General features: G+C 29.8%; 99 protein-coding genes, 2 tRNA genes, 3 rRNA genes, 1 other RNA gene, 1 pseudogene and 1 riboswitch (2 of these 107 running past the window's edge). Of the genes and pseudogenes, 73 read left to right on the top strand and 33 right to left on the bottom strand.

Features of this window, described 5'->3' with window-relative positions; genetic code table 11:
• Together CNEONATNEC86_RS20465 and CNEONATNEC86_RS20460 are read left to right on the top strand one after the other, a co-directional pair.
• Positions 1-485 carry the 3' portion of an MATE family efflux transporter gene (locus tag CNEONATNEC86_RS20465; protein ID WP_338132736.1) on the top strand. 892 nt of this gene lie to the left of the window's left edge, so 485 of the gene's 1,377 nt are visible here — the last part of the coding sequence; its start codon lies off the left edge, out of view; its stop codon occupies positions 483-485.
• 188 nt (positions 486-673) lie between these two features.
• Entirely contained in the window at positions 674-1,153 is a 480-nt protein-coding gene (locus CNEONATNEC86_RS20460) for an S-ribosylhomocysteine lyase (RefSeq protein ID WP_058293334.1), read from the top strand.
• Between the two features lie 488 nt (positions 1,154-1,641).
• Here the strand turns inward: CNEONATNEC86_RS20460 and CNEONATNEC86_RS20455 are convergent, their stop codons facing one another.
• Positions 1,642-2,595, bottom strand: a complete 954-nt coding sequence (locus CNEONATNEC86_RS20455) for a TRM11 family SAM-dependent methyltransferase (RefSeq protein ID WP_159136742.1) — start codon at positions 2,593-2,595, stop codon at positions 1,642-1,644.
• Between the two features lie 436 nt (positions 2,596-3,031).
• Here CNEONATNEC86_RS20455 and CNEONATNEC86_RS20450 point away from each other — a divergent pair, with 436 nt between their 5' ends.
• Entirely contained in the window at positions 3,032-3,541 is a 510-nt protein-coding gene (locus CNEONATNEC86_RS20450) for a ferritin (RefSeq protein ID WP_058293336.1), read from the top strand.
• 131 nt (positions 3,542-3,672) lie between these two features.
• On the opposite strand, the gene CNEONATNEC86_RS20445 is transcribed toward CNEONATNEC86_RS20450, so the two are convergent.
• Entirely contained in the window at positions 3,673-4,458 is a 786-nt protein-coding gene (locus CNEONATNEC86_RS20445; protein ID WP_058293337.1) for an HAD family hydrolase, read from the bottom strand.
• 302 nt (positions 4,459-4,760) lie between these two features.
• On the opposite strand from CNEONATNEC86_RS20445, the gene CNEONATNEC86_RS20440 reads away from it, so the two are divergent.
• From CNEONATNEC86_RS20440 to CNEONATNEC86_RS20375, 14 genes are all read left to right on the top strand, one after another.
• Positions 4,761-5,477, top strand: a complete 717-nt coding sequence (locus tag CNEONATNEC86_RS20440; protein ID WP_058293338.1) for a DeoR/GlpR family DNA-binding transcription regulator — start codon at positions 4,761-4,763, stop codon at positions 5,475-5,477.
• A 456-nt stretch (positions 5,478-5,933) separates the two neighbouring features.
• Entirely contained in the window at positions 5,934-7,838 is a 1,905-nt protein-coding gene (locus tag CNEONATNEC86_RS20435) for a BglG family transcription antiterminator (RefSeq protein ID WP_058293339.1), read from the top strand.
• A gap of 14 nt (positions 7,839-7,852) precedes the next feature.
• Positions 7,853-8,428, top strand: coding sequence for an RDD family protein (locus CNEONATNEC86_RS20430; RefSeq protein WP_058293340.1), 576 nt, complete (start codon positions 7,853-7,855; stop codon positions 8,426-8,428).
• Between the two features lie 88 nt (positions 8,429-8,516).
• The gene (locus CNEONATNEC86_RS20425) at positions 8,517-8,831 is read left to right on the top strand and encodes a PTS sugar transporter subunit IIA (RefSeq protein WP_058293341.1); all 315 of its coding nucleotides are present in this window, start codon (positions 8,517-8,519) and stop codon (positions 8,829-8,831) included.
• Between the two features lie 92 nt (positions 8,832-8,923).
• Complete coding sequence (locus CNEONATNEC86_RS20420) at positions 8,924-9,250, top strand: PTS sugar transporter subunit IIB (RefSeq protein ID WP_058293342.1); 327 nt, start codon at positions 8,924-8,926, stop codon at positions 9,248-9,250.
• 19 nt (positions 9,251-9,269) lie between these two features.
• Positions 9,270-10,622: a PTS sugar transporter subunit IIC gene (locus CNEONATNEC86_RS20415; protein WP_058293343.1), complete on the top strand. Its 1,353-nt coding sequence runs from the start codon at positions 9,270-9,272 to the stop codon at positions 10,620-10,622.
• 11 nt (positions 10,623-10,633) lie between these two features.
• Positions 10,634-11,158, top strand: a complete 525-nt coding sequence (locus tag CNEONATNEC86_RS20410) for a GrdB-related putative oxidoreductase (RefSeq protein WP_058293344.1) — start codon at positions 10,634-10,636, stop codon at positions 11,156-11,158.
• Positions 11,159-11,204: 46 nt separating this feature from the next.
• Entirely contained in the window at positions 11,205-12,161 is a 957-nt protein-coding gene (locus tag CNEONATNEC86_RS20405; RefSeq protein WP_058293345.1) for a glycosylasparaginase, read from the top strand.
• A 1-nt stretch (position 12,162) separates the two neighbouring features.
• Positions 12,163-13,269, top strand: a complete 1,107-nt coding sequence (locus tag CNEONATNEC86_RS20400; protein WP_058293346.1) for a Sapep family Mn(2+)-dependent dipeptidase — start codon at positions 12,163-12,165, stop codon at positions 13,267-13,269.
• Positions 13,270-13,277: 8 nt separating this feature from the next.
• Positions 13,278-14,030, top strand: a complete 753-nt coding sequence (locus CNEONATNEC86_RS20395; protein ID WP_058293371.1) for a copper homeostasis protein CutC — start codon at positions 13,278-13,280, stop codon at positions 14,028-14,030.
• Positions 14,008-14,868: a YitT family protein gene (locus CNEONATNEC86_RS20390; RefSeq protein ID WP_058293347.1), complete on the top strand. Its 861-nt coding sequence runs from the start codon at positions 14,008-14,010 to the stop codon at positions 14,866-14,868. Before CNEONATNEC86_RS20395 ends, CNEONATNEC86_RS20390 begins: the two co-directional genes overlap by 23 nt.
• Positions 14,869-14,909: 41 nt before the next feature.
• The gene (locus tag CNEONATNEC86_RS20385) at positions 14,910-15,833 is read left to right on the top strand and encodes a DUF7916 family protein (protein ID WP_058293348.1); all 924 of its coding nucleotides are present in this window, start codon (positions 14,910-14,912) and stop codon (positions 15,831-15,833) included.
• Between the two features lie 339 nt (positions 15,834-16,172).
• Positions 16,173-17,396, top strand: a complete 1,224-nt coding sequence (locus CNEONATNEC86_RS20380; protein WP_058293349.1) for an MFS transporter — start codon at positions 16,173-16,175, stop codon at positions 17,394-17,396.
• Positions 17,397-17,625: 229 nt separating this feature from the next.
• Positions 17,626-18,222, top strand: a complete 597-nt coding sequence (locus tag CNEONATNEC86_RS20375; RefSeq protein WP_058293350.1) for an FMN-dependent NADH-azoreductase — start codon at positions 17,626-17,628, stop codon at positions 18,220-18,222.
• A gap of 65 nt (positions 18,223-18,287) precedes the next feature.
• Here CNEONATNEC86_RS20375 and CNEONATNEC86_RS20370 read toward each other — a convergent pair whose 3' ends face one another.
• Positions 18,288-19,154, bottom strand: coding sequence for a LysR family transcriptional regulator (locus CNEONATNEC86_RS20370; RefSeq protein WP_058293351.1), 867 nt, complete (start codon positions 19,152-19,154; stop codon positions 18,288-18,290).
• Between the two features lie 151 nt (positions 19,155-19,305).
• Between CNEONATNEC86_RS20370 and CNEONATNEC86_RS20365 the strand changes: the two genes are divergently transcribed.
• Entirely contained in the window at positions 19,306-19,839 is a 534-nt protein-coding gene (locus CNEONATNEC86_RS20365; protein ID WP_058293352.1) for a cysteine hydrolase family protein, read from the top strand.
• Positions 19,840-19,991: 152 nt separating this feature from the next.
• The gene (locus CNEONATNEC86_RS20360; RefSeq protein WP_058293353.1) at positions 19,992-20,486 is read left to right on the top strand and encodes a DUF1648 domain-containing protein; all 495 of its coding nucleotides are present in this window, start codon (positions 19,992-19,994) and stop codon (positions 20,484-20,486) included.
• 139 nt (positions 20,487-20,625) lie between these two features.
• On the opposite strand, the gene CNEONATNEC86_RS20355 is transcribed toward CNEONATNEC86_RS20360, so the two are convergent.
• Both CNEONATNEC86_RS20355 and CNEONATNEC86_RS20350 read right to left on the bottom strand, forming a co-directional pair.
• Entirely contained in the window at positions 20,626-21,456 is an 831-nt protein-coding gene (locus tag CNEONATNEC86_RS20355) for a MerR family transcriptional regulator (protein WP_058293354.1), read from the bottom strand.
• Between the two features lie 264 nt (positions 21,457-21,720).
• Complete coding sequence (locus CNEONATNEC86_RS20350) at positions 21,721-21,999, bottom strand: hypothetical protein (RefSeq protein ID WP_058293355.1); 279 nt, start codon at positions 21,997-21,999, stop codon at positions 21,721-21,723.
• 230 nt (positions 22,000-22,229) lie between these two features.
• On the opposite strand from CNEONATNEC86_RS20350, the gene CNEONATNEC86_RS20345 reads away from it, so the two are divergent.
• A complete protein-coding gene (locus CNEONATNEC86_RS20345) occupies positions 22,230-23,405 on the top strand; it encodes an MFS transporter (RefSeq protein ID WP_159136741.1) in 1,176 nt (391 codons plus the stop codon).
• A 100-nt stretch (positions 23,406-23,505) separates the two neighbouring features.
• Here CNEONATNEC86_RS20345 and CNEONATNEC86_RS20340 read toward each other — a convergent pair whose 3' ends face one another.
• From CNEONATNEC86_RS20340 to CNEONATNEC86_RS20305, 8 genes are all read right to left on the bottom strand, one after another.
• Positions 23,506-24,171: an HAD family hydrolase gene (locus CNEONATNEC86_RS20340; RefSeq protein WP_159136740.1), complete on the bottom strand. Its 666-nt coding sequence runs from the start codon at positions 24,169-24,171 to the stop codon at positions 23,506-23,508.
• Positions 24,172-24,306: 135 nt separating this feature from the next.
• Positions 24,307-25,080, bottom strand: coding sequence for a TraX family protein (locus tag CNEONATNEC86_RS20335; protein ID WP_058293358.1), 774 nt, complete (start codon positions 25,078-25,080; stop codon positions 24,307-24,309).
• A gap of 264 nt (positions 25,081-25,344) precedes the next feature.
• Positions 25,345-26,076: a gamma-glutamyl-gamma-aminobutyrate hydrolase family protein gene (locus tag CNEONATNEC86_RS20330; RefSeq protein WP_159136739.1), complete on the bottom strand. Its 732-nt coding sequence runs from the start codon at positions 26,074-26,076 to the stop codon at positions 25,345-25,347.
• Between the two features lie 358 nt (positions 26,077-26,434).
• Positions 26,435-27,139 (bottom strand): ABC transporter ATP-binding protein, encoded by a 705-nt coding sequence (locus CNEONATNEC86_RS20325; RefSeq protein WP_159136738.1) that lies wholly within the window; start codon positions 27,137-27,139, stop codon positions 26,435-26,437.
• Between the two features lie 2 nt (positions 27,140-27,141).
• On the bottom strand, positions 27,142-27,900 hold the full coding sequence (locus CNEONATNEC86_RS20320) for an ABC transporter ATP-binding protein (protein ID WP_058293361.1): 759 nt from the start codon (positions 27,898-27,900) through the stop codon (positions 27,142-27,144).
• Positions 27,901-27,903: 3 nt separating this feature from the next.
• Positions 27,904-28,875 (bottom strand): branched-chain amino acid ABC transporter permease, encoded by a 972-nt coding sequence (locus CNEONATNEC86_RS20315; RefSeq protein WP_058293362.1) that lies wholly within the window; start codon positions 28,873-28,875, stop codon positions 27,904-27,906.
• Between the two features lie 9 nt (positions 28,876-28,884).
• Entirely contained in the window at positions 28,885-29,760 is an 876-nt protein-coding gene (locus CNEONATNEC86_RS20310; RefSeq protein WP_058293363.1) for a branched-chain amino acid ABC transporter permease, read from the bottom strand.
• Between the two features lie 23 nt (positions 29,761-29,783).
• Positions 29,784-30,959, bottom strand: a complete 1,176-nt coding sequence (locus CNEONATNEC86_RS20305; protein ID WP_159136737.1) for an ABC transporter substrate-binding protein — start codon at positions 30,957-30,959, stop codon at positions 29,784-29,786.
• Positions 30,960-32,277: 1,318 nt separating this feature from the next.
• Here CNEONATNEC86_RS20305 and CNEONATNEC86_RS20300 point away from each other — a divergent pair.
• The 3 genes from CNEONATNEC86_RS20300 (at position 32,278) to rrf (ending at position 37,339) form a co-directional block, all read left to right on the top strand.
• A 16S ribosomal RNA gene (locus CNEONATNEC86_RS20300) occupies positions 32,278-33,792 on the top strand.
• A 343-nt stretch (positions 33,793-34,135) separates the two neighbouring features.
• A 23S ribosomal RNA gene (locus CNEONATNEC86_RS20295) occupies positions 34,136-37,042 on the top strand.
• 180 nt (positions 37,043-37,222) lie between these two features.
• Positions 37,223-37,339: ribosomal RNA gene (gene rrf, locus CNEONATNEC86_RS20290) — 5S ribosomal RNA — on the top strand.
• Together the 16S, 23S and 5S rRNA genes form the textbook arrangement of a ribosomal RNA operon.
• Before the next feature lie 35 nt (positions 37,340-37,374).
• On the opposite strand, the gene CNEONATNEC86_RS20285 is transcribed toward rrf, so the two are convergent.
• Positions 37,375-38,091: an HAD family hydrolase gene (locus CNEONATNEC86_RS20285; RefSeq protein ID WP_159136736.1), complete on the bottom strand. Its 717-nt coding sequence runs from the start codon at positions 38,089-38,091 to the stop codon at positions 37,375-37,377.
• A gap of 226 nt (positions 38,092-38,317) precedes the next feature.
• Between CNEONATNEC86_RS20285 and CNEONATNEC86_RS20280 the strand changes: the two genes are divergently transcribed.
• The 8 genes from CNEONATNEC86_RS20280 (at position 38,318) to CNEONATNEC86_RS20245 (ending at position 46,799) form a co-directional block, all read left to right on the top strand.
• Positions 38,318-39,088 carry a TSUP family transporter gene (locus CNEONATNEC86_RS20280; protein WP_159136735.1) on the top strand — a complete coding sequence of 257 codons (771 nt, stop codon included), beginning with the start codon at positions 38,318-38,320 and terminating at the stop codon, positions 39,086-39,088.
• Between the two features lie 84 nt (positions 39,089-39,172).
• A riboswitch (Lysine riboswitch) is annotated at positions 39,173-39,340 on the top strand.
• Between the two features lie 162 nt (positions 39,341-39,502).
• Positions 39,503-40,369 (top strand): 4-hydroxy-tetrahydrodipicolinate synthase, encoded by an 867-nt coding sequence (dapA, locus tag CNEONATNEC86_RS20275; protein ID WP_058293103.1) that lies wholly within the window; start codon positions 39,503-39,505, stop codon positions 40,367-40,369.
• 206 nt (positions 40,370-40,575) lie between these two features.
• Positions 40,576-42,228 (top strand): SulP family inorganic anion transporter, encoded by a 1,653-nt coding sequence (locus CNEONATNEC86_RS20270; RefSeq protein WP_159136734.1) that lies wholly within the window; start codon positions 40,576-40,578, stop codon positions 42,226-42,228.
• Between the two features lie 122 nt (positions 42,229-42,350).
• The gene (locus CNEONATNEC86_RS20265; protein ID WP_083498679.1) at positions 42,351-42,512 is read left to right on the top strand and encodes a DUF1540 domain-containing protein; all 162 of its coding nucleotides are present in this window, start codon (positions 42,351-42,353) and stop codon (positions 42,510-42,512) included.
• 316 nt (positions 42,513-42,828) lie between these two features.
• Entirely contained in the window at positions 42,829-43,788 is a 960-nt protein-coding gene (locus tag CNEONATNEC86_RS20260; RefSeq protein WP_125147882.1) for a phosphotransferase family protein, read from the top strand.
• 359 nt (positions 43,789-44,147) lie between these two features.
• Positions 44,148-45,395 carry an ammonium transporter gene (locus CNEONATNEC86_RS20255; RefSeq protein ID WP_159117131.1) on the top strand — a complete coding sequence of 416 codons (1,248 nt, stop codon included), beginning with the start codon at positions 44,148-44,150 and terminating at the stop codon, positions 45,393-45,395.
• A 13-nt stretch (positions 45,396-45,408) separates the two neighbouring features.
• Entirely contained in the window at positions 45,409-45,747 is a 339-nt protein-coding gene (locus tag CNEONATNEC86_RS20250) for a P-II family nitrogen regulator (protein WP_058293099.1), read from the top strand.
• Between the two features lie 440 nt (positions 45,748-46,187).
• A complete protein-coding gene (locus CNEONATNEC86_RS20245; protein ID WP_125147880.1) occupies positions 46,188-46,799 on the top strand; it encodes an HDIG domain-containing metalloprotein in 612 nt (203 codons plus the stop codon).
• 46 nt (positions 46,800-46,845) lie between these two features.
• Here CNEONATNEC86_RS20245 and manZ read toward each other — a convergent pair whose 3' ends face one another.
• From manZ to CNEONATNEC86_RS20220, 5 genes are all read right to left on the bottom strand, one after another.
• Entirely contained in the window at positions 46,846-47,667 is an 822-nt protein-coding gene (manZ, locus tag CNEONATNEC86_RS20240) for a PTS mannose transporter subunit IID (protein ID WP_058293097.1), read from the bottom strand.
• A gap of 23 nt (positions 47,668-47,690) precedes the next feature.
• Entirely contained in the window at positions 47,691-48,488 is a 798-nt protein-coding gene (locus CNEONATNEC86_RS20235) for a PTS mannose/fructose/sorbose transporter subunit IIC (RefSeq protein WP_058293096.1), read from the bottom strand.
• A gap of 147 nt (positions 48,489-48,635) precedes the next feature.
• Positions 48,636-49,118, bottom strand: coding sequence for a mannose/fructose/sorbose PTS transporter subunit IIB (locus CNEONATNEC86_RS20230; protein ID WP_125147879.1), 483 nt, complete (start codon positions 49,116-49,118; stop codon positions 48,636-48,638).
• Positions 49,118-49,540, bottom strand: a complete 423-nt coding sequence (locus CNEONATNEC86_RS20225) for a mannose/fructose/sorbose PTS transporter subunit IIA (protein ID WP_058293094.1) — start codon at positions 49,538-49,540, stop codon at positions 49,118-49,120. The genes CNEONATNEC86_RS20230 and CNEONATNEC86_RS20225 overlap by 1 nt, the downstream gene beginning before the upstream one ends.
• 238 nt (positions 49,541-49,778) lie before the next feature.
• On the bottom strand, positions 49,779-52,583 hold the full coding sequence (locus CNEONATNEC86_RS20220) for a sigma-54-dependent transcriptional regulator (RefSeq protein ID WP_159117129.1): 2,805 nt from the start codon (positions 52,581-52,583) through the stop codon (positions 49,779-49,781).
• A 144-nt stretch (positions 52,584-52,727) separates the two neighbouring features.
• Between CNEONATNEC86_RS20220 and CNEONATNEC86_RS20215 the strand changes: the two genes are divergently transcribed.
• A complete protein-coding gene (locus CNEONATNEC86_RS20215; RefSeq protein WP_058293092.1) occupies positions 52,728-53,276 on the top strand; it encodes an Hsp20/alpha crystallin family protein in 549 nt (182 codons plus the stop codon).
• 157 nt (positions 53,277-53,433) lie between these two features.
• Here the strand turns inward: CNEONATNEC86_RS20215 and CNEONATNEC86_RS20210 are convergent, their stop codons facing one another.
• Together CNEONATNEC86_RS20210 and CNEONATNEC86_RS20205 are read right to left on the bottom strand one after the other, a co-directional pair.
• Positions 53,434-55,011, bottom strand: coding sequence for a DEAD/DEAH box helicase (locus CNEONATNEC86_RS20210; protein WP_125147875.1), 1,578 nt, complete (start codon positions 55,009-55,011; stop codon positions 53,434-53,436).
• A gap of 214 nt (positions 55,012-55,225) precedes the next feature.
• The gene (locus CNEONATNEC86_RS20205; RefSeq protein ID WP_125147874.1) at positions 55,226-55,951 is read right to left on the bottom strand and encodes a lysophospholipid acyltransferase family protein; all 726 of its coding nucleotides are present in this window, start codon (positions 55,949-55,951) and stop codon (positions 55,226-55,228) included.
• Positions 55,952-56,161: 210 nt separating this feature from the next.
• Between CNEONATNEC86_RS20205 and CNEONATNEC86_RS20200 the strand changes: the two genes are divergently transcribed.
• Together CNEONATNEC86_RS20200 and CNEONATNEC86_RS20195 are read left to right on the top strand one after the other, a co-directional pair.
• The gene (locus CNEONATNEC86_RS20200; RefSeq protein WP_125147873.1) at positions 56,162-58,552 is read left to right on the top strand and encodes an HAD-IC family P-type ATPase; all 2,391 of its coding nucleotides are present in this window, start codon (positions 56,162-56,164) and stop codon (positions 58,550-58,552) included.
• 50 nt (positions 58,553-58,602) lie between these two features.
• Positions 58,603-58,677 (top strand) — tRNA-Arg (locus tag CNEONATNEC86_RS20195).
• A 216-nt stretch (positions 58,678-58,893) separates the two neighbouring features.
• Here the strand turns inward: CNEONATNEC86_RS20195 and CNEONATNEC86_RS20190 are convergent.
• Both CNEONATNEC86_RS20190 and CNEONATNEC86_RS20185 read right to left on the bottom strand, forming a co-directional pair.
• Positions 58,894-59,514 carry a nitroreductase family protein gene (locus CNEONATNEC86_RS20190; RefSeq protein WP_125147872.1) on the bottom strand — a complete coding sequence of 207 codons (621 nt, stop codon included), beginning with the start codon at positions 59,512-59,514 and terminating at the stop codon, positions 58,894-58,896.
• 39 nt (positions 59,515-59,553) lie between these two features.
• Positions 59,554-60,255: a pirin family protein gene (locus tag CNEONATNEC86_RS20185; protein ID WP_125147871.1), complete on the bottom strand. Its 702-nt coding sequence runs from the start codon at positions 60,253-60,255 to the stop codon at positions 59,554-59,556.
• Positions 60,256-60,815: 560 nt separating this feature from the next.
• Here CNEONATNEC86_RS20185 and CNEONATNEC86_RS21700 point away from each other — a divergent pair.
• The 8 genes from CNEONATNEC86_RS21700 to CNEONATNEC86_RS20155 all read left to right on the top strand — a co-directional run bounded on the left by CNEONATNEC86_RS21700 (position 60,816) and on the right by CNEONATNEC86_RS20155 (position 69,184).
• Positions 60,816-61,091, top strand: coding sequence for a hypothetical protein (locus CNEONATNEC86_RS21700; protein ID WP_230131755.1), 276 nt, complete (start codon positions 60,816-60,818; stop codon positions 61,089-61,091).
• Complete coding sequence (locus tag CNEONATNEC86_RS21970; protein ID WP_326998583.1) at positions 61,066-61,434, top strand: amidohydrolase family protein; 369 nt, start codon at positions 61,066-61,068, stop codon at positions 61,432-61,434. Before CNEONATNEC86_RS21700 ends, CNEONATNEC86_RS21970 begins: the two co-directional genes overlap by 26 nt.
• 24 nt (positions 61,435-61,458) lie before the next feature.
• Positions 61,459-61,728, top strand: a complete 270-nt coding sequence (locus CNEONATNEC86_RS22060) for an amidohydrolase family protein (protein WP_353797269.1) — start codon at positions 61,459-61,461, stop codon at positions 61,726-61,728.
• Positions 61,729-62,002: 274 nt separating this feature from the next.
• Positions 62,003-62,980 carry a LacI family DNA-binding transcriptional regulator gene (locus CNEONATNEC86_RS20175; protein ID WP_159117128.1) on the top strand — a complete coding sequence of 326 codons (978 nt, stop codon included), beginning with the start codon at positions 62,003-62,005 and terminating at the stop codon, positions 62,978-62,980.
• 179 nt (positions 62,981-63,159) lie between these two features.
• Positions 63,160-64,539 carry a PTS transporter subunit EIIC gene (locus CNEONATNEC86_RS20170; protein WP_159136733.1) on the top strand — a complete coding sequence of 460 codons (1,380 nt, stop codon included), beginning with the start codon at positions 63,160-63,162 and terminating at the stop codon, positions 64,537-64,539.
• Between the two features lie 12 nt (positions 64,540-64,551).
• Positions 64,552-65,985 (top strand): glycoside hydrolase family 32 protein, encoded by a 1,434-nt coding sequence (locus tag CNEONATNEC86_RS20165; RefSeq protein WP_159136732.1) that lies wholly within the window; start codon positions 64,552-64,554, stop codon positions 65,983-65,985.
• A 234-nt stretch (positions 65,986-66,219) separates the two neighbouring features.
• Positions 66,220-67,437, top strand: coding sequence for an IS701 family transposase (locus CNEONATNEC86_RS20160; RefSeq protein ID WP_058294124.1), 1,218 nt, complete (start codon positions 66,220-66,222; stop codon positions 67,435-67,437).
• A gap of 376 nt (positions 67,438-67,813) precedes the next feature.
• Positions 67,814-69,184 carry an MFS transporter gene (locus tag CNEONATNEC86_RS20155; protein ID WP_058293085.1) on the top strand — a complete coding sequence of 457 codons (1,371 nt, stop codon included), beginning with the start codon at positions 67,814-67,816 and terminating at the stop codon, positions 69,182-69,184.
• 201 nt (positions 69,185-69,385) lie between these two features.
• Here CNEONATNEC86_RS20155 and CNEONATNEC86_RS20150 read toward each other — a convergent pair whose 3' ends face one another.
• Positions 69,386-70,084, bottom strand: a complete 699-nt coding sequence (locus CNEONATNEC86_RS20150) for a GntR family transcriptional regulator (protein WP_230132312.1) — start codon at positions 70,082-70,084, stop codon at positions 69,386-69,388.
• Positions 70,085-70,365: 281 nt separating this feature from the next.
• Between CNEONATNEC86_RS20150 and CNEONATNEC86_RS20145 the strand changes: the two genes are divergently transcribed.
• Positions 70,366-71,637, top strand: coding sequence for a PTS sugar transporter subunit IIC (locus CNEONATNEC86_RS20145; RefSeq protein ID WP_159117126.1), 1,272 nt, complete (start codon positions 70,366-70,368; stop codon positions 71,635-71,637).
• A 123-nt stretch (positions 71,638-71,760) separates the two neighbouring features.
• Here the strand turns inward: CNEONATNEC86_RS20145 and CNEONATNEC86_RS20140 are convergent, their stop codons facing one another.
• Positions 71,761-72,285 carry a helix-turn-helix domain-containing protein gene (locus CNEONATNEC86_RS20140; RefSeq protein ID WP_058293082.1) on the bottom strand — a complete coding sequence of 175 codons (525 nt, stop codon included), beginning with the start codon at positions 72,283-72,285 and terminating at the stop codon, positions 71,761-71,763.
• 243 nt (positions 72,286-72,528) lie between these two features.
• Between CNEONATNEC86_RS20140 and CNEONATNEC86_RS20135 the strand changes: the two genes are divergently transcribed.
• The 7 genes from CNEONATNEC86_RS20135 (at position 72,529) to CNEONATNEC86_RS20105 (ending at position 80,491) form a co-directional block, all read left to right on the top strand.
• Positions 72,529-73,002 (top strand): hypothetical protein, encoded by a 474-nt coding sequence (locus tag CNEONATNEC86_RS20135; RefSeq protein WP_058293081.1) that lies wholly within the window; start codon positions 72,529-72,531, stop codon positions 73,000-73,002.
• Between the two features lie 426 nt (positions 73,003-73,428).
• Positions 73,429-74,787 carry a sucrose-specific PTS transporter subunit IIBC gene (locus CNEONATNEC86_RS20130; protein WP_125147865.1) on the top strand — a complete coding sequence of 453 codons (1,359 nt, stop codon included), beginning with the start codon at positions 73,429-73,431 and terminating at the stop codon, positions 74,785-74,787.
• A gap of 200 nt (positions 74,788-74,987) precedes the next feature.
• Positions 74,988-75,977, top strand: coding sequence for a LacI family DNA-binding transcriptional regulator (locus CNEONATNEC86_RS20125; protein ID WP_125147864.1), 990 nt, complete (start codon positions 74,988-74,990; stop codon positions 75,975-75,977).
• 27 nt (positions 75,978-76,004) lie between these two features.
• The gene (locus CNEONATNEC86_RS20120) at positions 76,005-77,459 is read left to right on the top strand and encodes a sucrose-6-phosphate hydrolase (RefSeq protein ID WP_159136731.1); all 1,455 of its coding nucleotides are present in this window, start codon (positions 76,005-76,007) and stop codon (positions 77,457-77,459) included.
• Entirely contained in the window at positions 77,449-78,396 is a 948-nt protein-coding gene (locus CNEONATNEC86_RS20115) for a carbohydrate kinase family protein (RefSeq protein ID WP_159136730.1), read from the top strand. The genes CNEONATNEC86_RS20120 and CNEONATNEC86_RS20115 overlap by 11 nt, the downstream gene beginning before the upstream one ends.
• A 232-nt stretch (positions 78,397-78,628) precedes the next feature.
• Positions 78,629-79,903, top strand: a complete 1,275-nt coding sequence (locus tag CNEONATNEC86_RS20110) for an HlyC/CorC family transporter (protein ID WP_125147861.1) — start codon at positions 78,629-78,631, stop codon at positions 79,901-79,903.
• Positions 79,904-80,032: 129 nt separating this feature from the next.
• Positions 80,033-80,491 carry a nucleoside deaminase gene (locus tag CNEONATNEC86_RS20105; RefSeq protein ID WP_058293075.1) on the top strand — a complete coding sequence of 153 codons (459 nt, stop codon included), beginning with the start codon at positions 80,033-80,035 and terminating at the stop codon, positions 80,489-80,491.
• A 98-nt stretch (positions 80,492-80,589) separates the two neighbouring features.
• On the opposite strand, the gene CNEONATNEC86_RS20100 is transcribed toward CNEONATNEC86_RS20105, so the two are convergent.
• Positions 80,590-82,206: a Na/Pi cotransporter family protein gene (locus tag CNEONATNEC86_RS20100; RefSeq protein ID WP_159136729.1), complete on the bottom strand. Its 1,617-nt coding sequence runs from the start codon at positions 82,204-82,206 to the stop codon at positions 80,590-80,592.
• A 265-nt stretch (positions 82,207-82,471) separates the two neighbouring features.
• Here CNEONATNEC86_RS20100 and CNEONATNEC86_RS20095 point away from each other — a divergent pair.
• From CNEONATNEC86_RS20095 to ffs, 4 genes and pseudogenes are all read left to right on the top strand, one after another.
• Positions 82,472-82,561 (top strand) — tRNA-Ser (locus CNEONATNEC86_RS20095).
• A gap of 153 nt (positions 82,562-82,714) precedes the next feature.
• A complete protein-coding gene (locus CNEONATNEC86_RS20090) occupies positions 82,715-84,001 on the top strand; it encodes a hypothetical protein (protein ID WP_058293073.1) in 1,287 nt (428 codons plus the stop codon).
• A pseudogene (locus CNEONATNEC86_RS20085) lies at positions 83,995-84,447 on the top strand (amino acid ABC transporter ATP-binding protein); the annotation flags it as partial. The gene CNEONATNEC86_RS20090 and the pseudogene CNEONATNEC86_RS20085, both read left to right, overlap by 7 nt.
• A 254-nt stretch (positions 84,448-84,701) precedes the next feature.
• Positions 84,702-84,968: signal recognition particle sRNA large type (ffs, locus tag CNEONATNEC86_RS20080), an RNA gene on the top strand.
• Positions 84,969-85,282: 314 nt separating this feature from the next.
• Here the strand turns inward: ffs and CNEONATNEC86_RS20075 are convergent.
• The 5 genes from CNEONATNEC86_RS20075 to CNEONATNEC86_RS20055 form a co-directional block, all read right to left on the bottom strand.
• Positions 85,283-85,774, bottom strand: coding sequence for a dihydrofolate reductase (locus tag CNEONATNEC86_RS20075; protein ID WP_058293072.1), 492 nt, complete (start codon positions 85,772-85,774; stop codon positions 85,283-85,285).
• A gap of 266 nt (positions 85,775-86,040) precedes the next feature.
• Positions 86,041-86,883, bottom strand: a complete 843-nt coding sequence (locus CNEONATNEC86_RS20070; RefSeq protein ID WP_058293071.1) for a thymidylate synthase — start codon at positions 86,881-86,883, stop codon at positions 86,041-86,043.
• Between the two features lie 222 nt (positions 86,884-87,105).
• Positions 87,106-88,254, bottom strand: a complete 1,149-nt coding sequence (locus CNEONATNEC86_RS20065; protein WP_125147859.1) for a methyl-accepting chemotaxis protein — start codon at positions 88,252-88,254, stop codon at positions 87,106-87,108.
• 36 nt (positions 88,255-88,290) lie between these two features.
• Positions 88,291-90,297: an oxidoreductase gene (locus tag CNEONATNEC86_RS20060; protein ID WP_159136728.1), complete on the bottom strand. Its 2,007-nt coding sequence runs from the start codon at positions 90,295-90,297 to the stop codon at positions 88,291-88,293.
• A 199-nt stretch (positions 90,298-90,496) separates the two neighbouring features.
• On the bottom strand, positions 90,497-92,128 hold the full coding sequence (locus tag CNEONATNEC86_RS20055; protein WP_058293068.1) for a PucR family transcriptional regulator: 1,632 nt from the start codon (positions 92,126-92,128) through the stop codon (positions 90,497-90,499).
• Between the two features lie 477 nt (positions 92,129-92,605).
• Here CNEONATNEC86_RS20055 and dnaX point away from each other — a divergent pair, with 477 nt between their 5' ends.
• The 15 genes from dnaX (at position 92,606) to CNEONATNEC86_RS19985 (ending at position 108,792) form a co-directional block, all read left to right on the top strand.
• Positions 92,606-94,249 carry a DNA polymerase III subunit gamma/tau gene (gene dnaX, locus CNEONATNEC86_RS20050; protein WP_125147857.1) on the top strand — a complete coding sequence of 548 codons (1,644 nt, stop codon included), beginning with the start codon at positions 92,606-92,608 and terminating at the stop codon, positions 94,247-94,249.
• Positions 94,250-94,339: 90 nt separating this feature from the next.
• Complete coding sequence (locus CNEONATNEC86_RS20045) at positions 94,340-94,678, top strand: YbaB/EbfC family nucleoid-associated protein (RefSeq protein WP_058293066.1); 339 nt, start codon at positions 94,340-94,342, stop codon at positions 94,676-94,678.
• 138 nt (positions 94,679-94,816) lie between these two features.
• A complete protein-coding gene (recR, locus tag CNEONATNEC86_RS20040; protein ID WP_058293106.1) occupies positions 94,817-95,413 on the top strand; it encodes a recombination mediator RecR in 597 nt (198 codons plus the stop codon).
• A 207-nt stretch (positions 95,414-95,620) separates the two neighbouring features.
• A complete protein-coding gene (locus tag CNEONATNEC86_RS20035; protein ID WP_058293065.1) occupies positions 95,621-95,914 on the top strand; it encodes a DUF2508 family protein in 294 nt (97 codons plus the stop codon).
• A gap of 25 nt (positions 95,915-95,939) precedes the next feature.
• Positions 95,940-96,209 (top strand): pro-sigmaK processing inhibitor BofA family protein, encoded by a 270-nt coding sequence (locus CNEONATNEC86_RS20030; RefSeq protein ID WP_125147856.1) that lies wholly within the window; start codon positions 95,940-95,942, stop codon positions 96,207-96,209.
• A 148-nt stretch (positions 96,210-96,357) separates the two neighbouring features.
• On the top strand, positions 96,358-97,503 hold the full coding sequence (locus tag CNEONATNEC86_RS20025) for a CHAP domain-containing protein (RefSeq protein WP_159117118.1): 1,146 nt from the start codon (positions 96,358-96,360) through the stop codon (positions 97,501-97,503).
• A 114-nt stretch (positions 97,504-97,617) separates the two neighbouring features.
• A complete protein-coding gene (locus CNEONATNEC86_RS21365) occupies positions 97,618-97,788 on the top strand; it encodes a hypothetical protein (protein ID WP_058293062.1) in 171 nt (56 codons plus the stop codon).
• A gap of 974 nt (positions 97,789-98,762) precedes the next feature.
• Positions 98,763-99,680 carry an ABC transporter permease gene (locus CNEONATNEC86_RS20020; RefSeq protein ID WP_058293061.1) on the top strand — a complete coding sequence of 306 codons (918 nt, stop codon included), beginning with the start codon at positions 98,763-98,765 and terminating at the stop codon, positions 99,678-99,680.
• A gap of 13 nt (positions 99,681-99,693) precedes the next feature.
• The gene (locus tag CNEONATNEC86_RS20015) at positions 99,694-100,635 is read left to right on the top strand and encodes an ABC transporter permease (RefSeq protein ID WP_125147855.1); all 942 of its coding nucleotides are present in this window, start codon (positions 99,694-99,696) and stop codon (positions 100,633-100,635) included.
• Positions 100,636-100,649: 14 nt separating this feature from the next.
• Complete coding sequence (locus tag CNEONATNEC86_RS20010) at positions 100,650-101,657, top strand: ABC transporter ATP-binding protein (RefSeq protein WP_058293059.1); 1,008 nt, start codon at positions 100,650-100,652, stop codon at positions 101,655-101,657.
• Entirely contained in the window at positions 101,657-102,637 is a 981-nt protein-coding gene (locus CNEONATNEC86_RS20005; protein ID WP_058293058.1) for an ABC transporter ATP-binding protein, read from the top strand. The genes CNEONATNEC86_RS20010 and CNEONATNEC86_RS20005 overlap by 1 nt, the downstream gene beginning before the upstream one ends.
• Positions 102,638-102,707: 70 nt before the next feature.
• On the top strand, positions 102,708-104,357 hold the full coding sequence (locus CNEONATNEC86_RS20000; RefSeq protein ID WP_159136727.1) for a peptide ABC transporter substrate-binding protein: 1,650 nt from the start codon (positions 102,708-102,710) through the stop codon (positions 104,355-104,357).
• Positions 104,358-104,569: 212 nt separating this feature from the next.
• Positions 104,570-106,057: a carboxypeptidase M32 gene (locus tag CNEONATNEC86_RS19995; RefSeq protein ID WP_200848551.1), complete on the top strand. Its 1,488-nt coding sequence runs from the start codon at positions 104,570-104,572 to the stop codon at positions 106,055-106,057.
• A 422-nt stretch (positions 106,058-106,479) separates the two neighbouring features.
• Positions 106,480-107,388 (top strand): D-2-hydroxyacid dehydrogenase, encoded by a 909-nt coding sequence (locus tag CNEONATNEC86_RS19990; protein WP_125147852.1) that lies wholly within the window; start codon positions 106,480-106,482, stop codon positions 107,386-107,388.
• 147 nt (positions 107,389-107,535) lie between these two features.
• Positions 107,536-108,792, top strand: a complete 1,257-nt coding sequence (locus tag CNEONATNEC86_RS19985; RefSeq protein WP_058293054.1) for a DUF1015 domain-containing protein — start codon at positions 107,536-107,538, stop codon at positions 108,790-108,792.
• A gap of 23 nt (positions 108,793-108,815) precedes the next feature.
• Here CNEONATNEC86_RS19985 and CNEONATNEC86_RS19980 read toward each other — a convergent pair whose 3' ends face one another.
• The gene (locus CNEONATNEC86_RS19980; protein ID WP_058293053.1) at positions 108,816-109,508 is read right to left on the bottom strand and encodes a 5'-methylthioadenosine/adenosylhomocysteine nucleosidase; all 693 of its coding nucleotides are present in this window, start codon (positions 109,506-109,508) and stop codon (positions 108,816-108,818) included.
• A 296-nt stretch (positions 109,509-109,804) separates the two neighbouring features.
• Here CNEONATNEC86_RS19980 and CNEONATNEC86_RS19975 point away from each other — a divergent pair, with 296 nt between their 5' ends.
• The 4 genes from CNEONATNEC86_RS19975 (at position 109,805) to CNEONATNEC86_RS19960 (ending at position 114,607) form a co-directional block, all read left to right on the top strand.
• Positions 109,805-110,569, top strand: coding sequence for a tRNA threonylcarbamoyladenosine dehydratase (locus CNEONATNEC86_RS19975; RefSeq protein WP_125147849.1), 765 nt, complete (start codon positions 109,805-109,807; stop codon positions 110,567-110,569).
• Positions 110,570-110,761: 192 nt separating this feature from the next.
• Positions 110,762-111,715, top strand: coding sequence for a GNAT family N-acetyltransferase (locus CNEONATNEC86_RS19970; RefSeq protein ID WP_159136726.1), 954 nt, complete (start codon positions 110,762-110,764; stop codon positions 111,713-111,715).
• Positions 111,716-111,775: 60 nt separating this feature from the next.
• A complete protein-coding gene (glcT, locus tag CNEONATNEC86_RS19965; RefSeq protein ID WP_159117114.1) occupies positions 111,776-112,633 on the top strand; it encodes a glucose PTS transporter transcription antiterminator GlcT in 858 nt (285 codons plus the stop codon).
• Positions 112,634-112,927: 294 nt separating this feature from the next.
• A complete protein-coding gene (locus CNEONATNEC86_RS19960) occupies positions 112,928-114,607 on the top strand; it encodes a PTS transporter subunit EIIC (protein ID WP_058293049.1) in 1,680 nt (559 codons plus the stop codon).
• Positions 114,608-115,152: 545 nt separating this feature from the next.
• Here CNEONATNEC86_RS19960 and CNEONATNEC86_RS19955 read toward each other — a convergent pair.
• Positions 115,153-115,343, bottom strand: partial view of a PTS sugar transporter subunit IIA gene (locus CNEONATNEC86_RS19955; protein WP_159136725.1) — the 3' end only. The gene runs 310 nt beyond the window's last position; only the last 191 of its 501 coding nucleotides appear in the window; its start codon lies off the right edge, out of view — the gene reads right to left on this strand; its stop codon occupies positions 115,153-115,155.

The following is a 115,343-nucleotide window of genomic DNA, read 5'->3' as shown; positions in this document are numbered from 1 at the left end:
CTCTTAACTTTACAGGTCAGAATGTGGGAGCTAAGAAATATGATCGTGTTAATAAGATCTTAATATTGTGTATTGGATTAGTAGCGTTAGTTGGAATTATAATTGGCGGCGGAGTATGCTTAGGGGCAAGAACTCTTTTGGGATTTTATACTAAAGACCCAGAAGTAATTAAATATGGTATACTTAGGCTTACAATAATTTGTTCTACATATTTTCTTTGCGGAACCATGGATACTGTGGTTGGTGTTTTAAGAGGACTTGGATATGCAGCAGTTCCAATGGTGGTTTCAATTATTGGTGCATGCGGACTTAGAATTGTTTGGATTGTCACTATATTTGCTAAATTTAGATCACTTGAAATATTATATTTATCATATCCTGTAACTTGGATAATAACCACAATAGCACATATTATATGTTTCTTTATAATTAAAAAAAAGATATTAATGAAGAGAGAGAATCAGTTAATTAGTGAACCAGTATAATATATAGAAGAACTGATTTCTGAAAATTTGATTTTAGCACAATATAATTTGTTTAAATTTAATTATTATATTGTGTTGCTTTTTATTTTGGAAAAAATTTTCTTTTTGTTGATAGTGTAAATCATCAGTGATAAGATGTAATATATATATAGAAAATATGATATTAAATTTGAATGGGAGTGATATTTATGGAGAAAATAGCAAGTTTTACGATAAATCATTTAAAGCTTTTACCAGGAGTTTATGTTTCAAGAAAAGATAAATTTGGAGATGTGGTTCTTACTACTTTTGATCTTAGAATGACTAGACCTAACTGTGAGCCAGTTATGAATACTGCCGAAATGCATGCAATAGAACATTTAGCAGCTACATTTTTAAGAAATCATAAAGAATTTTCAGAGAAAACAGTTTACTTTGGACCAATGGGGTGTAGAACTGGTTTTTATCTAATTTTAAGTGGTGATTATGAATCTAAAGATATAGTAGGGCTTATGACTGAATTATATAAGTTCATTGCAGAATTTGAAGGAGATATTCCTGGCGCTTCTGCTAGAGATTGTGGTAATTATTTAGATATGAACTTACCAATGGCAAAATATTTAGCAAAGAAATATCTTAATGATGTTTTATTAAATATAACTGACGAAAGATTAGTATATCCAGAATAAAATCAGAGTTTAGAGTAAAATAACCGAAATTAAATATATGATAGGCTCGATTGCGTAAATATTTCATCTAAAAATTCCAATGAAAGAGGTTGCATCCAAAACCGTTTGCTCCAATAACAAGTATTAGACAAACAATTTTGGAACAACCTCTTTCAAGGAATTTAAAAGATAAAATATTTAATGCAATACTACGCCTAAGCAGAGAACCCAAATCTGTGATTTGGTGTGAATCGCTTACCCAGCGAATGAATATGAGTGGGGTATTCATATATTTAATTTCTTTGTTTTTCTTTAAACTAATTCTTAATTTAATCTGTAAAATGTATTATAACTGTTAATTTATTTAAAAAGAGTCGCTATGCTACTACAAGTTGGGACTCAAAATATAAGAATACAAGACTATGAGAATATATATTTTTGTATTCTCATAGTCTTGTATTTCTAATGTTTTGAAGTATAGATTTAAATTAATTCGGAGTATAATACTTTTAAGCCTTAAGGACTTTTATATATCTAACAAAATTTCCTTTAGAAACTGAACATTCATCAACAATTGTAAACCCAGCGTCAATAATATATTTATCTAAATCTTCGAAAGTAACTAAAATAACTCTATCTGCAAGTCTATGAGCTGTGTTAATAAGTGCAACTTGAGCTCCACGTGTTGTTGGTGTGAATAATCCATAAGGAAGATCAAGAATTGCAGCATCATATTTTTCTTTTATATCATGCATATTTCCGCTTGTGATTACATTATCATAACCAAAGAATTCTAAATTTCTTTGTGCATTTTCTGCAATGCTATTATTAAGTTCATATCCAACAACATCTATGCCCATAGAGAGAGCTTCGATTACTACAGTTCCAACACCGCAACATGGATCAATTAATTTTAAGGATAAATCATTTTTCACTGCTATATTAACCAAAGTTCGTGCTACTTTTAGACTTAAAGAATTTGAATATGAGCAAGGCTTTCTATCATGAATATGCCATTGAAAATCATTTTTTATATATTCTCCAAAAATCCATTTATCATCAACCTTTGTAATGCCAAGAAGAACTTTTGGATTATGTATATCTGGGAAGCCAGTCACAACATATCCTATTTCATAAACACTTTTTAACCTATCTTCATATGGTATGTTTCCATGTTCAAGTTTTACATAACAAACTTTGAAATCATCATAAGATAAATTATCTTGGGTGATTTTTTTTACTATTTTTTCCAGAGAATCTTCTTTATATATTATAGATATCATTTCTTTTATGAATGTACTTCTAGAAGGATTTACATATATATCTGAGAATAGATATTTATTCTCAGGAATCTTGTTAAACAAACATTTCATTTCCATCATGCATAATTCTTCTTCAAATTTTGGATTGTAATTAATTAAGTATAGGTATTCTTTATTCAAGTTTTTAACCTCATATTTCATATTAGTAAATTTATAGTTTTTATAGTATATAGTTTAACACAATTTTTTTATTCTTTAGGAATTTATATATTATAGGGTTATTATATCATAGTCGACTTGGCGATTTTTTTATTTAACATAAATTGTGAGATTATTAATTAATTTAAAATTTTATAGTTATAGATCTAGAAGGATACCCAAACAAAAGGACAGATAAAACATACATGAATATATGCAACTTACATTGAGAAAATATCTAAATATAATGAAAAAGAATAAATTAATAATTAATATAAAAGTTAAATTATTTAAGGATTAATTATTAAACTTATGAGTATAGATAAAAATACTTATTAAGTGAATACTATTTGATAATATAAGATTTTGTTTAAGAAAATATTGCCATTAACATAACTTAGGTATACAATTAAATTGATAAATAAAGGAGTGATTAAACATGTTAAGTGAAAATTTATTAAAAGCTCTTAATGATCAAGTTAACTACGAATTATATTCTTCATACGTATACCTTGCTATGGCTGGTTATTGTGAAGATATGGATTTAAGCGGATTTGCTAATTATTTTAGAGTTCAAGCTAAAGAAGAATTAGATCATGCTATGAAGTTCTATGATTATGTTTATCAAAAAAATGGATCAATTGAGCTAGAAAAAGTAAATAAACCACAAACAACTTTTGATGGAATTGTTGATGTATTCCAAAAAGGATATGAGCATGAACAAACTGTTACTAAAAAAATATACTATCTATCAGATATAGCTTATGAAGAAAGGGAACATTCAACAATTAGTTTACTTAAGTGGTTCATAGATGAGCAAGTAGAAGAAGAGAATAATTTTAATATGTTACTTAAAAAGGTAAGAAGAGCTGGAGATAATCAAGCTGCATTATATTTATTGGATGATGAACTTGCTAAAAGAGTCTATACTCCTATAACAGCTCAATAGGATTTAAAAAATTAGTTTACTATAATTAATATACGTAGTATATTTTATGAAAACAGCACTTAATCTTGATTAGATTAAGTGCTGTTTTCATTCACTTTATTGAATAATCATGGAAGCTATATAAGTATAATTTATAATACGTATTCTTCTATGGCCTTAATAACACCATTTTCAGTATTTTTCTTAGCAATATAGTTTCCATACTGTTTCATATCATCATTAGCATTTTCCATAACAAAGCTATAGTGAGCAGATTGAAGCATTTCAACATCGTTATAGAAATCTCCAAAAGCCATTGTTTCATCATAAGATATATCAAGATCTTCTTGAAGTCTCTTTATAGCATCACCTTTATTTATATTTTTGTTATTTATGTCAATCCAAACAGCGCCAGATACTACAACCTTATATTCCTTTCCAAATAGAGGATTTAAAGCTTTGTATGAATGCTCCTTAGATCCATTAAAGTCACATATTGTTACTTTAAATATGTCATCATCAATATCAATAAGATCTGAAACTAGTGTCTTTTTTATATAGTATTTATCTATTTCTTTTTTTATTTCTTCAGAGCAGGCTTTATGGTAAGTATTTTTAACACCACACAGAATTACAGCAGTATTAGGCATATCCTCACATGCTCTAACTATATCATTTACAGTGTTCTTATCTATAATGCTTATAATAGGATCTTTACCAGGTTCAACTATATATGCACCATTATCACAAATAAAATATAGTTCATCAGAATGTGGCTTGAAATTTTCATATAAAGTGTGATAAGGTCTTCCACTAGCAACAACAAATCTAATATTCTTTTCATTTAATTTTTCAAGTGTAGAAAAAAAGTCTTTAGGTAGCTTACTGTTTTCATCCAATAATGTTCCATCCATATCTGTAGCAATTAGTCTAATCATAATTTTCACCTCTTAATTTTATCTATATAAAGACTTATTTGTATCAATATTCGACAGGTGGCTTCGACAGGTGACTGTCACCAAATAAAAACGAGAACTTATTAACTTATTAAGTCCCCGTATTATATATAAAATATAACGCTAGGCAGAATATCCTATTACGCTATTTTATATTCCCTATAAGTAATTATATTATAAATTGAAAACAAAAACAATAATAAATAATATTAAACAATAAAAAACAAGATAAAAAAGAAAAATTATGATATAATTGTATTAATATAAAACTGAGGTGAATCAATATGTTTTTAGAAGAAAGATATGAAAAAATTTTATATAAAGTTCAAGAAGAAGGCAGAGTTACAGTAAAAGATTTAGCTAAAGAATTCAATGTAACAGAGGATTGCATAAGAAAAGATTTACGTGAGCTTGAAAATAGAGAATTATTAAAAAGAGTATATGGTGGAGCAATAATTCAAAGAAATCATGATGATATAAAACCAATTGATGAAAGAAAAAACATTAATGTTGGTGTAAAAAAGAAAATAGCAATAAATGCAGTTAATTTAATTGAAGATAAAGACATTATATTTTTAGATACTTCTACAAATAACCTTGAAATATCAAAGGAGCTTAATAAAAGCAAAAAGAAAGTAACAGTAGTTACAAATATGATAGAGATAGTGTCTGAATTGAAAAATAGCCCATATATAAAATTGATTTCTGTAGGTGGAGAATTCAACAAAGAGGTAGGGGCAATAGTTGGAGCAGCTGCTGACAGATATATAAAGCATTTTACTTATGATAAGGCATTTATAGGTGTATGTGGAATTAATAAAGAAACAGGGTATATAAGCACTTTAGACCTAGAAGATGGTACAACTAAAAAGACAATAATTGAATGTTCTAATAAAAGCTATCTTGTTATGGAGAAAGAGAAATTTAATTATGATGAATTTTATAAGTTTGCAAGTCTAGATGACATTGCTGGAATAGTTACAGAAGAGGGCGTTATGTAAAGTTTTTTATAAAGAATGCTTTAGGCACAATCAAATAAATAACAAGTCAATTTGCCAGCCTATTTTCCATCATGCTACGTTGGCAAATTGACCTAATAGGCCCGCTATGAGGGCAATTTGCCTCCTTGCCTGATGAAAAATATTCACGGCAACTTTAGAATTGTTATTTATTTTCATGTGCCTTATTAAAGAATATATTATATATTGAGAGAGGATTTAGCTCTATTTATTATATTAATAATTCCAGTTGAGTAAATAATATATGATATATTGTGGTAAATAAAGAGTAATAATATAATTTAAATATACAATATTAATTGAAGGAATTAGTGGCTTCCCAATTGTAATTGAGGCTACTATTTTTTAAAGAGTTTTTTTCCTAACAGTTAGGAAAAATGGTTGGCAGTTAGATATATTTAAATGATGGTATATTAAAAGTATGGGAGGGAAAAATAGATGTTAACTGATCGTCAATTAAATATTATAGATATTTTAAATGATAATAATACTTGGATAACTGGAAAAGAAATATCTAATATTTTGAATGTTTCAGATCGTACTATAAGGCTTGATATTTCAACTATAAACACGTATTATAATTGTTTATTGATTGAATCAAATAGAAGATTTGGCTATAAAGTAAACAAACTTTTATTACATAAACAAGATATTAAAACTAAAGATATAATACCCCAAAATTCTCATGATAGATGTGTTTATATAATTAAGGAATTACTTTTTAAAAGCCAAGAAATAAATTTGATTTCACTTCAAGAAAAAGTTTTTGTAAGTGGATATTCTATTGATAATGATATTAAGAGAATAAGAAAGACCATAAGCGAATATCCAAGCTTAAAGATAGTTCGTTCAAATAATAATATTAAATTATTAGGAAATGAAACTGATAAGAGAATGTTGTACAAGCATTTATTAACAGAAGAAACTCAAGGGAATTTTATGAATCTAAATTCTATTGCTAGTTTATGGAGCAGCTTTGATTTGCTTGAAGTTAAAGATATTTTAGAAGATGTATGTAATAAATATGATTATAAAATTAGAGAATTAACATTACCAATGATTATGATTCATGCTGGGGTTGCTATTGAAAGAATTTTTAATAACAACTTTATTGGTACAATCAGCAGTTATGAAAATTTAAGTGATAGCAAAGAATATATAATTTCTAGAGAATTTTTTGAACAGGTTAGTAAGAATATTAATATTAAATTAGTTGAAGAAGAAATTAGGTTATTTGCATTATTACTTATGGGAAAAAAGAATGCACAATATAGAAAAGATGTAGTTAAGGAAGAATTAGAGCTTGAGGTAGATACATTAGTTGATAATGTAATAGGTGAAATAAAAAGATATTTTGATATAGATTTTTCTAATGACCTTGACTTAAGAGTTGGATTATCTATGCATTTACAATCTTTAATAGAAAGGCAAAAGAATAATATAAATGTTACTAATTTATATCTTCAAGAAATTAAGAGAAGATATCCTTTAGTATTTGAAATGGCAGTTAGGGCAGGAGAAGTTATTCAAGAGGCAGGAAATGAATATGTAAATGAAAACGAATTAGCTTTTTTAGCACTACATTTAGGAACTGCGTATGAGAGAGTAAATACGGTTAAAAAATATCGCGTAATCATGATTATACCCCATAACAAGATGTTATCAGCAATGTGTATTGATAAGCTGAATAATCGTTTTAACGATAGAATGGAGATTGTAGCAACACACAATTTCTTTGAAGAAAACATGATACTTGAAGATGAACCAGATATTATTATAACAACAGCACCATTAAAACATAATCTAAAAATACCAACTATAAATATTAGTCTATTTGTTAATTATGAAGATGAAAGCAAGGTATTCCAAGCATTAAATTTGCTAGATAAGAAACGAAATTATGGAACCTTTGTAGAAGTAATTAAGGGGCTTATGAAGGAAGATTTATTTTATGTAAAAGAAAGCATGAAGAATCCAACTGAAATAATTGAATATTTATGTGATGAATTAATTGATAAAGGATTAGCCACTGATGAATATAAAAGAGATGTATTAAAAAGAGAAGCTGTTTCTGCAACTGCTTTTGTGCATGGATTTGCAGTTCCACATTCTATTGAAGTTACAGCAAATGAATCCTGTATATCAACAATGATTTTAAATAATCCAGTTAAATGGGAAGGATATGATGTAAAGTTAATTATTTTATTAGCAATAAGGAAAACAGATACTCATTTATTAAAGGTATTTTTTGATTGGCTTGGTAGTATGGTTACAGATAAAAATAAATTTAGTCAATTGCTAGAAATAAATTCTTATGAAGAGCTAATAAAAGAAATATTATAATAGGAGGCATAAAAATGACCAATAAGGTTATAGGTAAGAAGGGACAAGAGAAAATTGGAAGAGATCAAGTTTACTTAGGTAAACGTTTCTTAGCATATTTAATTGATTGGTATTTAGGTGGATTATGTACCTCTTTTCCTATTTCTCTAATTTCTCAAAAATTAAATAATACAGCATTGAACCAAAGCATTATGAGCTTTGAAGGAAATTATGGATATATTGCTGGGGTTTCAGCTCTTTTAGGTGCAGTTTTTTATTTTGTAATTATCCCTACCTATATTTATAAAGGACAGACTTTAGGAAAGAAAATTTGTAAGATTAAAATTGTACAGGCGTCTGATGAAGATATTACTTTAAAAAATATGATATTAAGACAAATTGTTGGTATCATGGTTGTTGAAGGTAGCTTAGTTACAGCAAGTTCTATATGGCACACATTGGCAACTATGATTACTAAAGTGAATTTTGTTACTCCACTTATGTATATTGGATTTGTAGTTACAGGAATAAGTGTTATTTTATTAGTATTCAAAGGTGAAAATAAAGCAATTCACGATTATTTAGGAAAGACTAAAGTGATAATTTGCTAGTTAAATTCCTAAGGTTAGGAAAATGCATCTTAACATGGTAAATATATTTCAATATATAATAAGCTTATAGCAAGATTGGAGGAAGAAAATGAATAATTTAGAGTTAAGCAGTTTTAAAATTATTTCATCAGTAGGAATGGCAAAATCAAGTTATATTGAAGCTATGAATGCCGCTGAAAAAGGAAATTTTGATTTAGCAGATGAGAAAATTAAAGAGGGTGAGAAATTTTTTAGTGAAGGACATGAGGCACATAGCGGATTGATTCAGCAGGAATCAAGTGGAGATGATATAAAATTATCATTACTTCTTATGCATGCAGAAGATCAATTAATGTCTGCAGAAACAATTAAGATTATGGCAAAAGAAGTTATCAAATTAAACAATCGTATTCAAAATTTATAAAATATTAAAGATAATATAAAAATGCTAGAAAAAGATTTATTTAAAATTTAAATAAATATATAAAAATAAAATATAGAACTGGAGGTTAATTCATGAAAAAAATTTATTTATTTTGTAGCAATGGAATGTCTACAAGTATTCTAGCTAGTAATATGCAGGATATAGCAAATAAACATAATTTACCTATTGAAGTGGTAGCTTTTCCACACAATAAGTTAGAAGAAATAATAAATAGTAAAAAGCCAGACTGTATTTTACTTGGACCACAAGTCAAATATATGTATGAAGAAACTGTAGAACTATTTGGAGATAGAGGAATTCCTATTTCAGTAATTAATCAAGAGGATTATGGAATGATGAATGGAGAAAAGGTATTAAAGGCAGCTATAAAATTGATTAAGACTAATAAAACGAGTTAGATAGAGGGAGAGATGAATTATGTTAAAGAAACTTGAAAAGGTATTAATGCCTTTAGCAGAAGCTATAGGTAGAAATAAATACTTGATGTCAATTAGAGATGGTTTTTTAATATCAACACCATTATTAATAGCAGGATCAATTTTCTTATTAATAGCTAATTTTCCACTTACAGCGTGGACTAATTGGTTATCATCAGTTATAGTAAATCAAAACACGGGTGAAACATTAGCATCATTTATTGAGAAACCATCTGGAGCAACATTCTCTATAATGGCGATATTTGCAGTTATTGGTATAGCATATTCTTTTGCGAATCATATGAAAACGAATCCAATCTTTGGATCAGCAGTAGCAGTTATGTCATGGTTTTTAATTATGCCTTATACAGTGACAGGAAAAGTAGATGGAGTTGAAGTTAGTTTAACAGGAGTTCCAACAGGGTGGCTTGGAGCTAAAGGTATATTTGTAGGAATAATTTGTGCATTTTTATCAGTACATTTATATGCATGGGTTGAAAAAAAAGGTTGGACAATTAAAATGCCATCAGGAGTACCACCAACAGTAGTGCAGTCTTTTGCAGCACTAATTCCAGTAACAATAGTAATGTCTTTATTCTTTGCAATAAATCTAGTGGCTGGATTCTTTGGAACTGATGTATTTACTATTATATTTGAATTCTTACAAACACCACTATTAAATATTGGTGGAACATTAGGAGCAATGGTTGTTGCTTATATTTTCTTACATCTATTCTGGTTCTTTGGCATAAATGGCGGATCAGTTGTAGGTGCTGTATTTAATCCTATTTTACAAACACTATCAGCAGAAAACGTAGAATTCTTTAAAACTGGTGTAGGTCAAGGCAATATAATATGCCAACAATTCCAAGATTTATTTGCAACTTTTGGTGGAGCAGGATCAACACTATCATTAGTTATTGCTATGTTATTTTTCTGCAAATCAAAGAGAATTACTGAACTTGGAAAATTATCGGGTATACCAGCGATATTTGGTATTAATGAACCAATAATATTTGGTCTTCCAATAGTACTAAATCCAGTAATGCTTGCTCCATTTATATTAGTTCCAACAATAAATATAGTCATATCTTATTTTGCTATGTCAACAGGAATTGTTCCTATATGTAGTGGAATAAATATTCCATGGACAACTCCAGTTATTATTTCGGGATTACTAGCTACTAATTGGGTAGGAGCATTATTACAAGCAGGATTATTAATTCTAGGAGTATTTGTATATATGCCATTTATTAAAATGCTTGATAACCAATATTTAAAAGAAGAAGAAAATGCAAAAAATGAAGAAGATGATGATATATCATTAGATGATTTATCATTTGACGATTTATAGGAGAGAAAGTTATGAAAGTAATTATGATTTACGATCAAATACAATCAGGAGAAGGCATAAAAGATGATCATATGATACCGCTTGGTGCCAAAAAAGAAGCAGTTGGACCAGCTGTTATGATGGAGCCATATTTAAAAAAAGTAGGTGGAAAAGTAGTGGCATGCCTATATTGTGGTGATGGTTATTATGCTGAAAACATTGAAGAAGTGACACGCAAGCTATGTGCTATGGTGGAAAAAGTTAAGCCAGATGTAGTAATGTGTGGGCCTGCATTTAACTATGAGGGATATGGGAAGATGGCAGCAGATATTACATATGCAATTAATGAAAGAACTAGTATACCAGCATTAGCAGCAATGTCTAAAGAAAATGAAGCTACTATTGCAAAATATAAGGATAAAATTTGCATTGTTGAGACACCTAAAAAAGGTGGAGTTGGCTTAAATGAATCATTAGAAAGAATGTGTGAAGTAGCGAAAGCAATGGTTGATAAAGAAGATATTAACTCTATTATTTCAAAATATTGTTTTAAATAGAAGGATACTTTAAGTAGATTTCTATAAAACTAGAGGAGGAAGGCTTATGTGGGGAATAATTGCAACATGGCGTATGGCTGTAGAAGGAATTACAACAGCAAGTAAAATGCTAAAAGAAGGAGCAGATGCAGGTGATGCTATTGAAACTGCTATTAGAGAGGTAGAGGATTTTCCATATTATAAATCAGTAGGGTATGGTGGACTTCCAAATGAAGAAATGGTGGTAGAATTAGATGCAGCATATATGGATGGAGATACTTTAGATATAGGGGCTATAGCAGCAATAAAAGATTTTGCAAATCCAGTAAGTATAGCAAAAAGACTTTCAAAGGAAAAAGTAAATAATCTATTAGTAGGTGAAGGGGCAGAAAAATTTGCTCATAAGGAAGGCTTTGAAAGAAAAACAATGCTAACAGATCGTGCAAAAATTCATTATAAAAACCGTTTAAAGGAAGTAAAGGATTTAGAGATTAAGCCTTATTCAGGACATGATACTGTTGGAATGGTATGCTTAGATAGCAATGGTAAAATGACATCAGCAACATCTACAAGTGGATTGTTTATGAAAAAGAGTGGACGTGTTGGAGATTCACCAATTTCAGGCTCAGGATTCTATGTTGATAGTAAAGTAGGAGGTGCTAGTGCTACAGGTCTCGGAGAAGATCTTATGAAGGGATGTGTATCTTATGAAATTGTAAGACTGATGAAGGAAGGCATGCATCCTCAAGAGGCTTGTGAAAAAGCAGTAAATATGTTCGATTTAGAATTAAAAGAACGTAGAGGAAAAGCTGGAGATATGTCATTAGTAGCAATGAATAATAAAGGAGAATGGGGTGTTGCCACAAACATCGAAGGATTTTCATTTGCAGTAGCAACTGAAAATGAAGAACCAACAGTTTATTTAACTAAAAATGTAGATGGCAAGTGCATTCATGAAGTTGCAAGTCAAGAATGGCTAGATAATTATATGCAAACAAGAATGGCACCTCTAGTAGAAAAGTAATATGGATGATAGTATTTTAAGAGAAATAGAAAACATCTCTAAAGATATGATTGAAAGTATCATAGAGATAGTAAAAATTGATAGTGTAAAAACGGATGATTCAATAGATGCCCCTTTTGGTGAGGGTATAAAGAAAAGTCTAGAAAAGACATTATTGCTAGCTGATTCACTAGGCTTTGAAACAAAAAATATTGATAATTATATTGGATATGCAAGATATGGGCACAGTGAAGATTATGTTTGTGCTATTGGTCATCTTGATGTTGTTCAGGTTGGAGCAGGATGGAAACATCCACCGTTTAGTGGGTATAGTGAAGATGGAGTAATTTATAGTAGAGGTATTTTAGACAATAAGGGACCAATTCTTTCTTGTTTGTTTGCTCTATATGCTTTAAAGCGATTAAATATTAAATTAAAACATGAAGTAAGGATTATTTTTGGTTGTGATGAAGAGAGTGGTTTTGAAGATCTAAGATATTATCTTACTAAAGAAAAGCCTCCTATTATGGGATTTACTCCAGACTGTAAATACCCAGTAGTATATGCTGAAAGAGGACGGGCAGTAATTGAAATAGAGGGAAGAAAAGATAATATAGATGATTTTTTTAACTTTGTGAATGAATTTATTTTAAATGCAAAAAGTAATGGAGAAAGATTTAATATAGATGTTACAGACAAAGAATTTGGGACATTAGAAGTTAGAAACTACAAATTATTTTATAATGAAAATCCGTCTATTCAATTTAGTGTAAGCTATCCAGCTACTATTACAAAGGATGAAATTGTAAGCAAGATAAAAGAGTCAGTTCAAAACTTTAAAGTACAATGTATTAAAAATTTCAATCCAGTAAAATTTGAAAAAGAGTGTTTTTTAGTTAATACATTAAAGGAAACTTATGAAAGAGTGACAGGTAATGATGGAACGCCAGTTACAACAACAGGAGGAACATATGCTAAACTTATGCCTAATATAGTTCCATTTGGTCCATCATTTCCTGGGCAAAAAGGAATTGGCCATCAACCAAATGAATGGATGAATATAGATGATATTATAACAAATGCAAAGATATATGCATTAAGTTTATATCATTTAGCAAAAGGAGAATAAAAGAAATGATGATAGAAGTATGCTGTGGAAGCTATGAAGATGCAATAAATTCTTATAAGGGTGGAGCTAAACGTATTGAGCTAAATGGTGCATTACATTTGGGAGGATTAACACCAAGTATAGCAAGCCTAACATTAACAAAGAAAAATACAGATTTAAAAGTAATATGCATGGTAAGACCAAGAGGAGCAGGGTTCTGCTACAATGATATTGAGTTTGAGCAAATGATGGAAGATGCTAAGATTTTATTAGAAAATGGAGCAGATGGATTGGCATTTGGATTTTTAAATGAAGATTGCACAATTAATACGGAAAGAACTAAAAAGATGGTTGAATTGATTAAAAGTTATAATGCAGAAGCTGTTTTTCACAGAGCATATGACTGTGTAAATGATCCTATAAAAGCTATTGAAGCATTAATAGATATGAAAGTAGATCGTCTGCTCACAAGTGGTTTAAAGCCAAAAGCAATGGATGGCAAGGATATGATTAAGAGCTTGCAGGAGAAGTATGGTGATAAAATAGAAATTTTAGCTGGTAGTGGAGTTAATGCTTCAAATGCAGAAGCTTTAATTGAATATACAAATATATCTCAAATTCATTCATCATGTAAGGATTGGAGTAATGATAAAACAACATCAGGTGAATATGTAAACTACTGTTATGGCCCTGATGGACATGAAAATGATTATGATTTTGTATCACAAGAATTAGTAAGAAAATTGGTGAATTTAAAAAATGAAAAAGAAACCATGGTTTAAATATGTAGTGACAGCTTTAGCAGTTATAATATCATCATTTTTACAAACATATGCCATAAAAGTGTTTGTAGAGCCAGCAGGTCTTCTTTCAAGTGGCTTTACTGGTGTGGCTATTTTGATAGATCGTATTACATCTTTATATGGTAAGAGTTTTTCAACATCATTGGGAATGATTATATTAAATGTTCCAGTTGCAATATTATGTTATAAAAACATTGGAAAAAAGTTTGTTATTTCATCTCTTTGCCAAGTTTTTTTAACAAGTTTTCTTTTAAAAATATGCAGCTTCCCACCTTTATTTAATGATTCTGTGCTAAATGTGTGTTTTGGAGGCTTTGTTTATGGAATGGCTACTGTAATAGCTTTAAGAGGAAATTCTTCAACTGCAGGAACAGATTTTATTGCACTATATGTATCCAATAAAAAAGGAAAATCAATTTGGGAGTATGTATTTATATTTAATGCAATTATACTTTGTATATTTGGATATATGTTTGGATGGATTTATGCTGGATATTCAATAGTATTTCAGTTTATTTCAACAAAAACCATTTCAGAATTTTATCAAAGATATAAACGTGTAACATTGCAGATAACAACAAGCAATCCCAAAAATGTTGTTGATGGATATGTTAAAGAATATCGCCATGGTGTATCTGTTATGAATGGTTATGGTGGATATAGCAAAGAATCTATGAGTTTATTACATACTGTTGTATCATCCTATGAAGTACAAGATATTGTAGCTCTCATTAAAGAAATTGATCCAAAAGTAATAATAAATGTTTTAAGTACAGAAAGTTTTTATGGTGGTTTTTATCAAAGACCTATAGAATAAACTGTAAATAATAAATGGAGTGTATTGAGGAGGAAATATATATGACTAAACGTCTTTTAAATGCAAATGTATCAGATATAGTGAATTTCTCTAATGAGGAATTAAAGCAAAGTATAAAAGCTAATGAAGGAAGAACTGTATTAAGTGAAAATGTTGTTATACATGAACCGTTAATTCCAAACATCACAAATTCTGAGGTTGCAAAATCTTTTGGAGCGGATCTTATTCTTTTAAATGCTTTTGATGTATTTAACCCAATTGTTTTGGGAATGTATGATTACTCAACTATGGACAAAGCGGTTCCAAATGATAATGTAGTTACTGATTTGAAAAAATATACAGGAAGACCAATAGGATTGAACCTTGAGCCAGTTGATCTTGAAGCAGAAATGGCTGAAGAAAAATTAGAGATTGCAGAAGGTAGAAAAGCTACTAAAGAAACATTAGAGAAGGCTAATAAGTTAGGTTTTGATTTTGTGTGTTTAACAGGAAATCCAGGAACAGGTGTAACAAATTCTCAAATAATAAAAGCAATAAAGATTGCAAAAGCTAACTTTAATGGATTAATTATTGCAGGTAAAATGCATGGTGCGGGAGTTAGTGAGAAAGTTGTTGACTTAGATTCAATTAGTAAGTTTATAGAGGCTGGTGCAGACATTATTATGGTACCAGCAGTTGGAACTGTTTGGGGAGTAGGAGAAGAAGAAGTTCGTGAAGCAGTAAGATTAGCTCATCAAAAAAATGCATTAGTGATGAGTGCTATTGGAACAAGCCAAGAGGGCTCAGATGAAGAAACAATTAGAGATATAGCTATTAGAAATAAAATACTTGGAGTGGATATACAACATATAGGAGATGCAGGCTATGCTGGAGTAGCACCAGTTGAAAATATTTTTGCTCTTAGTAAAGCAATTAGAGGAAGAAGACATACAATTTCTATGATATCTCGTTCAATTCTTCGTTAGGTTTTATGATTATTTAAGCATATAATACTTGATAAAATAGATAAAAAACAGTATAATTTAAATAATGAATATTTTGGAAAAAGGAGGGTAATGAAATGAATGGCTTAGGATATAAACCTGTTTGCAGTAGTAGTGCTCATTCAAAAACAGCAAATTTTGGAGTATTACGGGACTACTGCGCCCTTTTTTAGGGAAGTCATTTATATTCATTATCCATAAATATATAAGCAGTAGCTCCTGTAAAGAACATATGTAAATTTCTATATGATATTTCATATGTTCTTTTTCGTATGCAAAAATATTTTGAGATTGCAGAAATGAAGATAGGAGCAAAATAAAATGATAGAATTAAATAAACAAAAAAGTTTTACAGGCAGGGAAAGAAAAAGTGATATTAAAAGAAATGTAAAAATAGATTATGTATATTCATTTATGAAAAATTTTGATATATCAAGCGCTATATGGGTGCTATATATGGTTTATAAAGGGCTTCCGTTATGGCAAGTTGGAGTTGTTGAGGGAATTTTTCATATAACAAGCTTTTTATTTGAAGTTCCATCAGGAGCAATAGCAGACTTGCTTGGAAGAAAAAATGTGATGATAGCAGGACGCATATGTAGTGCTATATCTGCAGTTATAAACTTATTTTCAAACAATATTTTTGGATTTTCTGTTGGATTCATGATATCCGCATTGGGATATAATTTAAATTCTGGATCTGAAGAAGCTTTAGTCTATGATAGTTTAAAACAAACTGGATGTGAGGATGAATATTTAAAAGTAAATAGTAGATTGAATTTAATAATTGAAATTTCACAAGGTCTTGCGACCTTTATAGGTGGAATCCTAGCAGAGTATTCATTCGTATATTGTTACATTACATCAATAGTAATAGCAGCGCTTTCACTTATTCCATGCTTCATGTTAAAAGAACCTTCAATAAAAGATGAAGATAAAAAGAAAGAAAGTATATCAATAAAAAAACATTTCAAGCTTTCTTACAATATAATTAAGAATAATAAAAAGATAATAAAAATATTAGTTTATTTTCCAATGGTATTCACTTTTCATACAGTAGTTTATTTTTATGGGCAACAATATTTTAGTATTCTTGGATGTAATAAAATTGAGATAAGCCTTATAATGCTACTTGGAGGAATATCATCATGTATTGGAGCTATAACTTGTGAGAAAATAATTGATTTATTTAAAGATAAGACAAAATATATTGCTTCAATATTTATGGGAATAAGCATTGTGTTTATAAGTGGAAAAAGCTTAATTGTTTCAATATTATTTTTTGCAGTAATGAATTATGTAAATGCAATATTATATCCAATACAGTCTACATCATTAAATAAACTAATACCATCAGAGCAAAGAGCAACTATTATTTCAATAGATAGCATGATTTTTTCTCTCTGTATGATTTGTATGTTTCCGCTATGTGGATTTATGGCTGATAAGTTTGATTTGCATATAACATTTTTGGCTTTAGGCATTGTTCAAATATTACTTATAATATTATTAGTTAATAAGAAAAGAAGTATAACATCTGAATAAGTTTTATGGGGTGATGGAAAAAAGGACTAAATCAAAGTTGAATTTAATCCTTTTAATGTTTTCAAAATTGATTTTTAAATAAAACTAATAATATAATTTTAATGTTTACCTATTTATATTAATTAATATTGATTTTAAAATAAATTTGACACGAATACTAAATAGTGGTAATATAAAGCAAATAAGAATTGATACTAATTGATAATAAATATTAAAGGTGGAAATTAAAATGAGTAAATTATTATATATTAAAGCAAATATTAAAAGCGAAGGCGAATCAAGAACTTTCAGAGTTTCTGATAGTTTTATAGAAGAATATAAAAAAAACAACCCAAAAGATGAGGTAATAGTATTAGATTTATATAAAGAGAATATAGATTTCTTAAGATCAGAAGACTTAGGAAAAATATTTGGACCTAAGGACGAAGAAAGCAAGAATAACCCAATATTAAAATATGCATATCAATTTGCAGAAGCAGATAAGTATGTAATTGCATCACCTATGTGGAATTTAAGTATACCAGCAATTTTAAAAGCTTATATAGACTATGTAAGTGTTACAGGTATAACATTTAAATATACTGCAGAAGGTCCAGTGGGACTTCTAAAGGATAAAAAGGCTGTTCACATAGTATCAAGAGGTGGCGAATATGCAAATGCTCCATATGAAATGGGAGATAGATACTTAAGAACTATATTAGGCTTCTTTGGTATTTCAGAAATAGAAACTATTGCAGTAGAAAATGTAGATGTAATAGGAGTAAATGTTCAAGAAAAAGTAGAAGAAGGAATAAAGAAGGCTAATTTACTAGCACAAAAATTTTAGAATTATATAAAGATTAAATAGCAGCATACTATTCATTTTAAGAATATTATGCTGCTAAAAAAATATTAAGGCTTAAAATAATTGATCCATTGACTAACTGCTGGTGAATTAATCCTTTGCTTATTTACTAATATATAACTATCCATGTTTGGAGGAGTGCTTTCAAGTAGATTTACTTGTACTAGAGAGCCCTCCTTTAAATATTTTTTTACTGTATGTTCTAGCATGAAACTAAAACCAATGCCTTCTTTTAAAAATGTAATAATACCACTGCTGATATTGATATCTAATGGATATGCATAGTTTTTTGGAAATATTGAGTGAAACCATTCCTGAAATTGATCAGTTAAAATTGCAGAGGACAATAGGGGAAGTGTTTTTAACTGATTATCTGTTATGCCAGATGCATTTATCGCATTTTGAGGGCTAGTGACTAAAATAATTTTATCACTATAGAAAGGTTCACATATAAACTTTGGTGATTTTGTATTGAAATATGTAAAAGCAATATCTAACTCATTATCATGAAGCATTTGGAGTAATGTTTCACTATGCTCAATAGTAATTTTCACTGAAATATGTTTATTTATTTGCATATACTTGCAAACCATATCTTGTACATGACAATCGTAAATAGAATGAACAACACCTATGTTAAGTGTATCTTTAAAAGTTTCTAAAGCATTAAGCCTTGAAATAGCGGTTTCATGTATTTTTAATAATTGTTTAGCGTATGGAAGAAAATTTTCTCCAGCAGTTGTAAGTACTACATTTTTATTTGTTCTAATAAATAATGGCTTACCTACATTATCTTCCAGATGTTTTATTCTGCTTGTTATAGTTGATTGAACTACATGAAGCTGTTCTGCTGTTTTCGTAAAATTTTTAAAATTAGCTAGGCATATAAATGTCTTTAAAAGTTCATAATCCATATTTAAATTACTCCTAAGCAATGATTTTTATTTTCGATTATTACTATTAAATATATTCGTTAGACGAATAGAAAAACCTTTCTTATAATCTAATTAAGGAATACTTAAGGGAATTTTATAAAAAAATAGATAAGAAGGGGTGAAATAGCAGATGAGTAATACTGTTTTAATGGTGGTAGATGTCCAAAATAGATTAATTAATGAACATCCTTATAATGAAAAGAAAGTTGTTGGAAATATTAAAAAATTAATAGAAGCTGCTAGAAATAATGAAAAAGAAGTTATATATGTACGTCATGATGATGGAGAAGGCACAGAACTTGAAAAGGGCACATATGGATGGCAAATCTATGGTGAAATATCACCTAATAGTAATGAAAAGATATTTGATAAGAAATTTAATAGTGCTTTTATAAAGACTGGCTTGAAGGAGTATTTGGAAAGTAAGAATATAGATACAATAATATTGACTGGACTTCAAACAGAATACTGTATTGATGCTACATGTAAAAGTGCATTTGAACATGAGTATAAGATAATTATTCCTGAAGAAACAAATACAACTTTTGATAATGAATATCTATCTGGTGAAAAGCTTTATGAATTTTATAATTATAAAATATGGAGTAATCGATTTGCAAGAGTTCTTTCAATGAATGAAGTTACAGAAATGCTTATTAAATAGATTGAAATATAGGGATGACTATGTAAAAATAAGGATTCTTAATTTTTTCATAAAATCCACAAATATCAAATGATAAAACTTTACAGCCATATTATAAAAGTTGTAATATGCATATATAAGAAGCATTAGATGCTGTATTATAGAGGTGTATTATGATTAAAGGGAAAGAAAAAAGCTTTTGTAAAAAGATAAATATAATTATTGATGTAATTTCAGCAATATTAATGATAATAATGATTGCAGGAACATTTTTAATATGGAAAAGTGCTCCCGACATAGTTCCAACACATTTTAATTTCCAAGGTGAAGTAGATAATTATGGATCAAAGGATACTATATTTTTGCTATTAGCTATAGCTGCAGTGTGTTATGTTGGAATGGCTGTTTTATCTAAATACCCTCAAATTTATAATTACTGTGTTGAGATAACTCTAGGAAACAAAGAAAAACAGTATTTAATGGCGAAAACATGTATCAAGATATTAAATTTAGAAGTGGTTATTATTTTTTTATATATTCAATTAAAAATTGGAACTATGATGATTAGTGGGAATGAAAGTTTATCAATAGCACTTCTGCCTATAATATTAATTGTTTTAACAGCTACAATTGGAATATACATATGGAAATCTATAAAGAATAGATAATATAGTATAAAGATTTCGGAGTGATATATCAAATAAATTTTATGCTAATGGGAAGAAGGAGGACTAGTTGTTTTGAATCCTCCTTTTTAGAAACTAATTACATAAAATAAAGTAAAGTTATAAATTTTATATGTATGTCTTAATGAGGTGAGTCATTTATTTTTATAGAAATCTTAGTCACATAATCATTTTGATTTTGAACTGATATTTCATCAATTAATCCTTGCTCATAAGAATAGCCTTCTATGGATAGATTATTTTCACTTATGAACTTCATAAGTCTTTCATAAAGAAATACATTTGTATCATAGTAGCCTTTTATATACCCAACTACATACTTTCCCTTAGGTTTTATAAATATATTCTGTTTTGAATCATTTTTTTCTACTCTGGTGAAATAATAATCTGGACGTGAGAAATCACTTTTATTTAATCGATTAGCATTTATCATTACTCCAACAGGGTATCCGCTATCAAGTTTATTATTAAAACAATATTTTAAGTGCTCAGTATATGTATTTATATCATACTCATCTTCAGTTTCCATTATGTAATCACTCAAAACCAGTTTTTCTTCTTCTTGTTCTTCGATTTTAATATCATCATCGAAATTGATTCCAAGCTGAGTAAGACTAATTTTAGTATCCATGAGTTTTTTTAATCTTTGAAGATTTTTAATTTCTTTATCAATTGCTTTCTTTTCTTCTTTAAAAAATTCTATAGCCATTTCAGGATTTCTATTATCAAGGAAAAATTTAATATCTTTAAGAGGCATTCCAAGTCCTTTTAATTGAGTAATTACATTGAACAATTCTATCTGATGATGAGAATAATATCTGTATCTATTATTAAGGACTTTTTCAGGGCAGAATAAGCCTATACTGTCATAGTGAAATAAAGTCTTCTTATGTACATCAAAAAGCTTTGCAAATTCACCAGTTGTAAAATATTTTTTGAAATTATTACTCATACGTTTCCTCCTATTGACTATCCTGTTACAGGATACGATATTATAAATTATATATGAATTTCAATTAATATTAAACAATAGAAATAACAGAAAATATAATTAATTATGTGGCAGATTTTATCTGTTATTTTTTATGTGAGGAAAAGTAAGGAGGATTAATTATTATCTAGCCATCCATGTTCTCTAAAATGTTTGCATAAAGTTCATCAATTGCTAATATTTATGCAGTAATGAGAGCATTTTAGCTTTTAAATGCTCATAAATTCAATTTATAGAAGTTATGCTATCTGAATCTGATGTTGTTGAAAATTTATTGCTTTTAATTACGTTAGATTTCATTTTGAGCGACTTTTCTGTTAATATATCATATATTTCTTTACTTTGGTCTACAAAATTAGTTTTATAAATTTTAATTGAATCAGAATGAGCAATTTTATTTATTAGTGGAACATCAGCAGAATCAGGAATAAAATTTGCTACTATTGCAGCAAAGAATAGAGCTGAAGCAATGCCTACGATTTTAACTTTTATTTTATCATCCATTCTAAATCACTCCTAATATTTATTCTTAAAATAAATTTTCAATGTTAACAAGCAAAATTTACTCTCTATAATATATAGACAAAATAAGAGGTGAAAAAGTTTCAATAATTTTAATAATTTTTACTATTTGTGAAAATTTCTAAAATGAATATATTTAAAGATAACTTGTATAAAAATTACCTTGTAGCAAGTATAATTAAGGCAAGATTATTTGTAAGGAGAACTTTACTATGTCGGTAAGAGAAAATTATAATCATACAATTTATGCATGCTATATTGGATATATAACTCAGGCTATTGTAAATAATTTTGCTCCATTGCTATTTCTAACATTTCAAAGTACTTACGATATTTCAATGGATAAGATAGCATTTTTAGTAACAATGAATTTTGGGGTACAGCTTATAGTAGATTTTTTAGCTGCTAAGTTTGTAGATAAAATAGGCTATCGTACTTGTGTGGTAGCAGCACATATTTTTTCGGCAATTGGGCTAGCTGGCTTAGCTATATTTCCAGGTATATTTAGCAATCACTACATAGGACTACTCATAGCGATATTCTTTTATGCTATAGGTGGTGGATTAATTGAGGTTTTGATAAGTCCTATTGTAGAGGCGTGCCCTACAGAGAAGAAAGAAGCAGCAATGAGTCTTTTGCATTCGTTTTATTGCTGGGGACATGTATTTGTAATTTTAAGTTCAACATTATTTTTTATATTTGTAGGAATTAAAAATTGGTATATACTAGCATGTTTATGGGCAATTATACCTTTATTAAACACATTTTATTTTTTAAAGGTTCCTATTCAAACCTTAGTAGAATATGATGAAGGATTATCCACAAAAGAATTGTTTAAATTAAAGGCATTTTGGATATTATTACTTTTAATGATTTGCGCAGGGGCATCTGAACAAGGAATGAGTCAGTGGGCATCTGCTTTTGCAGAATCAGGATTAAATGTATCTAAAACAATTGGTGATTTAGCAGGACCGTGTTCTTTTGCAATTCTTATGGGATTTTCAAGAGTTTTTTATGCAAAGTTTAGTGAGAAAATAAAACTAGATGTATTTATGATTTTTAGTGGTGGGCTTTGTATAATAAGTTATTTAATAGCGGCATTATCTAGTAATCCTATATGGGGACTTATTGGGTGTGGATTGTGTGGACTTTCAGTTGGAGTTTTATGGCCAGGAACATTTAGTATTGCATCAAAGAGCTTACGTAGAGGAGGAACTGCAATGTTCGCGTTTTTGGCACTTGCAGGAGATGTAGGCTGTTCGCTAGGACCAACAGTTGTAGGAACTATATCTGGAGTTTTTCAAGATGATTTGAAAAAAGGATTTTTAGCAGCGATTATATTCCCTGTATTTTTAATATTAGGATTAGTTGCGTATAATAAAAAATAAGCCATAAAAAGTGTCTATATTAAGTTTGATGATTATTTTGATATAGACACCTTTTATTTTTTAGAAATTTATATAATTTTAGATAATAAATAAATTATTTTTACAGTGATTTGCTGTGTTTAGATATATATTCTTTTACTTCAATAAGATTTTTAAACTGACAGTTTGAGTATTTGATAATTTCATCAGTAGGTGCTAATAAATCTTCTACATGAAAAGGCAACATTTGAGCACTGTACGCTGCTATTATACCTGATGGTGAATCTTCAATAACAATGCATTGTTCAGGCCTTTTATTAAGTTTTTTAGCAGCTTTTAAGAATATATCAGGGTCAGGTTTTGAGCGCTCTACATCATCTGCACATATAATTGCATCAAATATATTTTGAAGACTGTGTATTTTGAGCTGCATATCAAGTTTGTGCCTTGGTGAAGATGTGGCTATGGCAATTTTATAATCATTTGATTTTAAATAATTTATTATTTCAAGAGCACCTGTCTTCATTGGTACTTGTCCGTTATCTATAGCTTTTTTTAAAGCTTCATCACATTCAGCAAATATTTTTTCTCCAGGAAAGTTATTTCCAAAGTGATCATTTAAAAGTCTAATACATGTTTTACGGTCACGTCCTATCAAAGTTAAATAAAACTCTAGTGTCATTTCATATCCGTGTTTAGGATAAATTTTCTTCCAAATATCAAGATAGATTCTTTCAGTATCGAAAATAACACCATCCATATCAAAAATTACTGTATCTCTATTCATAAAATTAAGCTCCTTACTATTCTGATTGTGTTTTATGATAAATAAGTAGTGTGCCATGTTTAATTATATCATATTGGAAAATGTGACTAATTAAATTGTGAAAAGCTAACACTTTATTTATCAATAGCTTTTTCCTTAAAAAAGAAAGTTACCAACTAAGTATAATATAGCAATATGTATTGGATAGAAAAAATAAAATAAATATTTTAGCCCTGTACCCTTTTTGCCATTGTAGCAAAGCATGAAAGGGAGTGCTGCTATCATCATCCATTGATAATCAACAAATAATAAATGATTTAAATCATGTCCTCCTGCTAACGTGAGAAGAAAATATATAATGCAGAATATTCCGTAAGATTTAATTGTATTTAGTTTTGTATCTTTAAAATAGTACATAAGAACACCTAAAAAAACAAATATAAAAGATCCTTCACAAAATATTAAGTTTGGTAATAATGCAGAAAAAAGCATTATTGATGCACGTAATGGTACAAAAATCATTCCTAAAATACATATTATAGTAGAAAGAATTTGAAAGATAATAAACTTTCTCATCATTTTCTTTCCTTCTATAGGATTCTCTTTTTTATACTCTTTAATGGAAACAATAACTCCAATAAGAAAGAACATAACAAATATATTGTTAGTGATAGGTGCATATGGATTTTTAATAATATTATTTAAAATAAGATCACCTACAGCCATAGCACTACCAAAGAAATATATTCTTTTTAGATATTTTCTTCTATCATGGGTGTAATGTAATCCCCAGACCATAGTATAAATAAATAGTGGGGCAGATAATCTTCCAATCCAATGAAACCATATTGGTATTCCAGGAATGAATTCAGCAATATGATCAATCAACATCAATATTAATGCAATTATTTTAATAGTGGTGCTAGTCATATTTATGACCTCCTGATTATATATTTTAAGTTTTATCTAATGTAGATGTTGCATAATTATATATCCCAGCTAGATAAATAAAAATCGAATCTGTTGTACATATATGTATTTTTATATATAGGAAAATGTATGTATACAAGAATATGAGAATATATAAATAATTATATACCTAAATAAAACAATAATATTTAGGTATATTAAGCCTTTTTGGCTATACGTTTATATTACCATTGTTTAAGTTAATAAAATAATATTAAACTTTTATTATTTACAAACGGAAATAAATGCTTCAAATATTTTTAATCCATTTTCATGGTTGCTTTCAGCCATCATTTCTGGATGGAATTGAACACCTACAATAAAATTGTTATCATCAATTTTTTCTATGGCTTCTATGATGTTATCTTTAGAGCGAGCAGTTATTTTGAAGCCAGGAGCAACTTTATTAACAGATTGGTGGTGATAACTGTTAGTTACTGTCTTATTACCTAAAACATCATATAGGAAAGAGCCTTTTTCAATATCAATTGTGTGAGTAAGGGTACCCATACTTGTTGACTGGGAGTGCTTAAGTTGTGTTCCTTTTGCATAAGATAGGTCTTGATATAACGTTCCACCAAAGAATATATTTATGATTTGTATGCCTCTACAGATGCACAATATAGGTTTCTTGTGCTTATTTGCTGCATTTATAAGCTTCATTTCAAAGTCATCTCTTTCTGTAGATATTGTTCCTAATTTCTCAGCTGGTTCTTCATTAAATAAAAGTGGATTTGGATCTGGTCCTCCAGATAATATTAATCCATCTAAAATTTTAACTTGCTCTTCAATTACTTTTTCATCAGAAGTGATAGGAAGTATAACTGGTATTCCACCAGCGTTAATAACGGAATTAGTATAATCCATATTAATTCTGCAATAAGTATATGAGAAATATTCACTTGAGGCCATTTCAGAAGATATGCCACTGCTAATTCCTATAATTGGTTTTTTCATATTCAATAACTCCTTTATTTGTTAGTTTATAATTTGTGTATCATTTATAAATTTTTGAATGATAATTTAATTACTGCATATTTAATAGTTTAAGTGTATATAAATGTGATGTATGACTTGAATACACGTTTGATTTTTTATTAAAATGAGAAATACAACTTTGCTATTGATTCTTAATAAATTATCGGAATATTTCGTTATGAGATTATGTGTGGTTGCTAATATTTAATTTCTTATTGTTTCTAGCTTATGTACTTACATTTATTTAAAATAATAAAAGAGCAGGTATATATACAGGTTGTTATGATTTAAAAGTAAAACCCTATTAAGTAATATTTTATTACTTAATAGGGTTAAATTATTCTCCAAGATAAGCATTTTTAATAGCAGAATCATTTAATAAATCTTGAGCATTACCATAAGTTACCATCTTACCAGTTTCAAGAACATAAGCTCTGTGTGCTATTGCTAGTGCCATATTAGCATTTTGCTCAACTAAAAGTACAGTTGTGCCACTTTTATTTATTTCAACTATTGTATCAAAAATATCTTTAACAACAAGAGGCGCAAGTCCCATTGATGGTTCATCAAGTAGAAGCATTTCTGGCCTGTTCATTAAAGCCCTACCTATTGCAAGCATTTGTTGCTCACCACCAGAAAGAGTCCCCGCAGCCTGTTTTTCTCTTTCCTTTAATCTTGGAAATTTTGAAAACACCATTTCTAAGTCTTGTTTTATTCCAGCCTTATCTTTTCTTAAATAAGCTCCAAGCTCTAGGTTCTCCATAACAGTTAATTCAGGAAAGACTCTTCTTCCTTCAGGTACATGAGAAAGTCCTAAAGAAACTATTTTATTTGAAGGAACCTTATTCAATGGTGATCCTTTAAATGTTATATTTCCTGATTTAATAGGTTCAAGGCCTGAAATGGCTCTAAGTGTTGATGTTTTACCAGCACCATTAGCACCTATTAATGTAACTATTTCGCCTTGCTCTACTTCAAGAGAAATATTCTTTAATGCATGTATTACACCATAGTAAAGATTTATATTGTCTAGTTTTAGCACGTTTATGCCCCCTCTCCAAGATAAGCTTCAATTACCTTAGGATTGTTTTTAATTTCATCTGGAGTTCCTTCAGCAATTTTCTTTCCATAATCAAGAACAGCTATTTTGTCGCATATTCCCATTACTAATTTCATGTCATGTTCAATTAATAATATAGAAAGATTATATTTTTCTTTTATCCAATTTATTAAATCCATAAGCTCTGCAGTTTCTTGTGGATTCATCCCAGCTGCAGGTTCATCTAATAATAATAGAGAAGGCTTTGCAGCAAGAGCTCTTACTATTTCAAGTTTTCTTTGTTCTCCATAAGGAAGGTTGCTTGCAAGTTCGTCCTTTTTTACATCAAGAGAAAAAACCTTAAGTAGTTCAATACTCTTTCTATTTATTTCTTCTTCTTCTCTTTTGAATTTAGGAGTTCTAAGGATTGAATCAAAAAGAGAATATTTAACCCTATAGTTGAAACTTACTTTTACATTATCAAGAACACTAAGACTAGAAAAAAGGCGTATATTTTGAAATGTTCTTGCTATTTTTTTCTTAGTAATATTGTAAGGCTTAAGACCATGTATATCTTCGCCTAGATAATTTATTGATCCACTAGTTGGAGTATAAACGCCAGTCAACATGTTAAATATGGTTGTTTTACCAGCACCATTTGGTCCGATAAGTCCAACTATCTCTTTTTCGTCTATAGTAAGATTAAAATCAGAAACTGCTTTTAATCCACCGAATTCTATTGATAAGTTTTTTGCATTTAACATTAATTAAGCCTCCTTTCCATTTTCAATATCACTATTTTTCTTTAATTTATCTAATTTAAATATTTTAAAAGTAATTTCTTTATCACCTAATAATCCTTGAGGTCTGAATATCATAAGTATTATTAAAGCTAATGGATATAATATCATTCTGAAGTTTTGGAATCCTCTTAATAATTCAGGTAAGAATGTTAATATTATAGTAGCTATAACCGAACCAGAAAGTGATCCCATTCCACCAAATACTACAAATGTTAAATAATCAATTGATTTGTTAAAGTCAAATGCAGTCGGTTGAATATATCCCATGTAATGAGCGTAAAGTCCTCCAGCAAGTCCAGCGAAGAAAGCTCCGATGACAAAGGCCATTATTTTATATTTAAAAGCATTGATTCCCATAGATTCAGCAGCAATTTCATTTTCACGTACAGAAAGCATTGCTCTACCTTGAGATGAATGAATAATATTATAAATAATAACTATAGTAATTACTGCGAATATAAATGCTATTGTAAAATTAGTTTTTTTAGGTATGCCTGTAAGCCCTCTTGCACCACCTATAAAATCTATATTCATAATTACAATTCTTATGATTTCACAAAAAGCTAGTGTTGTTATTGCAAAGTAATCTCCTGTTAATCTTAAAGTAGGATATCCAATTAAAGCTGCTATAATGCATGCTATAATTGCACCAATAAATATAGAAACCATAAATGGAAGCTCAGCTTTTTGAGTAAGTATTGCTGAAAGATAAGCCCCAATAGACATAAAACCAGCATGTCCTAAACATAATTGTCCTGTAAACCCAACAATAAGATTTAATGAAACTGCAAGCATTATATTAATTAATGCTAAATTTATTATTCCAGCATAGTATGAATTTATAACTTTAGTTTTTGTTAATCCATATATTATTACATAAGTTAATATAACTCCAATAATTGTTAGAACTGATTTTTTATTTATTTTATTCTTCATACTTATCACCTACACTTTCACATTAGCCTTTTTACCCAAAAGACCAGAAGGCTTAATTAATAGTATTAAAATTAAAATACCAAATACTATTGCATCTGAGAAGCTAGTTGATATGTATGCTTTAGATAATGTTTCTAAAATTCCAATTAAAAGACCACCAACAAGTGCTCCAGGAATGCTTCCAATACCGCCAAGAACGGCAGCTACGAAAGATTTAAGTCCAGGCATAACTCCTATGTAAGGTGTGATACTTGGATAAGATATTGCAACTAATACACCTGCTATACCAGCTAATGCTGAACCAAGAGCAAATGTGAAAGAAATAGTGTTATTAACATTTATACCCATAAGAGAAGCGGCTTCAATATCTTGAGATGCAGCTCTCATTGCTTTACCTAATTTAGTTTTATATACAATAAATTGAAGAACTATAACAAGTAATGCAGATACTAAAAACATTAATATTGTTTTCCATTGTATTTGAACAGCGCCTATATTAAGAGCCCCAGCATTGATTAAATCAGGGAATGGTTTAGGATCAGAACCAACTAAGATTCTCATACTGTTTTGTAATAATAATGATACACCAATTGCAGTAATAAGCAGAGTTATCCTTGGAGAATTTCTTAAAGGCTTATAAGCAATTTTTTCAATTATTATACCTGCTAGTGATGATACCGCCATGGCTACTAAAAGTGTAGGTATTAACGGTAATTTTAGCGTAGTAGCAGAATAGAAGCCCGCGAAGGCTCCTATCATGTAAATTTCGCCATGAGCGAAGTTTATAAGTTGTATTATTCCATAAACCATTGTATAACCTAATGCTAGGAGGGCATACACGCTACCTAAAGCAAGCCCATTAATAAGTTGTTGTATAAATTCCATAGTGTATTCCTCCTATATATTGATTAAGGTTCTATTTTTGTTACTAATTCTTTTTGACCTTTATTAACTTTGATAATGGCAGCACTCTTTATAGCACTTCTATCTTCGCCAAATTTAATATCACCAGTTACACTTTGAAGTTCCATTCCTTTTAAAGCGTCTTTGATTGCAGGTCCTTCAGTGCTATTAGCTTTTTCTATTGCTTTAACTAAGATTTTAGAAGTATCGTAAGATAAAGCAGCAAAAGCATCTGGTTCTTTGTTGTATTTAGCTTTGTAAGAATCAACGAATGTTTTAACTGCTTCATCTGTATCTCCTGAATAATAGTGATTTACATACATTGCACCATCTACAGAATCTCCACCGATTTCAACTAATTTTTCAGATTCCCAACCGTCACCGCCTAAGAATTGAGATGTAATTCCCATTCCTCTAGCTTGTTTAGTGATAAGACCAACAGTGTTATAGTAATCAGGTAATATTAATACATCAGGATTTAATCCTTTAATTTTTGTTAATTGAGCATTAAAGTCAGTGTCCTTGTCATTATAAGTTAAGAATTCACCAACTTGTCCTCCGGCAGCTTCAAATTTTTCTTTAAAGCTATCTGCTATTCCTTTTGAATAATCTGAACCAGCATTGTATAAAACAGCAGCTGTTTTAGCGCTTAAATCTTCAGAAGCATATTTTGCAAGAACATCACCTTGGAATGAGTCGACAAAACATCCCCTAAACATATATTCTCCACCAACATCTGTTATAGTTGGTTCTGTACCAGTTGGAGTAATCATAGGAATTTCTCTTTGAGTTGCATTTGGAGCAATTGCAAGAGTAGCACCAGATGTAACTCCACCTAATATTGCACATACCCCATCACTGTCAACTAACTTGTTAAAAGCTTGCATTGCAGCATCAGCAGTAGCTTGATCATCTTCAAATAAGAACTTTATTTGTTTTCCGTTTATTCCACCAGCTTTATTTATTTCCTCTTCTAATAATTGAGCTCCTTCTTTTACCGAAATACCATATGTAGATGCTGAACCAGATAAAGGTCCGATTGCACCTATTTTTATAATATCTCCACTATCAGATTTAGATGCTGAATCTGAATCGCCGCCAGTGCTTGTACCACTGCATCCGGCAAAAAGCATAACTGACATGGCAGATGCTAAGATTCCTGAAAGTAATTTCTTTTTCATAAATATATCCCCCTCTAAAATAAAATGAAAATGATAATATATCAAAGAAATAAAATTATCATTATTGAATTGATATGAAAAACACATCTGATTTATTGATATAATATCATAATGTGATATTAACTACAAGAATAATATTTAATATTATATGAAAAAAATAATAAAATTAGGATGTAAAGGATATAAGTAGATAGAGTGATATAAACTTATAGGTCAATATGTATTTAAGAGCTGTATTTATTAAAAAAATAAAGTTCTATAAATAAAATCATTATTAATGATAAGTTTATTTATGGTTGCTTATTTATAAATTAAGTTAGCAGTTATTATTTTTATCAGATGGAATAAAAAATATAGTTAAGATATTTATTTAAAATGATATATATTTATGAAACAAGTGAGCGCAATTAGTAAAGATATATGATATAGTAGCCTTATTTGAGTTGGATGATTAAGATATTATACTATTTAAATTAAGAAGTATTTTAAACTTAATAAGGCAATCTATAACAATAGTTAAGTATTAAAAATAGTTAGATATTTAAGGAAGATATTAATGAACATATTATTGAAGGAATATATTAATGTATTTGAAATTTCATCTCTTTATATAATATATTAAATATTAGATTATTAGATAAAGTATAGTCCGTAATGATTTATAGAAAGTGAGAATTTATATTATATAGTGTAGTAAGAACCTGTTTTCCTCTAATGGTAAATATTTAATTATAATAAAAAATCGCATTTTTAGAATTAGAATTATAGAGTTTTAAACTACATAATATATAAATTTTTCTATATTAATTCCATTTATATATAAATACTTATCCAGGCGTATCAATAGTAGAAAATATGAGAAAAATGTAGCATATAATAAATAATAATAGGATAATTTGATATAATGTAATGTATAAAACGAATATTTCTATATATGGAATGGTATGATGTAACACGTCGCTAGGAACTGAAGGCAAAACTTTTTAAGGTCAAATTCAAAGTTTGATGTAAATTAAAAAAAATGAAAAAAGTTGTTGACAGATGTAGAAAGCGGTGTTAAACTAAGGAAGTCGCTTGAGGGTGACAGATAACAACGAAAGTTGTTGAAAAGAAATGGTCTTTGAAAATTGAACAGAATATAATAAACAACACGAAGTTTAGTGGAGTTTAGTACGAGGAAGCAAAATATTTATGAAATGAATAGTACTGTGTACATGAATGAATAAATATTATAGCTGACGAAGTGATAAAATTCAATAAACAAGTGAATTAGTAAACCAGCAATTCTTTTATAAGAGTAAGAGCAAAGATTAAACTTTTTATTGAGAGTTTGATCCTGGCTCAGGACGAACGCTGGCGGCGTGCCTAACACATGCAAGTCGAGCGATGAAGTTTCCTTCGGGAAATGGATTAGCGGCGGACGGGTGAGTAACACGTGGGTAACCTGCCTTATAGTGGGGGATAGCCTTTCGAAAGGAAGATTAATACCGCATAAGATTGTAGTATCGCATGATATAGCAATTAAAGGAGCAATTCGCTATAAGATGGACCCGCGTCGCATTAGCTAGTTGGTGAGGTAATGGCTCACCAAGGCGACGATGCGTAGCCGACCTGAGAGGGTGATCGGCCACATTGGGACTGAGACACGGCCCAGACTCCTACGGGAGGCAGCAGTGGGGAATATTGCACAATGGGCGAAAGCCTGATGCAGCAACGCCGCGTGAGTGATGACGGCCTTCGGGTTGTAAAACTCTGTCTTCAGGGACGATAATGACGGTACCTGAGGAGGAAGCCACGGCTAACTACGTGCCAGCAGCCGCGGTAATACGTAGGTGGCAAGCGTTGTCCGGATTTACTGGGCGTAAAGGGAGCGTAGGCGGATGTTTAAGTGGGATGTGAAATACTCGGGCTCAACTTGAGTGCTGCATTCCAAACTGGATATCTAGAGTGCAGGAGAGGAAAGGAGAATTCCTAGTGTAGCGGTGAAATGCGTAGAGATTAGGAAGAATACCAGTGGCGAAGGCGCCTTTCTGGACTGTAACTGACGCTGAGGCTCGAAAGCGTGGGGAGCAAACAGGATTAGATACCCTGGTAGTCCACGCCGTAAACGATGAATACTAGGTGTAGGGGTTGTCATGACCTCTGTGCCGCCGCTAACGCATTAAGTATTCCGCCTGGGGAGTACGGTCGCAAGATTAAAACTCAAAGGAATTGACGGGGGCCCGCACAAGCAGCGGAGCATGTGGTTTAATTCGAAGCAACGCGAAGAACCTTACCTAGACTTGACATCTCCTGAATTACTCTGTAATGGAGGAAGCTCTTCGGAGCAGGAAGACAGGTGGTGCATGGTTGTCGTCAGCTCGTGTCGTGAGATGTTGGGTTAAGTCCCGCAACGAGCGCAACCCTTATTGTTAGTTGCTACCATTTAGTTGAGCACTCTAGCGAGACTGCCCGGGTTAACCGGGAGGAAGGTGGGGATGACGTCAAATCATCATGCCCCTTATGTCTAGGGCTACACACGTGCTACAATGGCCGGTACAGTAAGATGCAATACCGTGAGGTGGAGCAAAACTCAAAAACCGGTCTCAGTTCGGATTGTAGGCTGAAACTCGCCTACATGAAGCTGGAGTTGCTAGTAATCGCGAATCAGAATGTCGCGGTGAATACGTTCCCGGGCCTTGTACACACCGCCCGTCACACCATGAGAGTTGGCAATACCCAAAGTTCGTGAGCTAACGCGTAAGCGAGGCAGCGACCTAAGGTAGGGTCAGCGATTGGGGTGAAGTCGTAACAAGGTAGCCGTAGGAGAACCTGCGGCTGGATCACCTCCTTTCTATGGAGAAATCTAATTAGCATGATGTCTAATTAGTAAGTACATGAAAATGTACTATAATATATAACTTACTCGAATTGTTACTAATCTATTATAGATCTGTTCAATTTTGAAAGACTAAGTTCTTTCAAAATTGCGAAGTTTAATGACTTCAAGCACGAGGAATCGAAATGATTTTTCTAGTGAGCATACTAAAATGTATGTGAACGTAAAAAATCATGAAGATGACGAAGTAATTGATGGCAGTAAACAAGCAAATGTTCTTTGAAAATTGCACATAGATTAATGTATATAAAATACAACAAGCCAAGAAATATATTCTTTGTGAATAGACTAATAAAAAGGTCAAGCTACAAAGGGCGCATGGTGAATGCCTTGGCATCAGGAGCCGATGAAGGACGTGATAAGCTGCGATAAGCTTCGGGTAGGCGCACATAGCCAGAGATCCGGAGATCTCCGAATGAGGAAACTCACATGGGAAACCCCATGTATCATAAAGTGAATTCATAGCTTTATGAGGGAACACCTAGGGAACTGAAACATCTAAGTACCTAGAGGAAGAGAAAGAAAAATCGATTTTCTGAGTAGCGGCGAGCGAAAGGGAAAGAGCCCAAACCGAAGATTTATCTTCGGGGTTGCGGACAGAACATAACGTGAAATTATTGCTAACCGAACACAACTGGAAAGTTGGACCATAGGAAGTAATAGTCTTGTAAGTAAAAGCAATAATGAACAGTTCTGCTCCAGAGTACCACGAGACACGTGAAACCTTGTGGGAAGCAGGGAGGACCACCTCCCAAGGCTAAATACTACCTGATGACCGATAGTGAAGCAGTACCGTGAGGGAAAGGTGAAAAGAACCCCGGGAGGGGAGTGAAATAGAACCTGAAACCATGTGCCTACAACCGATCAAAGCACCTTATGTGTGTGATGATGTGCTTTTTGTAGAACGAGCCAACGAGTTACGGTATGTAGCGAGGTTAAGTACTTAAGGTACGGAGCCGAAGGGAAACCAAGTCTTAATAGGGCGACTAGTTGCATGCTGTAGACCCGAAACCGGGTGACCTATCCATGGCCAGGTTGAAGCGAGGGTAAAACCTCGTGGAGGACCGAACCACGTTGCTGTTGAAAAAGCATGGGATGAGCTGTGGATAGCGGAGAAATTCCAATCGAACTCGGATATAGCTGGTTCTCCTCGAAATAGCTTTAGGGCTAGCGTCGACAAATGTGAGTAGTGGAGGTAGAGCACTGAATGGGCTAGGGGGCATAGCGCTTACCGAACCTTATCAAACTCCGAATGCCATATACTATCAGGTCGGCAGTCAGACTATGAAAGATAAGTTCCATGGTCAAAAGGGAAACAGCCCAGATCGTCAGCTAAGGTCCCAAAGTGTAAGTTAAGTGGAAAAGGATGTGGGATTTCTAAGACAACTAGGATGTTGGCTTAGAAGCAGCCATTCATTAAAAGAGTGCGTAATAGCTCACTAGTCAAGAGATCCTGCGCCGAAAATGTCCGGGGCTCAAACTTACCACCGAAGCTACGGGTTCACACTTAGTGTGAGCGGTAGAGGAGCGTTGTAATCGGGCTGAAGTCGTACCGTAAGGAGCGGTGGACTGATTACAAGTGAGAATGTTGGCATTAGTAGCGAGATGTAGGCGAGAATCCTACAGGCCGAATATCTAAGGTTTCCTGGGTAAAGTTTGTCTTCCCAGGGTTAGTCGGGACCTAAGGCGAGGCCGAAAGGCGTAGTCGATGGACAATTGGTTGATATTCCAATACCACTATCATCGTTATTACCGAGGGTGTGACGGAGAAGGATAGGATGTGCTAGCTATTGGATGCTAGTCGAAGCGTTTAGGGAGTTAGAGTAGGCAAATCCGCTCTAACAATTCTGAGGCGTTATAGGGAAGGTTCTACGGAACCGAAGTATCTGATTCCATGCTTCCAAGAAAAGCATCTAGGGAGAGAAGTAGTGCCCGTACCGCAAACCGACACAGGTAGATGAGGAGAGAATCCTAAGGCCGACGGAAGAATTGCAGTTAAGGAACTAGGCAAATTGACCCCGTAACTTCGGGAGAAGGGGTGCCTACGAAAGTAGGCCGCAGAGAATAGGCACAAGCAACTGTTTAACAAAAACACAGGTCTCTGCTAAAGCGTAAGCTGATGTATAGGGGCTGACGCCTGCCCGGTGCTGGAAGGTTAAGGGGAACACTTAGCGCAAGCGAAGGTGTGAACTTAAGCCCCAGTAAACGGCGGCCGTAACTATAACGGTCCTAAGGTAGCGAAATTCCTTGTCAGGTAAGTTCTGACCCGCACGAATGGCGTAATGACTTGTGCACTGTCTCAACTGCAAATCCGGCGAAGTTGTAGTGCGAGTGAAGATGCTCGCTACCCGCGATTGGACGGAAAGACCCCGTAGAGCTTTACTGTAGCTTAGCATTGAATTTCGGTATTGTCTGTACAGGATAGGTGGGAGACTGGGAAATCAGGGCGTCAGCCTTGATGGAGTCGTTGTTGGGATACCACCCTGATAGTATTGAAATTCTAACTGGATGCCATGAAACTGGTGACAGGACATTGTTAGGTGGGCAGTTTGACTGGGGCGGTCGCCTCCTAAAATGTAACGGAGGCGCCCAAAGGTTCCCTCAGAACGGTCGGAAATCGTTCGAAGAGTGTAAAGGCAGAAGGGAGCCTGACTGCGAGACCTACAAGTCGAGCAGGGACGAAAGTCGGGCTTAGTGATCCGGTGGTACCTCGTGGGAGGGCCATCGCTCAACGGATAAAAGCTACCTCGGGGATAACAGGCTGATCTCCCCCAAGAGTTCACATCGACGGGGAGGTTTGGCACCTCGATGTCGGCTCGTCGCATCCTGGGGCTGAAGTAGGTCCCAAGGGTTGGGCTGTTCGCCCATTAAAGCGGCACGCGAGCTGGGTTCAGAACGTCGTGAGACAGTTCGGTCCCTATCCGTCGCGGGCGTAGGAAATTTGAGAGGAGCTGTCCTTAGTACGAGAGGACCGGGATGGACTGACCTATGGTGTACCAGTTGTTTCGCCAGAAGCATTGCTGGGTAGCTAAGTCGGGAAGGGATAAACGCTGAAAGCATCTAAGTGTGAAGCCCACCTCAAGATGAGATTTCCCATAGCATAAGCTAGTAAGACCCCTTGAAGACTACAAGGTTGATAGGTCAGAGGTGTAAGTGCGGTAACGTATTTAGCTGACTGATACTAATAGGTCGAGGGCTTGACCAATATTAAGTTGTAATACATTAGGTACTATGTGCAATTTTGAAAGAACATGATTCTTTCAAAAAAAGATTTGTGAAATCAGGATTTTGACTTTGAAATTAGTTTCTTTTAAAGGAAACTCCATCAGCTGAAGCTGAGGAGTGCTAAATTTCAACGAAATCAAAGATTTCGGAAATTTATGCATCTAGTGATGATGGCATAGAGGTAACACTCCTTCCCATTCCGAACAGGAAAGTTAAGGTCTATAGCGCCGATGGTACTGCATGGGAGACTGTGTGGGAGAGTAGGACGTTGCTAGGTAAGTTTAAGAGATAGTTAGAAATAACTATCTCTTTTTAGTTTATAATAAGCGATGATATTTGATTAACATCTCCATTCATAACTTTATATGTAGGATTAAATTCGTGCTTTATTTCAGGAGATAAATTTGAATGTATATATAATGTATCTAATCCAACTGACTGAGCACCTTTTATATCACAAATAGGATCATTTCCAATCATTATAGATTTTTTTATATCTAAATTAAGGTCACTAATTAATTGCTCAAAAAATTTTGAATCAGGTTTGCAAATATAATAATCAGATGAAAAATAGATTTTATCAAAATATTTTTCTATATCTAAAATTCTCATTTCATACAGAGTGAATACTTGTTGAGCATTTGATAATAGATAAATATTTTTTTCTTTTCTTTTTAGTAATTCTAATAGTTCTATTACCCCATTATAAAGTTTTAAATATTTTATTGAAAGAGTTCTAAACAGATGTGCTGTTGATTTAACTAAATCTTCAGATGGTTTAACTTCTTTTTCTTCATAAAGAATTTTAAATATATTTTCTAATGGGAAATCTGGATATTTAGTATGAGATAAAGATTTCTGTTTTTCTTTAAATTTATTAAGATATGATGCTTTTAATTCATCAGAAGAATATATAGCACCATTAAATGAATAAAACAATGAAAGTTTACTCCAAAGAATTTTAGATTTTTTATTAGTATGTATATCTACCAATGTTCCATAAAGGTCAAATATATAATTAGTATACATGAATAAATCCTTCTTTCTTGTTATAGATTGCACTATAAATTTATATAATATAAATCTTTATAATAAAAATAAAGATAACATATAAATTATTCTATATATAAGTTGATAAATCCTTGTTTAAGAATACTTTTTGGAAATATTCACATATGAAATTGTTATATATTATTTGACATGAAATCAGAATATATCTAAAATATAAGCATTGGACATAAATAGGGGGAATTATATGGAATCATATATAACAATGCTAATTATAGTGTGCCCACTAGTATTTTTAGCAGGATTTGTTGATGCAGTTGCTGGCGGTGGTGGATTAATATCACTTCCAGCATATATTTTTGCTGGTGTGCCTATATATGTGGCTTATGGAACTAATAAATTTGCTAATAGTATAGGAACTGCTGTAGCGACTAGTAAATTTTTCAAAAGTGGAAATATAAAATTAAAACTAGCTATATTATCAGCTATTGGTGCAATAATAGGATCTTGGCTTGGAGCAAAATTAGTTTTGATATTAGATGAAAAGTACTTACATTATTGTTTAATGATCATATTGCCAATTGTAGCAGTATTTTTATTATTTAATAGAAGTTTCGGTTCAGTAGAAGAAGAAAAAGAAATTAAAAAAAAAGATATGTATTTTATGTCTTTAATAATTGGATTTATAATAGGAGGCTATGATGGCTTTTTTGGACCAGGTACAGGAACATTTTTAGTACTAGCTTTCACCTCATTATTAGGATTTAATTTAATTACGGCATCAGGAAATGCTAAGGTAGTTAACCTTGCATCTAATATAGGAGCTTTAATAGCCTACATATTAGGCTCTAAAGTGTCATTTGCCATAGGAATACCAGCAGCAGTATGTTCAGTAGCAGGAAATTATATAGGAGCTCATTTAGCAGTTAAAAATGGAGCGAAATTCATTAAACCAATTATTTTATTAGTGGTAGGAATGTTATTTATAAAAGTTCTTTTAGGATTTTTTGATTTATAAATTTTATAATTATTTAGATAAATTAAAAAATATTTACATATTATTAATATAGTGCTATAATTATTAGTAATTTAATTAGGAAAAGCCTAAGGTAGAGGTGCTGTAAGCAATAAGTACTTATTATGAGCTGGCAAGCTATGATTAATTTAGGAAAGGTGCTATGGCCGAAGGAAGAAATTATGCAAAGATTTGTTTCTGGGTATACATAGAATATATGTATAACTGTCACGAAAGTGGAGAGCTACAGAGGTTTGATGAAACTATTTATTATAATTACATTTATTCATATATGAATATTTCAAAAGATTTCAAAAATAGTTTCGTCTTAGCTTTAGTGATTAACTCTACCCGTCTGGTTTTATATCAGACGGGTTTTCCTATTTAATTACAAAATTAAAAGGAGTGTATTAAAAAATGAAGATTCAAGGTGTAATTGTACCATTAGTAACGCCATTTAAAGATGGAAAGTTAGATGTTAAATCATATGAAAATATGATTAATCATTATATAGATCAAGGAGTAAATGGGTTTATGCCTCTTGCAACAACAGGAGAATCACCAACATTATCATCATGTGAGTATGAGGAAATAGTAGAGAAAACAATTGAAGTAAATAATAAAAGAGTTCCTATATATATTGGACTTGGAGGTAATAATACTAGTGAATTAGTAAAGAAAGTGAAGACAATAGAAAGATATGATATTGATGGGATACTTTCTGTTACACCTTACTATTCAAAACCGAGTCAAAAAGGAATATTTGAGCATTTTAAAAGCTTATCTGAAGCTACAAGATTAGATATAGTTGTATACAATATTCCATATAGAACAGGTGTAAATATAGAAAATGAAACAATATATAAGCTAGCTGATTTAAATAATATAATTGGAATAAAGGACTGTTGTGCTAACTTGAAGCAAACTACAGATTTACTTTTAAACCCACCAAAAGATTTTTCCATATTAACTGGAGATGATGGATTATTTTATAATACACTCTTACTTGGAGGTCATGGGGGAATAATGGCATCTGCACATTTAAGAACTGCTGATTTTATAAAAGTATATAATCTTGTAAAATCTAATAACCATGTGGATGCGTTAAAAGTATGGAAAGAACTATATGAATTTATTCCCCTTTTATTTAAAGAGCCGAATCCTTCTCCTATTAAGTTTTGTTTAAAGAAAAAAGGATTAATTGAGTCTGATGAAGTTAGATTACCATTAACAGCAATAAGTGATGAATTGAAAGAAGAATTGAATATAATATTAAGCAAATAATAAAATATGAACTATATATGAAACTGATATTATTAAATAATTTAATAACATCAGTTTTTATTAAATTATTAAGAGATTTTGTGAGAAAACGTTGTAGATTTTAATAGATATTAGAATGATAAACATTACTTTGAAGCAATTTTTTGACTGACTATGTAAAAAAGAGTAATATTATAGGGTACAAATTTAAAGGATGTGATAAAACAATGATGCCAAAACTCTTTACAATGTTCAAAAACAAAGAGATCACTAAGAATCAGGTGGCAAAAGATATAATAGCGGGAATTATTGTGGCTGTTATAGCATTACCACTATCAATAGCACTTGCTATATCATCTGGTGTTTCACCAGAAAAAGGTCTTATAACAGCAATTTTTGCTGGATTTCTAATTTCTTTTCTTGGGGGAAGTAAAGTTCAAATTGGAGGTCCAACAGCTGCATTTGTTACTATAATATATTCAATAATTGCAGAACATGGATTAGACGGATTAATTACAGCTGTAATTATGGCAGGAATTATATTAGTTATTATGGGTTTATTAAGATTTGGTTCTCTTATTAGGTATGTACCTAAAACTATAACAGTTGGATTTACTGCTGGCATAGCCGTTACACTTTTCTCAGGCCAGCTTAAAGATTTGCTAGGATTACAAATAGATAATGTACCAGCAGAATTTATTCCAAAATGGGAAAGCTATTTTGCAAATATGAATACATTAAATATATATTCATTAGCAATTGGAATAGGTTGTATAATAATAATTGCACTTTGGCCAAAGGTAAATAAGGTAATACCAGGATCAATGATTGCCCTTATAGTATCTACCCTTTTAGTACAAGTTTTACATTTGCCAGTAGATACAATAGGTAGCAGATTTACTGAAATATCATCGGCTATACCAATTCCAGCATTACCTTCATTCAGTATAGCTACTATAAATAAACTATTTGCACCAGCAATAACAATTGCAATATTAGGGGCATTAGAATCATTATTATCAGCAGTTGTGGCTGATGAAATGATAGATGATACACATGATTCAAATATGGAATTAGTAGCGCAAGGGATTGCCAATATTACTTCAGGATTATTTGGAGGAATACCAGCGACAGGAGCAATAGCTAGAACAGCTGCAAATATAAAATCTGGTGGTAAAAGTCCAATATCAGGCATGGTTCATGCAATAACGTTACTATTTACAATGTTATTACTAATGCCTCTTGCAAAAATGATACCAATGACAACACTTTCAGCAATATTAATAGTAGTTGCTTACAATATGAGTGGTTGGAGAATATTTAAAGAACTGTTACGTGCACCTAAGAGTGATATAATAGTTCTATTAGTTACGTTTGGATGTACAGTAATCTTTGATTTAGTTGTTGCTATTGGTTTTGGAATGATAATGACAATGGCGCTATTTATGAAGAGAGTTACAGATACAACAGAGATAAGAGATTTAGTATATGAAAAAGTATTCGAGGGCGATATAACAGAAATGCTTGAAGATGCAGCAGGGAAAATAAATATTTATCAAGTAAATGGACCAATATTTTTTGGTGTTGTTCAGGACTTTATACATAAAACTAAAGAATTAAATCAATCAATGGAAGTATTGATTTTAGATATGAGACATACTCATGCTATAGATGCATCAGCAGTAGATGCTATAAATAAGTTGCTTGCCCAATGTTCAAAACTGAATATAAAACTATATCTTACACATGTAAATGAACAGCCGGTTAGAGTTTTGAAAAGAATGGGCTTTACAGATAGGTTGGGCGAAGAAAATATATATGAAACCAAAACTAAAGCTATAGTAGATGCGTATGAATATGTGCAAAAATTAATAGCTTAGTTAAATAAATAGAAGTAAATCAAAAAAGTAAATGATATTAATTATCAATAAATAAGACAAGTATATTTTTTTTGATAGTGCAGATAATATTACTGACTAAGTTGTCAGAAGGAGTGATTTTAATGTCAGTAAATGAATGTATTAAATGCACAGTAAACAATTGTAAGCACCATGCACAACAAAAGGATTATTGTACCCTAGAAGTAATTCAAGTAGGTACACATGAATCTGATCCAACACAAAAAGCATGTACAGATTGTGATTCATTTGAATTAAAATTCTAATAGAAATTAGAGCTAATAAAAATATCTCAAGCTAAAATACATAGCTTGAGATATTTTTTTCTTTTAGAAAATTATATTATGTTTATATCCACTATGCTTGGTAGAAACTTGGTCTGCATGCAATTGGCTGAGTAAGATTGAATAGCAAAATATAAATTTTAGTTGTCACTTATATTTATGGTAAAATATTTAAAGGTCATAGTTAATATAGTTATATATAACAGGAGAAATATATAAGAATATTAGAAGAAATATATATATAAATAGCTACATACAAGAATACAAGAATATAAGAATACTTTAGGATGTGATTTGCTTGGAGCATAATTGGGAAAGAACAATGCCCTATTTAAATTTAAATTTGGAACAAATAAAAATATTATTTAGAGGAATATTAAAGGCAGAAGATATTAAATATATTTCAAGAATGGATGAAGGTTGTAGGACTACTAATTATAAAATAGATACTAAAAATAAAGGGAGCTTTATATTAAAAATATTTTTTGATAATAATGAAAGCTATAAAAGAGAAATTAAATTATTTAATAAATTAAGAAACGAAATTAAAGTGCCAGAAATATATAGACTTGATAATCATGAGATAATTGAAAATAGAGAATTTGTAATATATAGAAGATTAGATGGACAAAGTCTTAGCAGTTATATTAGAGAAGGGAATATAATAGAAGAAAATTTTGTACGACAAGTTGCAAATACTATGGTAATTATACATAAAAATAAATATGATAAAGTGGGATTTTTAGATGATAATTTACAAATAAAATCTTTGACTCCACCATTAAGCGAATGGTACAGGATGTTTATGGGAAAAAATGCTCAAATAAGATTGGGAGAAAAAATAAAAAATCAGATTTATAAGATAGTAGATGAGAATGAACATATATTAAAAGCATTAGATAATGATCCTAGAATGGTTCATGGAGATTTTCAAGGAACAAATATACTTATTGATAATGAAGGAAATTTATCAGGTGTATTGGATTGGGAATTTTGTATGGCAGGTCATCCTTTAGCTGACATAGGACAATTCTTTAGATATGATGAGTACTTTAATAATGATTTAATAAATGCATTTGAAGATGAATATAAAAAGCAATCAAATTATATTTTGATAGATGATTGGTATAAAATAAGTAAAATTAGAGATATAACGAATCTACTTCAACTCATAGATAAGGACGAAGATATGCCTAATAAATACTTTGATATTAGAGAAAAAATGAAAAAAATTTTAGAATTTTATAAAAAAAATTGATTGTCGAAATAAGATATTGTTTAATTTGGTATAATAAATTCTATAATATAGTAGTAAAAACCATATGTTCAATTAAAATACTATAGTAATAAAGGTTATAAGATATATGATAAATTTGTAACATATTAAGTAAAATTTAAAAAATGTCAAAAAAAGTATTGACAAAATATAAGTGAATACATATACTAGAAATATAACGATGGCGTTTAGGAAAAGTATACGTGAAGTATATTCCTAAACGTCTTTTTTTATAAAATTTTTTAGATAATTATTATTTAAATTAATGTGCACGTTACTTTTAAATATATAATGAATTCTTATCAAAAAATTAAGTTTATTAATTTTAGGGGGAACTTTATATGGATTTAAATTTTGCAGATATTAGCTTTATATTGATTTGTTCAGCATTAGTATTCTTTATGACACCTGGTTTAGCATTTTTTTATGGAGGAATGGCTCGTCGAAAAAACGTACTTAATACAATAATGTCATCATTCTTTATTTGTGGACTAGCATCAGTAATGTGGGTACTAATAGGGTATTCACTCTCTTTTGGAACTGATTTTCATGGAATAATTGGCGGATTTAATTATATTGGTCTAAGTGGAGTTGGTGCAGAACCTAATAGTGCATATGCATCTAATATTCCACAATTATTATTTGCAGCATTTCAAATGATGTTCGCAATAATAACACCAGCGCTTGTTACAGGATCATTAGTTGGAAGAATGAAATTTTCATCTCTATTTGTATTTGTTGCTGCATGGCTTATTTTAGTTTATTATCCATTAGCCCATATGGTATGGGGAGACGGTGGTTTAATAAGAGCATTAGGAGCAGTAGACTTCGCAGGTGGTAATGTAGTTCATATAAGCTCAGGTGTATCAGGACTCGTAGCTTGTATTATATTAGGAAAGAGAAGAGAATATGGTATGTTGTCATATAAACCACACAATATTCCATTAGTTGTATTAGGAGCAGCATTACTTTGGTTTGGATGGTTTGGATTTAATGCAGGTAGTGCATTAGGAGCAAATGAATTAGCTGTACATGCATTTATGACAACAAATACATCAGCAGCTTGTGCAATGCTTACATGGATGTTAATAGAAAAAGTGAAACATGGTAAGCCAACAGTTCTTGGCGCAGCGACTGGAGCAGTTGTAGGTCTTGTAGCAATTACTCCTGGTGCAGGGTTTGTTCCACTTTGGTCATCAATTATAATTGGAGCACTTGTATCTCCTATATGTTTCTTCTTTATGGGTAAGGTTAAATCTAAGTTTGGATATGATGATGCTCTTGATGCATTTGGATGCCATGGAATTGGAGGCATATGGGGTGGAATAGCTACAGGACTATTCACACAAAAATCAATAAATTCAGCAGCACAATGGAATGGATTATTTTTTGGTGATACTAAGTTATTTGTTGCACAAATAATGAGTATAATTATAACTATAGTATTTGCAGGAGTTATGACATTTATAATAGTTAAAGTTATAAAATTATTTGGTGATATCAGAGTTTCAGAAGATTCAGAGGCAGAAGGATTAGACATAACTGAACATAGTGAATCTGCTTATCCATCATTTAATGGATTAGATTAGGGGGAATTAAGTCATGAAAAGAATAGAAGCTATTATAAGACCATCAAAGCTTGAAGCAATAAAGACAGCATTAAAAAATGAAAATATAAATGGTATAACTATAAGTCAGGTAATGGGATGTGGTCAGCAACGTGGATGGACTGAGTACTATAGAACAAATGAAGTAGTTACAAATGTTCTCCAAAAGATAGAAGTTAAAATTGTTGTTGAAGATGAAAAGGTAGAAGAAGTTATAGAATTAATTTTATCAATAGCTAGAACAGGAGAAGTTGGAGATGGAAAAATCTTTGTAATTGATATAGCTGATTGTATAAGAATAAGAACTGGTGAAAGAGGAAACTCAGCAATTTAAATAAAGGACGTACTGAGTTTATGGGAAAATAACCGAAATTCAATATATGATAGGCTCGATTGTAGGGAAATTTAAGCTAAAACTTCTAAAGAGAGAGGGTGTGCCCAAAACTATTTGCTCCAACAGCAAGTGTTGGACAAATAATTTTGGAACAACCTCTCTCTAAGAAGTTAAAAGCTTAAATTTCTTAATACAATACTATGCCTATTCATATATTGAATTTCTTTGTTTTTCTATAAACTAATTATTACGATGGAACAAAGAAATGAATCCATTGTTTTTTGTAGAAAAGCGAGCATAACATGAGAGTTTCATTTCAGGTATTATTCACTAAACCTTGTACATACCTTATTTATAAAATATATGAATTTAAAATCATGAAATTCAAATAATAACTAATAGATAAAAAAGATAAATCTATGAAGTTAGGAGAATATCTGATGAAGGAAAAATTTTTAGAGATTGAAAAACATTTATTAAATGATGAAAAACCATCTATATATTTAAATGAGCAAGTTGAAAATGGTGATTTTGATGAGTATCCATTATCCATGATAAAAGACCTATTGACTGTAGAACAAAACCCAATATATCATCCAGAAGGAAATGTATTTATCCATGCCATGATGGTAGTAGATGAAGGCGCAACAGTGAGAGAGAGAAGCAAGGACAAAAAGGCATTTATGTGGGCATTGCTTTTACATGATTTGGGAAAGAAGCCTACCACAAAATTAAGAAAAGGAAAATTGACATCTTATAATCATGATACAGTGGGAGCTAAGATGGCACGAGAATTTTTAGAATATTTTAATCAAGATGAGGTTTTTATAAATAAAGTAATTTCATTAGTGAGATGGCACATGCAGATTTTATTTGTAACAAAGAATTCAAGGTTTCAAAATATTAAGCAAATGCTTGAAGATGTTGATGTTGATGAAATGATTTTAGTATCAAGGTGTGATAGACTTGGAAGAGGAAATTTAAATAAATTAAAACGTGAAGAAACCTTAAAAGAAGTAGAAAACTTTAAAAAGATATTAAAAAATAAGTAATAGAGATTTAGAAAGATCTCTATTACTTACTCTAATTAATGTTCTATTAAGCGAATATTCCTAATGAATAACCAATTATACCAAGAATGAATATTCCAAAGATAATCCATACTGCATTAACTTTATTCTTAAGTAGTTTCATACAAATGAATGTGAATAATAATGGAAGTAATCCAGGTAATAATTGATCCAAGATATTTTGTACAGTTGTTACTGTAGTTGTACCATCTTGAGCTGTTATAGTTGAAACAACTAAAGGAACATTGATTGAAGTCCATCTATTAACAAGTGCACCCATTACGAATAGACCAAGTATTGAAGCACCTTCTGTTAATTTTTGAAGCTTACCGCCTGCCATATCTCCAACTATAGTAGTTCCTTTACTATATCCGTAAGAAACTCCCCACCATCTAATTCCAAGACGTACTGCGTTAAATAAAACGAAGAATAATATTGGTCCAAGAACACTTCCTGATAATGCTATAGAAGCACCAAGTGCAGCTACAACTGGTCTTAATGTTCCCCAGAATACTGGATCTCCAACACCTGCAAGAGGTCCCATTAAACCAACTTTAACACCATTTATTGCACCAGCATCGATTTCAGCGCCGTTAGCTTTTTGTTCTTCCATGGCAGCTGTTACTCCAAGGATTGGAGCAGTTACAAACGGTTGCGTATTAAAGAACTCAAGATGTCTCTTTAGTGCTTCTTTTCTTTCTTCACCAGTATATAATCTTTTTATTACTGGAATCATAGCAAAACAATATCCTAGAGCTTGCATTCTTTCAAAGTTCCAAGAACCTTGATGAAAATTAGAACGAATAAATACACTTTTAAGATCACTTTTAGTTAATTTTTTTTCACTCATATTGATTACCATCCTTTCCTTGATTAGTCTAATTCATCATCAGCAATGCTTGATGATGCCATCTCAACTGCTGTTCTATTAGTATTGAACTTAGGATTTAATTGAATATAGATTACAGCTGAAACGACACCAACTATACCTAAAGCAACTAAATTTAATTGACTTATTGCAGCAACTACAAATCCTAAGAAGAAGAATGGCATTAAGTGTTTTGCTTCCATCATGTTAATAACCATAGCGTATCCAACTACAACTACTACACCACCACCAACTTGTAGACCTCTAGTTACCCATTCTGGTATTGCAGCTAGCATGTTTTGAACGATATCAGTACCAACAAAGCTAGCAACGATTACTGCAGGAATAGATACACGAAGAGCTTGGATTCCAAGAGCACCTAAATGGCACATATCAATTCCTGTAAGGTTACCATTTTGAGCACATTTGTCTGCTTGATGTTGGAAGAAAACTGTAATTGTTCTACAAAGTATTGTTAATACTTGTCCAGCAGCAGCAATTGGAATTGCAATTGCAATTCCAGCACTTATATCTTGTTTTCCAGCAATTACGATAATAGTTGAAATAATACTAGCTAGAGCAGCATCAGGAGCCATTGCAGCACCGATATTCATCCAGCCTAAAGCCATCATTTCTAATGTACCACCAATAATAATTCCAGTCTTTAAATCACCTAAAACAAGTCCGATCAATGTACATGCAATTAATGGTCTGTGAGTTTGAAATTCATCAAGAACTGATCCCATACCAGAAATACATGCAATTAAGAAAATAATAATGATTTGAAATGCATTAATTTCCATAATGATTTCCCCCTTTATTGATAATTTATATATAAAAAATATATATACAGATTTTGATTAATATAAATAATAGCTACCTGATATTTAGCTATTATTTATATTTTTATGGTTTGGGATTAAGGGTATAGTATGTTTAGTAGATAACTATTAAAGTTTTTCTATTAGAGGCATAATAAGAGATTTTGAATCAGAAGCTACTTTCCTTATTTCTAATTCTATATTTTTTTTATTTAATGCTTTAAATGATTTAATATCTTCGGCATTAACTGAAATAGCAGGTGTTATTTGAATTTTTCCTTCTTTGAATGACATACCGCCTATGTTGACACTCTTAATGTCTATTCCTGCGTCAACTAACCTTAAAACATCTGTTGGATTAGTGAAAAGCAGTAAGACTATATCATTTTCATATTTTGGATTATTGATAACTTTGATTGCTTTATCTATATCAACAACATGCGATTTAACTCCAGGAGGAGCAACTTGAGTAAGTAGAGTTTTTCTAATTTCATCATTTGCTACATCATCGTTACATACAATTATTCTTTGACATTTTGTTTCTTTTGACCAGACTGTTACAACTTGTCCGTGTATTAATCTATCATCTATTCTTGCTAATGCAATTTTCATTATAAATCATCCTCCTCGAAGCTTTCAGAAGCTTGTTTTATTAATTTTCTTATTGATTCTTTTCCGCTTTTCTCTGCGATGTTTACTAATTCAGATAATGTTGAAGATTCCCTATTACTGAAAACTTCAAGTATCATTGGTAAGTTGACTCCAGTGACAATCTCCATATTACTATTTTTTATAGCAAGCATGCTTGCAGCATTAAATGGGCTACCAGCAAAAAGATCAACCATAAATAAAATTCCATCAGTGCAATCTAGTTCTTTTATTATTTCATCATATTTGGATATTAGGTTTTCAGTACCTTCACCAGGTACGAAAGTTACATAGCCAATATTTTTTTGCTCTCCAAAAATCATTTCAGCAGACTTTACTAGTTCTTTAGAAAACATGCCATGTGTTCCGACAATTAATGCTATCATTGCAACTACTCCTTTCTTAAATTAAGATTAATCTTGAGTTATACTTTTATATAAAGCAAAAGTCGTGCCAAGTTCTGTATCATAATATTAATTTATAGGTGAACATTAGAACTTACGCAATTGGAAAAAATTATTAATTATTAAAATGATACACAATAATTTGGGGAAATACAGAACGAGAATAAAATAATACACTATTATAAATTTTTAATGTAAATTAATATAGAATATTGATACTCTATTTTGTGTATTGCTCTAAAATATCAACCATATAATATAATTCATCATCGGTTAATATTATAGATAATGATTTATTGAATACCGCACTTGCCTGTTTTAGGGCATTGAATATATTTTTATTTAACATAGAAGTATCATCCCTAAATTCTAATCCATCATTTACTACCATTCTTTCTAGTGCACAGGCTAAGTGTATTATAAATTTCAATTTCACTGGATTCTCATAAGTTAGATTTAGTGTATTTCCCAGCGAATTCATGAAATCTTCTAATAATGGATATATCTTTTCAGGGTTGAGGAACGTAAGAAGTTCTTGTAGGCTTTCTTTGCAAAGCTTTCTTATAACAATAGGATTTTGAAGCTTTGCAGGAGTTGAATCTATTGGATTTCCTTCAATTATATTTCTTAATATTTCTTCACCAGATCCATCAATTAGCGATTCAATAGATATAAAAGGCAATCCTAGCTTAGGATTTGTTATTCCTACAACAGATAAAATATTTCTATTTTTTGATATATGATTTATAGAATCAGATATTTTATTTGTAGAGACAGGTATTATTTCTATTGGATCTGGAGTGATACTAGTAACGATATCCTGAACCAATTCTTTCAGTTTTATAGCAGCTCCTTTTCCAGTTGAACATACAGTAACAATGGCATTGTGAAGATTATTACTATTTTTATTAACAACTAATTTATTTGTATATCCTCTGAAGTCTTTAATTAAATATGAATAAACAGAATTTAAGTCACTATCACAAAGAGAACATTTTCTTACAGCCTCCAAAACTAATGGGGTAGAAACCATATCAATACTTTTAGTAGATATTCCAGTCCTTTCTGTTATAACATCTGCAAATGTATTTAAGGATCCCATATCAACTAATAAAAGAACTCCTTTTCCCTCATTAATTTCCTTAACTTTCAATATAACATCTTCTAATATATCAAGAGGTTTTTTTTCAAGTGGCATATCAACAGATACTATGTTATCAGCTTCAAATAATTTTTTAGCCACATTTACCATGCTTGTAGCAGTGCTAATTCCATGAGCAGCGACTACTATTCCTATTCTTTTTTGATCTATAGGATCGTTTATAGAACTTAGAAGAAGAGCGAGATACTCTATTTCTATTGGTGGAATGACAATATTGAATTTTTCTTCAGTAAGTGAATAAATTTCTTTAGCAACTTCAAATTCTTTACTAGTGGTTGATATTGATAAATTTATGTCATCAGAAAATGAAAATAATTTTGTTTTTATACGATTAAATAAAGCACTAAAATGAAGGCTTATTGCATAAATGAATCTATCATTTAAGACTGTATCCAATTTTTTTTCAACTAATTTTTTTAAGTCTTCAGTGAAATCAACAATATCCTTATCAACAATCTTTAATAGTCCTTCTCTTGAATTTGCTTCGTTTTTAAATCTATCATAGAATTGCTTTAAATGTAGATTGATATCAGTAGTTATAAAGTTTTTAATATCTTCTTCTTTCATACCTTGTTCTTTTAATGCAGAGGTTTTATCTTGGATAATATTATATATATTGAAAGAAGGTTCATATGAATCCTCTTCAATAAAAAGTCCATTGTCATCGGGGTTGATAGTTATATATTTAGGAATCATGTTCCAATGAGAATTATCTTCTTTATCTTTATTCCCAAAGGATATAAGCCCATTCTTTATGTTTCCAGGTAATAAAGAGATATCTATTTCAATATTATTATCTGTATTAATTGAATTTAAGAAGCCCTTTGCACATATCAATTGAATATTAGATTTTAATTGCCCTACATTTCCATATGATGTGCTTCCTATCAATGCTTTTATTGCGTCATCAGATATTTTTATGGCTTTGTTAACTCTCTGAGCTTCTTTAGAAATTAAGAATTGAATAAGTTTAACTTTATCTTCAAGCGGTCTTTCATTGAAGTTTGGAATAGCTATAGTGATAGGAATTCTTCTAATGAAAGTATTCAATAATGCAGAATTAGGATCTTCTGTTGTGGCACTTATCAATAATACATTAGCTTTTCGGTTTCTTTCAGTTTCGCCAAGCTTATTATAAGTGCCTGTATCCATAAAGTAAAAGATCATTTCTTGACCTTCTGGTGGTAGTCTATGAATTTCATCCAAGAACAATATACCACCATCAGCTTTTGCAACAATACCATCTGTCTCTTTATCAGCTCCAGTAAATGCACCCTTTATATGTCCGAAAATATGAGATAATAATAGCTGTGGATTATTTGCATAGTCTGCACAATTGAAAACTATAAATGGAGCATCTGATGATAATTTCTTTATATATTTTGCGTATTGATACATTATATTTGCAAAGAGACTTTTTCCAACTCCTGTACTACCTATTATCAATGTATGGAGACCATTTGGAGGATACATCAAAGCCGCTTTAGCTTGCTCAATTTGATTTTTTAAACTCGTATTATAGCCTATGAGATAACTAAATGGAGAGCAGGAGTCTTTATCTGAAGTAATTGATGAATTAAGAAGAGTATCAATAGATATTTCTTCTGAATCAGAAGAAATTTTTATAGAAAAAATATCTTCTATATACTTTTTGTCAAAATACAAAACAGGACGGTTTTTAATTTTAATGAGTTTTTTATCTCTGCAAAGATTGTTAAGTTCTTTAGAAACATTATTTCTTAAAATATCTAAAGCATTTCCTATTTCTTGTGCTGTTGGTCCATTATTATTAAGAATTTCTGCTTTAGTAAAATTTTTCGAATGTTCTAGAATGTAATTGTGAATTTTATCAATTCTTTTCATATTATACCTCCATATAATTATTATTGTATTATTAAAGGCTTGAATATTCAATAGTGTATCAATACAGTATTAAATCTTATAAATAATTAACATATATGAAGTAAAAAAATAGAATAGTATATATAAATATTTTTGGAGGGTATAATGTTCAATTTTTTTCCATTTAAAGGTGGAGGAGTTTTTACATTTGGGACTTTCAACAAAATAGATGATATGGTTGAATCATTTTTAGGGGATATTGGTATAAATGAAATAACAGATTTATATGAAGATGTATTTTCTAATTATGAAAATTCGGATGAAGAAAAAAATCAAGAAGAGGTTAATTTTATTAAATTTGAATCATATGATGATATGTATTTATTAACAATTGAATTAAATGGAGTTAATTTAAGAGAACTTAGTATAAGATATGATTCTGGAATTATTGAAATAAATCTGAATCGCTTAGAAATTAACACTAATCCATTTGGAATAAAAACAAAAGTTAAGAATCATTATAATAAAACATTTGATAATATAGAAGAGATAGATACAGATAATATTTTAAAAAGTATAGATGAAGAAATGTTAAGCATAAGAATGCCTAAAAGATTTTATGTTGATGGATCACCGGAAATAGTGGATATAGATTATACAGAAGTAGTAGAGACTGAGTTAGTACCATTAGATGAAGAAAATAATTCACATTGATTAAATAAAAATAAACAAAAAGTTAAAGAATTGTGGAAAACTTCACAGGAAATTTTTAAAATTGTGGATAAATAAAAAAAGCTGTATTTAAAAACAGCTTTTTTATTAAAGGCATACTAAAAGCTCCATCACAGTTAAGAGGAGCCTTTTAAAAAGATTATTTTCTTCTTCTATTAGCAACTTCAACATTGACTTTCTTTCTGTTGATTTTGCCTCCTGGACATTTATTTAATATCTTTTCAGATATGCTTCTGTCGACACTTACAAAGGAGAAGTTCTCCATTAGATCAATTTGACCTATAGTTGATGCATTAACTCTTGTTTTATCTTTAATATAGTTAATTAATATCTTAGGAGTTAAACCGTCTTTTTTACCTACAGAGAAGAATAAACGTACATCTTCGCTCTTAGGTGTTTCTAAAGAATTAGAAGTGTATTCAAATATTTGCTCATTATCAAATTTGATTTTCATTAATCCAGCGATTACTGCTACTGGATCATGATTTTCAACAAGATTTATTGCACTTGGTAAGAATTTGCCTAATTCTCCAGACTCGATAGTCTTTTGTATTTCATCAGCCATATCCTCAAATTTTTTGTTATTAATTTGATCAACAGTTGGAACAGGATTTTGTTTTATATCACTCTTAGTAACTTTTTGAATTTGTTTTATCATAGAAAAATCTTTTGGAGTCACTAAAGAATAAGCAGTTCCTTCTCTGTTAGCTCTACCAGTTCTACCAATTCTGTGAACATAGCTTTCAACATCTTGTGGAAGATCATAATTTATAACATGAGTTACACCATCAACATCTATACCTCTAGCTGCAACATCTGTTGCTATTAATAAATGTAATGTACCCTTTTTAAATTTATTTAAAGTAGCTAATCTATGAGTTTGAGTCATATCTCCATGCATTCCCTCAACCATAAATCCTTTAGCTTGCAAGTCGTGAACTAAATCGTCAACGCCTTTTTTAGTTTTACAGAATATTATAGCTGAAGAAGGATTATCTAGGCTTAATAGTCTACAAAGTGCTTCTAGCTTATTTTTACCATTTACCATATAATAGCTTTGTTCAATCTTAGATACAGTTAATGTACTCTTTTTAACACTTACTAATTTAGCATCAGGCTTCATATATCTTTTAGCCAGTTTAGCTATTGGATCTGGCATTGTTGCTGAAAATAAAAGTGTTTGTCTTTCAGATGGTGTATGACTTAATATTTCTTCTATGTCATCAATGAATCCCATATTAAGCATTTCATCTGCTTCATCTAGAACTAAAAATTCTACTTTATCTAAATGAAGTACTTTTCTCTTTATAAGATCTAACATTCTTCCTGGAGTACCAACGACTATATCAACATTAGATTTTTTTAGAGCTCTTATTTGTCTATCTATCGAATCTCCACCATAAACAGATAAAACATTAAGCTTTTCATACTTTGAAAGTCTTGTTATTTCGTCATTAACTTGAACTGCAAGTTCTCTTGTTGGTGCCAATATAAGAGCCTTTATTCCAGGAGCATTACTCATTTTAGTGATAATAGGTAAGCTGTAAGCTGCAGTTTTTCCAGTACCAGTTTGTGCTTGCCCTATTAAATCAACTCCGCTAAGAGTTACAGGAATACTTTGTTCTTGTATTTGTGATGGTTTTGTAAAGCCCATTTCATCTATAGCTTTAACAACGGTCTCTTTAAGACCTAAATTGTAAAATTCATTATTGTTCATTAATTATCCTCGTTTCTATTGTTCTTTATATTTAAAAATTAAATATTCTATTTTAATTGTCTTTACACAAGCAAATAAAATTATTATAACATAAATAATGTGCCAATGTCAAAACAATGCATATGGGAAATAATACAATACGATAATAATAGCGATGAAAAGGCACAATACGGGAAATAGTATTGTGCCAAAGAGTGATAATATTCAGTATATTTTATTCAGACTTATAACCACTGCTTACTATTGATTGAACCGTATCATGAAGTTTGTCAGTTTCTTCTTTAGATAAAGTTGTAACATCTATTGGTTTATGTATTATTAGTTCTATTTCAGCAGATTTGATTCTATTATTATTAGCTTCTAATAGTTTGTAAGTTCCATTGATTGTTACTGGAACAATTGCTCTTTTAGATTTAGTAGCTAGTTTAAAACTCCCAGCTTTAAATTCATCAACAGGCTTACCTTTACTTCTAGTTCCCTCTGGGAATATAACCATTGAGTATCCGCTTCTTAGCAATTTAATTCCATCAACTATTGCTTCAGCAGATTTTCTTAAATTATCTCTGTCCATAAATACACAATGAATATATTTCATCCATGTGCCAATAAAAGGCCAGCTTTCTAATTCCTTTTTACCGATGAAACCCTTTGGTACATTAATGTATGCCATTAATAAAGGAATATCAAAATTGCTTTGATGGTTAGATACAAATAATACAGTATCATCTTTTGGAATATTTTCTTCACCTTTAACTGTGACCTTTGCACCAGCTATTTTCAATATAAATCTTGCCCAACTAGAAGTTACTTTATAAATATAAGCTTCTTTTTCTGATTTATCTTCCTTTTTGTCTAAAAACCTTATTTTTATCCTATAGATTATATTAGCCCAAATGAGACTTAGAATAATGCAAGGATAAAAAACTATTGTTCTTAACATATTTATTTACACATCCTTAAATTATTAATTATTCCTACAGAACAGTATATTATAAATTTTAAATATTTAAAAGTATTATCCAAGGTGTGAAATGTAAATTTTTTGATAAATTTAATTTTAACTTAATAAAAAATTTAGGAAGTTATTAATAAAAGAAGGTATAATATTATAGTAAGTAAAAATTTACAGAATATAATAGGAGACTAATTGATGACAGGAATAGAAGAAGAATTTATAAGTAACAATCAAAAACATATTTTAGGATTAAGCAATGAAGAAGTTTTAAAGAGAAAAGAAGATGGTAAAGTTAATTATATTCCTAAGGCTCCGTCAAGAACCATATGGCAAATAATAAGGGCTAATTTATTTACTAGTTTTAATGCTATAAATCTTATACTTGCGGCAATAATAATTTTAGCTGGATCACCCAAAAATTCTCTGTTTGTAGGAGTTATTGTTTGTAATACACTAATTGGTGTAGCACAAGAATTGAGAGCTAAAGAAACTTTAGAGAAGTTATCAGTTGTAAGCATGGTAAAGGCTAAAGTTTTAAGAGAGGGGGAAACTAAAGAAATTCCAGCAAGTGAAATTGTTTTGGATGATATTATTTATTTAGAAAATGGCATTCAAATAATGGTTGATGCAGAAGTTGTTTATAGTAATGGATTAGAAATTGATGAATCAATGATAACTGGTGAGTCAGATTCTATTAGTAAGAAATTAAAAGATAACTTATATTCAGGAAGTTTTGTAGTTGCAGGAGAAGGATATGCTAGAGTTACAAAAATAGGAAAACAAACATATTCATCAATTCTTGCAGAAGAAGCTAAAAAGTTTAAGGTTATAAATTCAGAACTTAGAAATGCTATAAATAAGATATTTAAAATTCTTATATGGATTATAATACCTGTATCAATTTTATTAACAGTTGCTCAGCTTAAGGCTACAGGAAATGATTGGAGAAGTGCTATGATAGGAACAGTATCAGGCATAATTGGAATGATTCCTGAAGGATTAATGCTTTTAACAAGTGCTACATTTATAGTATCTATTGTAAAATTGGGTAAGCATGATACACTTGTGCAAGAACTCTGTGCAACAGAAGTTTTAGCAAGAGTAGATGTACTCTGTTTAGATAAGACCGGAACAATAACACAAGGTAATTTAAAATTAAGTGATATTAGAAATATAGGCAGTAGAAGTGATAAAGAAATTGATGAAATATTATCGGTTTTAATTCATAATTTGCCTAGTAACAATCCTACACAAAAAGCAATTTTAGATAAATATACTTCATATAACAATGAAGTGAAATGTATAAAAAAGGTTGTTTTTTCATCTAAAAGAAAATGGGGAGGAGCTAAGTTTGAAGGCTTAGGTACATGGGTCCTTGGCGCTCCAGAAATTATACTAAAAGAAAAGTACAATTTAATAAAAGGAGCAGTTGAAGAAGAAGCTAAAAAGGGAAAGAGAGTTTTACTGTTAGCAAATGTATGCAATGATGTGTTAGAAGATGAGCTTACTGGAAAGATAGAAAGTGCGGCATTGATACTAATTGAAGATATAATAAGAAAAGAAGCTCCAGAGGTATTGGCATATTTTGAAAAACAAGGTGTTGAAGTAAAGATAATATCTGGTGACAGCCCTGTAACGGTATCAGAGGTTGCAAGAAGAGCTGGAGTTAATGAATGGAAAAATTACATTGATGCAAGAGAATTACCAGATGATAATGATAAATTTAGAGAAATAGTTAGAAAAACAAAAGTATTTGGGAGAGTGACTCCACATGAAAAGAAAAGGATAGTTAAAGCGCTTCAAGAAGATGGCCATACAGTTGCTATGACTGGTGATGGCGTTAATGATGTTCTTGCTTTAAAAACATCTGACTGTGGTATAGCTATGGCTAATGGTTCAGATGCTACAAAGGCAGTAGCACAATTAGTTCTTATGAAATCCGATTTTTCGGCATTGCCAAAAGTAGTTGAAGAAGGACGCAAACAAATTCAAAACTTAGAAAGAGTATCTGAATTATTTTTATCAAAAACAATATTTTCGATATTTGTATCTGTAATTGCATCTATACTTTTAATAGAATTCCCAATAGATCCTATTCAATTATCATTGGTAGGAAGCTGTGCAATAGGAATACCAGGGTTCTTTTTAGCATTATTGCCTAGTACAGGAAAAGTAGAAAAAGGATTTTTAGAAAGAGTATTAACTGTTAGTATTCCAAATGGATTAATACTTGCAATATTTACAACAAGTACTTTTGTAATATCAAGACACATTGGATCAGATATAACTTATAGTAAAACTGCGTCATTACTGTTATTTGCAGGAATAAGTATGATGATTTTAATACGAGTTGCAAGACCTTTGACTAAATTTAAGATGGGATTGTGTATTGCGATGTTTTTTATCATGGCATTAGCATTCTTAACACCAGTAGGAAGACTTATATTCAGTTTAGAAAGATTAAAGTTAAGACACTGGATAATCTCACTTGCTGTGATATTTGGGTCAGGGCCTTTAATTACAGAATTGGTTGACATATTAAGAAGAAGAGTAAATAAAAAATATAAATTTGACATTGCTAAATAATTATAATAAACTTTATTAGGGAGTTATTTTATTAACTCTCTAATATATGTGCTCCTATAGTTAAATGGATAGAACAATCCCCTCCTAAGGGATAGATGTGGGTTCGATTCCCGCTGGGAGTACCAATATGCAAAATGAAACGGCTTAACTACAAAGGTTAAGCCGTTTTTATCTTCTAAAATACTGACATAACATATGTACTACCTGCTGCCAGCATGCAAACTATTTTAAATTTTGGATTTATCTCATGTGCAATTTTTATTGTTTTTTTACTTGCAATTAATTTCTACAAAATAATCTTCTATAAGTTTGATATCTTTAATAAATATTAGCTTGTTCAATTAATAAAATTTCACAAATTCAGCAGCTGGCTTTCTATATCCTCTAATTTTATTGCTACTCTTATCCATTTTTCCTATTGTAATCATTAAAGATGGTACTTCATTATCTGGAATACTTAATAATTGACTAATCTTATCCTTATCAAAATATATCATTGGGCATGTATCCCAGTCTTTATTTTTAGCTAATAACATAAATAGCATTGCTGACAATGATGAATTTCTTATAGCCTCATCATGCTTGAATTCTTCTCCCCAGCCTTCATAAAGACTTTTAATAGTACTAATCATTATTTCATATTCAGTTTTATCAATCATTCCAAGCATCATTGAGCCCTCGTAAATTTTATCTGCTGATAAATAGGCATTTTTATCTCCTGTAACTATTATTGCTGCTGAAGCAGTTTTGATTTTATATTGTTTAAATGATGCATAATAAACTTCCTCTAACAACTTTTTATCTTCTACAACATAGTATCTGGTATGTTGTAAATTAAAAGCAGAAGGTGCTAATGAAAGTTCTCTAAATATATCATCAAAATCTTCTCTAGGTATAGTGATATTTTCAATAAATTTATTGGCGGATCTTCTTTCTCTTACAATTTTTAAAAATTCATTCATTATCAATTCATCTCTTTCTCATTCTTATTTTTTTCATATCTAATTTTCTTTCTTCATCTCCAAAATCAAAATATGAGAACTCTCTTTGGCCTTAATTAAAATATCTTCCTCAGTTATTTCCATTCCATCTCTGTCATTTAACTCAATATTGTTTATTATAGAGCTTCCCTCGATTTGAACTAAATATGCCTGCCTTCCTTTAGTAATTTGAAAATCAATTTCTTTGCCTTTATCAAGTTCTAAAGAATAAATATTGATATCCTGATTTATTTTTATTTGTGCATCTCCATCTTTACTTGAAATCATATGAAGCCATTTGTTTTTTCTATCGGCCCAATTAAATCTATAGTCACCATAATTAGGTTTATACATTTGTTTATCTGGGAAAATCCATATCTGTAGCAATCTCAATTGATCTTTTCCTAGGTTATGCTCACTATGGTATACTCCTGTTCCAGCACTCATGTATTGAACATGACCACGATTTATTGTATTTTTATTCCCCATATTATCTCCATGTGTAAGTTCTCCATTAACTACATATGATATTATTTCCATATCTCTATGAGGGTGAGTATCAAATCCAGTATCCGGCTCAATTAAATCATCATTAATGACTCTTAAAGCTCCAAACCTTATATTATTTGGATTATAGTATTCTGCAAATGAAAAGTGAAATTTACTTTTAAGCCAACCCAGATTACTACTACCCATATTTCTACTGTCAATCTTTCTTAACATTTTGTATCCCTCCTTGATTAATATTAAAAACTCAATCGAAAATTATTGAATTATTTTATTAAAACATATAAATATTCACTTCAGAACTTAATTATGTATATCAACTTACTTTTAGTAAGTTGGTATAATTTAATTATTGCATATGCTTTATAACTAGTCAAGTATATTTAGATTTATGTCAATAATATTAGACACGACAAACTGGTATTGCGTAAGCACCTTATTTAAAAAGCTATAAAATATTTCAGCATCATAATAAATGGAGTGTAAGGTAACAGATACGCATGAAACAAAAGCCTTTGAAAAGCTTGTTTTAGAAATTGTATATACTTTGCAGATGAAGGAATTTTAAAGGCACAGTACTTTCAGCTCTACCTAGAGAAAAGATAATAGGTATTTTAACAAAATATATGAGGCTAATATTAATGAATGTAGTATATGTAAAAACATAAATTATTATCTTCGTTGTTTAAGGGTACTTTCTTTAAGATATCCCTTAGTTTAACTTGCCTACCCAAAATGGTATTATATTAATAAATTGAAATGGAGGATAGATTAATATGGAGATTATAGATGGACATATACATTTAATTAAAGTAATGGCGGGTTATGGTAGAAGAAGGGAACTTCGTGCTATTGGAGATGGAAAAGCAAGATGGGCTAGTGGCGAGATTATGGAGCTTATTCCTAAGGGATATGGAGAGAAGGATTTTACAGCTCAATCTTTACTTAGACTTATGAATGAAAATAATGTGAAAAAGGCTGTACTATTGCAAGGTAGTATGTACGGTTTTCAAAATGAATATACATATGAAATGTGCAAAAAAATATCCTGAAAGATTTGCTGGAGCATTCACAATTGATCCATTTGCAAAGAATAAAATTGAATTACTTAATCACTTTATTGATGACTTAGGTTGTAAAATTATGAAGTTTGAAATTAGCTCTGGTGGAGGACTTATGGGCTATCATAATAAGTTTTTAATTGATGGAAATGAAATGGAAGATATATGGCTTAAAGCATCTGAAGTCAATGCTACAGTAGCACTTGATATTGGGGATTATACTATGGAGAGCTATCAACCAGAAGCTATTAGAAGAGTGGCATTAAAATATCCAAATGTTAAAATTGTAGTTTGTCATTTATTAGCCCCTATAAAAGGAAAGGAAGAAATTTAAAAAAGAGATCTTGAACTTTTAAATCTGCCTAATATATGGTTTGATCTTGCAGCATTACCAGCTATTTTTTCAACAGATATATATCCATTTCCTTCTGCACAAAATAGTATTAAAATAGCAAAAGATATTGTAGGAGCAAGTAAGCTTATTTGGGGAAGTGATGCACCTATAACAGCAGCAAGGGATCCATATAAGAATCTTATAAACTACATAAATGAAGATATATTTGATAAAGAAGAAATGAAAATGGTCTTTTACGACAACGCATTAGATGTTTATTTTAACAAGCACTAATTACAGGGAGTTCTGACTTGAGAATTGTACTATTATTGTACTATTTTATTTTGAAAAATAGAAAAATAAATCAAATTAAATTAAATTATACTTGAAGAGTTTGAAGCTTTGCTACTTATTGTTACATTAGAGATAAATTGATTCTATATAATTATAAGATTATTATTTGAGTAATAAGATTGAAATTGTATATTAGAAAAAGATTAACCTGTGATATAATCAAAAGAGAAAATTAGGTAAAATGAGTAATATTGAGAAATGGAGAAATTTTAGTATGGCAAGTATTAATGATGTTGCAAAGTTAGCGATGGTTTCCAAGAGTACAGTTTCATTAGTCGTAAATAATAAGGGGTATGTTTCAGAAGAAACAAGAAGCAAGGTTGAGAAGGCTATGAAGGAGTTAAACTATATTCCTAGCCAATTAGCAAGGAATTTCTCAGCTCAAAAATCAGGAATTGTGGGAATAGTAATGCCTGATGTAATGCATCCATTTTTCTCTACATTCATAAAATATGCTGAAAGATATCTTTATGAAAAAGGTTATAATGCAATGGTATGTGGAACTGTAGGAAGAGAGATGATTGAAGAAACATATCTTAACATGTTGAATAGGCATGTTATGGATGGAATTATAATGGGAGTTCATACTCTGGATGTGGAAAAATACAAGGAAACTACAAGGCCAATAGTAACATTAGATAGATTTATAGATGCAGATATTCCAATGGTTAGTTCTAATCATAAGCAAGCAGCTGAAATTACTACAAAGGTTTTAAAAGATAGAAATTGTAAAAAGGTGGTACAAATTATTGGATCAAAGTTAGCTAATACTCCAACAGGTGATTACGCAAAATATTGTAGAATGTTTTTAGAAGAAAACAATATAGAAGTTTGTAATGTGGAAACTGAAAGTAATTCTTTTACAATTGAAGGATATGAGAAAGCAGCAGAAAAAGTATTTAAAAATCATCCTAATATTGATGCTATTATAGGTGTTGATATTGTAATATTACTCTGTCTGAAACTAGCGTTGAAGAAGGGATATGAGGTTCCGAAAGATTTAAAGCTTATTTCTTATGATGGTACATATATTACAAGACTTGGAGAAAAAACTATAACATCTATAGTACAGCCTATTGAATCTCTTGCAAAGGAATCAGTAAAAAAGATCATTCAACTTATAGAAGATAAAGAAATAGAAAATAAAAAATCACTGTTAGATGTTTCACTTCAGGCAGGAGAAACAACATAAAAATCACTGGTTCTGTATAATGATTTATATGGAACCAATGATATTATAAATATAAATAATTTGAAAATGTTTTCTTGACAACGTAAACAAATGGCGTTAAAATTTAATTATAAAAACGGTTCGATATTTTTTTTGGAAATTTATCGAACTAGTTCGATAAACTTAAGGAGGATATAATAATGAAGAAAGATCCAAAATTTACAGCTGAAAAAATAATTGAATCTTTAGGAGGAAAGGAAAACATTAACATAATAATGCATTGTGCTACACGTTTGAGGGTTACTCTTAAAGATGAAGGCAAAATTGTAAAGGAATCTATATTAGAATTACCAGGAGTTGCAGGATATTTTGAAAAAAGTGGACAACATCAAATAATTTTAGGAACTGGATTTGTAAATAAGGTATGTGCAGAGGCCAATAAATTATGTGGATTTACAAATAGTGAAGATAATAATAAAATAGAGAAAAATAAGCCTGTTTCAGCAAAAGATAAATTTCAAGAACTAACTAGAACTATTTCTGATATATTTATACCAATTATACCTATATTATTAGCAACAGGAATTTTAATGGGAATTAATGGTTTGTTGATTAATGGACTAAAAATGGAATTGCCAACACAAGCAGCTACGATTATTTCAGTTCTTACAGATACAGCATACACTTTTATACCTGTTTTAGTAACATGGTCAGCATGTAAGAAGTTTGGAGGCTCACCAATAATCGGTATTGTATTAGGATTAATGTTAGTATCCCCTTTATTACCTAATAAATGGGATGTAGTAAATGGGATAGTAGAGCCATTAAATTTATCTATAGCAGGTATTAATGTACAAATTACAGGATATCAAAGTTCAGTAATTCCAGCAGTATTTCTTGGGTGGTTTTGTGCTAAGTTAGAGACAAAATTGCATGAAGTTATTCCTGATATTGTAGATATGTTATTAGTTCCATTTTTAACAGTATCAATTTCGTTATTATTAGGTCTTTTATTAGTTGGACCAGTGTTATCATTTGTTGAAAAAAGCTTAACAAATTCTATACTTTGGATGTTGACATTACCATTTGGTATTGGAGGTATTGTATATGGTGGAGCTATACAATTATTATGTTCAGTAGGAATGCATCACACAGTTACACCTATAATTGTAAGTATTTTTACAGAAACAGGATTAGATTATATAAATCCAATGGGAACAGCAGCTATAGCAGGACAATTAGGCGCTGGATTAGCTATTGTTATGCTTCAAAAGGATAAACAAAAACGTGCTAATATGATACCTGCATTGATTCCAGCGCTATTTGGAATTTCAGAGCCTGTTATGTATGGAATAACATTTCCTCGTATAAAACCTTTCTTAATCGGTTGTATTGGAGGAGCAGCAGGTGGTGGATTTGCAGCAATAATAGGCTTAGCGGCACAAGGAACAGGTGCATCAATGATACCAGGAGCATTATTATATTTAAATGGTGGATTAATAAAATATTTATTAGTAATGGTGATATCTATAGGAGTTGCTTATATAGGAACTTATATAACTATGAAAGGTAAGGAGTAGATTAAAGGAATAATGAATTATATTGATTTTTCAAATAGACAAAATAGAGATATTCGTATAGAAGATTTATCAAAGGAATATTTAGATTTAATAATTAATGCAGCAAAAAATGATTATTCTTATCCAAAGTTTCATATTGCTCCAAGGCATGGACTATTAAATGATCCTAATGGATTGTGCGAAATTGAAGGAATATACCATATATTCTATCAATGGTTTCCAGCAGGTCCTGTTCATGGATTAAAATATTGGAGACATTTAACTACTAAAGACTTTATTAATTATAAAGATTTAGGTATTGGAATTGCACCAGATGCGGAGTTTGATGAAGATGGATGTTATACAGGTATAACATTACAAGATGATGATGCATATAGAATCTATTATACAGGAATACGTGGAAAAGATAATAGACCATCTGTTTGCTATGGAGAAATAGAAGAAAATAAGGTAGTGAATAAAAGGATGTTATTTGATGTTGATGAGAAAATAACAACTTTAAACTTTCGTGATCCTAGTGTTATAAAAAAAGATGATAAATATTTAATGCTTGTTGGTGGAGAAGATAATAATAATAATGGGATTATTACACTTTATTCTAGTGAGAATCCTTATGATTTTAAATATATTGGGAATCTAAAAATGCCACAATATGATTATGGATATATGTTAGAATGTCCAAACTATTATGAAGAAGATGGAAAGGGAATATTATTCTTTTCACCACAAGGCATACAAAGTACTAGTAAATATGATTTTAGAAATGTATTTTCAGTTGTTTATTCTGTTGGAAAACCAATAAATGTAGATACATGTAATTTCGAAGCTCCAAGTTTCTATGAAATGGATAAAGGTTTTGATTTTTATGCACCACAGTCTTTTAAAGATAGTAAGGGTAGAGTAGTATTGTATGGGTGGCTTGGAAATTCAAAGTGCATTTATCCATCAGACAAAAATCAATGGGCTCATATGTTGACTATACCAAGAAGGGTTACAATAGAGGGTGATCGTCTACTTCAATGGCCATTGGAAGAATTAAAAGAATTACGTCAAGAGAAAATTTCCATATGTGGTGAACATGAAATAAAAGATTGTGCATTTGAACTTGAATTTGAAGCGAATTGTGAATTTGCTTTTACTCTGGGAAATGATAAAGATGAAAAGATAGTATTTTCAGGAACAAAAGAAGAATATTGCCTTGATAGAAGTAAAATGAGCTATATGTACAATGAAAAATATGGTATGCAAAGATATGCACAAAGAATTGAGAATAATAACAACAGAATAAGAGTTTTTGTTGATAATTCTAGCATTGAAATATTCTGTGACAGTGGAAAAACAGTGTTTACATCAAGATTTTATATAGAAAATGTATCAAAGTTAAAAATATTAGGTGCAATTGGGAATTTATATTACTTAAATAGAATAAATATATCAATAACTTAATAGCATGAGAATATTCACAAGAAAATAAATATATGATTAAATTTTTAAAATGAAGAGAATGTAATAGCATTGTAAGAAAAATAAAGAAGTTACTTGACTTGTGCATTAATTTAAGAAAATTTACCATTGGATTTTTATTGACATTTTACCAGTATAATTTTAAATAAAAAAGTAGCATATAAACCTCAAACATGCTAGATTTATTGTTGCGAAACCAAATCTAAGGAGATTTATATGCTGACAACAATATTAAACCAAAATGAAACAATTATCAACTATATTTCAGAGTTAAATCTGCCATATTCTTCTGCGATAAAGAATCATATGGTAAATATAGTATCTGGAATTATTGTAACAGAAGGAAGCAAAACTATTTCATCTGTTCATAATAAAATTACATGCAATAGAGATCGAAGTACTGGTTCAAGGTTCCTAAGTTCATATTCATGGAATCATGAATATGTTACGCAAGAACGCATATTTCATGCAATATCTGAAATTTCCAACACTTGTGAAGATAGTGATGTTGGATTCCTAATCATTGATGATACCTTAACTAAGAAAAATACTTCAACTAAAAAAATTGAAGGCTTAGATTTTCACAATTCACATGCTGATGGCAATAAACCTAAATGGTCACACTGCTTAGTTACATCGCATTATAAGATTAATGATTATTCTATACCTTTAGATTTTAGACAATATCACCGAAAGGAATCGAGTAAAAAACTATCTAAAAAATTTCTAGATAAAAATGAACTTGCGATGGAACTGATTAATGAATTCACTCCTGTAACTAAAAACAATTATTTACTAGTTGATTCATGGTATACTTCAGCAAAAATTTTGCTTCACGGTTTAATAAATGGTTGTCACACTATAGGGAGAATAAAATCTAACAGAGTAATATATCCGGCTGGCATTAAAACAAATGTCAAAAAGTTTTCTTCATACATTAGGACTAATGAGACTAGCTTAGTTACCGCTAGTAATAACAAGTACTATGTTTATAGATATGAAGGAAAACTTAATGATATTGAGAATGTAGTTGTACTTATAAGCTGGACTAAAAACGATTTATCTGATAATCCAGCATTCATTATAAGTACGGATGTTTCACTCGATAATAAAACCATAATTTCATATTACGAAAAGCGTTGGGATATTGAAGTAAGTTATAGATATCATAAAACAGCTCTTGGTTTTGATGAATTTCAAATTCAATCTTTAAAATCAATACATAGATATTGGAGCATGATATTTTTAACGTATACTTTTCTTGAGATTTTCAGAGTCAAATGTGAAAAATTATATAAATTTAAAAATATTGGAGATGTAATATTACACTTCCGAAACAACTATTTGGTAAAAATAGTTTCTTTTGCACATGAATGTGCAGATAACGGGATTGATTTACAGTCTACTATTGCCAAATTAGGACTAGTAGCTTAAATTTTTCCTATTTACTGCACAAGTCTAGGAAGTTATTCAAGATAATAAAAGTCTTGAATAACTTCTTTATTTTGATAGGTATAATGCAGATAATATGATTATTGAAGAGAGTAATTTAAATTTACAGCTGATACTAGAAGGAATATTATATGAAAAGTCTATATGATGAGAATATCAAAAAAATTTGGAATTAGGAAAAAGATTATATAATCTTTTTAATATAATTATCTTGGCTTACTTAGAAACATTATACCATATTTAGGCACTTTAACACCATTTTAATAAAACGAGAATAAGATTAAAATAATATTAGACCTCAATGAAAACGGTTTGCATTAATGTAAATAATAAAAGTATATTATTGGAGTGAGGAGCATTGATATTAAAGAAAAGTAATTCTAAAGATTTAAATAATGATGTGTCGATAAAAACTCTATTTTGCTACGGTATGGGCAGTTTAGGTAATAATATAATTTATGCAATGATTTCATCTTATTTTTTAATTTTTTTAACTGATAGTTTTGGTATAGGAGCAGCTGCTATAGGTACATTATTTTTAATTGCTAGAATAATTGATTCTATAACAGATCCTATAATGGGAGTAATAGTTGATAACACAAATACAAAAATGGGAAAAAGTAGACCTTATCTTTTAATCGTTCCTATATTTATGGGAATAGCTACAGTAATGTGTTTTTCAGCTCCTAATTTATCTTATAATGGTAAGATTATATGGCTATATGCTTCTTATATTTTATGGGGAATATGTTTTACTGCTATGGATATACCTTATTGGTCCTTGTCAGCGAATATAACTAGAGATCCAGAAAGTAAGACTAAGATTATTACAACAGCAAGAACAATTGCTTATGGTGGAGGATTTATAGTATCCATATTCACAATACCTTTAGTAGCTAAAACAGGAAATTGGAGATTGGTAGCAACTATATATTCTATTTTAGGAGTTTTACTAACTTGGATTACTGTATTTGGAGTTAAAGAAATAAATAATTATGAACAAAAAAAATTAAAATCTGAGAAGCAAGGTATTAAGCAATTTATTAAGTTAATTAAAACTAATAAGCCTTTAAGAATACTTTTAATAACAATGTTAATATTAGAGTTTTCTGGTGCTTTGAAAAATGGTGTGTCAATATACTATATAAAATACAATTTTAATGCAGAAATGTTTATTCCAATTACAGGTAGTTTAGGTATTGCTGCAAGTATAGTTGGTGGTATATTATCACCATACTTAACAAAAATATTGGGTAAACGAAATACGGCTCTTATGGCAATTTCGGTTAGTGTAGCGGGATCTTTTACATTATTTATATTATCATATTCATCATTATTGGGTTTAATTTTATTAAATACTATAATGGGAGTTTTAGATGGAGCATCATATATTTCTTTGCAATCAATGCTTGCTGATTGTGTAGAATATGGCGAATGGAAAACTGGAAAAAGATCAGAAGGAATGATTTTTTCTGCTAATATTTTCAAGAGTAAACTTGCTGGCGCCATTGGTGGTTCTTTATGTGGTTATATACTTTCTTATATTGGATATAAAGCAAATACAACTCAATCACATTTTACATTAAATGGTATACACCTTCTGTCATCATTGGTACCATTTATTGCTGGAATAATTACATTTCTAATACTAAGAAAATATAATCTAACAGAGAAAGAGTACGCTGCTATAGTAGAAGATTTAAGAAATGGTGATACATTAGTAAATTAGATTAAATAAATAATATTATATTAGTTTAAATTCATCTATAAATTATACGACTATAGATGAGTGATAAGTATTATTACGGAATGTAGAATATAGAAGTTTATTTCTATGTTCTACATTCCGTACTCTTATTTAACTGGATCTATGTCAATAATGTAAATACCGTTTTAAGAAACTAAATTTTTAGAGACTTTCTTTTTTAGTTTATCTTCTACAGTAATATGAAAATTTATTTTCTGTACATGTAGAAAGTGAGTATTCATAAATTCTGCCATTAGTTAAATATCCTATATTTTCAATTCGCATAACAGTAGATTCAAGTGGAAGACTTAACAAGTTGCACTCAAAATCCTTTAATTTCACAGAGGTTATTTCTCTTATTCCATAATTAATTTTAAAATCATACTGGTTTTCAATAAATGCAATTAAACTACTTTTACAATCCTCTATGGTTAATGTTGGAAAAAGAGAGTATGGCATATATATTTCTTCTAAATGATCTACTGTAGAATTAACATATCTAACTCGAATAATATGCCAAACCTTAGAATTATTATCTATATTTAATTTGCTACAAACCCTATCTGATGATGTAATTAATTCAAATGTATGTACTGAAGTTAAAATGGAATTTGGATCATATAAATCAGATAGCGAGGATATAAATAATCTATTATTATCATAGAATGCAGGATTATTTATATAAGTAACTCTATCACAAGTTTTAATTAGATAATTCCTTTCGATTAGGTGATTAATTACTTTTCTTATAGTATGTCTATTACATTTGTACTTAATAGCTAATTGATTTTCTGATGGTAAATTACTAGAGATAGCGAGTTCTCCAGATAGAATTTGTCTAATTAAATCATTTGTTATTTCATCACTCTTCAAACTAATCACATCCTAACTAAGTATAAAGTTTATAACATATTTTGACTAATAACTATTTGTGTTTTAAAATTGACTAAATAATATAGTATGAAGTAAATGAATTTTAAAGACATTTCTTATTTTATTAAAATTATATCATGAAACTAAAAAAGTTGTATAGACAATGAAACTGTTTAGATTAAATCTAATGTAATATAAAGTCATAGAAAGTATAACAATTCAATATTTTTTAAATTTATTGTAAACGATATTTAAAATACAATAAATGAGATGGATAGGGAGGAAAACAAATGAAAGAGTTTTTTCAAAACAAAATGGTGCCGACTATGGCGAAAATTTCAAATCTAAAGTATCTTATTGTTTTAAGAGATGCATTTATGATGGCATTTCCAGCAACAATATTTGGTTCATTTTCAGTTGTATTAATGAATCTGCCATTTGCACCACAAGGATTTACTAATTTAATGTCTTCAATTTTTGGAAATGGTAATAATGCTACTATGGCAATAATGTCTATATTTGTATGCCTAGGTATAGGTATCAATTTAGCTAAGCAAGATGGTTATGATGATGAAGCACACTTCATTGGGATTACATCATTAGTTGGATTCCTATTAGTAACTCCAACAACAAGGGTGTTAGAATCAGGCGAAGTTGTTGATGGTATATTTAATATATCTAATCTAGGTGCATCAGGAATGTTTGTTGGAATGATAGTTGCATTTATATCAGCAGAATTACACTGTTTTGTAAAAAGAAAGGGATGGAAAATTTCAATGCCTGAAATGGTTCCTGAAACAGTTGCAAAATCTTTCTCTGCATTAATACCAATGTTATTTTCATTAACGATTGTAACTTTAATGAATTATGTTATTACGACAGTATGTGGTGATGACTTACATTCTCTTATTTTTACATGGCTACAAGCTCCATTACTTGGAATTGGCGGATCGTTTGGAGCCTTAATGGTTACACAATTTTTAATTCAGTTCTTATGGTTCTTTGGTATTCATGGACACAATGTTGTAAATCCTATGATAACACCAATATTGCAAACATTAGGATTGCAAAATCTAGAAGCTTATACAGCTGGACTAGAAAGAACTAATATATTTACTATGCAATTCCAAGAAATATTTACAGTAAGTCTTGGTGGGTCAGGTATGACATTAATAGTAGTATTAATGATGATATTTTTTATGAAATCAAAAACATTAAAGAGTTTAGGAAAATTAGCAATTGGACCAGGAGCATTTAATGTAAATGAACCTGTTATATTTGGATTACCTATAGTATTAAACAGTTTAGCTTTCATTCCATGGGTATTTGGAACAATGATTTCAGCAGCTATTGCATATTTCGCAATGAAATTGGGAATAGTTCCATTAACAACAGGTGTAGCAATTCCTTGGACTACACCAATATTTATATCTGGTATGATGGCTACAAATTCAATAATGGGTGGGGTATTACAATTAGTTCAAGCACTTATTGTAGGGGTGATATGGTTCCCATTCTTGAAAATGATGGATAAGAAGTATTTAGATAATGATGATATTTAGATAACAAAAAAAATATGGTGCCACAAATTATAGCACCATATTTTTTATATATTAAACAATAAACTTAATATAACATAAACCTAATTTATTATGATTAGTTAAATGATTCTTTTATGAAGATTCTTAAAAGCTATCAATAAGTTCATTAACTTCAAATGTTACTAGTTGTAAAATCTTATCACTAAGATCTTTAAATTGATCATTAGTCAAATTAATATTCATCTCACCTTTATTAATATAAGCCAGAGGAATTAAGTTATTTTTAATTTCTGACTTTAAATATTCATTTAATATGGAATCATGTTCATTAAGTTCGTTAAAATTAATATTGAATCCACAGAGCTGGATTAATCTTTCAATAGTGGTCAATTCTTTTGAAATGTCACATTCTTCAGGAACAACTATATCCTTTGATTCTAAAGAAATATCATTCCTATTTGAATTTAATAAGTCATATATACTCACACCAAGAATTTCTGAGATATTCAATAATATTTTTTTACCTGGCTCTCTATTATTATTTTCATAATTTGAGTATGTTGAAGAAGGAATGTTGAGTAATGATGCCATATCCTTCTGAGTTAGTCCTTTTTTCTTTCTTAAATCTTTAATGTTATTACCAACTTTGATTATTTCATTAATTCCCAAAAATTACCACCCCCATATTTTATATTTTAATTATTTTTTTATATTTTTGCAATACTGAATTTATATATTTATGGAAAAATAAAATTTGAAAAGCAGAAATTTATAATAATTTTTTAAAATAATTGTGATAATATACAAATGATTTTAAATTTACGTAAACGTTATTATAATATGTTGATTATATTCTGAAATGATATAAAATATAATTATAGTAATAATTATATGAAGGGTGGACAGAAAATAATGGATACAGTTTTAGAACAATTTATAGCATCAGATAGACCAAAAAGAATAAGTAATGGATTTAAGAATTTAGCAATAGGACTAGCAGTTGCAGGAGTATTAGTATTTGTTGCATCTAATATAATTGGAATAGCATTAGAAATAGCAGCAGCAGCACTTTTTATAGGAAGTTACTTCATGTACATAGATTACGAATATGAAATGTTTGAAGGAAATATAACTATAAGTAAAATTTATAGAGCAAGTAAAAGAAAATTAGCTCAAAAAATTGATAAAGATCAAGTTAAGAGGGTATATATTATTGAAAGAAAAGATGCATTAAAAAAAGGTGTTCAGGCTTACTATAACACTAATCTAGATGGATTAAAGATATATACATTCGAACTAAACAATCAAAAAGTAGTTCAATTAGCACTAAACAAAAAAATGTCTGATATGGTAGATATATATTATAAACAAAAATTTACATTATAATTTTTTATCATAAGAAAAATCAATTTTTAAAAGATTTCATTTGCTATATAACAAATGAGATCTTTTTGTTTTTTAATATATTATTTATATTTTAGAAATAATAAGTGTTGGAACATAAGCTGAAAATTAAATTATAATTTTTTACAATCTGCAAGTGAAACTGATATCACATTTTTGTTTCATATGCTTAAATCTTAAAAAGATCACTTAATGAGAATATCATCTAAATGTAGAAAGTATGAGGATTTAAAGAAGACAAATTTAAACGTAGATTTAATATATTGGAAATTAATTAAAAAAAATATCAAAAATATATTGACACTAACTATATGGAACTGATATCATATAGCTACAAGGTTACCATACACAATTAAGGATATGGAAACTTTGTGAAAACGATTAATAAATAAATGTGGAGGAATGGTTATGAAGGAAAAGATAGTAGCCGAAGAAATCTTAAAACACATAGGTGGAAAAGAAAATATTAAATCAATCGAACATTGTGCAACAAGGCTTAGACTGATATTAAAAGATAAAACAAAATTAAATGAAAAAGCGATTGAAAACATTGATGGGGTAAAAGGACAATTCTTTGCCGCAGCTCAATATCAAATTATTCTTGGAACAGGGTTTGTAAACAAAGTATATGGAGTAATTGTTGGGGAATCATCAGATTTGGCAAACACAAGTGCAAAAGAAGATGCATATAGTGAAATGACAATACTTCAAAAGATATCTAGAACATTAGGAGACGTTTTTGTGCCTATAATACCTGTACTAGTTGCGACAGGATTATTCATGGGATTAAGAGGGCTTTTAACTAATTTAGGATTATTACAATCAGGAACTAATTTTTATTTATTTACAGAAGTTTTAACTGATACAGCATTTGCATTCTTGCCAGCATTAGTTGCTTGGTCAACAATGAAAAAATTTGGTGGAACACCTGTAATAGGTATCGTTATAGGTTTAATGCTTGTATCGCCTAGTTTGCCAAATGCTTATTCAGTAGCAGGTGGTACTGCTGAACCAATTTATTTATCACTATTAGGTTTAACAATTCCGGTAGTAGGATATCAAGGATCTGTATTACCAGCATTAGTATTAGGTATAATTGCAGCTAAAACTCAAAAGGCACTTAAAAAAGTAATTCCAGATGTAATAGATTTAATAGTTACACCATTTTTAACATTATTAATAGCAATGATATTAGGTCTTCTAGTAGTTGGACCATTAATGCATAGTTTAGAATTATTCATTTTTGGAGCAATAAGAAGCTTTATGGGACTTCCATTTGGAATAGGTGGATTAATAATAGGTGGAGTTCATCAAATTATAGTTGTTACTGGTATACACCATGCTTTAAATGCACTAGAAGTTGAACTTATAGCATCTACAGGAACAAATCCATTTAATGCAATAATTACTTGTGCAATAGCAGCTCAAGGTGCAGCATCAGTTGCAGTTGCACTAAAGACTAAAGATAAGAAAAAACGTTCTTTATATATTTCGTCAGCAGTTCCAGCATTTTTAGGAATCACTGAGCCAGCTATTTTTGGTATTAATTTAAGATTTATTAAACCATTTGTTTTTGGATGCATAGGTGGAGCAGCTGGAGGAATGGTTTCAGCAATGTTACACTTAGCAGGTACAGGAATGGGAATAACAGTACTTCCTGGAGCACTATTATATATAGGAAATTTAGGACAGTATGTATTAGTAAATGCAATCTCAATGGGAGTAGCGTTCTGCTTGACTTACTTCTTCTTTAAGACAGAAGAATAGGATTAACATAAAAATATTAATTAATAGATAGATTTAGTAGAGTTAAATTACTAAATCTATCTAGTGTTATATATGATTAAATTAACAAATCCTTTAAAAATAAAAAATATTGCAATAAGTATTTTTTAGTCTAGACTATAATGAGATATAATTATATTAATAAATCTTTTAGTTAGACAAATTTTTGGAGGATAAATTGTATGAAAAGTAAAGTTACGATTCAGGATATTGCTAATATGGTTAATGTATCTAAGAGTAGTGTTTCAAGATATCTTAATAATGGATATGTAAGTGAAGAAAAAGCTGAAAAGATAAGAGAAGCTATTGAAAAAACTGGATTTGAAACTAATTTTTTTGCGAAAAGATTAAAAACAAAACAGAGCAAGCTTATAGGAATTATTCTTCCAAGAATTGATTCTGTTACAGTTGGTAAATTATTAACTGGGATAAATAAGAAACTAGAAAGTGAAGGTTATCAAGGCATTATACTTATTAGTGAATTAAGTGTAGAAAAAGAATTATCACATATTAATAGTTTATATCAACAAGGTGTTGATGGAATTATTGTTAATTCCATAGCAATAACTAAAGAACATATTAAATTAGTAAATAGATTAAATATACCTGTTATCTTTACAGGACAGAAAAATAGTCTTGTGGATTGTATAAAAATAAATGACTATGAAGCAGGAAAAATTATGGGTAACTTCTTTAAAGAGAAAAATCATAAAAGGGTCGTATTTATTGGAGTAAGTGAAGAAGATGAAGCAGTTGGTATAGATAGAAAAAATGGTTTTATATCAGCTTTTAAGGATGGAAATGAAAATTCAAGAGTTGATTTCATTCAAGCTGATTTCTCTTTTATGAAAGGTTATGAAAAGTCAAAAGAAGCTTTAGATTTTAATCCAACAGCAATAATATGTGCAACAGATAATATATGTCTTGGAGTATTAAGATATTTACATGAAAATAGAATTGGTGTTCCAGAAGAGGTATCAGTAGCAGGATTTGGAGGGTATGATGTGGGAAGTGTATCCTATCCGACTTTAACTACCATTGCATTTAATTATGAAGCTATAGGTAATCAGGCTGCACAAGGAATATTAGATTTAATTAATGATAAAGAATTAACCAATGAAGAAGAAGCATCACTAGATCTAATAGAACGCGAAAGTGTAAGAAAATTATAATAAAACTCAATTCAGAAGGAGTCAAGTATGCAAATTAACGAAACGTATCAAAAGATAAAGCAAGATTTAGAAAAATATTATTCTAGTAAAGATAATAATAGATGGAGAAATAAATTTCATATAGAGATGCCATTTGGTTTAGTTAATGATCCTAATGGATTAGCATATTATAACGATGAATATTATATATTTTATCAATGGAATCCATTTGGATGTGAACATAAAACTAAACACTGGGGATTAGTAAAGACTAAGGACTTTGTTAATTTCACTATGCCAGAAATAATTTTAAAACCTGAAGATTGGTTTGATAAAGATGGATGCTATTCTGGAGGGGCATATGTAAAAGATGATATTTTAAAATTATTTTATACTGGTAATGTAAAAGGACCTAATAATGAAAGAGAATCTTATCAATGTATAGTTGACTATCATAAGGAGGGATCTTTTGAAAAGAAGGGCGTAATTATAGAAAAGCAGCCTGAAGGTTATACAGCTCATTTTAGAGATCCTATGATATTTGTTGAAAATAATACTTATTATATGGTACTTGGAATACAGAATAAGGATCTAAAAGGAAGAGTTTTAATATATAAATCAGAAGATATAGAAAAGTGGGAATTAATTGGTGAGTTAGAAACTGATATGAAAGACTTCGGATATATGTGGGAATGTCCTAATATATTCAGAGTAAGCGAAGATAAATTTGCATTTATGTTTTCACCACAAGGGTTAAAAGCAGAAGAGTTAAGATATCAAAATATATACCAATCTGGATATGTTATTGGAGATTTAGATTTAAATGAAGTTTCATTAACTAACTATTCTGAATTCAAAGAAATAGATATGGGATTCGATTTTTATGCACCACAGGTATTTAAGCATAATGGTAGGAATATCATGATTGGATGGATAGGAATGCCTGATAAGGACAATGAGTATGCTACATCACAATATGGATGGATGCTTGGATTAACTATGCCAAGAGTTTTAGAATATAAAGATGAAGTTTTATATCAAAAGCCACTTGAGCTTATAGAAAATTTAAGAGAGAAAAAAATTATAGATATAAATAATCAAATAGAAGAAAATTATGTTGTAAAATTAGGTCCTAAGAGTGTAGAATGTAAATTGGATTTAGATTTAAGCAATATAGAAAATTTAGATATAAGGTTTAAATTTAAAGATGAATATATTTCATTATTATATAATAAAAAAGATGAAGTGTGCATTTTAGATAGAAGCAATATGGAGCTTGGTGGTAAAGGAATAAGAAAATTTAAATTAAAAGCAGAAGATTCAATGAAGCTTCATATGTTTATAGATAATTCAGTTATGGAGATATATTACCAAGATGGTTTAGAAACTACTACCTTAATGTATTTCCCAAAAGAAGAAGGATTAGAAATAGAAATTAAAAATAACATAAATATTAATACGTTACAAGTATGGAACTTAAGGGGGATTAAGTATGGAAAATAATATATTTTGTATAGGTGAACTTTTAATAGATATGGTTTGCGTTGACAATAAAGGACTAAAAGATGGAGAAAAGTTTGAAAAAAAAGCAGGTGGAGCACCAGCAAATGTTGCAGCTAGTATATGTAAATTAGAAGGAAATTCATATTTTTTAGGGCAAGTAGGAGATGACTTCTTTGGAACATTCTTAGTTGAAATGTTAGAAAGCTTAAATATAAATACAAGTATGACTGTTAAGAATGGAAGTACTACAATAGCTCTAGTTGGTATTGATGCTAATGGAGAACGTAACTTTGACTTCTTAAGAGGAAGTGATGGAGAATACTCATTTGATAACATTGATACATCTAAAATAACATCTTCAGATATAATTCACTTTGGATCAGCAACTGGATTTTTAGATGGGGAATTAAAAAATACATATTTCAAATTATTAGAACATGCAAAAACTAATAATATATATGTATCATTTGATCCTAACTACAGAGATGCATTAATTAAAGATGATATGCTAGATCAGTTTGTTTCTGACTGCATTGAATTCTTAAAAGTAACTGATTTTACCAAATTAAGTGATGAAGAATTAACATTAATAACAAAAGAAAAAGATTTAGATGCTGGAGTTAAGAAATTACATGAATTAGGAGTTAAAGTTGTTACTATAACTTTAGGATCAAAAGGAACATACTTAAGTGTTAATGGAGAAAATGTAATAATTCCATCAATAAAAATTACTCAAGTTGATTCAACAGGTGCTGGAGATTCATTTGTTGGAGCAGTATTAAAGCAAGTAGCTGAAATAGAAGATAAAAAAAATATCAGCATGGAAGAATGGAAAAAAATAATTACATTTGCTAATAAGGTAGGAGCAATAACATGCACAAATTATGGTGCAATAGATTCAATGCCAACATTAGAAGAAGTAAAAGATATAAAGTAGTATAATAAAAGCATTAGTGCAAAAAATAAGCATTATATAGTACTTATTTTTGCACTAATATTTTTTATACTGAATTTAAAGTGTGTTACTAAATAATTTGAGTATCTGGTATATTAAGATTTAATGTTAATTATGTATATATATATCAATAATTTATTTAAGATACTTGTCCAATTAATTGTGGTATAATAGATAGTAACATATATTTAAATTATTAGGAGAGTGATTATTTTTGGACCCTAGTTATACGTGGCAGATAGTTAGCTTAATTATTTTAATTGGACTATCAGGCTTTTTTTCAATGTCAGAAACTGCATTGATGTCTTTAAATAAAATTAAATTAAGACATATGGTGGAAGAAGGCGTTGCAGGAGCTAAATCAGTAGAGAAGCTTATTGAAGATCCAAATAAGCTATTAGGAGCTATATTGATTGGGAATAATGTTGTAAATATAGGAGCATCATCATTGGCTACTGTATTGGCTACAAATATTTTTGGAAATAGTGGAGTAGGAATAGCAACAGGAGTAATAACTATACTAGTGCTTATATTTGGTGAAATAACTCCAAAGTCTATTGCTAAACAGAAGTCAGAAACTGTTGCACTAATGGTGGTAAAGCCAATACAATTTATAGTATTTATATTTAAACCATTTGTCTATGTATTTACAATTATTTCTTCTTTGTTTATACGTCTTTTAGGTGGAGATCCAAATAAAGCAGAATCATTTATAACAGAAGAAGAATTAAAAACAATGGTTGATGTCAGTGAAGAAGAAGGAGTACTAGAAAATGTAGAGAAAGAAATGATATTTAATATATTTGATTTTGTTGATCTTCAGGTTAAAGATGTTATGGTGCAAAGAGTTGATATCGTAGCTGTAGATGAGGAAGCAACATATGATGAAGTTATGGATATCATTAAGAGTGAGCAATTTTCTAGAATACCAGTTTATAGTGAAACAATAGATAATGTTATTGGAGTAATAAATGTAAAAGACTTCGCTATGGTTGAAAATATAAGAGAAGATTTTAATGTAACTAAATATGTGAGAGAACCTTTTTATACTTTTGAATTCAAAAAGATAGTAGAATTATTTAAAGAGATGAAAAAAGCAAGAAATCATATAGCAGTTGTACTAGACGAATATGGTGGAACTGTAGGACTAGTAACTATTGAAGACTTAGTTGAAGAAATAGTTGGTGAAATCGAAGACGAATATGATGAAGAAGATAATTCTATTGAAGTTATAAAAGAAAATGAATATGTAGTTGATGGAAGTGCCAGATTACATGATATTAGTGAACTTTTGGGTGTTGATATAGATTCAGAAGAGTTTGATTCTGTAGGTGGATTGATGATTGGTGCGTTGGGAAGAATGCCTGAAGAAAAAGAAGAAGTTGTAAGCAATGATATAACATTTATTGCAGAAGAAATAGATAAAAATAGAATTAAAAAAGTTAGATTGATTAATAATTATAAACCGCCAGTAGATGAAGAAGAATAATTAATAAAAAAACTGCTGTATTTCAGCAGTTTTTTTTAAATATAAAGATAGTTAATTGGTGGCTATTGAGCAATCTTACTAAATGTAATTTCATATATTAAGCTTAAAATGTGAGGATGTTTAACTTTTATGAATGATTTTAAAAAAGAATTTATGAATGAAGCTATACAAGAAGCAATATTGGCAAGAAATAAAGGAGAGATTCCAATCGGTGCAGTGATTGTTAAAGATGGAATTATAATAAGTAGAGCTCATAATTTAAAAGAGATATTTAATGATGTAACAGCACATGCAGAGATTCTTGCCATTAGAGAAGCTGCTAAAGTTATTGGAGACTGGAGATTGAATGGATGTGAAATGTATGTAACTCTTGAACCTTGCTCTATGTGTGCAAGTGCTATTATTCAAAGTCGAATATCTAAAGTTTATATAGGTGCATTCAATAATGAAATGGGTGCGTGTGGTAGCATAATAAACCTGCTAGATAATAGATATATGAATTCTTTTGTACCAGTAGAATGGATGTATAATGATAAATGCGTGAATCTGATAACAGAATTCTTTGAGAATAGTAGAGGTAAAAAGTGAGAAGAATTTACTTATATATAAATACTAACATACATTTAGAATATAAAAAAATCAATATATAATAAGTACAATTATAATATATTGATTTCAAAGTTTAATTAATTATCATGATTATTTGTTATGGCTTCTGTTATATTGGTTGAATGATCACCAATTCTTTCAAAGTTAGTTATTAAATCTAGAAATATAGCACCAGCATAAGCAGTACATTTTTCGTCGTTTAACCTTTGAATATGTTTTTGCCTAAAGCTCTTTTGAAGTTTATTAATTTTTTCTTCAATTTCTACAATTGATTTAGCAATTTCGGCATCTTTAGTTACATAACAGTTTATTGCAATATTCAGAGCTTCCATTGTTAAGTTATATATTTCATATAAATCATCTACTGCATTTCGGCTATATTTAAGCTTTCTATCGATTTTTTCTGCTGCTAAATCTGCAATATTTTTAGCATGATCACCAATTCTTTCAATATCAATAATTACATGAAATGTTGATGATACCATTTCTTTTTCTCTAGAAGATAGATCACATTTTGATAACTTTACTAAGTATGTTGTTATGCTTTCTTCAAGTACGTTAATAATATTTTCATTTTCATAGAGTTCTTTTATGGATTTTTCGTCATTGTTAATGAATGAATTCATAGCTAATTCAACATTTTTCTTTGCCTTATTTGCCATTCTTATAGTTTCTTTTTCCAGCTGTCCGGCGGCAATAACAGGGGTTTCTAATAATCTATCATCTAAGTATTTAGGCCCTATTTTTTCGATGGAATCATCGCCTTCAGGTATAATTTTATTAACAAAAGCTATCATATAATTACTAAATGGGAATAAAATAATAGTATTTACTACATTAAAAACAGTATGTGCATTAGCTATTTGCCTACTTATATCTTGGCTAGTAATTTGAACAAAATCGCCTAGTATACCCAAGAATGGGACTGCAATTATTGTACCTATTAAATTAAACATTAGATGTAATATAGCGGTTTTACGAGCAGTTTTATTTGTACCAATACTAGATAATAATGCAGTAATACAAGTACCTATATTGCATCCGAATAGAATTGGTAAAGCAAGAGTAATATTTATTGCACCAGTATTAGCTAAAGCTATTAATATACCAGTAGTAGCCGATGAACTTTGAATTAATGCTGTTAAAGCTAATCCAGTGATTATTCCTATGAACCAATTATCACCTATAGCAAGAATTAATTGAGTAAACCAAGGTGCGCTAGCTAACGGTTTCATTGCAGTGCTCATGGTGGACATTCCTGTAAAAAGTATACCAAAGCCAAGAATTATATTTCCTATTTCACGTCTACGTTTAGCTTTTGCAAGCATTATAAGAATAGTTCCTAGAAATACAAATAGTGGGGCAATAGCATCAAGCTTGAATGCAACTAATTGAGCAGTTATTGTTGTTCCTATATTTGCACCCATTATAACTCCAAGTGCTTGAGATAAATTCATTAGTCCTGCATTAACAAATCCAACAACCATTACTGTAGTTGCGCTACTGCTTTGAATTATTGCAGTAACTATAGCTCCGACTAATATCCCCATCAGTCTATTACTTGTGACTTTTTCAAGAATATTTTTTAGTCCTTCTCCGGCAGCATTTTCGAGGCCATCACCCATTAAGCTCATTCCATATAAAAATAATCCTAATCCGCCTAATAATTCGATAATCATTTTTAAAGTATTCAAAAAATCCTCTCCTTAATTTTTATGTACATACGTACCAATTTTAACAAGTTTTTAATGAAATAATAATGATTTTAACAATAATTTAACATTAATTTGTATAAAAGTAATTAAAATGACGAGTAAATTATAATATATTATGAAAACATATGTTTAAATTAGTGTGGAATTTATCTTAAATTAGTCTATACAATGAAATGAATTATTATGTATTGAGATAGAAACATATTTATGATAGAATGAGAAAGTATAAATTTACAATATTAATGGAGAGATGTCCGAGTGGTCGAAGGAGCACGCCTGGAAAGCGTGTATAGGGGCAACTCTATCAGGGGTTCAAATCCCCTTCTCTCCGCCAAAGCATTATAATCCGAGCTCATTAGTGCCGATTGGCGAGGGGTTCGGATTATTGCTTTATATTTAACAGATAGAAAAACAGTCGAGTTTTACACTCTGCTGTTTTTCTGTCATAATCAGCATAATAAATAGCGTTTGAAATGGGGGGGGGTTGATGGGTGATACAATCGTTTTTATGAGTGCATATGAAACAACGCGATATTCGAAATCTAAACTACTCTTTAAGCAGAAGCAACAATTTGATACGTTGTTGGAAAAACATCATCTGAACTATGTATTGATGGGTGACAAACTCATATCGTCAAAAGGAAAGTTAAGATTAAGTACAGAGTATAATTATGTCCATCAAAGCACTTCCTTTTCATTTAATCCTATCAATGAAAAACAAGATATTGAAGATTTTGAAGAAATTATAGAGAGCACAGGATTTTGCATGAAATTGCTCCATGCTCAATCTGTTTTAGCGGATTTATCATATTTTAATATCGACTCTCTAATCTGCATGGAATCTTTTCTTGTCCATATCGGTGAAAATTTTTTTCAGATTGACCCCGTGATATTTTCAATGAATAGAGTTTTAATAGTTACTTTTGAGGTCATAGACTTTAAAACAGGAATTCCGTTTAAAAGAGATGATGTTTTCGGCAAAATGGGTAACTATAATTTATTGACTGTCAACGAATATCAGTACTTTGGAGATGAAAGTACAACGTCATCTAATGATAAAATTTCAGAGATAATATATAACAATATTAGTGGCTTTTTCTCTGAAATGATTGGTAAAAGATTTGAGGCTCAGGAGTATTCATTTATACATAGTACGCTAGTTTTATCAAATGAAATTGACAATCTAACAGAATATTTTTGCAACTTAATAGGTACGAGAGAATTAGCGTCCCCACTCGAAAATATTAGCACTACGGAGAATTATGAATATTATCCCCAAGACGGTGCAAGTATTATCAAAAATTATAATCCAGATGACATTGATATTCCTTTATATAATGGAATTATGCTGGAGTCCATTAAATTATACGTATACCTATTTCAAATCATCAATGCAGATATAACACTAGATATGAACAAAGTTGTGCGTAATGATTTGTATTTGGAGAATTTATTTTTTGCCCCACAAGTACCTATTGAAACCCATAATCTACTTAGCTATATTTATAAAACCAAGTCGTATCAGTATCATAAAGAAGCAACTAGACTTAAAATTTCATATATGACCATCGAAAACGAATCAAAGAAAAACAGAAATGCGGTTTTACTCAACATTTTACTATATATAGTTTCGCTTTTGGGCGCTGTCGGAACACTTGAAACGCTGGAAAGCAAATTAAATATACCTTTCAAGTGTAGCTTTATTGTAGTGATTCTGGTTTTCCCTATATTGGGTGTAATTTGGGGCATTGTTGAGTGGCGGCGCAAGTTTTAGAAAATATGATACTTGCTCCAGTACAATTAAAAAAGATGAGCAAAGAAGAAGCTATTGAAAAAGCTTTAGAATTATTAGATAGGGTTGGATTAAAGGATAAAAAGGATGTTTACCCAGACACATTATCTGGTGGTCAAAAACAAATGGTTGCAATAGCAAGAGCTTTAGAGATGAATCCTAAAATTATGTTATTTGATGAACCTACATCAGCACTTGATCCAGAAATGGTAGGTGAAGTTCTTAAGGTTATGAAAGATCTAGCAGAAGAAGGAATGACAATGGTGATTGTTACACATGAAATGGGATTTGCTAGAGAAGTTGCGGATAGGGTTATATTTATGGATCAAGGATATATATTAGAAGAAGGAGATCCAAAGGAAATATTTACAGCACCTAAAAGTGACAGATGTAAGGAATTCTTAGATAAAGTAATAAATAATAATTAATGTATTTTATATACATTAATTATTATTTATTGCATAAAAGAATAAAATTTTAAAAACTTTCTAATTTTAAATTTAAGTATTTTTACAATTTCCTTGAATTTAAAATTCTTATATGTTATTATGAGTAAGTATCTAATAATGATACTGTATGTAGCAAGGATTTAATATGGTTTGATGTCCAAAAGGGACGTTACTTTAATAATTGAAAAAAATTAAAAAGTAATGAGGTGCAATTCCTCGGCATACCACCATTGCCATGCTAGATGGGGAGTTAGCGGTGCCCTGTAACTTGCAATCCGCTATAGCAAGGTTGAATTCCTCGCTTAGGTATAAGTCTTTTATAGTCTGACTTTTATAAGTGGTGTTGAGGACTGGGTCCCACGCAACTGAAGCCCATGAACCTCGTCAGGTCCGGAAGGAAGCAGCGATAAGTGGTCACTTCCGTGTGCCGTGGATTAATCTGGTCTGAGCTAACTGTAGAAGTAACGTATGGAGGGCTTTTAACGAAGCGAGGTGCATGGTTCTAACTTTGTTTTGAAATTAAAATATGATAAAATTAGGTTATTCTTCAATAGGATTAACAATATAGGACACAATAGGACAAGAAAGTGAGGGAATTTCATTATGGAATCCCTCATTTTCTTGTCCTATTTTATTTTTATATGCTTTTCAATCTTTCAAATGCCCATAGAATAAGCAAATTCTTAAGAATATATATTCTAAAATTCCTAAGAATTTATATTCTTAAAAATATAGATTCTTAGGAATATAGGAATATATATTACTTTTTATATAAATTGGATTTTTATATGGTATTGTTTTTTAGGTTAATCTATTATTTTCTAATGAGGTTAACAAATTTATAAGTAAAGCCATTTTTTTCATCATTAAAACTTTCAGATTCATATTCAATATTAAAGTCTTTATAGTTTATTTCAGGGAAATAAGTATCTCCCTCAAAAGAATGATTGATTTTAGTAAGGTATAGTTTATTACAATGTGGGAGGAATTGTTTATATATTTCTGCTCCGCCTATTATAAAAACTTCATCTTCTGAATTTAAATATTTTTTTAATATGGAATCAAAATCATGTTCTATTGCTACTTGATTTGAATCTACAGTATAATTTTTATCTCTAGTTAAAATTATATGCTCTCTATTTGGTAATACTCCAGGAAGTGATTCAAAAGTTTTTCGCCCCATAATCATTTTTTTCCCAGAAGTAATTTGTTTAAATCTTTTTAAGTCATCTGAAATATGCCATATAAGCTTATTATTTTTTCCTATGACATTATCATTTGCAATAGCTACTATTAATGATAGCATTTATATCACTCCTTTAATTTTCTTTGAAAGATAAAAATATCTAAAATGATGCTGGCATTTTATTGTTTTACCATGTTTGTAATCAATAAGTTTTATATGGCTATGTGTAAAATCATAGAAGTTTTTAATTTCATGATTAATTCAAGGTGCGCTATATTCCTAATTAATATGAACTTTCAATAATTGAATAATTTAATAGTTGTTGAAAGTAAGTTAAATCTATAACCTTATATGAATGCATAGCGACAACTAAATTACTTATGTCATTATATTCCTAATTCAAATTTTAATTGTGGTTTAACAGGCTCATAATCAATCATTTCAAAATCATCAATTGTGAAATCATAGAAGTTTGTTTTACCTTCTTTAAGTATTAGTTTAGGCTGTTTACTACTAGGTGTTCTAGATAATAATTCTTTTGCTTGTTCTATATGTCTATCATAGATGTGTAAATTATCAACAACATGCATAAAAACACCAGGTTTTAAACCAACATGCCTTGCTACCATCATCATTAATGCAACATATTGAATTTTATTTATATGACCAGCAGTGCAATAATCTGAACTTCTTTGATGAAGTGTTACATCAAGATAATCTCCTCTAACAGACCAAACTGTAAGGAATGCACAAGGATACAAACCAGCAGTTTCCTCAAAATCTGAATATTGATATAAATCTATAATATGTCTTCTAGTATAAGGCTCGTTTTCTAAGCCATTCAATAGTTTATTCATTAAGTCATATTTTTTTATAGTAGCACCATATCTTTGCCCAATCGTTCTAGTACCATTGATTTCCCAATCGGCCCACCACGAAATACCCATTTCCTCTAATACAGAAAGTTCGTTTGAGGCCTTTTGATATATCCAAAATATCTCTTTGATACTAGATTTCCAAGCGATTGGTCTAAGTGTAGTAATTGGAAATTCTCCTTTAGATATATCATACTTTTCCACAACCTGATTTACATATATTGTGTGCGCTGGAGTGCCATCTTTATATTGTGGTCTTATTTTATGACCTTTGGTACTTATTCCATTAGTAAGAATATCATTTAGTGTATCTTTAAATAATTTATCTGTTTTTGATATAAAATGTGTTGTCATAAGCTCACCTCTAAATTAGATTTCGATAATATTATATCATAGTTAAATATTGAGTTATAATAAATGATTAATAATTGTTAGATAAAAGAGGGGGATATATATCACGAAAAAGCTCCACTAATAATTGCTTAATTCATAAAATTTAAAGCCCCCGAAAAATCGAGGGCTTTTTGCAATTCAATAAGATTAATTTGTATCTTTCAGAGAGAGAAATTATTTTTATTACAATTTCATGGAAATATTTGCTAGTTCATCTGATGATGCAGCTATTTCTTGTATGCTGGCAGAAATTTCTTCTGTTGCAGCTGTTTGTTCTTGGGTCGCAGAAAGTGAATATTGACTTTTATTATGTACCTCGTTCACTCTATTTTTTATTTCATTAGTTAATTGTTGAATTTTAGGTACAGTGCTTTTAGATTCATCAGATAATCTTCTAATTTCTTGAGCAACAATTCCAAAGCCTCTGCCTACTTCACCTGCTCTGGCAGCTTCGATAGCTGCATTTAAACCAAGCATCTTAGTTTCATTAGCCAGCTCTTTAATAAAGGAGCTTATATTATCAATTTCATTAGAAACTTCTATTATCTGGTCAATATCATTGTTAAGAAGCTGCTGATTTTCATGAATTGATGAAGATGAAGCAGTAAGCTCCTCAATAGTCGATGATATACCTGTAAGGCTGTCTTGAAGATTTTCAGACATATTACGTAAAGTTAACTCAGTTTGTTTTGGTCTAATAACATTCATGCTTCCAACAACTTCATTAGTTTCATCATCATGTAGTGGATAAACAAGAACTCTAACGGGAGAACCGTAATCTAATGTATCAATATCTACACGTTGGATTTCACCTGTTTCTATAGCTTTGACAGAAGTATCATCTACTGTTATATCAAAGCCGATATTAATAGCAGGCATATCAAATTTTGAGGAAGGTTGTTTTTCAACTATGTAATGACCATCAGATAATGAAAGAAAAGCCCCTTCTGGGAACATTTCAGTTATCATCGGTGCAAATTCTTTAAATGACTTTTCGATATTGTGTATCTTTGGAAGAAGTATTACAAATGCTCCATTACATATTCCTTCTTCATTTGTAATTGGAATTGAAGTGATTTTCATTCGAAATCCATAGACAGAAGCAGGAATATTTTCTGATACTACTTCTTTTTCTTTAATAGAAGCTTTAACTGAATTATTGGCACTAATATTATTTTTGATTTTTAATTCATATTCCTTAATGGAATCTGAGCATACTTGCCAAACAACTGTATTATTTTCTACAATAGCATATAAAGCCCACTCTTTAGCTAAATTAATTTGTATGCTTGATAAAGTTTTTATGCTATTTAATTCATTTATTGAAATCATATATTATTCCTTTCTTTTTTACATAAAAAAGTTTCATTAAATTCTTCTAGCTGCATGAAATCCCTCGTGTACAGCTTGCATTATCTTTTTCGGTTTATTTGTGTCTCCAACAGTAATAATTTCCATAGATGAACATTTTTCTCTAAGTTCATCTGTAAGATTTCTTACTGATTTTAATCCAAGTGCACATATAACTGCATCACTATTATAAGTGAATTCTGTTTCATCAAATGTACATTTTACATTTGTTTCGTTCATTTCAATGATTTGGTGATTTAATTTTTGTGTTACATTAAGCTCGGCTAATTTTGAATTAAGCACCCATTTTGTATATATAGGTAAATCTGGAGCAGCTTCAGGTAGCATATCAATCATAGTAATGTTTTTTCCTTTTTCTGAAAGAAACATAGATACTTCACAGCCAATCATTCCTGCACCACATACTATAATGTTATCACCACTTGGAATGTTTCCATCTAATACTTCTAATGGATCATAGATTTTAGGATTTTTAGCTCCTTCAATGTTAGGTCTAAAAGTTTCAGCGCCAGTAGCAACAATAACTGTGTCAAATTTACCATCTTTAATGCCATCAGCAGTTACTTCTATACCGGTTACAATATTTGCTCCACATTTATTTACAGTGTTTATAATATAATCCTTATAATCTTTATAATCTTGCTTAAAGTCAGGAATTGCTACATAATAAAGAGCACCGCCAAGACGATCTTTTTTTTCAAATAGAGTTACATCATGACCTCTTTCAGAAGCTGTTATAGCTGCTTGCATACCAGCAGGCCCTGAACCAATAACAGCAACTTTCTTTTTAATTTTAGCAGGAGTAATCTTAACAAAACTTTCATATTCTTTTCCTGCCTCTGGATTTATAGCACATGAGATTCCACAACTGTTCATTACTTCTCCTAAGCATTCGTTACAGCGTAAACATCTGCGGATTTCTTCTGGCTTTCCTAGAGCAACTTTAGAAGGATAATCGGGATCTGCTATAGTTTGTCTTCCAATAGCTATAAAATCAGCATCACCTTTTTCAATAATATCTTCACCCATTTCTGGAGAAATACCACATACTGCAATAACAGGTACATTGACAGATTTTTTTATTGCTGCCGCAAGGTTAACAAGAGTACCTCTAGGTGTATAATTTGGTGGAACCCACATAGAAGTAGCAACACCATTGCTTAAATTTTTTCCTTTTGCTGATTCTTTACCTTCCATAACAGTAAAGTACTTATGTAATCTTGAGTCCCAAGTACCAGCTGAAACATGAATAGCATCAGCTCCAGCTTCTGCTGCCCATTTGGCAAAAGTACATGCTTCTTTTATAGTAACTCCGTTTGGTACATCTTCATCAGCAGATAAACGGTATATAAGTGTGAAATCTTCACCAGCATGATTTTTTATAGATCGTATAGTCTCAAGGGCAAAGCGCGCACGATTTTCTAAACTTCCGCCATATTCGTCCTCTCTTCTGTTTGTATAACCTGATAGAAACTGTAATGGCATATATCCATGAGCTCCATGAAGTTCTACAGCATCGAAGCCACATTGGCGTGCTCTTTTAGCGGCTAAACCATATTTTTCAATCAATTCTTTAATATCTTCTATGATCATTGTTCTCGGATTATCATTAGGTAGCTGAAATGTACCTATGCCAGATGGTGAAATTGGCTGAATACCTGTAACACTTTCACTAGAAAAGCAACCTCCATGAGCTAATTGAAGGCAAGCTTTTGCTCCACCTGAGTGAACTGCATGAGGTATACGACTTAAACCAGGCATAAATTTACCACTAGTTATTTCGATTTCACCATCAATAACTCTTCCTAAAGGATCTGGGCAACAAACTTCTGTTATTATAAGCCCAACCCCACCATTAGCACGTCTTGCGTAATAATTTACAATGACATCAGAGACTGTTCCATCTGCAGCTGCAAGATTAGTCCCCATACCAGGCATAATCATACGATTTTTAAGTTCCATATTACCTATTTTCCCAGGTTGTAGAAGTTTTTTAAAATTCATTATCTGATCCTCCTTATATTTTTAAAAAATATATTAAAAGTTTTACAATTAATTAAATTCCATATAATATTTTCCTAATCCTTTGACATATGCAAAAATAGAAAGGAACTTTTTTGTTCAATATTACAAAAGGAAAAAGCTTACAAATAATTGGCTATTTGTAAGCTTTTTACCCTAGCAATATATGCTTATATTTAATTTATATACTTATATCATCTATTATAAAAGAGATATACATGTGTAATCTTATTAAAGGATTATCAAAATCATCCTCAATAATTTTACGAATTTTATTAAGTCTATAGCTTATAGTATTACGATGAAGATACATGGCATTGGCTGTATCACTTATGCTTTGATTATTATCAAAAAAATTTCTGAGGGTAATAATATATTCGCTTCCTTCTTTTTCATCAATTTTCTTTAATAGGGATAATGATTTACTTGTAATGCCTAAAATAGGATGCATTTTATTAAGATTCATCATCATATCATAAATTGCTATTTCATTATACAAATAAAAGAATTTCTGGGGGGGAATTTTGGGGATACAATCTACTATTTCACCAGTCCTTTTTGCTTGGTCATAACTTTTATTAATTAAGATTAATCTATCAACCGCATTACCTGCACTACATATAAGCTGTTCTCTTGTACTGATTTCACCTAATTCTTTGTACACATTCTTTAAGTCTTTTTTATCATCGAAGCTAATAATACAATATGATTTTTTATCATTAAAGCTATATATACAAAATGGAACTAGCCTTCTGATTTCATTTTTAACGCTATATAAATTTTCGCTTAAATTTTTTGATTCACTTCTATCTCGTATTTCCAAAACTATAAACCATTTTCTTATATTCCATCCTAGACTTTGGGCTTGATTAAATGCCATAGTCTCATTTGGTATTTTTCCTAAAAATAGTTCTTTTATAAATTCATTTTCTAAATCTCCTAAAGCTCTTGAAACCATTGCATTATTTGTGAATTTTACAGCAATAACTTCTGAAATCATCTGAAGTATTTGAAGGTCAGTTTCAGTTATTTTTTTATTGATCTCTAAAAGTGCAATATAACCTTCAATTCTATTTTCAGATTTTATCTCAGCTACAGCTCGTTTTACATAGGGAGAAAAAGCTTTACTGTCGACAAATAGGGGGCGACCGTTTTGAGTAAGCCTATGCCAAAATCTATTATAATCTGTCATATTAACTATATTAGATGGGCAATACTTATTGGAGGTTATTATTTTCCAGATAGGATCATTAATTTCAAGTGATTTAGTATAATCAATAACTTTGTAACTTTTATCAGTTATTATCATAGGGTTTTTTAGAAGTTTGTATGCTATAGCTTCAATGTCGGTAATTTCAGCACTTTTATTTAATAAATTTATTAAATTTATATAATCATCATACAAAAGCTTTTGAATAAAATTAGACTCTTCATTGATATACTCATTTAATTTTATATATATATTTTCTTCTTTCATATTGGACTCAACTAAAACTACTGAAATATCAGTATGACTTTGAATAAAAGAATTTATTTTAGTCATCATATCTGGTAGAACAAAAGCTTCTGAAAAGATAATCACTCCAGGCAATTCTATATTTGTATCTAATTCCAGTAGTTCCTTAATATTAGAATAATTAAGTATTATTGAATGACTTTTTAAAAAGTTCCCAGTATGTACAGATTTACTTATGGAAATAATATCATTTATTCCAATACTAACAGATGAAATGTAAATTTTCTCATCTTCAGAGTGAGATATTATTTTATAAGTTAATTCAAGTTCTTTAAAAAAGTCACTTAAATTTATCATTTGCAGCACTACTCCTTTCTTGAGATTTTTTTATGCAATTATATATGTTAAAAGTAAAGCTTTTCCGAACATTAAACAGTAAGTTATATATATTATGTAAAAATTATCTTTTAATACATGATTTATAATATGCATATTTAAAAGTTATTTTCTAAATATAACTATCAATATACAATAATACCATAATAATTATGTTTTGAGTAAAATATGATATAATGATATATTAAGGAACTTATATATATGTCACATTGATATTATATATGCCTCTAAAAAATATTCTCTTTCTTACTTGGTTAATAATAGAATTATTGATCATAATTCTATAGAGTATTCTATTATTTCAACATGTACTTTTTAAAAACAAAGTGAACAACTTAATTTAGAGAATAATATAAATATTTGATTCATTTATACTAATCAGTATTACATTAGTGTATAATAATGATATATTTAAAGAAATAGAGAGGTGAGAGCCTTTTGGGTTACACAGCATTATATAGGGAATGGAGACCTAAGAATTTTGAAGATGTTGTAGGTCAAGAGCATATAACTACTACACTAAAGAATGAAATAATACATGACAGAATTGCACATGCATATCTTTTCTGTGGAACTAGAGGTACAGGAAAGACTTCGACTGCAAAAGTAATGGCAAAAGCTTTAAATTGTCTTGATTTAAGAGATGGAGAACCATGTAATGAATGCGAAATGTGTAGAAAGATAAATGATGGTTTAGCTATAGATGTAACAGAGCTTGATGCTGCTTCAAATAATGGTATTGATAAAATAAGGGATATAATTGATGATACCAAGTATCCACCACAAGAATCTAAATTTAAGGTTTATATAATGGATGAGGTACACATGCTATCAGTTGGAGCGGTTAATGCATTCTTAAAAACTTTAGAGGAACCACCTAAAAATGTTATTTTTATATTAGCAACAACAGATCCTCAAAAGTTACCTATCACAATTTTATCTAGATGCCAAAGATTTGATTTTAAGAGAATTAATCAAAAAGAAATATGTGCAAGATTAAGAAAGATAACTGATTCACAAAATGTTGAATGTGAGCAAAAAAGCTTAGAGCTAATATCTAGAATTTGTGATGGTGCCATGAGAGATGCCTTAAGCATCTTAGATCAAGCTATAGCAATGGGAGATAATGAAATCAAGTATGAGGATTTAATAAGTATACTTGGACTTGTCACAAATGAATATTTATTTGATATAACAAATGCTATTACGGATAGAAATATAGAAAAAGCTATGCTTATAGTAGATAAAATGGTTTATGCAGGTAAAGATATTCAATTATTTATAAAAGATCTTATTAACCATTTTAGAAATTTATTAATGGTTAAGGTTACAAAAAATCCAGAAGAAGTACTTGATATGTCCATTGAAAATATAACTCTTATTAAAGAACAGGGAAGAAAAATAAGAGTTGAAGAAATAATGAGAATTATAAGGATTCTTCAGGAAGCTGAAAATAATTCAAAAATGAGTAAGCAAAGCAGACTATATTTAGAACTTTCAATAATAAAAATGTGCAAAATTGAATATGATACATCTAGTGAAGTGATTTTAACTAGAATAAATAAGCTAGAAGAAAATTTAAAAAGTGGGAAAATTCAAATTTTAGAAAATAATGATGGCTCAAGAAGTGAAAATCAAGAAAAAATGAATACTACTAATAACAAAGGGAAAAATACATTAAATAAAACTGTTGTTAAAAAAGAGGATTCAGAGCCTGAAGATGTAAACATTAATTCATCGCTTACAATTGATGATGTAGGAAGAGCATGGACTGAAATATTAGAAAAATTTAAGAGTAGAAGAGCCATGATAATATACGCATCTATTGTTACAGCTAAGCCTTATAGTTTTAAAAATGGCATAGTTACGCTTGAATATGATTCGACATATGCATTTAATAAAGCAAGACTTGAGAGGGAAGAATACAAAAAAATTGTAAATGAAGTATTCTCAGAAGCATTAAATGAAAATGTAGCTGTAAAATATATAATAAAAGAAGATGATAGTATAGAAGAAAATAAAGAACAGTTACTTAAGCAAAAATTAGATGGCGAAATACCTTTTGAGGTGTATGATGAATAGAGGATTAAGGTAAAGTTTAAAACTTGTGAATTGATAAAAGATGATTTATAATTAAAAAATGAGATTTAAGATATTAAGGAGGATTTTTTTATGGCAAGAGGTGGATTTCCAGGCGGATTTGGCGGCGGAAATATGAATAATTTAATGAAGCAAGCTCAAAAGCTTCAAAAACAAATGGAAGATATGCAAAAGGAAATGGAAACAAAAGAATTTGAAGCTTCTGTTGGTGGTGGAGCTGTAGTAGTAAAAGCTAATGGTAAAAAAGAAATAATTTCTATTAACATAAAGCCAGAAGTAGTAGATCCAGATGATGTAGAAATGATTGAAGATTTAATATTAAGTGCAGTAAATGAAGTTTTAAGAAAAGCTGAAGATGAAACAGCTAACAAAATGGGTAAGCTAACAGGCGGAATGGGCGGCTTATTTTAATTAAAACTAAATTTTATTTATGGCATACAGTAGATAGAAATATATTAATACTGTATGCTTTTTTCAATGATTACTTTATGATATATTAAAAAGCTAATAATATTTAGTTTTAATTTTGAAGGGAGATATGTAAATATGATGGATTTTTATCCTGTAGCCATAGAAAAGTTGATAGAAGAATTTGCGAAATTGCCAAGCATAGGGAAAAAATCAGCTCAAAGATTAACATTACATATTTTGAATTTGCCAGATGATGAAGTAAGAGAATTTGCTAATGCTTTGGTACAGGCGAGAGGTACTATTAAATATTGCTCTATATGTGGTAATTTTACAGATAGTGATCCGTGTGCTTTGTGTTCAAATCCTAATAGAGATAAAGGTGTTATATGTGTTGTTGAGCAACCAAAGGATATTATGACGATGGAGAAGGTTAAGGAATTTAATGGAGTATATCATGTTCTTCATGGAAATATATCACCTATGCAGGGGAGAGGACCTCAAGATATTAAGATTAGAGAACTAGTGGCAAGAATGAATGAAGATGTTAAAGAAGTAATTTTGGCCACAAATCCTAATATTGAAGGAGAAGCTACAGCTATGTATATAGCAAAGGTTCTTAAGCCATTGGATATAAAAGTAACTAGAATAGCAGCTGGCATACCGGTTGGTGGAGATTTAGAATATGCAGATGAAGTCACATTATCTAAAGCTTTAGAGGGTAGAAAAGAAATTTAAGGGACCCTAATAAATTAGGATCCCTATGAAAAAGGTGTTACATAGATGGGAGTTAGAAGTTTTTGTTTGACATGAGTGAAAAGCTTCTTATAGAATTAATGTATTCTTATATAAGGAAAGTGTTACAATAAAAAATAAAAAAATGAAGTATATTCCTCCTAATAATTGGATAAAAATATAATAGGAGAAGATTTAGGAGGGATATATATGGATGGAAAAGGTATTCATAAAAATTACTTAAATCAAGAATGCTTTTTGGACAAGGATTACAGGTTTAATAGTGAAAAACTATTAAGAGATATGCAACTTGCTAAAATGGAAATTGATATGGCTCGAAACATGTTTAATAATGTTGAAGATAATGCGCTTATAGATATTGCTATTTATTCGGAAGATCTTGCAAAGAAAAGATACGGATATTTATTATCTATAGCAAAAGAAAACGGAATTAGAGTTAGTAAAAATTATATAATAGAAAATAATTTGTTTTTATCAGAATAGAAATGCAGAAGGGAGAAGTTGAAGGATGAACGAGCAGTATTTTATATATGGTTTAGTAGGAATAATACTACTATTTATAATAATAAAGTTACTAAAATGGCCAATGAAGATAATATTAAATGGGATAATAGGATTGATATCATTGTATATAGTAAATATAATAGGAGCCAACCTTAATATTATAGGATTAAATTTTAACTTCTCATTACCCGTTAATCCAATAACATCACTGATTGCAGGATTTTTGGGTGTACCAGGAATAATAGCCATTGCAATAATAGTCTTCTTTATGTAAAAATAAGAAAAAATGTCTAACTATATGAAAATTATATCCATTAGTTAGGCATTTTTTTTATTATGTAATTATTATGTTTGTTAAAATTGCATTTTTGAGTTAATATTTAAGTTGAAGATAAAATTTGGATTAAAAGGAGTTAGAACTAGTGAAAAAGCATCTATTGGAAAAAATGATTTTAATGGTAACAATAACTTGCTTGATTTCTAGTCCTGTACAAGCTAGCTGGATTAAAAATTCTACAGGAACTTGGAATTGGGTTGAGAATAATACAAAAACTATTGGTTGGAAATATATAAGTGGAAAATGGTATTATTTTAATAACGATGGAGATATGAAGACTGGATGGATTAAAGAAAATAATAATTGGTATTGTTTAGCTGATGATGGACATATGTTTACAGGATGGGTATGTTATAGTAAAAAGTGGTATTATTTTAATAATAATGGAGTAATGCAAACAGGATGGCTCACTGTAAATAATGAAAAATATTATTTAGATGATAGCGGAGTAATGCAGATAGGAACTGTTGATATTGAAGGAAAAAGATATAATTTTAACGAAAGTGGAGTTTTGACATCAAATGAAGAAATAACTGATAATACAGTCGAATTACCATCAAATTATATAAAAGAGCCTACACAAAATCTTACTTCAGTTACAGATAGAAATGTATTTACTAGTAGTAATGAAAATTTTACAATAATTGATGATAAATATAATAATGAAGAAAAAGAAGATGATAATGAAAATGAAGAAGAAAGAAGTAAGGATGATGAACCAAATGATTTTTCATATGGAGATTTAAATCTAGAAAATGATTCATTATCAAAGGATACAATAAGAACAGAAGAACCAGAAGAAGATGATGATCATTATTATTCAGATCTAAATATATTCTATAAAGCTAAACTTTCACCTCCATTTTATAGCGGAAATAAGGAAATAAAGGGAAATTGTACTTGGTATGCATGGGGAAGAATGTTTGAATTAACAGGAAAAGCACCTAATGATGCAGGTTTTAATGGGAATGCATATGAATGGTGGGGTGCAAATAAAAAGATAGGAAAGTATAAATACGGATCAGAACCTAAAGTTGGTGCATTAGCAGTATGGAATTCCTCATTACCGGGCTCAGGAGGATGTGGACATGTAGCAGTAGTAGAAAAAATAGAAGATAATAAAATTTACATATCAGAGTCATCTTGGCATGGATCTACATTTAAATATAGAGAAATATATTCTACTGATTATTTATATGGATACATATATATAGACGAACCTAATTTTTAGATAAAGACAGGCTTTATAGATTTTTATATTTATTAGATTTATAATAGTTAACATAACTAATGAAATTATCTAAGAAAGGAGGACTACTTAAGTTTAGTTAAGTAGGAATAGATTATGCCAGCAGGTAATGGAGTTAATTGTAAAGAATGCGTAGATTTTAAAAATAATAAATGTAATGGAAAAGACCTACTTTGCCTATGCTATAAATGCCCAAGAAATTTAGCACAATGTATGTGTGTAAAATATTGTAGAGAGACGGAATCCGTTTTATATTTTGATGATTAAGAACTAATGAATTGTTATTTAAAAGAGGCTGTTGCAAAATTGCGATAGCCTCTTTGCTGTGTTGTGAAAAAAGTGGATTCAACAAGAATCCACTTTTTTCATAAATTTTTAATATGTATAATAATAAAAATCGTTATAGTAATGTATATCGATTAGTATTACTGCTTAAAACAGAAATTAGGATAGTTAAAATATGATTCAGTGGGTGATTAAGCTAAATTGCGGGAATTTGGATTATATAAGACATACTATGGTAAAGTGAAAATTTGTAAGTAAAACCTAAAAAATTTTCATTAATACACAACTTTAGAAATGAAATTTTAAAATTAATGATAAATTTTTAAATTTGCCAGTGACTATATAGATATATTGAGAAAAAAAAGTAATTTTATGAATAAAAATTTAAAAATAATATTAAAATTTGAATAAAAATTCATAAGGAAAAATATGAGTATAAATTTATAAAATTTTATTATTAATTTAAATATAATCATAGAAATGTATTTATTTCTTAGTAATATAGGGATGATGATGCGGCAGATAGTTATTATAATTGAGCATTTTATTGGAAATGAGTACGAAATTGTAAATGAATAAATATACCGTAATCTGATGCGTGTTGACAAAAAAATATTAAAATAGTATTATAAATGTGTTAATTAATGGAGAATAATTTAAATATTATATAAAAAAATTAAATTATTTATTTTAGATTTGAATTAAAATAACTATGGAGTTATTAAACTAAGAATATAAATTGTTTAATAACTCCTTTGTGATATTCTTAGTTTTATTTCCAGAATATTAAACAAAGAAGATTTGTAATAGTGGAAGCGGTAACAGATTAACAAAGTAAAAAGATATTAAATAATGATAAATTAATCACTAAACAGAGTTTAATTTATTGTTAAATAAATAGACAAGATTATGAATAAAACATTCAGAATACTAATATCAAAAAGGAGAGGAATATATTGATTAAATATGTTGGCAAAAGACTAATATCAAGTCTATTAACAATATGGGTTGTAATTACAATAACATTTTTCTTAATGAGACTTATGCCAGGTGGTCCATTTGATAGTGAAAAGTTAACAGCTCAAGCTAAAGCTAATATGGAGGCTAAATATGGAATAGACAAGCCGCTAAGTGAACAATACTTTATGTATATGAAAAATGTAGTTCATGGAGATTTTGGTGAATCTATGGTTTTCCCTGGTAGAAATGTAACTGAAACTATTGAAACATCTTTCCCGGCATCAGGAAAGGTTGGTATGGCGAGTGTAGTGACATCGATAATCGTTGGAATTTCTCTAGGAATAGTGGCAGCATTAAAGAAAGGTAAATGGGCAGATTCAATAATTGTATTTATAGTAACTCTTGGAATAACAATACCAAGCTTTGTTATTAGTGCTGTATTAATTTATTTCTTGGGTGTTGAATGGAAGCTATTACCGCCTACTGGATTTAGTGGATGGAAAAATTATATTATGCCAGTAATTGCATTATCAGCTTCATCTACAGCATTTATCACAAGACTTACAAGAAATAAGTTATTAGATGTATTAAAATCCGATTATATAAGAACTGCTAAAGCAAAAGGTCTAGGCAAAGGAAAAATAATTTTTAAGCACGCTTTAAGAAATTCACTTATACCTATAGTTACATACATAGGACCATTAATTGCTAGTATATTAACTGGAAGCTTTATTATAGAAAAAATATTTGCAATACCAGGGTTAGGTAATGAATTTGTACAATCTGTTACAAATAGGGACTACTCTATGTTGCTTGGTGTTACTGCATTTTATTGTACTTTATTAGTAGTCTTAGGGTTTGTTGTTGATATGTTATATTTGATAATTGACCCAAGAATAAAGCTAGATAATTAGGAGGAACGTAAAAGTGGAAGAATTAATTATAGACAAAAGTGAATTTACACCTCTAACAGCAGAAGAAAAGGAAGTTGAGGCAGTAGTTAGACCAAGTATTGGGTATTGGAAAGATGCATGGCAAAGGCTATTAAGAGATAAGATGGCAATAGCATCTTTAGTTGTTATTTTATTAATAGTTTTAGGAGCGATTTTTGTCCCAATATTTTCAAAATATACATATGATGCAACAAATTTATCACTAGTAAACAGTAAGCCTTCAGCTGAACATTGGTTTGGAACAGATTCACTTGGAAGAGATATTTTTGTAAGAGTATTCAATGGAGCCAGATATTCATTAATAATAGCTGTAGTTGCAGCATTTATAAATTTAGTTATTGGTATATTATATGGTGGAATTGCAGGATATTTCGGTGGAGCAGTAGACAATGTCTTAATGAGAATAGTTGATGTTATTTATTCAATACCTTTAACTATTTATGTAATTATATTTATGACTATCTTTAATAAACCAGGACAAAGTGGTAGTGGACTTTGGACAATAATATTAGCTTTATCCATATCTTATTGGATTGGTATGGCAAGAATTGTTAGAGGTGATGTACTTCAATTAAAGCAACAAGAATTTGTTCTTGCAGCAAGATCACTTGGAGTATCAAAGTTTAAAATACTTATAAGACATTTAATACCTAACTGTATAGGATCAATAATGGTTACATTAACATTATTAATTCCAGAAGCGGTATTTACAGAAGCATTTTTAAGCTTTATAGGACTTGGACTTACTCCTCCAACAGCATCATTAGGAACATTAGCTAATGAAGCTATGGTAGCTATATATACATATCCTTATCAATTGGTACCACCAGCAGTAGTTATATGCTTAATTATATTAGCATTTAATCTTTTTGGTGATGGTTTAAGTGATGCACTAGATCCTAAGAATAAGAGATAGGAGTAGGAGTTCAGATGGAAAAGTTATTAGAAGTAAAAAATTTAAAAACTGAATTTAAAACTAATGTTGGGCAAGTACATGCTGTAAGAGGAGTTTCTTTTTATCTAGATAAAGGTGAAGCATTAGGCATTGTTGGAGAATCAGGATGTGGAAAAAGTGTAACAATGATGTCAATAATGAGACTTTTAGCTGATAATGGAAAGATTGCAGATGGTCAAATATATTTTGATGGAAAAGATATTTCAAAAGCAAAGGATTCTGAAATGGATTCAATTAGAGGTAATGATATAGGAATGATATTCCAAGATCCTATGACATCATTAAATCCTGTTTTTACAATAGGAGATCAATTGATGGAACCATTACTTAAGCATAGAGGAATGAAAAAAGAAGAAGCAAAAAAACAAGCTATTAATATGCTTAAATTAGTTGGAATTCCAAGTCCGGAAAAAAGAATGAAACAATATCCACATGAATTTTCAGGTGGAATGAGGCAAAGAGCTATGATAGCTATGAGTTTAATTTGTGAACCTAAGCTTATTATTGCAGATGAGCCAACAACTGCACTTGATGTTACAATACAAGCACAAATACTAGATCTTATGAAAGATTTAAAAGATAAGCTTAATACATCAATAATATTGATAACTCATGATTTAGGAGTTGTTGCAGACCTTTGCAGCAGAATAAATGTTATGTATGGTGGAATAGTTGTAGAAACAGGTACAACTGAAGATATATTCTATAGACCAAAACATCCATACACATGGGGACTTTTAAGAAGTGTTCCTAATCCTAAAGAAAACACAAAAGAAAAGCTAAAACCAATAGAAGGACAGCCGCCAGATTTGTTAAAACCACCAGTTGGATGTCCGTTTGCGGCTAGATGCGACTATGCAATGAAAATTTGTATAAATAAACAGCCTCCACAATTTGAAGTAGGAGAAAATCATAGTGCTGCTTGTTGGTTATGCCATGAAGATGCACCAAAAGTTGAATCGCCTATAAGGAGGATAAAATAGTGGAAGATAACAAAGAGGTAATTTTAGAAGTAAAGGATTTATGTAAGTATTTCCCGGTAAATAAAGGTTTGTTTAAAGGGAAAAGTTATGTAAAAGCAGTAGATAGGGTTTCTTTCTCATTAAAAAAAGGAGAAACATTAGGTTTAGTTGGAGAATCAGGCTGTGGTAAAACTACAACTGGAAGAACAATATTAAAACTTTATGAACCAACATCTGGCCAAATAATCTTTAAAGGAAAAGATATCACTAAATATTCGCCTAAAGAAATGGTGTCTTTAAGAAAAGAAATGCAAATGATCTTCCAAGATCCATATGCATCATTAGACCCTAGAATGACTGTTGGGGATATAATAGGAGAAGCAATTGATGTACATAAGCTATTTGTAGGGGAAGAAAGAACTGAAAGAATAAGAAGCCTTTTATTAAAGGTTGGACTTGCTGGAGATCATATTAATAGATATCCTCATGAATTCTCAGGAGGACAAAGACAAAGAATTGGTATTGCAAGAGCTTTGGCTGTAGAACCAGCATTTATAGTTTGCGATGAGCCTATATCGGCCCTTGATGTATCAATCCAAGCTCAAGTTATAAACATGCTTGAAGAACTTCAAGAAGAATTAGGATTAACATATTTGTTTATTGCTCATGACCTTTCAATGGTTAAACATATATCAACTAAAATTGGTGTTATGTATTTAGGTAGAATGGTTGAATTAGGTTTAAGTGATGAAGTATATAGTGAATGTTTACATCCATATACAAAAGCTTTACTTTCAGCAGTACCAATACCAGATCCAGACATTGCTAAAAATAATAAAAGAATAACACTTACAGGAGATATTCCATCTCCAATAGATCCACCACCTGGATGTAGATTTAAAGGAAGATGCAATTGTGCAATGCCAATATGTAGTGAAGTGGATCCAGAGCTAAAAGAAGTAAAGCCAGGACATTTTGTAGCATGTCATTTATATGATTAGTTAATTCTTTGCATAGCAAATTATTATATAAAAATAATAAAATTAATAATTTAAAGAGGGGGATACTATAATGAAAACAAGTAAAATTAAAAAAATGTGTGCAGTAGTATTAGCTGCAACACTTGGAATTTCAGTATTGGCTGGATGTGGATCTTCATCAGAAAGTGGAGCAACAGCTGGAGCTCAAGAACTTACATTTAATATAGGTGGAGATATAAAAACTTTAGATCCAGCATTAAACCAAGCAGTAGATGGTGGTATTATATTAGAAAACCTATTTGAAGGATTATATAAGCCAGGTGATGATTTCAAGCCGGTACCAGCAATAGCTGAAAGTTATGACTTATCAGAGGACCAAACAGTTTATACATTCCATTTAAGAAAAGATGCTAAATGGACAAATGGAGATCCTGTAACAGCAGGAGATTTTGAATATGCCTGGAAAAGAGTATTAGATCCAGCAACAGCTGCTGAATACTCATATCAAATGTTATATTTAAAAGGTGCAACAAAATATAATGAATCAGGAACAGAAGAAGATAGAGAAAACGTAGGGGTTAAAGCAATTGATGATAATACACTAGAAGTAACATTAGAATCACCATGTGCCTACTTCTTGGATTTAGTATCATTCCCATGCTATTTCCCAGTAAATAAGAATGCTGTTGAAGCAAATAAAGATTGGTCAACTAAAGCTGAAACTTATGTTTCAAATGGACCTTTCAAACTTACAGATTATAAGATTAAAGACGGTGCAGTATTAGAAAAAAATGATACTTATTACAATAAAGATCAAGTTACTCTTGATAAATTAAATATAAAATTCGTTGCAGAACCAACTTCAGCTTGGGCAAATTATAAAGCAGGACAATTTGATATGATTTATTCTGTTCCAGCAGCAGAAGTACCAGAAGGTGTTAAAAAAGGAGATGTTACAACATATCCACAATTAGGAACATATTATTTATCACTTAACGTTACAGATAAAGTGACAGATCCAAAAGCAGCGGAAGCTTTAGGAAATGTAGATGTAAGAAAAGCTCTTAATCTTGCAATTGACAGAGAAGCAATAGTTAATAATGTAACTAAGGGTGGACAAATTGCAGCAACTAGTTTTGTGCCAGTAGGAATTCCTGATGCTGAAGGAAAAGACTTTAAAAATAAAGAGTATTTTCCAGCTAAGGGTGATGTAGAACAAGCTAAAAAATTATTAGCAGATGCAGGATATCCAAATGGAGAAGGTTTCCCTACACTTACATTACTTATAAATCCAGAAGGGGATCATTCATTAATAGCTCAAGCAATTCAAGATATGTGGAAGAATAACTTAGGTATTGATGTTCAAATACAAAGCCAAGAATGGAAAGTATTCCAAGACACAAGAATTTCTAAAAATTATGAAATCGCTAGAGATGGATGGGTTGGAGATTATAATGACCCAATGACATTCATAGATCTTCTTGAATCAAATTCAGGATTAAATAACTCAGGATATAACAATCCTAAATATGATGAATTAGTTGAAGCTGCAAAAGTAGAGCAAGATGCAGCTAAGAGAATGGATTTAATGCATCAAGCAGAAGATGTGTTGATGGAAGATATGCCAATTGCGCCAATATATTATTATACTCAAACTATGGGTGTACAATCTTATGTTAAAGGTCTTAAAGTATCAAACTTAGGATTTATATACTTCGATAAAGTAACTTTAGAAAAATAATTATTAAAAAATGAGCTACATAAGATGAATTTCAATTCATCTTATGATAGCTTATTTTTATATGAGGCTGTAACATTAAAGAATATAATTATAATATAGAGTATAAGTATTGAAAATAAAAATATTATATACAGTAGAATTTAATATTTATGCGATAGCCCCAGTATAATTTAATTAGATAAATAATTATATTTATAAAGGAAGGAATTATAATGAAAAAGATAAATGAATTAAAAGAATATGTAAGAAATATAGATAGATTAGAGTATACTTATAATCTAGTTTCTTATGATAATATGATATTTATGCCTAAAAAGGCGTTAGAACAAAGGTCAGAGGTTTTAGGGTATTTATCAACTGAAATATTTAAATTAAGAACAAGTGATAAAATAAAAGAATTTATAGATTATTTTGATCCTATTATGGATACATTAAATGATTTAGACAAGGCAATTATAAAAAATATCAAGAAAAATTATAATCAAATAAAAAATATTCCGGAAGATAAATATAGAGAGTTTATGATGGCTGCACCTATATCGGAAGCGGCATGGGAAGAGGCAAAAGAAAAAAATGATTTTTCTATATACGAACCGCATTTAGAAAAGATGGTCAAATTCTCAAGAGAATTTGCAGAATATTATGGATATGAGGACAATAAATATGATGCTTTATTAAATATATATGAGCCAGGTATGACTGTTAAAAAATTAGATAAAATATTTGGTGAGTTAAGAGATGGAATACTAGAGATATTAGAGTATATAGAAAAGAGCAATAAATTTATAAAAAGAGATGTATTAAAAGGAAAGTTTTCTATAGAAAAGCAGAGAGAATTAAGCAAAGAATTATTAAAGTTAATAAAATTTGATATGGAAGCAGGAAGATTAGATGAATCCATGCATCCATTTACAACAAATTTTTGGAATAAAGATGTAAGAGTAACTACACATTATTATGAAGAAGATTTGATGTCTAATATTTTTAGTGTTATTCATGAAGGTGGCCATGGATTATATGAACAGCATATAGCTGATGAATTAGTAGGAACAGGATTAGGTACTGGAGTGTCTATGGGAATACATGAATCACAATCTCGTTTTTATGAAAATATAGTTGGAAGAAGCAATGAATTTTTAAGCGTTATATTATCATTGATAAAAAATAAATTTCCTGAATTTAAAGACGTGAATTTAGATGAATTTTATGAAGCAGTAAATTATGTTGAGCCATCTCTTATTAGGACAGAAGCAGATGAATTGACGTATAGTTTACATATAATAATAAGATATGAAATAGAAAAGCTATTAATTAATGGTGAAATAGAAGTCAAGGACCTGCCTAAGATATGGAATGAAAAATATGTTGAGTATTTGGGCGTAGAACCTAAAAATGATAGCGAAGGAGTTCTTCAGGATGTACATTGGTCTGATGGTTCATTTGGATATTTTCCTAGTTATGCATTAGGAAATCTTTATGGAGGACAACTTCTAAGTGCTCTTTTAAAAGAAAATGAAAATGCAATAATTGATTTGAAAAATGGTAATATAAGCTTTATAGATGAATGGTTAAAAGAAAAAATTCATAAATATGGATGCATATATGAACCTGAAGAATTAATTATAAATGCAACTGGAGAAAAATTATTAACAAAATATTACTTGGAATATTTGAAGAAAAAATATATGAAAATATATTAGAAATATATAATGAATATATGAGATAACATGTAAAAGAATGGTAAGAGATATGTAAAATTAATAATAATCTAGTATGTATATTAATTATTTCAAATGAAAAATGTATATGTAATTATAAAATTATTATGAAAAAATATAATTTAAAGTAATAAAGTATTGAATTAAACGTAAGTAAGTAGTAAAATATAACAAAATAAGTTTAATTGATAAATTTGATTATAATATGATTTGAAGTATTCTAACATAAGATTGACATGTGCAATCTATATTTAAAATTAGGGTACTTTAATATATTTAATTCAGATGATTTTTATTGGAATTAATAGGAGTTTAGATAAATTACCACTCTAAGCTCCTATATAATCTGAGCAATAAACAAAAAGCAATAAAGTATATACTTATTTATTAGGGGGTTAACAAAAATGATTAAAGTATTAACAAACGATGGGTTAGAACAAGCTTCTATTGACGCACTAAAAGCTTTAGGAGTAGAAGTGGTTAATGATCACATCGAACAAGCTGTATTGGGAGAAAATTTAAAGGATTTTGATGCTATAGTGATAAGATCAGCTACAAAGCTTACAGCCGATGTTTTTGAAGCTGAAAAAGGTGGTAGCTTAAAATTAGCTATTAGAGCTGGTGTTGGAATAGATAACATAGATATTCCAGCAGGTGAAGGAGCAGGAGTGACAGTAAGAAATACTCCAGCAGCAAGTTCAGATTCAGTTGCAGAATTAGCACTTGCTCATATGTTTTCTTTAGCAAGATATGTTGCAATAGCAAATGTAACAATGAGAAATGGCGAATGGAATAAAAAGAAGTACCAAGGAACTGAGATTGCAGGTAAGACATTAGGTATTATTGGAATGGGAAGAATAGGACAATCATTAGCTAAGAAAGCTACTGCATTAGGAATGAAAGTTATTTATACAGATTTATTTGGAAAAAATGAAGCATTAGAATATGATTTTGTTTCATTAGAAGATGTATTAAAAATTTCTGATTTCATATCTCTTCATGTTCCATATGATAAGAAAGCAGGAGCATTAATTGGAAAGAAAGAATTAGAAATGATGAAGAATACTGCATATCTAATTGACTGTGCTAGAGGTAAAGTTGTTGAAGAAGCAGCATTACTTGAAGCTCTTGATAATGGAGTTATAGCAGGTGCAGGACTTGATGTATTTGAAGATGAGCCAACAAAGAATACTACATTAGTAAACCATCCTAAGGTTAGTGTTACACCACATATTGGAGCAGCAACTGATGAAGCTCAAACAAGAATTGGTGAAGAAGTGGTATCAATAATTAAAGAATTCTTTAATTTATAATAAAAATAAATACCTCAGGGAAACGTATCTCTGAGGTATAATATATATGTAGACGTATTTACTAGTCTATTTAAACTGATGCGATTATCTAGATTTTATTAGTATCTATAGTCGTAAATTAAAAATAAAAATAGGGGGTATTTTTGAATGGCAACAGTCAAGCCTTTTAAAGGTATAAGACCAGTTAAAGAATTGGCATCAAAAATAGCAGCACTACCATATGATGTTATGAATAGTGAAGAAGCTAGAGAAATGGTTAAGGGAAATCCACATTCGTTTTTACATGTTGATAGAGCAGAAATTGATTTAGATCCTTCAATTGATGTGCATGATAAAAAAGTTTATGAAAAAGCTAGAGAAAATCTAGATAAGATGATAGAAAACGAAGAATATGTCCAAGATCAAGAGCCATGTTTATATATATATAGACAAATAATGAATGGAAGGGCTCAAACAGGAATAGTGTTCTGCGCATCCATTGATGATTATTTAAACAATGTTATCAAAAAGCATGAGTTTACAAGAGCCGATAAAGAACAAGATAGAATAAATCACGTTGATTATTGTGATGCTAATACAGGACCAATCTTTTTAACTTATAAAGAAGATCAAATTGCATCTGAAATAATAGAAGCATGGATTGAAAATGAAAGCAAAAGAAAACCAATCTATAATTTTATAGCTGAAGATGGAATAAGCCATATTGTTTGGGTAATAGATAATGAAATAATTATAAATGAAATAGTTGATTTATTTAAAGAAGTTGATTATTTATATATAGCTGATGGACACCATAGATCTGCATCAGCTGTTAAAGTAGGCTTAAAAAGAAGAAAAGAAAATCCTAACTATACGGGAGAAGAAGAGTTTAACTATTTCTTAGCAGTTGCATTTCCAGATAATGATTTGATGGTAATGGATTATAATAGAGTTGTTAAAGATTTAAATGGATTAAGTGTTAAAGATTTAATAGAAAAACTTAATGAAAAGTTTGTTGTTTCAGAATCAGAAAATAACGAAGCAGTTAAACCATATAGAAAACATACTTTTGGAATGTATGTAGAAGATAAATGGTATACCCTTGAAACAAAAGATGGAATATATAATCCAGAAGATCCTATTAAGAGTTTAGATGTATCTATACTAGAAGAAAATGTATTAAGACCTATTTTAGGTATAGAAGATGTTAGAACATCTGATAGAATAGACTTTATTGGTGGAATTAGAGGAATTGGTGAACTTGAAAGAAGAGTTCATACTGATATGAAGATTGCTTTTTCTATGTATCCAACAGAAGTTAGTGATATCATGAAAGTTGCAGATATAGGTGAAGTAATGCCACCAAAATCTACTTGGTTTGAACCAAAACTTAGAAGTGGATTGTTTATTCACAAATTAAAATAAAAAGTGCCAAAAGGCACTTTTTATTACATCATTTCAAGCATTCTTTTTAGTATTCGAGTAGAATTTTGAACGGCAATTGGAGTGAATTTTTCATAATCCATATGAGCTCCGTTATTTGCATTATCAGAAATTGATCTTATTACTACAAATGGAATTGAATTTAAGTAGCAAACTTGAGCTATGCTTGCACCTTCCATTTCACAAGAAATGGCTCCAAATTCTTTTTCAAGCCATTGGATTTTTTCGATATTTGCGATGAATTGATCACCTGAAGCAATTCTTCCAACAAAACTATTTAACTCAGAAATTTCCTCACATGCTTTCTTAGCTACAGTAACTAAATTTTGATCGCATTTAAAATCAAATGTATCTAATCTTGGGATTTGACCCATTTTATCACCAAAAGCTGTAGTATCCATATCGTGCTGTATTAAGTTTTCAGCGATTACGATATCTCCAGGATATATATCCTTACCAATTCCTCCTGCTACTCCAACATTTATAACTTTATCAACATTGTATTCAGAAGCTAAAATTTGAGTACAAACAGCTGAATTAACTTTACCTATTCCACAAACTACTGCAACAACATCTTTTCCATATAGTTTGCCTTTATGAAATGTCATATTAGCTTTTTCTTTTTTATCTTCTATTGATAAATCCTTTAATAAAATTTCTAATTCTTCTGCCATTGCAGCAATGATTCCTATTACCATATTATCCTCCTAAAATATATAAAATGTTACTTGCTATAATTCATATTATAAACATAATTTTGACAATTTAATAGAGAAGTATATTAATTAAGATAAAAATTATCTAATAATGATAAAAAAATTCTTACAGCTTAATTATTTTTAATAATATTTATCCTATAAATATAGTAGGAATTTATATTTATGATATAATAGCATTAGAAAATTACAGTATAAGTTTATATTACTATGAGGAATATAACTATATAGACAGTTTATTTTAATACATATTTTAAATTAAGGAGAGAAGAAATCTTATGGAATTACAACATCCTTTATCAAGAACTGAACTTTTAATAGGAAAAGAAGGATTAGATAAATTAAGAAATAGTAAAGTTATTGTATTTGGAGTTGGAGGTGTAGGAAGTTTTACAGTTGAGGCTTTAACTAGGGCTGGTATTGGTGAATTAATATTAGTAGATGATGATACTGTATGTTTAACTAATCTTAACAGACAAATTCATGCTACAATAAAAACTATAAGCCAACCAAAGGTAGAAGTCATGAAAGAGAGAATACTTTCTATTAATAGAAAATGTAATGTAATTACACATCAGGTTTTTGTGACACAAGATAATCTGGCAGAACTGATTCCGGATGATGTGGATTATGTGGTTGATGCTATAGATACTGTATCAGCAAAATTAGGATTAGCAGAATATTGCTATAAAAAAGGGATAAAAATAATGAGTTCTATGGGAACTGGAAATAAGTTTGATCCAACTCAATTTAGAGTTACTGATATATACAAGACTAAAGTGTGCCCTTTAGCAAAAGTAATGAGATATGAATTAAGAAAAAGAGGTGTAGAAAAACTAAAGGTAGTATATTCAGAAGAAATTCCGACAAAACCTAAAACAGAAGATGTAGTAACTTGTAAAACAGGATGTGTATGTACTGGAGGAACTAAAAAGTGTGCAAGTAAAAGACAAATACCAGGAAGTATGTCTTTTGTTCCACCAGTTGCAGGCATGATAATAGCAGGAGAAGTTATTAAGGACATATTAAAAATAGAAAAATAATAAAAATCCACAATATATTGCTAAAATTTATTAGTTATCAACAATATATTGTGGATTTTGTTGATTATTATCATACTTTAATTTTAGATGTGGATATTTAAATTGTTATAATTATTGTTTATAATATTAAGGAAGATAGAAAATATAAAATTCTAATTTTTTAATGCTTATAACTATAGGGAGAATTTTACAATGAATTCAGATTTAATTATAAAGATAGAACCAGATAAATCAACTGAATCAGAATATCTGATTAAAGATTTAAATAATATCATATTGGGACGATTCAATATAGCAAGTATCAATAATAAAAAGAAGAGATGTGATATTGATTTAATATATTATAAAGAGTATAAATATTCAATATTGAAAGACACATTAGTTTGCATTTTAAGGGCCATATTCAAAAATGTAAATATATTTAAGGTGAATATAAAAATCTGTGAAGATTTAGATATCAGTCCTTTTTTAGATTTAGGATTTATTCTAGAAGGAATAATTGGTCAAAATGAATTCAAAAATGGTAAGTACATAGATGAACTTATTTTGGGGATAACTAGAATTGAATATGAAAATGGACTTCAATATTCTAATATAGAGTTACAAGGAAATGATATAGTTGTCAAAAATTTAACTCCAGCAAATGCAGATGATTTACTAAAATATTATATAAGAAATAAAGAACACTTAGCTCCATTTGAGCCTTTAAGAGATAATGATTTTTATACAATAGATTCTCAAAGAAAGATTTTGAATGAAAGTTATAAACAATTTATGAATGGGACTAGTATAGATTTAGGGATTTTTAAAGAGGAAAAATTGATAGGAAAAGTTAAAGTATCTAATATTGTATATGGATCGTTTAAAAGTGGAATAATAGGATACTCTATGGATAAGGAGTATTGCGGAAAAGGTTATATGAAGCAAGCGGTTACGTTAGTACTTAAATATTCATTTGAAGAGTGTGATTTACATAGAATAGAAGCATCTGCACTTGTTGATAATGAGAAATCTAGAAATGTACTTAGAAGATGTGGATTTAAATTGATAGGTATAAATGAGAAGTATTTGTTGATTAATGGGAAATGGAGAGATCATGCTAGCTATTATATTGTAAAAGAAGACTTCTATAAACAATATCAATGATAAAAGAGCTTTTGTTTAACTTTAGGATTATGTATAAATTAACTAAGAAGGAGTAAAATAATGAGCGTGATATTAAGTAAGGATGAATTAGTAGCAAAGGTTTTTAATAATAACATTGTTTTAGTTAATTCTGAAAATAAGGAAAAGATATTATTTGCTAAAGGAATAGGATTTGGGAAAAAGAAAGGAAGCATAATACCCTCTGGAACTGAAATAGCTAAGGTGTTTAGTATTGAAGATCAAGAAAATATTAATAATTTTAAATATATAACTAGAAATATTGATAGCGATTTTTTGGGAGTATGTGAAGAAGGAATATATGAAATATCAAATCAATTGAATTGTGAATTGAATGAAAGAATACATATAGGACTAATAGACCATTTATTTGTGGCAGTAGAAAGATTAAAAAATGATAAGGAAGTGGAAAATCCATTTTTAGTAGAGACACAAACACTATATCCTAAAGAATATGAATTAGCAGAAATGATATCTAATATGGTTGGAGAGCATTGTCATATAAAATTTCCAGAAGGAGAAATAGGATTTATAACATTGCATATTCATTCTGCAATAAATGATGGAAAGGTATCTAACACAGTCAAAAATACATATTTAAGCAATGTAATAGTTGAATATGTTGAAAATGAATTAAATATAAAGATAAATAGAAAATCACTTGATTATGCACGTTTTTGTACACATATAAAATTTGCGATACAAAGAATAATGGAAAACACCACTGTAAATAATGAATTAGCTAAAGTTATAAAAGATACATATAAAGAATCATATAAGATTTCTGAAAATATTTGCAAAGTTATAGAAGAAGAATTAAAATTAAAAGTATCAGAAGATGAAATCGCTTTTTTAACTATACATATAGAGCGATTCAGAATAAGTAGTAAAAATAAATAAAAAACATTTACATTGAACATTTACAAACTATTTATTATATGATATTATAATTTCACAACAGAAAATAATTAAGGTGTAACTGGTTATGCAGGCAAGACTTAATGTTATTTATAAAAGATTTATTGCTATATAATTTTATATTTATAGCACTGTAATGAATCTTTTTAAATTACATTTAAGTCTTTTTTTGTTGTTAATTTATATAAGCTGGCCGGCTTGATGAATAATTTTTATTTAATATGAAGAACTTACTATAGAGTAAATAACATTTTTTAAATTTTAGGAGGAATTATTATGCTTCAATATTTACAAAGAATAGGTAAAGCTATTATGCTACCGATTGCAGCTTTGCCTATAGCAGGTATATTATTAGGTGTAGGCGGTGCTTTACTTGGAATTTCAGGGTTAGAAAATGCTCCAGCTGTATACCAACCATTAATAGCATTTGTTAATATTCCTGTAGTTACAGCAATATTAACTGTAATGAATGATATAGGAAATATAGTATTTGGTAACTTACCAATATTATTTGCAGTTGGAGTTGCAGTTGGTCTTGCTAAAAAAGACAAGGGTACAGCAGCATTAGCTTCAGTTTTTGGTTTTATAGTAATGAACCAAGTTATTTCAACATTACTTACTTTAGGAGTTACTCAATTAGGTGTATTAACTCCAGATAATGTTGGCGAATATGGAACATATGTTACAACTAATTTAGGAATATTCACTTTAAATATGTCAGTATTTGGTGGTATTATTACAGGGATAGTTACAGCAGTATTACATGATAGATTCCATGAGATTCAATTACCACAAATTATAGGATTCTTTTCGGGGTCAAGATTTGTTCCAATAGTAACAGCTGTTACTATGGCACTTGTTGGTGCAGTATTAGCATTTTTATGGCCAATAGTTCAAAATGGTATAGGTGTTATAGCTAATCTAGTTAGAGATGCAGGATTTATAGGAACATTCTTATATGGACTTATAGAAAGAGCACTAATTCCATTTGGACTACACCATGTATTTTATACTCCATTCTGGTTTGGATCATTTGTTGAAGGGCAAATATTAGTTAATGGTACATGGCAAACAGTTGCTGGTGCTAATACAGCATATTTTGCTCAATTATCAAGTATGACTGATTTAGTAGGAGCTTCAGCTGACACAATGTCAACTATAGTTAGTGGTACAACAAGATTTATGGCAGGTAAATTCCCATTCATGATGTTTGGATTACCAGCAGCTGCATTTGCAATGTATAGAGCAGCGGCACCAAGTAAGAGAAAAACAGTTGGATCATTATTAGCAGCAGCAGCTCTTACATCATTATTAACAGGTATAACTGAACCATTAGAATTCACATTTATCTTTGTTGCTCCAGTATTATACGGAGTACACTGTGTATTAGCAGGTTTATCATTCATGTTAATGGATATATTTAGAGTATTTATAGGTATGACTTTCTCTGGTGGATTAATAGACTTTAGTTTATTTGGTTTACTTCCAGCAGGTGCAGGAGTTCCAACTAGATGGTATATGGTTCTATTAGTTGGTGCAATATATGCGGTAGTTTACTATTTCTTATTCTTATTCATAATCAAGAAGTTCAACTTAAAGACTCCTGGTAGAGATGAAAATGAAGAAGAAACTAAGTTATATACTAAAGCAGATTACCAAAATAGAAATGGTTCTAACGGATCAAATGCTTCAGCACCTAGCGGTAAAGGTGAGATAGCAGAAAAAGCTCCAGCAGTATTAGCAGCATTAGGTGGAGAAGCTAATATAGTAAGTGTTGATGCTTGTATAACAAGATTAAGAGTAGAAGTTAAAGATAAATCTAAAGTTGATAAAAATGAACTTAAATCATTAGGTGCAGCCGGTGTTATGGAAGTTGGAAACGGAATTCAAGCTATATTCGGAGCTAAAGCAGACGGATATAAGAGTGCAATTAATGATATATTAGGAAATCACTAAAGATATTAAACTAAGTAATATTTAGAAATAAAGTAAGACATGGGTTATATGGACTCATGTCTTATTTTTATATAAAAATAGATATATTTATCTATATAGGTATATGTATATTCTTGTATATATGTATTTGTATATATTTATATATTCAATTATTTACTGTTGCTAGTATAGTTTTGTGGACACATAAAAAATAAATTATAATTGAAATAAGAGAGATGTGTCCAAAATATTGACCTAGGCCCATTTACTCTATATAAATAAAGTTGCAAGATAAATTAAAAGCTGTAAAAAGGACTAATAATGATAATATAAATTATATAGTAAAAGTTAAGTATTAAATTATTTTATGTAACCAATAAATATAGTAATAATAATTTTAAAGTTATACTTTGCTTTTCTATATATTAATTTAAGAATAGAGAGATTACTTATAATGTAAGATTAAAGGATGAACTATTAAAATGGAATCTATAAAAAAATAAATGAGTAGATTAATTACAATCTACTCATTTATTTCTTAAGCTTATTTAAATATATACAAAAAATTAAAGTGTATATTCTAATATTGTTGTTTCTCCAGCAACTGTATTAACATTTTCAACTGGAGTTATAGATTTTAATATATCAGGGTTAGTTATTAAAACAGGAGTTATTAATGGTAAGTTTTTAGACTTAACAAATTCTCTATCTACTTTTATAATAGGAGTTCCAGCCTTTACTTTAGTTCCAGCTTCAG

This window comes from Clostridium neonatale, assembly GCF_900465025.1.
Lineage (GTDB): Bacteria > Bacillota > Clostridia > Clostridiales > Clostridiaceae > Clostridium > Clostridium neonatale.
This window is presented reverse-complemented; position numbering and strand designations above follow the sequence as displayed.

Bases quoted from the DNA above. Each gene is read 5' to 3' on its own strand.
- CNEONATNEC86_RS20305 (WP_159136737.1), bottom strand. From the start codon at position 30,959: ATGAAAAAGAAATTACTTTCAGGAATCTTAGCATCTGCCATGTCAGTT.
- CNEONATNEC86_RS20385 (WP_058293348.1), top strand. From the start codon at position 14,910: ATGACTAAACGTCTTTTAAATGCAAATGTATCAGATATAGTGAATTTC.
- CNEONATNEC86_RS20340 (WP_159136740.1), bottom strand. From the start codon at position 24,171: ATGAATAGAGATACAGTAATTTTTGATATGGATGGTGTTATTTTCGAT.
- CNEONATNEC86_RS20445 (WP_058293337.1), bottom strand. From the start codon at position 4,458: ATGATTAGACTAATTGCTACAGATATGGATGGAACATTATTGGATGAA.
- CNEONATNEC86_RS20415 (WP_058293343.1), top strand. From the start codon at position 9,270: ATGTTAAAGAAACTTGAAAAGGTATTAATGCCTTTAGCAGAAGCTATA.
- CNEONATNEC86_RS20235 (WP_058293096.1), bottom strand. From the start codon at position 48,488: ATGGAAATTAATGCATTTCAAATCATTATTATTTTCTTAATTGCATGT.
- CNEONATNEC86_RS20200 (WP_125147873.1), top strand. From the start codon at position 56,162: ATGACAGGAATAGAAGAAGAATTTATAAGTAACAATCAAAAACATATT.
- CNEONATNEC86_RS20075 (WP_058293072.1), bottom strand. From the start codon at position 85,774: ATGCTATCATTAATAGTAGCTATTGCAAATGATAATGTCATAGGAAAA.
- CNEONATNEC86_RS20215 (WP_058293092.1), top strand. From the start codon at position 52,728: ATGTTCAATTTTTTTCCATTTAAAGGTGGAGGAGTTTTTACATTTGGG.
- CNEONATNEC86_RS20115 (WP_159136730.1), top strand. From the start codon at position 77,449: ATGGAAAATAATATATTTTGTATAGGTGAACTTTTAATAGATATGGTT.
- CNEONATNEC86_RS19975 (WP_125147849.1), top strand. From the start codon at position 109,805: ATGGAATTACAACATCCTTTATCAAGAACTGAACTTTTAATAGGAAAA.
- CNEONATNEC86_RS20425 (WP_058293341.1), top strand. From the start codon at position 8,517: ATGAATAATTTAGAGTTAAGCAGTTTTAAAATTATTTCATCAGTAGGA.
- CNEONATNEC86_RS20035 (WP_058293065.1), top strand. From the start codon at position 95,621: ATGGATGGAAAAGGTATTCATAAAAATTACTTAAATCAAGAATGCTTT.
- CNEONATNEC86_RS20350 (WP_058293355.1), bottom strand. From the start codon at position 21,999: ATGGATGATAAAATAAAAGTTAAAATCGTAGGCATTGCTTCAGCTCTA.
- CNEONATNEC86_RS20390 (WP_058293347.1), top strand. From the start codon at position 14,008: ATGAAAAAGAAACCATGGTTTAAATATGTAGTGACAGCTTTAGCAGTT.
- CNEONATNEC86_RS20250 (WP_058293099.1), top strand. From the start codon at position 45,409: ATGAAAAGAATAGAAGCTATTATAAGACCATCAAAGCTTGAAGCAATA.
- CNEONATNEC86_RS20045 (WP_058293066.1), top strand. From the start codon at position 94,340: ATGGCAAGAGGTGGATTTCCAGGCGGATTTGGCGGCGGAAATATGAAT.
- CNEONATNEC86_RS20225 (WP_058293094.1), bottom strand. From the start codon at position 49,540: ATGATAGCATTAATTGTCGGAACACATGGCATGTTTTCTAAAGAACTA.
- CNEONATNEC86_RS20285 (WP_159136736.1), bottom strand. From the start codon at position 38,091: ATGTATACTAATTATATATTTGACCTTTATGGAACATTGGTAGATATA.
- CNEONATNEC86_RS20190 (WP_125147872.1), bottom strand. From the start codon at position 59,514: ATGAATGAATTTTTAAAAATTGTAAGAGAAAGAAGATCCGCCAATAAA.
- CNEONATNEC86_RS20370 (WP_058293351.1), bottom strand. From the start codon at position 19,154: ATGGATTATGAACTTTTAAAGACATTTATATGCCTAGCTAATTTTAAA.
- CNEONATNEC86_RS20365 (WP_058293352.1), top strand. From the start codon at position 19,306: ATGAGTAATACTGTTTTAATGGTGGTAGATGTCCAAAATAGATTAATT.
- CNEONATNEC86_RS20160 (WP_058294124.1), top strand. From the start codon at position 66,220: ATGCTGACAACAATATTAAACCAAAATGAAACAATTATCAACTATATT.
- CNEONATNEC86_RS20065 (WP_125147859.1), bottom strand. From the start codon at position 88,254: ATGATTTCAATAAATGAATTAAATAGCATAAAAACTTTATCAAGCATA.
- CNEONATNEC86_RS20450 (WP_058293336.1), top strand. From the start codon at position 3,032: ATGTTAAGTGAAAATTTATTAAAAGCTCTTAATGATCAAGTTAACTAC.
- CNEONATNEC86_RS20245 (WP_125147880.1), top strand. From the start codon at position 46,188: ATGAAGGAAAAATTTTTAGAGATTGAAAAACATTTATTAAATGATGAA.
- CNEONATNEC86_RS21365 (WP_058293062.1), top strand. From the start codon at position 97,618: ATGCCAGCAGGTAATGGAGTTAATTGTAAAGAATGCGTAGATTTTAAA.
- CNEONATNEC86_RS20460 (WP_058293334.1), top strand. From the start codon at position 674: ATGGAGAAAATAGCAAGTTTTACGATAAATCATTTAAAGCTTTTACCA.
- CNEONATNEC86_RS20135 (WP_058293081.1), top strand. From the start codon at position 72,529: ATGGATACAGTTTTAGAACAATTTATAGCATCAGATAGACCAAAAAGA.
- CNEONATNEC86_RS20405 (WP_058293345.1), top strand. From the start codon at position 11,205: ATGTGGGGAATAATTGCAACATGGCGTATGGCTGTAGAAGGAATTACA.
- CNEONATNEC86_RS20455 (WP_159136742.1), bottom strand. From the start codon at position 2,595: ATGAAATATGAGGTTAAAAACTTGAATAAAGAATACCTATACTTAATT.
- CNEONATNEC86_RS20130 (WP_125147865.1), top strand. From the start codon at position 73,429: ATGAAGGAAAAGATAGTAGCCGAAGAAATCTTAAAACACATAGGTGGA.
- recR (WP_058293106.1), top strand. From the start codon at position 94,817: ATGGATTTTTATCCTGTAGCCATAGAAAAGTTGATAGAAGAATTTGCG.
- CNEONATNEC86_RS20355 (WP_058293354.1), bottom strand. From the start codon at position 21,456: ATGAGTAATAATTTCAAAAAATATTTTACAACTGGTGAATTTGCAAAG.
- CNEONATNEC86_RS20010 (WP_058293059.1), top strand. From the start codon at position 100,650: ATGGAAAAGTTATTAGAAGTAAAAAATTTAAAAACTGAATTTAAAACT.
- CNEONATNEC86_RS19990 (WP_125147852.1), top strand. From the start codon at position 106,480: ATGATTAAAGTATTAACAAACGATGGGTTAGAACAAGCTTCTATTGAC.
- CNEONATNEC86_RS20270 (WP_159136734.1), top strand. From the start codon at position 40,576: ATGATGCCAAAACTCTTTACAATGTTCAAAAACAAAGAGATCACTAAG.
- CNEONATNEC86_RS20440 (WP_058293338.1), top strand. From the start codon at position 4,761: ATGTTTTTAGAAGAAAGATATGAAAAAATTTTATATAAAGTTCAAGAA.
- CNEONATNEC86_RS20315 (WP_058293362.1), bottom strand. From the start codon at position 28,875: ATGAAGAATAAAATAAATAAAAAATCAGTTCTAACAATTATTGGAGTT.
- CNEONATNEC86_RS20030 (WP_125147856.1), top strand. From the start codon at position 95,940: ATGAACGAGCAGTATTTTATATATGGTTTAGTAGGAATAATACTACTA.
- CNEONATNEC86_RS20170 (WP_159136733.1), top strand. From the start codon at position 63,160: ATGAAGAAAGATCCAAAATTTACAGCTGAAAAAATAATTGAATCTTTA.
- CNEONATNEC86_RS20165 (WP_159136732.1), top strand. From the start codon at position 64,552: ATGAATTATATTGATTTTTCAAATAGACAAAATAGAGATATTCGTATA.
- CNEONATNEC86_RS20345 (WP_159136741.1), top strand. From the start codon at position 22,230: ATGTCGGTAAGAGAAAATTATAATCATACAATTTATGCATGCTATATT.
- CNEONATNEC86_RS20230 (WP_125147879.1), bottom strand. From the start codon at position 49,118: ATGAAAATTGCATTAGCAAGAATAGATGATAGATTAATACACGGACAA.
- CNEONATNEC86_RS20360 (WP_058293353.1), top strand. From the start codon at position 19,992: ATGATTAAAGGGAAAGAAAAAAGCTTTTGTAAAAAGATAAATATAATT.
- CNEONATNEC86_RS20205 (WP_125147874.1), bottom strand. From the start codon at position 55,951: ATGTTAAGAACAATAGTTTTTTATCCTTGCATTATTCTAAGTCTCATT.
- CNEONATNEC86_RS20000 (WP_159136727.1), top strand. From the start codon at position 102,708: ATGAAAACAAGTAAAATTAAAAAAATGTGTGCAGTAGTATTAGCTGCA.
- CNEONATNEC86_RS20070 (WP_058293071.1), bottom strand. From the start codon at position 86,883: ATGACAACACATTTTATATCAAAAACAGATAAATTATTTAAAGATACA.
- CNEONATNEC86_RS20210 (WP_125147875.1), bottom strand. From the start codon at position 55,011: ATGAACAATAATGAATTTTACAATTTAGGTCTTAAAGAGACCGTTGTT.
- CNEONATNEC86_RS20125 (WP_125147864.1), top strand. From the start codon at position 74,988: ATGAAAAGTAAAGTTACGATTCAGGATATTGCTAATATGGTTAATGTA.
- CNEONATNEC86_RS20335 (WP_058293358.1), bottom strand. From the start codon at position 25,080: ATGACTAGCACCACTATTAAAATAATTGCATTAATATTGATGTTGATT.
- CNEONATNEC86_RS20380 (WP_058293349.1), top strand. From the start codon at position 16,173: ATGATAGAATTAAATAAACAAAAAAGTTTTACAGGCAGGGAAAGAAAA.
- CNEONATNEC86_RS19980 (WP_058293053.1), bottom strand. From the start codon at position 109,508: ATGGTAATAGGAATCATTGCTGCAATGGCAGAAGAATTAGAAATTTTA.
- CNEONATNEC86_RS19995 (WP_200848551.1), top strand. From the start codon at position 104,570: ATGAAAAAGATAAATGAATTAAAAGAATATGTAAGAAATATAGATAGA.
- CNEONATNEC86_RS20220 (WP_159117129.1), bottom strand. From the start codon at position 52,583: ATGAAAAGAATTGATAAAATTCACAATTACATTCTAGAACATTCGAAA.
- CNEONATNEC86_RS21700 (WP_230131755.1), top strand. From the start codon at position 60,816: ATGGAGATTATAGATGGACATATACATTTAATTAAAGTAATGGCGGGT.
- glcT (WP_159117114.1), top strand. From the start codon at position 111,776: ATGAGCGTGATATTAAGTAAGGATGAATTAGTAGCAAAGGTTTTTAAT.
- dapA (WP_058293103.1), top strand. From the start codon at position 39,503: ATGAAGATTCAAGGTGTAATTGTACCATTAGTAACGCCATTTAAAGAT.
- manZ (WP_058293097.1), bottom strand. From the start codon at position 47,667: ATGAGTGAAAAAAAATTAACTAAAAGTGATCTTAAAAGTGTATTTATT.
- CNEONATNEC86_RS20090 (WP_058293073.1), top strand. From the start codon at position 82,715: ATGGGTGATACAATCGTTTTTATGAGTGCATATGAAACAACGCGATAT.
- CNEONATNEC86_RS20175 (WP_159117128.1), top strand. From the start codon at position 62,003: ATGGCAAGTATTAATGATGTTGCAAAGTTAGCGATGGTTTCCAAGAGT.
- CNEONATNEC86_RS20185 (WP_125147871.1), bottom strand. From the start codon at position 60,255: ATGTTAAGAAAGATTGACAGTAGAAATATGGGTAGTAGTAATCTGGGT.
- CNEONATNEC86_RS20145 (WP_159117126.1), top strand. From the start codon at position 70,366: ATGAAAGAGTTTTTTCAAAACAAAATGGTGCCGACTATGGCGAAAATT.
- CNEONATNEC86_RS20105 (WP_058293075.1), top strand. From the start codon at position 80,033: ATGAATGATTTTAAAAAAGAATTTATGAATGAAGCTATACAAGAAGCA.
- CNEONATNEC86_RS20255 (WP_159117131.1), top strand. From the start codon at position 44,148: ATGGATTTAAATTTTGCAGATATTAGCTTTATATTGATTTGTTCAGCA.
- CNEONATNEC86_RS20395 (WP_058293371.1), top strand. From the start codon at position 13,278: ATGATAGAAGTATGCTGTGGAAGCTATGAAGATGCAATAAATTCTTAT.
- CNEONATNEC86_RS20060 (WP_159136728.1), bottom strand. From the start codon at position 90,297: ATGAATTTTAAAAAACTTCTACAACCTGGGAAAATAGGTAATATGGAA.
- CNEONATNEC86_RS20420 (WP_058293342.1), top strand. From the start codon at position 8,924: ATGAAAAAAATTTATTTATTTTGTAGCAATGGAATGTCTACAAGTATT.
- CNEONATNEC86_RS20310 (WP_058293363.1), bottom strand. From the start codon at position 29,760: ATGGAATTTATACAACAACTTATTAATGGGCTTGCTTTAGGTAGCGTG.
- CNEONATNEC86_RS19960 (WP_058293049.1), top strand. From the start codon at position 112,928: ATGCTTCAATATTTACAAAGAATAGGTAAAGCTATTATGCTACCGATT.
- CNEONATNEC86_RS20265 (WP_083498679.1), top strand. From the start codon at position 42,351: ATGTCAGTAAATGAATGTATTAAATGCACAGTAAACAATTGTAAGCAC.
- CNEONATNEC86_RS20375 (WP_058293350.1), top strand. From the start codon at position 17,626: ATGAGTAAATTATTATATATTAAAGCAAATATTAAAAGCGAAGGCGAA.
- CNEONATNEC86_RS20410 (WP_058293344.1), top strand. From the start codon at position 10,634: ATGAAAGTAATTATGATTTACGATCAAATACAATCAGGAGAAGGCATA.
- CNEONATNEC86_RS20430 (WP_058293340.1), top strand. From the start codon at position 7,853: ATGACCAATAAGGTTATAGGTAAGAAGGGACAAGAGAAAATTGGAAGA.
- CNEONATNEC86_RS21970 (WP_326998583.1), top strand. From the start codon at position 61,066: ATGAAATGTGCAAAAAAATATCCTGAAAGATTTGCTGGAGCATTCACA.
- CNEONATNEC86_RS20400 (WP_058293346.1), top strand. From the start codon at position 12,163: ATGGATGATAGTATTTTAAGAGAAATAGAAAACATCTCTAAAGATATG.
- CNEONATNEC86_RS20120 (WP_159136731.1), top strand. From the start codon at position 76,005: ATGCAAATTAACGAAACGTATCAAAAGATAAAGCAAGATTTAGAAAAA.
- CNEONATNEC86_RS20435 (WP_058293339.1), top strand. From the start codon at position 5,934: ATGTTAACTGATCGTCAATTAAATATTATAGATATTTTAAATGATAAT.
- CNEONATNEC86_RS20320 (WP_058293361.1), bottom strand. From the start codon at position 27,900: ATGTTAAATGCAAAAAACTTATCAATAGAATTCGGTGGATTAAAAGCA.
- CNEONATNEC86_RS19970 (WP_159136726.1), top strand. From the start codon at position 110,762: ATGAATTCAGATTTAATTATAAAGATAGAACCAGATAAATCAACTGAA.
- CNEONATNEC86_RS20055 (WP_058293068.1), bottom strand. From the start codon at position 92,128: ATGATAAATTTAAGTGACTTTTTTAAAGAACTTGAATTAACTTATAAA.
- CNEONATNEC86_RS19985 (WP_058293054.1), top strand. From the start codon at position 107,536: ATGGCAACAGTCAAGCCTTTTAAAGGTATAAGACCAGTTAAAGAATTG.
- CNEONATNEC86_RS20280 (WP_159136735.1), top strand. From the start codon at position 38,318: ATGGAATCATATATAACAATGCTAATTATAGTGTGCCCACTAGTATTT.
- CNEONATNEC86_RS20330 (WP_159136739.1), bottom strand. From the start codon at position 26,076: ATGAAAAAACCAATTATAGGAATTAGCAGTGGCATATCTTCTGAAATG.